The 114,085-nt window shown below is 65.6% G+C and carries 99 protein-coding genes, 1 tRNA gene, 2 rRNA genes and 4 pseudogenes (2 of these 106 running past the window's edge); 60 read left to right on the top strand and 46 right to left on the bottom strand.

Annotated elements, in window-relative coordinates; translation table 11 throughout:
* The 3 genes from FGL25_RS11375 to FGL25_RS11365 all read left to right on the top strand — a co-directional run.
* Positions 1-2,537, top strand: a 23S ribosomal RNA gene (locus FGL25_RS11375) (it extends 244 nt beyond the left edge of the window).
* A 76-nt stretch (positions 2,538-2,613) separates the two neighbouring features.
* Positions 2,614-2,728: ribosomal RNA gene (gene rrf / locus FGL25_RS11370) — 5S ribosomal RNA — on the top strand.
* Between the two features lie 56 nt (positions 2,729-2,784).
* Positions 2,785-2,861 (top strand) — tRNA-Met (locus FGL25_RS11365).
* On the opposite strand, the gene FGL25_RS17995 is transcribed toward FGL25_RS11365, so the two are convergent.
* On the bottom strand, positions 2,818-4,380 hold the full coding sequence (locus tag FGL25_RS17995) for a recombinase family protein (protein WP_354702823.1): 1,563 nt from the start codon (positions 4,378-4,380) through the stop codon (positions 2,818-2,820). The two genes, FGL25_RS11365 and FGL25_RS17995, sit on opposite strands and share 44 nt — an antisense overlap.
* A 166-nt stretch (positions 4,381-4,546) precedes the next feature.
* Positions 4,547-5,919, bottom strand: a protein-coding gene (locus tag FGL25_RS11350; protein ID WP_095046155.1) for an IS3 family transposase whose coding sequence is annotated in 2 segments (ribosomal slippage) — positions 4,547-5,562 and positions 5,562-5,919 — 1,374 coding nt in all. Because the reading frame shifts where the segments join, the coding sequence is not laid out codon by codon here.
* A gap of 394 nt (positions 5,920-6,313) precedes the next feature.
* Here FGL25_RS11350 and FGL25_RS11345 point away from each other — a divergent pair.
* From FGL25_RS11345 to FGL25_RS11325, 5 genes are all read left to right on the top strand, one after another.
* Positions 6,314-6,613 carry a hypothetical protein gene (locus FGL25_RS11345; protein WP_138141738.1) on the top strand — a complete coding sequence of 100 codons (300 nt, stop codon included), beginning with the start codon at positions 6,314-6,316 and terminating at the stop codon, positions 6,611-6,613.
* A gap of 95 nt (positions 6,614-6,708) precedes the next feature.
* Complete coding sequence (locus tag FGL25_RS11340; RefSeq protein WP_134582090.1) at positions 6,709-6,915, top strand: hypothetical protein; 207 nt, start codon at positions 6,709-6,711, stop codon at positions 6,913-6,915.
* Positions 6,912-7,097: a hypothetical protein gene (locus FGL25_RS11335; RefSeq protein WP_134582091.1), complete on the top strand. Its 186-nt coding sequence runs from the start codon at positions 6,912-6,914 to the stop codon at positions 7,095-7,097. The genes FGL25_RS11340 and FGL25_RS11335 overlap by 4 nt, the downstream gene beginning before the upstream one ends.
* 209 nt (positions 7,098-7,306) lie before the next feature.
* Positions 7,307-7,993, top strand: coding sequence for a hypothetical protein (locus tag FGL25_RS11330; protein ID WP_138141737.1), 687 nt, complete (start codon positions 7,307-7,309; stop codon positions 7,991-7,993).
* A gap of 277 nt (positions 7,994-8,270) precedes the next feature.
* Entirely contained in the window at positions 8,271-10,382 is a 2,112-nt protein-coding gene (locus tag FGL25_RS11325) for a recombinase family protein (protein ID WP_138141736.1), read from the top strand.
* Between the two features lie 691 nt (positions 10,383-11,073).
* Here the strand turns inward: FGL25_RS11325 and FGL25_RS11315 are convergent.
* Positions 11,074-13,371, bottom strand: a complete 2,298-nt coding sequence (locus tag FGL25_RS11315) for a CaiB/BaiF CoA transferase family protein (protein ID WP_167493339.1) — start codon at positions 13,369-13,371, stop codon at positions 11,074-11,076.
* 184 nt (positions 13,372-13,555) lie between these two features.
* Between FGL25_RS11315 and FGL25_RS11310 the strand changes: the two genes are divergently transcribed.
* Entirely contained in the window at positions 13,556-14,476 is a 921-nt protein-coding gene (locus FGL25_RS11310; RefSeq protein WP_167309517.1) for an IclR family transcriptional regulator, read from the top strand.
* Here the strand turns inward: FGL25_RS11310 and FGL25_RS11305 are convergent.
* A complete protein-coding gene (locus FGL25_RS11305) occupies positions 14,397-15,602 on the bottom strand; it encodes an alpha/beta fold hydrolase (protein ID WP_138141734.1) in 1,206 nt (401 codons plus the stop codon). The two genes, FGL25_RS11310 and FGL25_RS11305, sit on opposite strands and share 80 nt — an antisense overlap.
* Before the next feature lie 165 nt (positions 15,603-15,767).
* On the opposite strand from FGL25_RS11305, the gene FGL25_RS11300 reads away from it, so the two are divergent.
* The 5 genes from FGL25_RS11300 (at position 15,768) to FGL25_RS11280 (ending at position 22,278) form a co-directional block, all read left to right on the top strand.
* On the top strand, positions 15,768-16,664 hold the full coding sequence (locus FGL25_RS11300) for a crotonase/enoyl-CoA hydratase family protein (RefSeq protein ID WP_252970139.1): 897 nt from the start codon (positions 15,768-15,770) through the stop codon (positions 16,662-16,664).
* Positions 16,661-17,449 carry an enoyl-CoA hydratase/isomerase family protein gene (locus tag FGL25_RS11295; protein WP_134582097.1) on the top strand — a complete coding sequence of 263 codons (789 nt, stop codon included), beginning with the start codon at positions 16,661-16,663 and terminating at the stop codon, positions 17,447-17,449. Before FGL25_RS11300 ends, FGL25_RS11295 begins: the two co-directional genes overlap by 4 nt.
* 183 nt (positions 17,450-17,632) lie before the next feature.
* Complete coding sequence (locus FGL25_RS11290) at positions 17,633-19,729, top strand: TonB-dependent receptor (RefSeq protein ID WP_167493338.1); 2,097 nt, start codon at positions 17,633-17,635, stop codon at positions 19,727-19,729.
* A 14-nt stretch (positions 19,730-19,743) separates the two neighbouring features.
* Positions 19,744-20,913 carry an amidohydrolase family protein gene (locus FGL25_RS11285; protein WP_134582099.1) on the top strand — a complete coding sequence of 390 codons (1,170 nt, stop codon included), beginning with the start codon at positions 19,744-19,746 and terminating at the stop codon, positions 20,911-20,913.
* Positions 20,914-20,979: 66 nt separating this feature from the next.
* Positions 20,980-22,278, top strand: coding sequence for an MFS transporter (locus tag FGL25_RS11280; protein ID WP_134582100.1), 1,299 nt, complete (start codon positions 20,980-20,982; stop codon positions 22,276-22,278).
* Here the strand turns inward: FGL25_RS11280 and FGL25_RS11275 are convergent.
* From FGL25_RS11275 to FGL25_RS11265, 3 genes are read right to left on the bottom strand one after another with little or no spacing between them, the layout of a single operon-like run.
* A complete protein-coding gene (locus FGL25_RS11275; RefSeq protein ID WP_138141732.1) occupies positions 22,262-23,431 on the bottom strand; it encodes an acetyl-CoA C-acetyltransferase in 1,170 nt (389 codons plus the stop codon). The genes FGL25_RS11280 and FGL25_RS11275 overlap by 17 nt on opposite strands.
* A 16-nt stretch (positions 23,432-23,447) precedes the next feature.
* The gene (locus FGL25_RS11270; RefSeq protein WP_134582102.1) at positions 23,448-24,320 is read right to left on the bottom strand and encodes an acyl-CoA thioesterase; all 873 of its coding nucleotides are present in this window, start codon (positions 24,318-24,320) and stop codon (positions 23,448-23,450) included.
* Positions 24,317-25,483, bottom strand: coding sequence for an acyl-CoA dehydrogenase family protein (locus tag FGL25_RS11265; protein WP_134582103.1), 1,167 nt, complete (start codon positions 25,481-25,483; stop codon positions 24,317-24,319). The genes FGL25_RS11270 and FGL25_RS11265 overlap by 4 nt, the downstream gene beginning before the upstream one ends.
* A 150-nt stretch (positions 25,484-25,633) precedes the next feature.
* Here FGL25_RS11265 and FGL25_RS11260 point away from each other — a divergent pair, with 150 nt between their 5' ends.
* The 6 genes from FGL25_RS11260 (at position 25,634) to FGL25_RS11235 (ending at position 31,609) form a co-directional block, all read left to right on the top strand.
* The gene (locus tag FGL25_RS11260; RefSeq protein WP_252970137.1) at positions 25,634-26,413 is read left to right on the top strand and encodes an enoyl-CoA hydratase/isomerase family protein; all 780 of its coding nucleotides are present in this window, start codon (positions 25,634-25,636) and stop codon (positions 26,411-26,413) included.
* 80 nt (positions 26,414-26,493) lie between these two features.
* Complete coding sequence (locus FGL25_RS11255) at positions 26,494-27,645, top strand: thiolase (RefSeq protein WP_134582105.1); 1,152 nt, start codon at positions 26,494-26,496, stop codon at positions 27,643-27,645.
* A gap of 17 nt (positions 27,646-27,662) precedes the next feature.
* Positions 27,663-28,457: an enoyl-CoA hydratase-related protein gene (locus FGL25_RS11250; protein ID WP_134582106.1), complete on the top strand. Its 795-nt coding sequence runs from the start codon at positions 27,663-27,665 to the stop codon at positions 28,455-28,457.
* A 1-nt stretch (position 28,458) separates the two neighbouring features.
* The gene (locus FGL25_RS11245) at positions 28,459-29,271 is read left to right on the top strand and encodes an SDR family oxidoreductase (protein WP_197733839.1); all 813 of its coding nucleotides are present in this window, start codon (positions 28,459-28,461) and stop codon (positions 29,269-29,271) included.
* A 5-nt stretch (positions 29,272-29,276) separates the two neighbouring features.
* On the top strand, positions 29,277-30,833 hold the full coding sequence (locus FGL25_RS11240) for a class I adenylate-forming enzyme family protein (RefSeq protein WP_208542142.1): 1,557 nt from the start codon (positions 29,277-29,279) through the stop codon (positions 30,831-30,833).
* Positions 30,834-30,835: 2 nt separating this feature from the next.
* A complete protein-coding gene (locus tag FGL25_RS11235) occupies positions 30,836-31,609 on the top strand; it encodes an SDR family NAD(P)-dependent oxidoreductase (protein ID WP_134582107.1) in 774 nt (257 codons plus the stop codon).
* Here FGL25_RS11235 and FGL25_RS11230 read toward each other — a convergent pair whose 3' ends face one another.
* The 11 genes and pseudogenes from FGL25_RS11230 to FGL25_RS11190 form a co-directional block, all read right to left on the bottom strand.
* Positions 31,610-32,344, bottom strand: coding sequence for an SDR family NAD(P)-dependent oxidoreductase (locus tag FGL25_RS11230; RefSeq protein WP_134582108.1), 735 nt, complete (start codon positions 32,342-32,344; stop codon positions 31,610-31,612).
* On the bottom strand, positions 32,341-33,243 hold the full coding sequence (locus FGL25_RS11225; RefSeq protein WP_134582109.1) for an acyl-CoA dehydrogenase family protein: 903 nt from the start codon (positions 33,241-33,243) through the stop codon (positions 32,341-32,343). The genes FGL25_RS11230 and FGL25_RS11225 overlap by 4 nt, the downstream gene beginning before the upstream one ends.
* Positions 33,240-33,668, bottom strand: coding sequence for an acyl-CoA dehydrogenase family protein (locus FGL25_RS17585; RefSeq protein WP_252970136.1), 429 nt, complete (start codon positions 33,666-33,668; stop codon positions 33,240-33,242). The genes FGL25_RS11225 and FGL25_RS17585 overlap by 4 nt, the downstream gene beginning before the upstream one ends.
* Positions 33,665-34,393 (bottom strand): acyl-CoA dehydrogenase family protein, encoded by a 729-nt coding sequence (locus FGL25_RS17580; protein WP_252970135.1) that lies wholly within the window; start codon positions 34,391-34,393, stop codon positions 33,665-33,667. The genes FGL25_RS17585 and FGL25_RS17580 overlap by 4 nt, the downstream gene beginning before the upstream one ends.
* A pseudogene (locus tag FGL25_RS11215) lies at positions 34,394-35,634 on the bottom strand (CaiB/BaiF CoA transferase family protein). It abuts the gene before it with no gap.
* A complete protein-coding gene (locus FGL25_RS11210) occupies positions 35,631-36,788 on the bottom strand; it encodes an acyl-CoA dehydrogenase family protein (protein WP_134582112.1) in 1,158 nt (385 codons plus the stop codon). Before FGL25_RS11210 ends, FGL25_RS11215 begins: the two are co-directional and overlap by 4 nt.
* Positions 36,781-37,872, bottom strand: coding sequence for an acyl-CoA dehydrogenase family protein (locus FGL25_RS11205; protein WP_138141731.1), 1,092 nt, complete (start codon positions 37,870-37,872; stop codon positions 36,781-36,783). Before FGL25_RS11205 ends, FGL25_RS11210 begins: the two co-directional genes overlap by 8 nt.
* 100 nt (positions 37,873-37,972) lie before the next feature.
* Positions 37,973-38,338 (bottom strand): Zn-ribbon domain-containing OB-fold protein, encoded by a 366-nt coding sequence (locus tag FGL25_RS11200; protein WP_134582564.1) that lies wholly within the window; start codon positions 38,336-38,338, stop codon positions 37,973-37,975.
* On the bottom strand, positions 38,319-38,831 hold the full coding sequence (locus tag FGL25_RS16990; RefSeq protein WP_197733838.1) for a MaoC family dehydratase: 513 nt from the start codon (positions 38,829-38,831) through the stop codon (positions 38,319-38,321). The genes FGL25_RS11200 and FGL25_RS16990 overlap by 20 nt, the downstream gene beginning before the upstream one ends.
* Positions 38,828-39,184: a hypothetical protein gene (locus FGL25_RS16985; RefSeq protein ID WP_197733837.1), complete on the bottom strand. Its 357-nt coding sequence runs from the start codon at positions 39,182-39,184 to the stop codon at positions 38,828-38,830. The genes FGL25_RS16990 and FGL25_RS16985 overlap by 4 nt, the downstream gene beginning before the upstream one ends.
* A complete protein-coding gene (locus FGL25_RS11190; protein ID WP_134582115.1) occupies positions 39,181-39,801 on the bottom strand; it encodes a TetR/AcrR family transcriptional regulator in 621 nt (206 codons plus the stop codon). Before FGL25_RS11190 ends, FGL25_RS16985 begins: the two co-directional genes overlap by 4 nt.
* 185 nt (positions 39,802-39,986) lie before the next feature.
* On the opposite strand from FGL25_RS11190, the pseudogene FGL25_RS11185 reads away from it, so the two are divergent.
* The 4 genes and pseudogenes from FGL25_RS11185 to FGL25_RS11170 form a co-directional block, all read left to right on the top strand.
* Positions 39,987-41,336: pseudogene (locus FGL25_RS11185) on the top strand (TonB-dependent receptor); the annotation flags it as partial.
* A gap of 223 nt (positions 41,337-41,559) precedes the next feature.
* Entirely contained in the window at positions 41,560-42,318 is a 759-nt protein-coding gene (locus tag FGL25_RS17575) for a TonB-dependent receptor (RefSeq protein ID WP_354702804.1), read from the top strand.
* Positions 42,319-42,383: 65 nt separating this feature from the next.
* Positions 42,384-43,694, top strand: a complete 1,311-nt coding sequence (locus FGL25_RS11175; protein WP_134582117.1) for a spinster family MFS transporter — start codon at positions 42,384-42,386, stop codon at positions 43,692-43,694.
* Entirely contained in the window at positions 43,691-44,818 is a 1,128-nt protein-coding gene (locus FGL25_RS11170) for an acyl-CoA dehydrogenase family protein (RefSeq protein ID WP_134582118.1), read from the top strand. Before FGL25_RS11175 ends, FGL25_RS11170 begins: the two co-directional genes overlap by 4 nt.
* Before the next feature lie 7 nt (positions 44,819-44,825).
* On the opposite strand, the pseudogene FGL25_RS11165 reads toward FGL25_RS11170, so the two are convergent.
* The 6 genes and pseudogenes from FGL25_RS11165 to FGL25_RS11140 form a co-directional block, all read right to left on the bottom strand.
* A pseudogene (locus FGL25_RS11165) lies at positions 44,826-46,012 on the bottom strand (acetyl-CoA C-acyltransferase).
* Positions 46,012-46,942: pseudogene (locus tag FGL25_RS11160) on the bottom strand (electron transfer flavoprotein subunit alpha/FixB family protein). Before FGL25_RS11160 ends, FGL25_RS11165 begins: the two co-directional pseudogenes overlap by 1 nt.
* Entirely contained in the window at positions 46,942-47,706 is a 765-nt protein-coding gene (locus tag FGL25_RS11155) for an electron transfer flavoprotein subunit beta/FixA family protein (RefSeq protein ID WP_138141726.1), read from the bottom strand. The pseudogene FGL25_RS11160 and the gene FGL25_RS11155 overlap by 1 nt, the downstream one beginning before the upstream one ends.
* Positions 47,707-47,797: 91 nt before the next feature.
* Complete coding sequence (locus FGL25_RS11150; protein ID WP_138141724.1) at positions 47,798-48,577, bottom strand: enoyl-CoA hydratase-related protein; 780 nt, start codon at positions 48,575-48,577, stop codon at positions 47,798-47,800.
* 3 nt (positions 48,578-48,580) lie between these two features.
* Positions 48,581-49,372 carry an SDR family NAD(P)-dependent oxidoreductase gene (locus tag FGL25_RS11145; protein ID WP_134582123.1) on the bottom strand — a complete coding sequence of 264 codons (792 nt, stop codon included), beginning with the start codon at positions 49,370-49,372 and terminating at the stop codon, positions 48,581-48,583.
* Positions 49,373-49,400: 28 nt separating this feature from the next.
* Positions 49,401-50,018, bottom strand: coding sequence for a TetR/AcrR family transcriptional regulator (locus FGL25_RS11140; protein ID WP_134582124.1), 618 nt, complete (start codon positions 50,016-50,018; stop codon positions 49,401-49,403).
* 69 nt (positions 50,019-50,087) lie between these two features.
* On the opposite strand from FGL25_RS11140, the gene FGL25_RS11135 reads away from it, so the two are divergent.
* Positions 50,088-50,948, top strand: coding sequence for an SDR family oxidoreductase (locus tag FGL25_RS11135; protein WP_134582125.1), 861 nt, complete (start codon positions 50,088-50,090; stop codon positions 50,946-50,948).
* A gap of 34 nt (positions 50,949-50,982) precedes the next feature.
* Positions 50,983-51,621 carry a flavin reductase family protein gene (locus FGL25_RS11130; protein WP_290125518.1) on the top strand — a complete coding sequence of 213 codons (639 nt, stop codon included), beginning with the start codon at positions 50,983-50,985 and terminating at the stop codon, positions 51,619-51,621.
* On the opposite strand, the gene FGL25_RS11125 is transcribed toward FGL25_RS11130, so the two are convergent.
* On the bottom strand, positions 51,611-51,859 hold the full coding sequence (locus tag FGL25_RS11125; protein ID WP_138141722.1) for a hypothetical protein: 249 nt from the start codon (positions 51,857-51,859) through the stop codon (positions 51,611-51,613). The genes FGL25_RS11130 and FGL25_RS11125 overlap by 11 nt on opposite strands.
* A gap of 319 nt (positions 51,860-52,178) precedes the next feature.
* On the opposite strand from FGL25_RS11125, the gene FGL25_RS11120 reads away from it, so the two are divergent.
* The 7 genes from FGL25_RS11120 (at position 52,179) to FGL25_RS16975 (ending at position 58,138) form a co-directional block, all read left to right on the top strand.
* Complete coding sequence (locus FGL25_RS11120) at positions 52,179-52,697, top strand: ferritin-like domain-containing protein (protein WP_138141720.1); 519 nt, start codon at positions 52,179-52,181, stop codon at positions 52,695-52,697.
* A gap of 23 nt (positions 52,698-52,720) precedes the next feature.
* Positions 52,721-53,632 carry a manganese catalase family protein gene (locus FGL25_RS11115; protein WP_138141718.1) on the top strand — a complete coding sequence of 304 codons (912 nt, stop codon included), beginning with the start codon at positions 52,721-52,723 and terminating at the stop codon, positions 53,630-53,632.
* Positions 53,633-53,787: 155 nt separating this feature from the next.
* Positions 53,788-54,174 (top strand): FAD-dependent oxidoreductase, encoded by a 387-nt coding sequence (locus FGL25_RS11110; protein ID WP_252970134.1) that lies wholly within the window; start codon positions 53,788-53,790, stop codon positions 54,172-54,174.
* 9 nt (positions 54,175-54,183) lie between these two features.
* Positions 54,184-55,556, top strand: a protein-coding gene (locus FGL25_RS11105; protein ID WP_095046155.1) for an IS3 family transposase whose coding sequence is annotated in 2 segments (ribosomal slippage) — positions 54,184-54,541 and positions 54,541-55,556 — 1,374 coding nt in all. Because the reading frame shifts where the segments join, the coding sequence is not laid out codon by codon here.
* Positions 55,557-55,612: 56 nt separating this feature from the next.
* Positions 55,613-56,173: a hypothetical protein gene (locus tag FGL25_RS11100; protein ID WP_138141716.1), complete on the top strand. Its 561-nt coding sequence runs from the start codon at positions 55,613-55,615 to the stop codon at positions 56,171-56,173.
* A 26-nt stretch (positions 56,174-56,199) separates the two neighbouring features.
* The gene (locus tag FGL25_RS16980; RefSeq protein ID WP_197733836.1) at positions 56,200-57,099 is read left to right on the top strand and encodes a DKNYY domain-containing protein; all 900 of its coding nucleotides are present in this window, start codon (positions 56,200-56,202) and stop codon (positions 57,097-57,099) included.
* Complete coding sequence (locus FGL25_RS16975; protein ID WP_197733835.1) at positions 57,023-58,138, top strand: DKNYY domain-containing protein; 1,116 nt, start codon at positions 57,023-57,025, stop codon at positions 58,136-58,138. Before FGL25_RS16980 ends, FGL25_RS16975 begins: the two co-directional genes overlap by 77 nt.
* Positions 58,139-58,879: 741 nt before the next feature.
* Here FGL25_RS16975 and FGL25_RS11090 read toward each other — a convergent pair.
* From FGL25_RS11090 to FGL25_RS11065, 7 genes are all read right to left on the bottom strand, one after another.
* Entirely contained in the window at positions 58,880-59,485 is a 606-nt protein-coding gene (locus tag FGL25_RS11090; protein WP_138141714.1) for a DNA-3-methyladenine glycosylase I, read from the bottom strand.
* Between the two features lie 86 nt (positions 59,486-59,571).
* Positions 59,572-60,543 carry a TraB/GumN family protein gene (locus FGL25_RS11085; RefSeq protein ID WP_138141712.1) on the bottom strand — a complete coding sequence of 324 codons (972 nt, stop codon included), beginning with the start codon at positions 60,541-60,543 and terminating at the stop codon, positions 59,572-59,574.
* Positions 60,544-60,654: 111 nt separating this feature from the next.
* A complete protein-coding gene (locus tag FGL25_RS16880; RefSeq protein ID WP_157683775.1) occupies positions 60,655-60,813 on the bottom strand; it encodes a hypothetical protein in 159 nt (52 codons plus the stop codon).
* A 55-nt stretch (positions 60,814-60,868) separates the two neighbouring features.
* The gene (locus FGL25_RS11080) at positions 60,869-61,069 is read right to left on the bottom strand and encodes a helix-turn-helix transcriptional regulator (protein WP_046651697.1); all 201 of its coding nucleotides are present in this window, start codon (positions 61,067-61,069) and stop codon (positions 60,869-60,871) included.
* Positions 61,066-61,530, bottom strand: a complete 465-nt coding sequence (locus FGL25_RS11075) for a hypothetical protein (protein WP_138141710.1) — start codon at positions 61,528-61,530, stop codon at positions 61,066-61,068. The genes FGL25_RS11080 and FGL25_RS11075 overlap by 4 nt, the downstream gene beginning before the upstream one ends.
* Positions 61,531-61,640: 110 nt before the next feature.
* Positions 61,641-62,429 carry a CAF17-like 4Fe-4S cluster assembly/insertion protein YgfZ gene (gene ygfZ, locus FGL25_RS11070; RefSeq protein ID WP_138141708.1) on the bottom strand — a complete coding sequence of 263 codons (789 nt, stop codon included), beginning with the start codon at positions 62,427-62,429 and terminating at the stop codon, positions 61,641-61,643.
* A gap of 122 nt (positions 62,430-62,551) precedes the next feature.
* Positions 62,552-62,932, bottom strand: a complete 381-nt coding sequence (locus tag FGL25_RS11065) for a hypothetical protein (RefSeq protein ID WP_138141707.1) — start codon at positions 62,930-62,932, stop codon at positions 62,552-62,554.
* A gap of 247 nt (positions 62,933-63,179) precedes the next feature.
* Here FGL25_RS11065 and FGL25_RS11060 point away from each other — a divergent pair, with 247 nt between their 5' ends.
* From FGL25_RS11060 to FGL25_RS11025, 8 genes are all read left to right on the top strand, one after another.
* The gene (locus FGL25_RS11060) at positions 63,180-63,539 is read left to right on the top strand and encodes a hypothetical protein (protein ID WP_040344462.1); all 360 of its coding nucleotides are present in this window, start codon (positions 63,180-63,182) and stop codon (positions 63,537-63,539) included.
* The gene (locus tag FGL25_RS11055) at positions 63,540-64,220 is read left to right on the top strand and encodes a response regulator transcription factor (protein ID WP_087141003.1); all 681 of its coding nucleotides are present in this window, start codon (positions 63,540-63,542) and stop codon (positions 64,218-64,220) included.
* A gap of 7 nt (positions 64,221-64,227) precedes the next feature.
* Entirely contained in the window at positions 64,228-65,670 is a 1,443-nt protein-coding gene (locus FGL25_RS11050) for a sensor histidine kinase (RefSeq protein WP_088411317.1), read from the top strand.
* A 499-nt stretch (positions 65,671-66,169) separates the two neighbouring features.
* On the top strand, positions 66,170-66,766 hold the full coding sequence (locus tag FGL25_RS11045) for a hypothetical protein (protein ID WP_138141706.1): 597 nt from the start codon (positions 66,170-66,172) through the stop codon (positions 66,764-66,766).
* 25 nt (positions 66,767-66,791) lie between these two features.
* Positions 66,792-67,549, top strand: a protein-coding gene (locus FGL25_RS11040) for an IS5 family transposase (protein ID WP_099547418.1) whose coding sequence is annotated in 2 segments (ribosomal slippage) — positions 66,792-67,113 and positions 67,113-67,549 — 759 coding nt in all. Because the reading frame shifts where the segments join, the coding sequence is not laid out codon by codon here.
* A gap of 73 nt (positions 67,550-67,622) precedes the next feature.
* Positions 67,623-68,380 (top strand): IS5 family transposase gene (locus FGL25_RS11035; protein ID WP_099547418.1). Its coding sequence is split into 2 segments (ribosomal slippage): positions 67,623-67,944 and positions 67,944-68,380, totalling 759 coding nucleotides; the frame shifts between segments, so codons are not numbered across the junction.
* Between the two features lie 93 nt (positions 68,381-68,473).
* Positions 68,474-69,499, top strand: a complete 1,026-nt coding sequence (locus FGL25_RS11030) for a transferrin-binding protein-like solute binding protein (RefSeq protein WP_138141705.1) — start codon at positions 68,474-68,476, stop codon at positions 69,497-69,499.
* A 107-nt stretch (positions 69,500-69,606) separates the two neighbouring features.
* Entirely contained in the window at positions 69,607-70,845 is a 1,239-nt protein-coding gene (locus FGL25_RS11025; RefSeq protein WP_138141704.1) for a surface lipoprotein assembly modifier, read from the top strand.
* A 385-nt stretch (positions 70,846-71,230) separates the two neighbouring features.
* Here the strand turns inward: FGL25_RS11025 and FGL25_RS11020 are convergent, their stop codons facing one another.
* Genes FGL25_RS11020 through FGL25_RS11005 form a run of 4 tightly spaced genes read right to left on the bottom strand, consistent with a single transcriptional unit; the run spans position 71,231 to position 73,579 of the window.
* Complete coding sequence (locus FGL25_RS11020; protein ID WP_088411320.1) at positions 71,231-71,659, bottom strand: DoxX family protein; 429 nt, start codon at positions 71,657-71,659, stop codon at positions 71,231-71,233.
* Positions 71,656-72,420, bottom strand: coding sequence for an HvfC/BufC N-terminal domain-containing protein (locus tag FGL25_RS16875; protein WP_167493337.1), 765 nt, complete (start codon positions 72,418-72,420; stop codon positions 71,656-71,658). Before FGL25_RS16875 ends, FGL25_RS11020 begins: the two co-directional genes overlap by 4 nt.
* On the bottom strand, positions 72,417-73,286 hold the full coding sequence (gene bufB, locus FGL25_RS11010) for an MNIO family bufferin maturase (RefSeq protein WP_138141703.1): 870 nt from the start codon (positions 73,284-73,286) through the stop codon (positions 72,417-72,419). Before bufB ends, FGL25_RS16875 begins: the two co-directional genes overlap by 4 nt.
* Positions 73,286-73,579, bottom strand: coding sequence for a BufA1 family periplasmic bufferin-type metallophore (locus tag FGL25_RS11005; protein WP_076224187.1), 294 nt, complete (start codon positions 73,577-73,579; stop codon positions 73,286-73,288). The genes bufB and FGL25_RS11005 overlap by 1 nt, the downstream gene beginning before the upstream one ends.
* Positions 73,580-73,731: 152 nt before the next feature.
* Here FGL25_RS11005 and FGL25_RS11000 point away from each other — a divergent pair, with 152 nt between their 5' ends.
* Positions 73,732-74,274, top strand: coding sequence for a sigma-70 family RNA polymerase sigma factor (locus tag FGL25_RS11000; RefSeq protein WP_076224277.1), 543 nt, complete (start codon positions 73,732-73,734; stop codon positions 74,272-74,274).
* Positions 74,264-74,899, top strand: a complete 636-nt coding sequence (locus FGL25_RS10995) for an NrsF family protein (RefSeq protein ID WP_138141702.1) — start codon at positions 74,264-74,266, stop codon at positions 74,897-74,899. The genes FGL25_RS11000 and FGL25_RS10995 overlap by 11 nt, the downstream gene beginning before the upstream one ends.
* 277 nt (positions 74,900-75,176) lie before the next feature.
* Here the strand turns inward: FGL25_RS10995 and FGL25_RS10985 are convergent, their stop codons facing one another.
* On the bottom strand, positions 75,177-75,815 hold the full coding sequence (locus FGL25_RS10985; RefSeq protein WP_138141701.1) for a LysR substrate-binding domain-containing protein: 639 nt from the start codon (positions 75,813-75,815) through the stop codon (positions 75,177-75,179).
* Here FGL25_RS10985 and FGL25_RS10980 point away from each other — a divergent pair.
* Positions 75,717-77,089 (top strand): IS3 family transposase gene (locus tag FGL25_RS10980; protein ID WP_095046155.1). Its coding sequence is split into 2 segments (ribosomal slippage): positions 75,717-76,074 and positions 76,074-77,089, totalling 1,374 coding nucleotides; the frame shifts between segments, so codons are not numbered across the junction. The two genes, FGL25_RS10985 and FGL25_RS10980, sit on opposite strands and share 99 nt — an antisense overlap.
* A 711-nt stretch (positions 77,090-77,800) precedes the next feature.
* On the opposite strand, the gene FGL25_RS10965 is transcribed toward FGL25_RS10980, so the two are convergent.
* From FGL25_RS10965 to FGL25_RS10955, 3 genes are read right to left on the bottom strand one after another with little or no spacing between them, the layout of a single operon-like run.
* Positions 77,801-80,215 carry an ABC transporter permease gene (locus FGL25_RS10965; RefSeq protein WP_138141700.1) on the bottom strand — a complete coding sequence of 805 codons (2,415 nt, stop codon included), beginning with the start codon at positions 80,213-80,215 and terminating at the stop codon, positions 77,801-77,803.
* Between the two features lie 17 nt (positions 80,216-80,232).
* Positions 80,233-80,913, bottom strand: a complete 681-nt coding sequence (locus FGL25_RS10960; protein WP_138141699.1) for an ABC transporter ATP-binding protein — start codon at positions 80,911-80,913, stop codon at positions 80,233-80,235.
* On the bottom strand, positions 80,910-82,223 hold the full coding sequence (locus tag FGL25_RS10955; RefSeq protein WP_252970133.1) for an efflux RND transporter periplasmic adaptor subunit: 1,314 nt from the start codon (positions 82,221-82,223) through the stop codon (positions 80,910-80,912). Before FGL25_RS10955 ends, FGL25_RS10960 begins: the two co-directional genes overlap by 4 nt.
* A gap of 156 nt (positions 82,224-82,379) precedes the next feature.
* On the opposite strand from FGL25_RS10955, the gene FGL25_RS10950 reads away from it, so the two are divergent.
* Together FGL25_RS10950 and FGL25_RS10945 are read left to right on the top strand one after the other, a co-directional pair.
* Positions 82,380-83,576 carry a sigma-54-dependent transcriptional regulator gene (locus FGL25_RS10950; protein WP_197733833.1) on the top strand — a complete coding sequence of 399 codons (1,197 nt, stop codon included), beginning with the start codon at positions 82,380-82,382 and terminating at the stop codon, positions 83,574-83,576.
* A 49-nt stretch (positions 83,577-83,625) separates the two neighbouring features.
* Positions 83,626-84,702 (top strand): sensor histidine kinase, encoded by a 1,077-nt coding sequence (locus FGL25_RS10945; RefSeq protein ID WP_197733832.1) that lies wholly within the window; start codon positions 83,626-83,628, stop codon positions 84,700-84,702.
* Positions 84,703-84,723: 21 nt separating this feature from the next.
* Here FGL25_RS10945 and FGL25_RS10940 read toward each other — a convergent pair whose 3' ends face one another.
* The 3 genes from FGL25_RS10940 to FGL25_RS10930 form a co-directional block, all read right to left on the bottom strand.
* A complete protein-coding gene (locus FGL25_RS10940) occupies positions 84,724-86,517 on the bottom strand; it encodes an ABC transporter ATP-binding protein (RefSeq protein WP_138141696.1) in 1,794 nt (597 codons plus the stop codon).
* 300 nt (positions 86,518-86,817) lie between these two features.
* The gene (locus FGL25_RS10935; protein WP_138141695.1) at positions 86,818-89,430 is read right to left on the bottom strand and encodes a M14 family zinc carboxypeptidase; all 2,613 of its coding nucleotides are present in this window, start codon (positions 89,428-89,430) and stop codon (positions 86,818-86,820) included.
* Positions 89,431-89,444: 14 nt separating this feature from the next.
* Positions 89,445-91,970 (bottom strand): TonB-dependent receptor, encoded by a 2,526-nt coding sequence (locus tag FGL25_RS10930; protein WP_252970132.1) that lies wholly within the window; start codon positions 91,968-91,970, stop codon positions 89,445-89,447.
* Between the two features lie 402 nt (positions 91,971-92,372).
* On the opposite strand from FGL25_RS10930, the gene FGL25_RS10925 reads away from it, so the two are divergent.
* Genes FGL25_RS10925 through FGL25_RS10910 form a run of 4 tightly spaced genes read left to right on the top strand, consistent with a single transcriptional unit; the run spans position 92,373 to position 94,840 of the window.
* Positions 92,373-93,113, top strand: coding sequence for a hypothetical protein (locus tag FGL25_RS10925; RefSeq protein WP_138141693.1), 741 nt, complete (start codon positions 92,373-92,375; stop codon positions 93,111-93,113).
* 48 nt (positions 93,114-93,161) lie between these two features.
* Positions 93,162-93,665 carry a hypothetical protein gene (locus FGL25_RS10920; RefSeq protein ID WP_138141692.1) on the top strand — a complete coding sequence of 168 codons (504 nt, stop codon included), beginning with the start codon at positions 93,162-93,164 and terminating at the stop codon, positions 93,663-93,665.
* A 50-nt stretch (positions 93,666-93,715) separates the two neighbouring features.
* Entirely contained in the window at positions 93,716-94,288 is a 573-nt protein-coding gene (locus tag FGL25_RS10915) for a hypothetical protein (RefSeq protein ID WP_138141691.1), read from the top strand.
* 39 nt (positions 94,289-94,327) lie between these two features.
* Positions 94,328-94,840, top strand: coding sequence for a hypothetical protein (locus FGL25_RS10910; protein ID WP_138141690.1), 513 nt, complete (start codon positions 94,328-94,330; stop codon positions 94,838-94,840).
* 12 nt (positions 94,841-94,852) lie between these two features.
* Here the strand turns inward: FGL25_RS10910 and FGL25_RS10905 are convergent, their stop codons facing one another.
* Complete coding sequence (locus FGL25_RS10905; protein ID WP_138141689.1) at positions 94,853-95,569, bottom strand: lysozyme inhibitor LprI family protein; 717 nt, start codon at positions 95,567-95,569, stop codon at positions 94,853-94,855.
* 189 nt (positions 95,570-95,758) lie between these two features.
* Between FGL25_RS10905 and FGL25_RS10900 the strand changes: the two genes are divergently transcribed.
* The 6 genes from FGL25_RS10900 to FGL25_RS10875 all read left to right on the top strand — a co-directional run bounded on the left by FGL25_RS10900 (position 95,759) and on the right by FGL25_RS10875 (position 103,304).
* The gene (locus tag FGL25_RS10900; protein ID WP_197733831.1) at positions 95,759-96,307 is read left to right on the top strand and encodes a TetR/AcrR family transcriptional regulator; all 549 of its coding nucleotides are present in this window, start codon (positions 95,759-95,761) and stop codon (positions 96,305-96,307) included.
* A gap of 163 nt (positions 96,308-96,470) precedes the next feature.
* Positions 96,471-96,971 carry an RNA polymerase sigma factor gene (locus FGL25_RS10895; RefSeq protein WP_157678046.1) on the top strand — a complete coding sequence of 167 codons (501 nt, stop codon included), beginning with the start codon at positions 96,471-96,473 and terminating at the stop codon, positions 96,969-96,971.
* Positions 96,968-97,951, top strand: a complete 984-nt coding sequence (locus FGL25_RS10890; RefSeq protein ID WP_138141688.1) for a FecR family protein — start codon at positions 96,968-96,970, stop codon at positions 97,949-97,951. Before FGL25_RS10895 ends, FGL25_RS10890 begins: the two co-directional genes overlap by 4 nt.
* 129 nt (positions 97,952-98,080) lie before the next feature.
* Entirely contained in the window at positions 98,081-100,777 is a 2,697-nt protein-coding gene (locus tag FGL25_RS10885; RefSeq protein ID WP_138141687.1) for a TonB-dependent receptor domain-containing protein, read from the top strand.
* Positions 100,778-100,873: 96 nt separating this feature from the next.
* Positions 100,874-102,550: an alkaline phosphatase D family protein gene (locus FGL25_RS10880; protein WP_138141686.1), complete on the top strand. Its 1,677-nt coding sequence runs from the start codon at positions 100,874-100,876 to the stop codon at positions 102,548-102,550.
* 1 nt (position 102,551) lies between these two features.
* Positions 102,552-103,304 (top strand): acid phosphatase, encoded by a 753-nt coding sequence (locus tag FGL25_RS10875; protein WP_138141685.1) that lies wholly within the window; start codon positions 102,552-102,554, stop codon positions 103,302-103,304.
* A 13-nt stretch (positions 103,305-103,317) separates the two neighbouring features.
* Here FGL25_RS10875 and FGL25_RS10870 read toward each other — a convergent pair whose 3' ends face one another.
* Both FGL25_RS10870 and FGL25_RS10865 read right to left on the bottom strand, forming a co-directional pair.
* Positions 103,318-104,028 (bottom strand): TetR/AcrR family transcriptional regulator, encoded by a 711-nt coding sequence (locus tag FGL25_RS10870; RefSeq protein WP_138141684.1) that lies wholly within the window; start codon positions 104,026-104,028, stop codon positions 103,318-103,320.
* Between the two features lie 9 nt (positions 104,029-104,037).
* The gene (locus FGL25_RS10865; protein WP_167493336.1) at positions 104,038-105,546 is read right to left on the bottom strand and encodes a carboxylesterase/lipase family protein; all 1,509 of its coding nucleotides are present in this window, start codon (positions 105,544-105,546) and stop codon (positions 104,038-104,040) included.
* 198 nt (positions 105,547-105,744) lie between these two features.
* Between FGL25_RS10865 and FGL25_RS10860 the strand changes: the two genes are divergently transcribed.
* The 4 genes from FGL25_RS10860 to ligD form a co-directional block, all read left to right on the top strand.
* Positions 105,745-107,979 (top strand): TonB-dependent receptor, encoded by a 2,235-nt coding sequence (locus FGL25_RS10860; RefSeq protein ID WP_088411360.1) that lies wholly within the window; start codon positions 105,745-105,747, stop codon positions 107,977-107,979.
* Positions 107,980-108,176: 197 nt separating this feature from the next.
* Positions 108,177-110,735 (top strand): TonB-dependent receptor, encoded by a 2,559-nt coding sequence (locus FGL25_RS10855; protein ID WP_138141682.1) that lies wholly within the window; start codon positions 108,177-108,179, stop codon positions 110,733-110,735.
* 11 nt (positions 110,736-110,746) lie between these two features.
* A complete protein-coding gene (locus tag FGL25_RS10850; protein WP_138141681.1) occupies positions 110,747-112,426 on the top strand; it encodes an alkaline phosphatase D family protein in 1,680 nt (559 codons plus the stop codon).
* Positions 112,427-112,477: 51 nt separating this feature from the next.
* Positions 112,478-114,085, top strand: partial view of a DNA ligase D gene (gene ligD, locus FGL25_RS10845; protein WP_138141680.1) — the 5' portion only. Its footprint extends 924 nt past the window's final position; the window shows 1,608 of its 2,532 coding nt (coding positions 1-1,608); the start codon lies at positions 112,478-112,480; the stop codon falls past the right edge of the window.

The following is a 114,085-nucleotide window of genomic DNA, read 5'->3' as shown; positions in this document are numbered from 1 at the left end:
AGTACCCGGAGGAAAGGACATCAACCGAGACTCCCGTAGTAGTGGCGAGCGAACCGGGACCAGGCCAGTGCTCTTGTGAAATAAAGTCGAACGGAATGGAAAGTCCGGCCATAGCGGGTGACAGCCCCGTAGACGTCAAACAGCAAGAGACTCGAGTAGGGCGGGACACGTGAAATCCTGTCTGAACATGGGGGGACCACCCTCCAAGCCTAAGTACTCCTCTACGACCGATAGTGAACAAGTACCGTGAGGGAAAGGTGAAAAGCACCCCGACAAGGGGAGTGAAACAGATCCTGAAATCGGAAGCCTACAAGCAGTCGGAGCCCCCAAGCGGGGTGACGGCGTACCTTTTGTATAATGGGTCAGCGACTTCATGTGTCGAGCAAGCTTAAGCCGTTAGGTGTAGGCGCAGCGAAAGCGAGTCTGAATAGGGCGCTAAGTTCGACGTATGACGACCCGAAACCAGGTGATCTATCCATGAGCAGGATGAAGGTAAGGTAACACTTACTGGAGGTCCGAACCCGTGAATGTTGAAAAATTCTGGGATGACTTGTGGATAGGGGTGAAAGGCCAATCAAACCTGGACATAGCTGGTTCTCCGCGAAATCTATTTAGGTAGAGCGTCCGACGAATACCCTGGGGGGTAGAGCACTGGATGGTTGCGGGCTGCGCGAGCGGTACCAATACTAACCAAACTCCGAATACCCAGGAGTACTATCGGGCAGACACACGGCGGGTGCTAACGTCCGTCGTGAAAAGGGAAACAACCCTAACCATCATCTAAGGCCCCCAAGTCATGGCTAAGTGGGAAACGATGTGGGATTGCTTTGACAATCAGGAGGTTGGCTTAGAAGCAGCCATCCTTTAAAGAAAGCGTAACAGCTCACTGATCAAGCGATCCTGCGCGGAAAATGTAACGGGGCTAAAGCCATGCGCCGAAGATATGGGTTTGCAGTTTACTGCAAGCGGTAGCGGAGCGTTCCGTAAGCCTGTGAAGGTCAACTGTGAGGTTGGCTGGAGGTATCGGAAGTGAGAATGCTGACATGAGTAACGATAAACAGTGTGAGAAACACTGTCGCCGAAAGACCAAGGGTTCCTGCGTAAAGCTAATCTGCGCAGGGTTAGTCGGCCCCTAAGGCGAGGCTGAAAAGCGTAGTCGATGGGAAGCAGGTAAATATTCCTGCACCAGCTGGAAGTGACGGATGGCATAAGTCGTCGGGGCTTATTGGATTGTTCCCGGCGGTGGCGTTGTCCCTGGAAATAACTCCAGCAGAGACCGTACCCGAAACCGACACAGGTGGTCAGGTAGAGTATACCAAGGCGCTTGAGAGAACTGTGCTGAAGGAACTCGGCAAATTGCACGCGTAACTTCGGAATAAGCGTGACTCACCCTGGGCAACCAGGACTGAGTGGCACAAGCCAGGGGGTAGCGACTGTTTAGCAAAAACATAGGGCTCTGCGAAGCATCAATGCGACGTATAGGGTCTGACGCCTGCCCGGTGCCTGAAGGTTAAAGGGAGGAGTGAAAGCTCCGAACTGAAGCCCAGGTAAACGGCGGCCGTAACTATAACGGTCCTAAGGTAGCGAAATTCCTTGTCGGGTAAGTTCCGACCTGCACGAATGGCGTAACGACTTCCCCACTGTCTCCAGCACAGGCTCAGTGAAATTGAATTCCCCGTGAAGATGCGGGGTTCCCGCGGTCAGACGGAAAGACCCTATGAACCTTTACTATAGCTTCGCCTTGGCGTTAGCGACCGTATGTGTAGGATAGGTGGGAGGCTATGAAGCCGGGGCGCCAGCTCTGGTGGAGCCATCCTTGAAATACCACCCTTACTGTCGTTGACGTCTAACCGAGGGCCGTTATCCGGTCCCGGGACATGGCGTGGTGGGTAGTTTGACTGGGGCGGTCGCCTCCCAAAGTGTAACGGAGGCGCGCGATGGTTAGCTCAGACCGGTCGGAAATCGGTCGTCGAGTGCAATGGCATAAGCTAGCCTGACTGCGAGACTGACAAGTCGAGCAGAGACGAAAGTCGGCCATAGTGATCCGGTGGTCCCGCGTGGAAGGGCCATCGCTCAACGGATAAAAGGTACTCTAGGGATAACAGGCTGATTTTGCCCAAGAGTCCATATCGACGGCAAAGTTTGGCACCTCGATGTCGGCTCATCACATCCTGGGGCTGGAGCAGGTCCCAAGGGTATGGCTGTTCGCCATTTAAAGTGGTACGTGAGCTGGGTTCAGAACGTCGTGAGACAGTTTGGTCCCTATCTGCCGTGGGTGTTCGAAGCTTGAGAGGATCTGTCCCTAGTACGAGAGGACCGGGATGGACATACCTCTGGTGGACCTGTCATGGCGCCAGCCGTGCAGCAGGGTAGCTAAGTATGGAATAGATAACCGCTGAAAGCATCTAAGCGGGAAACTAACCTCAAAACAAGGCTTCGCTGAGGATCGTGGAAGACTACCACGTTGATAGGCCAGGTGTGGAAGCGCGGTGACGTGTGAAGCTTACTGGTACTAATAATCCGATCGGCTTGATCGTTTCTCAGCAAAACTCATTCGATCTTACTATGTCGAAATCATAGACAATATCTTCTCATTCATGTGTGTCGGGTTGACCTGGTGGCTCTGTCGGAGGTTCCCCACCCGATCCCATTCCGAACTCGGTCGTTAAGACCTCCAGAGCCGATGGTACTTCGTCTTAAGGCGCGGGAGAGTAGGTCGCCGCCGGGTCTACCCGACACACATGAATGACTTCTCGAACCTTCTTCCTTTACTCACCGCCTTGCCGCGGGATGGAGCAGCCCGGTAGCTCGTCAGGCTCATAACCTGAAGGTCGCAGGTTCAAATCCTGCTCCCGCACCCAGTGATACCCCACAGTCCCCGACTGTGGGGTTTTCTGCTTTCTGGGTTCCGCCCAGGCCGAGCAGCACGGCCAGGCTGCCGTGGACGCGCAGATCAAACTTGCCCAGGCCATCCAGCGGAATGAAGTCCACGCGGTCGATCAGCCTGCGCAATTCCTTGCGCAGGTCCTCGCCGGCGTCGCCCTCGATCGCCAGGTGCAGGTCCTCGGTCAAGCGGCGGTAGGCTTGCGTGATGCCGGGGTGCAGGCGCACGGTCTCAGTCGGTGCGACCTCGGAGAGGAGCCCGGTCAGCTCCACCTGCTGAGCCTTCAGGGGCGCGGTGCGAGCCTTCAGGGTCTCGAGGTCGATCACTTCTTCCATGAACATGACCTGGGCCCGTTCCAGGCGTCGGGCGATCTCCGCCAGCTCCTTCTCCATCGGCGCGCGCTCGCGCTCGATCATACGCCGGTGTTCCTCGGCCGCCTCCTGATAGCGCGCCACCGCCAGGGCGATGGCCTCCGGCGAGATCAGATGCGTCTTCACGCCGTCCAGGACGCGGCGTTCGACCGCGCGCGCCGCTATGATCTTGCCGTTGGCGCAGGTGCCGCGGTCCCGGTTGGCGCTGCAGATGTACTTGCCGCCGTTCAGGATCATGGCCGCGCCGCACCGGTCGCACTTCATCAGCCCGGACAGCAGCCGCTTGGGCTTACGCGCGTGGGCCGCGGGAAGGGCGGAGAGCGCCGCCTTGCGGTTCTGAACGCGGGCCCAAAGGTCATCGTCGATGATGCGCAGGTCCGGGACCGGCTCGCGGATCCAGTCTTCCGGCGGGTTCAGCACCGAGGAGCGGCGGCCGGTATCCGGGTGCTTGCGGAATTTCCGCCGGTTGAACACGCGCACGCCGGCATAGAGTTCCTGGTGCAGAATTCCGTCTTGGGCGCGGCGGTCTCCATTGATGGTCGATGGAGTCCACGTGCCGCCGCGCGGCCCGGGCACGCCGGTGGCGTTCAGGCTGTGGGCGATGGCTCGGGGCGATTCCCCTTCGGCGTAACGCTCAAAAATAGAGCGCACCACCCTGGCCTGGTCCGTGTTGATCGTCAGTTCGCCCTTGGCGGCCAGGTCGTACCCAAAGCACCGACCGCCGCCGCTGAAGCCGTCTTTGACGCGCGCGACAAGGCCGCGGCGAGTTTTGTTGCCGAGCTCGGTCAGGAACATCTGGTTCATCGTGCCCTTCAGGCCGATGTGGAGTTCGGTCACGTGCCCCTCTGAAAGGGTCTCCAGCGCAACACCGGCGAACTGCAGACGCTTGTAGATGTGGGCGATGTCTTCCTGATCGCGCGAGAGGCGATCCAGGGATTCTGCGCGGACCTTGTCGATTTCTCCGCGGGCCACGGCGACCAGAAGCGCCTGCAGGCCGGGCCGATTGACCAACGCTGAGCCTGAGACGGCTTCGTCGGTGAAGGTCCGGATCGAAGCTTTGCCGCAGGCTTCGCTAACGACGCGCAGAGCCTGGATTTGATCCTGGGTGGAGCGGGGATTCTGCATGTCGGTTGAATGTCGACCGTAGTGGGCCTCTCTCACGACCATGGGGAAACTCAGCCTCGTGTCGGAAATCGAGGGTGCCAAGAGCCTGAAACTGTCCGTCGTCGAAACATTTGGCGCAGGTTTGGCGTGGCGTTAACGGAGAGCGGGCCTCGTCAGGGGTTGGCTTTTAGGCGGCGAGCTTGCGGTGCTGCAAGCGGCGATGTTCGATGGTCTGTTTCTTGATGGCGGCGCGCTGGGCGTGGATCTGCCGATCGCGGCCAAAGTAGGCATCTGCGGGCGTCACATTGCCCAGGCTTTCGTGATAGCGCTGGTGGTTGTAGTGCTCGATGAAGGCTTCGATCTGGGCTTCGAGATCGCCGGGCAGGTAATAATTCTCCAGTAGGATGCGGTTTTTCAAGGTCTGGTGCCAGCGCTCGATCTTGCCCTGTGTCTGGGGGTGAAAGGGGGCGCCGCGCACGTGGCTCATGGACTGGGCCTCGATATAGGCGGCCAGTTCGCCCGCGACATAGCTCGGGCCATTGTCCGAGAGCAGGCGCGGCATGTGCAGCACGGTGGCGCTGTCACAACCTGATGCGGCCAGCGCCAAGTCCAGCGTGTCGGTGACATCGCCCGCCGTCATGGTGGTGCACAGCTTCCACGAGATGATGTAGCGGGAATAGTCGTCGAGCACGGTTGAGAGGTAAACCCAGCCCCAACCGATCAGCTTGAAATAGGTGAAGTCGGTCTGCCACATCTCGTTTGGTCGCATCGTCTTGGTGTGGAACTCGTCGCGGGCCTTGATGACGATATAGGCTGGGCTGGCGATCAGATCCTGTGCCTTGAGCAGGCGATAAACCGTGGCCTCGCAGACAAAGTACTGCTTCTCATCGGTAAATTTGGTGGCCAACTCGCGGGGCGAGAGTTCGCTTTCCTCCAGCGCCATGTCGATGATCTGTTTGCGCACATTCTCGGGCAGCCGGTTCCATACCCGGCTTGGCGCCGAGGGGCGGTCTTCCAGCGCCTCAGGCCCACCATCAAGGTAGCGGGCATACCAGCGGGCAAAGGTGCGGCGTGGGATGCCCAGTTTCTCCAGCGTCTGTCGGGTGGGCAGATGGGATTGCTCGACGAGGCGGATGATCTCGAGCTTTTCTGCGGCGGGATACCTCATTCTTGGTCGCCCCCATCCGCGATCATGCTTTTTTTAAGCAGGCGGTTCTCGAGCGTCAGGTCGGCCACGCATTCCTTGAGAGCCAGTGCTTCACGGCGCAGATCCTTGACCTCGTCACTGGTGGCGGCACGGGCCGTGTCCCCGGCCAGACGGCGTTTGCCAGCCTCAAGGAATTCTTTTGACCAGGAATAATACACGCTCTGGGCGATGCCTTCGCGGCGGCACAGTTCAGCGATGCTCTCCTCGCCGCGCAGGCCTTCGAGCACGATGCGGATTTTATCCTCGGCCGAGAAATGCCGGCGTGTGGCACGGCGAATATCTTTCACCACCACCTCGGCGGGCTTCTTGGTGGGCTTGGCAGCCAATTTTGGGCTGGAGGGATTGGGTCTCATCTGCGTTCCTTACGTCACTGCGACGAGACCCAATCCCTCCATTATCCGCAACCCCAGATCTGTGCCAAAGGCGCTGACGCCGAACAGGTCGCGATGCGAACATGAGCGCCAGCATCTTGGTCCGCTTGCAAATGTACCGGATTCAACTCGTCACTGCCGATGCCGGGGTGATTAGTTTGGAAGATGCCGCGGTGAGGATGGTGGAAGGCGCAGGGGCTCTCCAGAGGCAGGCGCGGCAGTGAGCGGGTTCAGTCGCGCTGACGGTCTGGGGCAGAACGAGTTGTTGGCAAGGTTTGCAGGCACTCGGTTTGGCGCTTGGGGGATCGTTCCTGCCGTTCGGTTGGGGGACGCCCTCAGACTTATCTCCAGCCACGCACAGCCGCAGGCGCGTTTCTTGTTGCTATTGGTCTTGGTCAGTTCTCTGCAGGGCGACCCGTCGGACCGAACGGTGCACGAAGCCGTCGATCTGGTCTGGGATTGGACCGCTGAAGATGACTGGGCAGGTGTGCGCGCCCATCATGATCTAGACGGGGAAGTCGTTGGGTTCAGCCAGGGAATCGTCGAGACCGAGGACTGGGCTGACGAAATTCTCGCGGCAGTGATGATCGACAACGTTTCGGCCCGCGCCCAAGCGATCGAAACCCTGCTGGATGACATCCTCCAAACGTGTGCGGGCATCGAGACCGGAGGGTAAGCCCATGACGACTGGTCGCAATGTCGGTCTAGGCGGCTGCGCCTGGCGGCTGAACGTCGTCTGGCCGCTCGCCTCCAAGCCGAAGAGGGCAAGCATTGACCCGGCCCGTTGATGATCCCGAACGCCTTCGCCGCATCCGCGAGATTTTCGAAGCGTACAAGGCCTCGCACTACCCCGGCGATTTCGTGCTGTTGATGGACCACCTCGCGGCCGCCGGCTTCGACAACGTCCTGGTCTCAGCGGGGTTGAACGCCGAGGGCAAGATGGATGTCATCATCCAGGATTACGGAGCGCGGAAATGAGCGGTTTGTCTTATCGGTTGCCTGGCGGCGGCGGCATCGTCGCCCTCGCCCAACGCTTTCGTCTGAACGAGGACCATATCTCCGAGCCGTTTATCGTGAACCGCGTTCGCGGCACGTTTGTCGCCGACCACGGGGGAGCGGGCGGTCGGGTTGATGTAGGGGGACGAGATGGAGCGTTTTGACCTCTCCAATCCGGGACGCAAGAGCAGCCTGATGGCGAAGTTTGCAGGAAGTCGATTTGGCGTTTGCGGCGTCGTGCCCCCCATCCGCTTGGGCGATGCCACTCGTCTGATCGCCACCCACGAGCGTCCCGAGGCTCGTTTCCTGCTGCTCGAAGTCACTATTAACGCCGTTCTCGCCGAACCGTCGGACCGCGGGTGTCCACGAGGCGGTGGATCTCGTCTGGGATTTGGTCGCTGCGGACGATTGGACAGGTGCTCGGACGCACTTTGATCTCAACGGAGTGATTGTTGGTTTCAGCCAGGCCGTGGTGGGACCCAGTGAGTGGGAGGACGAGACGTTCACGGCCGCCATGGTCGCGGATGTTGCGGAGAGAGCGAACGCCATTGAAGCGGTGCTGAACGATGTCGTGGAAACCTACGTCGCACATGAACTTGGCGCTGGATCGTTGGAGATTGAACCGGACCCGTTCGGAACCGTGCGACTGAACGCCCCGCTCGCCCAGTTAATCGCCAACGCGGTCTCCGCCAAGAACCCTTGCTGCTCGTACCTCGGCATCTCCTCTCTGGTGACCGACATCGCTCATCAATGCGACGCTGACGGCGTGGCGCTGGCAGTGGACCACGGGATGGCGATTTGCGCTCAGCCCTCTTGGCCGCAGGCTCGGCTGATCCGCGACGAGCGTGGTGTGATTACCGGCTTCGACGACGATGTGTATGACGGACAGGGGTTGGCCAAGGCCGTCGCTCAGGCTGTGCTTCAGCAGGATGTTTCCGATCGGGAGCGCGCCGTCTGGGGGCTGATCTACTTCGCCGTGGAAGATCCGCCTCACGATTGGGGACATGAGGTGGCTTCCTTCCTCGAAAAACAGCGGCTCCATGCGGGGAGCGGCGGATGACTGAATCTACCTCAGGCAACCCCCAGTACGCCCCGCCAGCGGCGAGGCCGGCTGTGGACATTGACGGCGAGCACGCAGCGAGAAGTTCGGGGAGAAGGGGGCAAGGGCGAAGTCGATCTCGCCAAGAGGAATCGCTTGATGCGCTTCTCACTCACGAGCGCATGCTGGTCAGGGAGCGGGACGCGCGGGCATTGAGCGCCGGAGATGATCTGTTGCCGCTCATCCTGGCGTTGGCCCGAATGGACGCGCACGCGACCGCTCGGGCGGTGGGCTCTCAGTGAGGTATGATCCCCCACCCGGATCTCGGGTCGTCATCTATGCGCGTTTCTCAACGCTGCATCAGCGCCAGGAATCCATCGAAGATCAGGTGCGAGTTTGCACCGCCGTCGCTGAGCGGAACGGCTGGACTGTCGTCGCCGTCTACAGCGACGCCGCACGCAGCGGGACCACCTTTGTTGGACGCTCGGGCTACTTCGAAATGATGGCTGCTGCCGACCGCGGCGAGTTCGACGTGGTCCTGGTCGAAGACATGGATCGCTTGAGCCGCCAGGCGTCCGGCGCCCATGGCGTCATCGAAGAGTTCCAAGCGCTCGACATCGCCGTGTGCACTGCCCACGGCGGCGTGGTCACCGACATGGAGGTGGCGTTCAAGGCCGTTCAGAACGCCGAGTTCATCCGCAATCTGGCGAAGAAGTCTCGCCGCGGGGTCGAAGGCGCCGTTCTCGCGGGCCGCCAATCGGGCCGTGTGCCATACGGGTTCAAGAAGGTCTTCACCGAAGATGGCGCACGAGGGCTGCGAGCGATTGTCGAAGCGGAAGCCGATGTGGTTCGCCGCGTGTTCCGCGACTGCGCAGCCGGTAAGAGCATCGTCCAGATTTGCCATGAACTGACCGCCGACGGGATCCCTGGCCCAGGCGGTCGGCCATGGCGCGTCGGAGCGCTGTACGGCAACAAGCGCAAAGGAACCGGAATTCTTCGAAATGCCCTGTATAAGGGAAAGACTGTCTGGGGTCGGACCAAGACCAAGCGGAACGGCCGCACAGGGAGCGTCAAACACCAGATTGTCCCTCAAGACGACCATGTCGTCGTCGATGCGCCTGAACTGCGGATCGTCAGCGACGAGCTGTTCGACGCCGTCCAGCAGCGGTTGGCTGACAACGAGGTTTCCGATGAGCATCAATTTCAGTCTCGCCGAAAGGCCGAGTACCTCTTTTCTGGTCTCTATCGGTGCGGCGTGTGCGGATCGGCTTATCACATCCGCCATGAGAAGATGGGGTGCGTCGGCCGCTTGGAGCGTGGCGTTTGCGATAACCGTCGCCGCGTGGCCCGCACCGATATCGAAGACCTGATCGTGAGAGCGCTCAAGCCTCGTCTCCTGACGCCTCAGTACATCAAGCCGTACATTGCCGAGTACCGCCGCGAACTCCGATTGGCGATCGATGAATGGAATGGCGGCCGCGCGTCTTTGGAGAAGGAGCAGCAGCGTCTGACGAAGGCCAGTCAAAACCTCATGGCGGATCTTCGAGATGGCGACCTGGAGGGCGCCGCTCGCCGTGCTGTCAGGGACGAACTGAATCGTGTCGAACGGGATCGCGAGCAATTGCAACGCCGACTGGCGACGACTCCGTCGCATCCGCTGACGGACTTGTCCGACGACGCCATAATTGCGCGCATGGGGCGAGTTATTGACGATCTACAATCGTCCCTTGCCAATGGTGATCGGGACGCGACCCGCGCTCAGGAAGTCCTGAGAACGCTCGTCGAGAAGATCGTGATTGAACCCATCCCAGCGGAGTACGAGGACCGTCGTGGCATCGGCCCCGTGAGGATCACGGTCACCGGCAACCTCAGCAATCTGCTTTCCTGGTCGGAAGATGATCGCGTGGTCCAGCATGCTTCGCGTCCGGAAAGCATGCAGGGCCACGCGACTGTGCTGGTGGACTTCACCATCGATCACTTCCCCGTCGACATCCGCATGGTCCCGACCGGCTACGAAACGGTCGCGGTGATCAGCCGGATGCTCGACGACGCCGATCGTCCGCTCTCCAAGCGCGATCTGATCGACGCCTTGGCTGGGACGTTGGACGAGGCACCGGACTATGACGAGGGCAGTCGGCACCTGTCCCGGGTCAATCTGGCGCTCCGATTTCTCCTTGATCGAGATCTTGTTCGGCGTGTCGGATGGCGGATGTGGGCCGGCTATATGTGGAGCGACGCCGAGCTACCGCTGGATATCGTCACGTTCGAGGAGAAGCGGCCAATGACCTTGCCTATGGAACTGGTCGAGGTGGCAAAGCCTGAGACGTTCACCGTGCGCGTCTACCGCTGCACGAAAGCCCGGTCTGAGAACACAGGAATGAATACCATTACGGATGCGGCCCGCTCTTAAGGGTTGATCATGAACTGGGGGGTAGCCGCCGAAGTTCACATCGTGGCAGCTTCAGGTGCAGCGCCTGAAGGAAGGAGAACTCCGGAGTGCGTTCTTGCATAAGTGCCGAGGGCCAAAGTCAAACAGTTAAGTACTATACTTCTTCTATATGTGCTGGCGGCAGTAACACGCCAGAATCGGATGCCGCCGACATCATTCGCTCCCCGCCGCGGTCCATCCGCCACCAAGGGCTTGATAGAGCGCAGCGTTGTTAAGCAGTCGGTTCTCCTGAAGTTGTACCAAGCCTAGCTCGACATTCAGCAGGCCGCGCTGGGCATCCAGCTCTCGAGATAGGAGGCGTAGCCCGCAGGATAGCGGGTGCGGTCATGGTGCAGGCCTTCGGTGAGCGCCTCGTGCTGGGCTTCGGCTTCTATGGCTGATGTCGCAGACGACTGATACCCGCCAAAGCATTTTCCACTTCTGAGAATGCCGTCAGGACCATCTTTCTATACGCAACCGTTGGGAGCTCGAAGTGAGCAGCTCTTAAATGGTCTCGACAAGTTCTGGAACCGGACTGCGCACCATGAGCCGATCTGCGCTCGCAACCGCAACCCCTTTTGGCTCTCATAAGATCGAGGGAGCAGAAGGGGGCACATCATTGTCTATTCCCTTCTGGAAATTATAGGGGTTAATCGTGGTTTTGAACCTGCCATCAGAAAACCGCTAAGGGCTCGTGCTCGCCTAGCATGGGAGGGCGCTCCGAAGGCGAGCGGCGGCTTCCCAGGAAGATGGGGCTGGAGAGAATTCGCACGGTATTCGTTCCCGACGCAGGGTGCGTGATGTCTTCAACGAGCGCGCGGGCGCGAAGCTGAGCATCCGCAAAGACTTCGTCATAACGGTTCACGGCAGCGCCCGGCACGCCCAGGGCGGCGAGCCGTTCGAGGGCGCGGTCGCGCGTCGTCCGCCGGAAAGCGCCCCGCAGCCGCTCTTCGAGACCCGCCGCATTTGCCTTGCCGAGATCTGACGGCGATAGGGAGGGGATGACGGTGCTGGCGATGGTGGCCAGTGCGTGCAGGTGATCCGGGGAGCTTACGGACAGGAAGATCGGGCCGTCCTGACAGGTGTAGAGGCCGGTTGGAGAAGGGCCGACCCGGTTTCCGCGTCTCGGCGGCTGGCGTCCTGTCTCGAGGAAAGACTGAACGCCGCCGGCTTGCATGGCGACCGCGACATCCAGCAGAGCGACGTCCACGTGCTGGCCGGGGGCCGCGTCGGCATGGCGTTGGTGGAGCGCGGCGACGGCGGCCAGTGCGGCGAACTGGCCGGTGGACACGTCCATCAGACTGGGCCCTGTCTTCAACGGGCCGCCGCCGGGCTCTCCATCCGGGAGACCGGTCATCGCCATAAGGCCGCCTTGCGCCTGAAACACGGCGTCATAGCCGGGCCTGTCGGCATACGGGCCGGATTGGCCGTACCCGGTCAGCGAGACATAGATCAGCCGGGGATTGATGCTCCTGAGGGTGGAAGCATCGAGACCGAAGCGCGCCAGATTGCCGGCGATGAAGTTCTCAATCAGCACGTCAGCGTCGGCCGCGAGCGACCGGACGCGCGCCTGCCCTTCGGCCGAGGCCAAATCCACGAGAATGGAGCGCTTGTTGCGGTTGGCGCAGAGATGGAAGGCGGACTCCAACGTCCGGACGCCGGTAGCGTCCGTCAGGGCGTCCGGTCCGTAGAGGCGCGCGTCGTCGCCGCGGCCCGGCCGTTCCACTTTCAGGACGTTCGCTCCGAAGTCTCCCAGCACCTGCGCCGCCCACGGCGCCGCCAGCACCCGGCCAAGGTCCAGGACCCTGACCCCGTCGAGCGGCGCCGCCGAGACGGCGCCATCGCCGTGCAGCGATCGAGGGCGCCGCGGCGCGAGCCAGCCCTTGAACCGCTCGCCGGGAGGCGGAGCCGCCGAGCGGACCGTCGGCGAGCGAGGCAGGCGGAGGGGGGAAGCCACGCCAGGGAGGCCGTCCTCGTCCCGAACGATCAAGCCGCGCGCCTGAACGTGGGGATCGGCCGCCAGATCGGCGTAGGTGTTGACGGTGGAGCAGGGCACCCCGGCCTTTACCAGAAGATCCATCAGTGCCTGGCGCGAACGGGTCTTGATGATCGGGCCGAGCACGGCGTCGATCTCGGCGCGGTTCCGGTCTCGGGCGAGGACGTCGGCGAAGCGCGGGTCGCCCACCATGTCGGCGTGGCCGAGTGCTTCGCACAGTTTGGCGTAGTGTTGATCGGTGCCCGCCGAGATGTAGATGACCCCGTCCGCACAGTCGAAGGTCTGGGCGGGATGGCCTCCGTTTCCGGCGTTGCCGCGCCTCTGGGGCTGGCGACCGGAAATCAGATAGTTCTGGACGACATGGGACTGCATCGTGACGGCCACGTCGAACATCGCGACATCCACGAACGTAGGGGTCGCGAATGCCCGCAGGCGGCCGATCAGAAGCGCGATCACGCCTGTCGCCGCGTTCACAGCGGACAGGCCGGTAATGAGCGGAACGCCGATCTGCATGGGGCCGCCGCCGGGCGCGTCGTCGTCATGGCCCGTGATCGCCATGAGTCCCGCCTGCGCCTGGAGCACCGCTTCATCGGCGTCCTCTCCTCGGCGAGGACCGGAAAGGCCATAGGGCGTAACTGAACAGACGATAAGGTCGCGGTTGCAGGCCAGCGGCTTTGTCGGGTCGAAGCCTGCGGCCTCCAATTCTCCGTCATCAACCACGACATCGGCATCGCGGAGCCAAGCTTCCAACGCAGTGTGGTTATCGGCATCAGCCGTGATCCGGACTGAACGCTTGTGCCGATTTAGCGCGCGATACTGGGAGTCGTCCGGCTCCGCGCCACGTTCGAGGCGCACGACGTCGGCGCCGAGCTCTGCGAGCAATTGAGCGGCGCGGGCGGCGGCCGGCCGCCGCCCGAGATCGACGACGCGCAGCGCCGCAAGCGCTCGATCGGACTTCGAATTCGTCTTGCTCACACACGCCCTCTCCGATGACCGCATTCAAGGTGTCGGAACGCCAGAGCGGTCGCAATGCTTGGCATGGAAGCACCGCATATGCGTTGCGACCGACGACGTTCGACCCGTGCTCCGTTGACAAAGTCTCATAATCTAACGGATGGTAGTTAGAAGCCCTCAGAGAAGGGAATTAGGGAGTGAAGTCATGGACGCTGGCGCATGTCAGGCGACGCCGACGCGCACGCCTCGCCGATCATCAAGCCCGAGTCGGGCGTCGACCCTTCTGGCTTCTGACGCCAAGCGCATCAAGTCGGCCGAACGGGTCTTGCAGGTGCTTGAATACTTCTCGACCCGTCAGCAGCCGGAAGCCACCGTCATGGACATTGCGAAGGCTCATGGCCTTCCGCAGTCTTCGACGTCAGAACTGCTGAAATGTCTCACCGCCCTGGGTTATTTGGCCCACGATCCCTTCCGTCGGACCTATGTGCCGACCGCCAGGGTGGCCTTGCTCGGGGCGGGGGCGGCCCCCCTGCTGCTTCAAGGCGGTCCGCTCATGGAGATGTTGGCGGACCTTAATGAACAAACCGGGGAATTCGTCGTCCTAGGCATGCTCGTAGGATTGGCCGTGCGCTATGTGCATGTGTTGCCGTCGTCCCGACTTGTCACCACTGTGGTTCCGGAAAGCAGTTCCTTGCCTCTGCATACGGCGATGGGGCGGGCGCTCCTCTCGACGTTGCCCGATGAAGCGATCCGTAAGTTCGTTCATCGACTGAATTCGCAGGTTTCCGAAAAATGGAGGGTCACGCCTTCGGCGGTTCTCGCAGAGACAGCCGAAATGCGGCGACTGGGTTATTCCGTGACCGCCAACACGGTCTGGCGAGGGGGCGGCATGGTTTGCACGCCACTTCCCGACTGCGGAGACGGCCAGTTGCTCGGCGTCGGCATCGGCAGCGACGCGGAAACCACCCTCGATCGGGCGGCGGACTTCGCCGAGCGGATCCGCGCCGCGGCGGCGCGTCACCTGCCGGGTCGTGGTCAAATGGCGCTCAAGCAAAATGCAGTCGGCGATACCGGCCGCGAAAATAAAGAAGCGGGTCTCTTCGCGGCTCAAAGCGCGCGCGTATGACTTCCCCGACGAAGATCCGGTGGTCGCCGCCGTCGTGAACCGCATGTTTGCGACACAGGAACACCGCCAGCGATCCGACGAGCGCGGGAACGCCGTCATGCCAGGCTTCGAACGCCGTCTCCGCGAAGCGGTCTTCGCTTCGCCGTGCGAACCGGTCGGACGTGGGCTGCTGGCCGATGTGCAGAACGTTCACCGCAAAGGTCGAGGACGCTTCGAAAGCAGCCAAGGACCCGGCCGTCCGCGCCAGGCAGAAGAGCAGCAGCGGCGGATCGAGCGACACCGACGTGAAGGAGTTGGCCGTCAGGCCCACGGGGGCGCCATTCTGATCCACGGTGGTCACGACGGTGACGCCCGTGCCGAAGCAGCCGAGGGCGTCACGCAGGGTCCTGACGTCCGATCCCGCGTGATAGGCCTGCGGGTCCCGGGGCGCTTCCGTCTCGAGGAATTCCAGGAGATGCGCCTGGAACTGCTCGGGTTGATCCGCAGCGACATCGTGCGCGGCCCCTTCGACCTCGACATGTCGGGCGTGGGGCGCCCGACGCGCCATCGCGTCGCGGGCGTCGCGGCTGACGAGGGGATTGTCGGCGCCGTGCAGGATCAGGATCGGCAGCCTGATCTGTCCAAGAACCGAATCCAGCGTGCGTTCCAGGTCCGTGATGTCCAGTCCGGTGGTCCAGCGCCGATCGCCGGTCGCGTCGAACCGTCGGCTTCGCGCCAGCTGGCGAACGGCGTCGGGGTCGAGTATCGGAGCCACGCCCGCCACGACCACGCCCGCCGCAAGATGCGCGCCTTCATCGGCGATCGCGGCCAGCGCGATCGCGGCGCCCATGGCGACCCCGACGATTACGGGACGAGTGGGAAGCGAGCGCAGAAGCGCCCGCAGGTCTTCGGCGTAGGCCTCGAGATCATAGCGCCCGTCCGCTGGACGCGCGCTCAGGCCATGCCCTCGCAGATCAGGACAAAGAACATGTCGACCGGCGGCGACGAGCGCCTCGGCCGTCTGTCGCCAATCGCTGGACCGCCGCCCCCCCGTATGAACGAGCACCACGCCGGGATCCTCAGGCGAGCCATGGCGCTCGACCGACAAGGCGACGCCGCCAAAGCCGCGAAAGGTCTCTATTCTCATGGTGGCGTCTCCCTTGCAGGCCGGTTTCGATCCGGGTGCAAGGCTAGTTCGCCCTGGCGCGTTTCGCGTGGGGACGAAGCAAACATCGCATCCCCGATGCTCGCTCGCGGAACCAGGGTGCTATCGCTTGCCCGACGACAGAGGAGCGAGACGATGGGAAAATGGTTGAACGCGCCGGACACCTTGCGATTCGAGGTGCGAGGCAGGGTGGCCTACATCACCTTCAACCGGCCTGAGAAGCGCAACGCCCAGAGCGCGCGCTGCCTGCGTGAACTCAATGACGCGCTGCGCGAGGCTGACGATCTGCGGTCCGTTCATTGCGTGGTGTTGCAAGGGGCAGGCAAGGATTTCTGTTCGGGCGCGGACATCTCCGAGGGCATCGAACCGGGCGCGGACGGACGGCGCCCTTACGATCCCGCCGACTACCGCGGACGGACCGCCTTCGAGGACGACGTCTGGCATACCCGCTACGGATCCAATCTCCGTCTCGACATCTTTCGAATGCACAAGCCGGTCATCGCCAAGGTGCAGGGGAACTGCCTGGCGGTCGGCACCGACATCGCGTTCAACTGCGACATGGTCATCGCCGCCGATGACGCCCGCATCGGCTTTCCCGCAGCCCGATCGCTCGGATCGCCCGCCAATCATATGTGGCTCTATCTGATGGGGCCCCAGTGGGCGAAACGCCTCCTGTTGACGGGAGACGTGTTGCGGGGGCGCGACGCCGCCGCCCTGGGGCTCGTCATGGAATCGTATCCCCCCGCCGAGCTGGACGCGGCGGTCGCCGTCCTCGCGGATCGCATCGCCCTAGGCGATCCCGCCTTGCTGGCGGCACATAAGCGCGTGGTCAACATGGGGCTGGAACTGATGGGGTGGGAGACGCTTCAGCGCTTCGCCGCCGAAAACGACGCGCGCGCCCACCTGGCCGAGGCGCCGCGCGCCTTCTTCGATCTCGTCAAGGCGGAGGGCGTCAAGACCGCGCTCCAGCGCCGTGACGCGCCCTATGGCCACGATGAAGTCCAACTCCGCGCCGCGCGGGACAACCCGGAGACCCCCCAATGACTGATGCGATCGACGGCCTCGTCATCCAGCGCCGCGGGCCGGCGCTGGTCCTCACCATGACCAATCCTGGTCGCAAGAACGCCTTCTATCCGGAGATGCGCAGCCGGATCGCCGAAGCCATCGCCGGCGCCGCCAGCGACGCTGCCGTGCGAGCGGTCGTCCTCACCGGAGCGGAAGGCCATTTCTGTTCGGGCGCCGACCTGCGCCGCGTGAGCGACGCCGACAATGGACCGCTCGCGGTGCGGGAGCGCCTCAAGAGCGTTCACCGGCTCCTGGAACTCATCGTCGGGGGAGCCAAGCCGACCATCGCGGCCGTGGAGGGCGACGCCTTCGGCGCGGGAATGTCCATGGCGGCCGCGGCCGATGTCGTCATCGCCGCCCGGGGCGCCCGCTTCGGCGCATCCTTCGCCAAGATCGGCCTGTTGCCGGACATGGGCCTTCTTTACACCCTCCCTCTGCGCGTCGGCCTGCCCAAGGCGCGGCGGCTGATGATGACGGCTCGGACAATCGCCGCGGAGGAGGCGGCCGCCATCGGGCTCGTCGACGAACTGACCGTCGAAGGCGGGGCCCTTGAGCGCGCGCTGGCGGTCGCGGCCGAATTCGAGGCCTCAGCGCCGCTGTCCCTGGCGGCGATCAAGGCGGCGATGGCCCAGGGATTGGTCGGGATAGACGACGTGGCTCGCTTCGAGCTCAACACCGTTCCAGGTCTCGCCAACACGGAGGATCACCTGGCCGCCCGCAAGGCGTTCCTCGAGAAGAGCCAGGCGGTGTTTGTGGGGCGGTAGGACGGCCTGCGTCGCCTAATCATCGCACCTGCGATGTTGATGCGGTTCATATTGAGTTAGAAGGAGATCGAGCCAAGTCTATCCCCAATGCTCACAATACAAGAGCAAACAAGGGGAGAGGACATGAGGTATCTCATATTGGGCGCGATGGGGGGGGTGTGCGTCCTGTCCGCCGGAAATACAATGGCTCAGGACGCCGTTTCAAATTTCCAGCCGCCGACCAGCGGACCGTCCGCTCTGGACGATATCGTGGTGACCGCGCAGCGCCGCGCGGAGCGGCTCCAGGACGTGCCCATTTCGGTGACGGCGCTCTCAAGCGAACGGCTTGAGGACGCCGGAATCGTCTCCACGGAGGACCTGACGAGCGTTACGCCCGGGCTGGTCTTCGCGAGATCGAACCAATTCGCCCAGCCCACGATCCGCGGGGTCGGATCGCGAAACGGAAGCCAGGGCGACGAGTCCAGCGTCGCCATCTACATCGACGGCGTCTATCGGCCCGAGCAGTTCAGCAACCTGTTTGAACTGGAAGGCGTGGAGCAGATCGAGGTCCTCAAGGGGCCGCAGGGGACGCTGTTCGGTCGCAACGCGGCGGGCGGCGCGATCAACATCACCACCCGTTTGCCGTCGGCCGAACCCGACCTGTCGGTCGCCCTGTCCGCAGGGGATTTCGGCTACTGGAAGGCGGCGGGTTATGTCTCCGGACCGCTGACCCGGCGCCTGAGCGCCAACCTGGCGGTGACGGCCCTGAAGGACGACGGCTTCGTCCGCAACATCTTCCTGAATGAGGACAGCGGTAGCCGCGAACTTTTTGCCGCGCGCACCAAGCTGGTGTTCGACATCGACGACGTGAGCCGCCTCTGGCTGGGCGTTAGCTACCAGGACGGCCGCGACAACACCAATCAGTCCGGGCAGCCTCTGGCCGGGAACAGCCGTGGGCGTAGGGCTCCGGGAGCGGTCGTGCCGACCGAGCCCTGGACGACGGCGACCCAGTTCACTCCCATATCCAAGGGCGAATCGTTCGCGGTGGATCTTCACTACAGTCGCGAGTTCGTAGGCTTCGATCTCCGCACGATCCTCGCCTACAGCAAGGCCAGTCAATACAATCTCACGGACTCTGACAACACGTCGGCGCCTGTGTCCGGCAATGACACGACCTTCAACGCTGAGACCTACAGCCTTGAGGCGGTGCTCGCGTCGAGCGGCACAGGGCGCTGGAACTGGACGCTCGGCGGCAATCTCTTTTCTAATGAGTCGGTCCTGGATCCCTTTCTTTCGGGCGCGACGAATTTCGCCGGTCGACAGGAGGCCAAGGCGGCCTCGCTCTTTGGCGAGGTCGTCTTCGAACCGGTTTCGGGCCTGTTTCTCACGGGCGGATTGCGCGCCTCCTACGAGGAGCGCAGCGCCCGTTTCAGCCAGAGGACGCCGACCGTGGTCACGGCGGAAGGCGAAGACAACTGGTCCGACGTGTCGCCCCGCGTGGTCGCGCGCTATCAGTTCGCCAAAAATTCGAATGTGTACGCTTCCTACACGCGGGGCTTCAAAAGCGGCACGTTCAACTCGACCTCGGCGGTCGGCTCCTCGGTGCCGGCGGCCCCCGAATATGTCGACGCCTTCGAGGTCGGGTTGAAGTCGGACCTCGCGCAGCGCGTGCGGCTCAACCTGGCGGCCTATCAATACGACTATCAGGACCTGCAGGTAACCGTGCCCTTGTTCATCAACGGCGCCACCACCTTCGCCCTGGCCAATGCGGCCCAATCCACCATCAAGGGCCTGGAAGCCAATATCGACGCCTCGCTGACCGACCGATTGAACCTGCGCTTCGGCGGCTCTCTCCTGGACGCCCGCTACGACGAGTTTCCGGACGCCGTTGTGCTTGAGCCGGATCCGGCCCTCTACGTCGGCGGCGCGCCCGCGGGTAATCGCCAGGTCGTGCGGGACGTGAGCGGCAATCGCCTCTCCCGATCTCCGGAATGGACGTGGAGCCTGGGGCTCGACTACACCCTGCCGCTCCTCGGGGGCGATCTGCGCCTGGGCGCGGACGCTTACGCCAGCGCTCAATGGTATTCCGATCCGCTGAACCGGATCCGGCAGCCGCAATACACCCAGCTCAACGCTTCGGCGCGCTGGACGTCGCCGAGCGGGCGCTGGTCGGCGCTGGTCTCGGGCGAGAACCTCACGGACGAAGCGATCTATTCCAACATGTTCACCTCGGCCTTGGGTGATTTCGTCGCCTATCAGCGGCCGCGCTTCGTCTCCTTCACTCTCAAATATCAACTCTAGGAAGGACGTTTCGAATGAGCGTTTCCGAAATTGCCGCACCGCCCAAGGATGCATTCTTCGGCGAGCGGCTGGACGCCGACGGCCATGTCTATCCCGAGCCGGACCTGATGCGCGACATTCTGGGCGATCTCGGCCGCGACCCGATCTCCGACTACATCGCCGCCTATTTCGACTCGGACGAGGATAAGGCGAGCCGCGCGCAGAACCGCGAGGACATCTGGTCCGTCAAGGGCATCAGCGCCTTGGGCGCGTCCTTCTCGCGCGCCGAAGAGCGAGTCGAAGCCATCGACATGATGGGGTTGCGGTCGCAACTGGTCTTCCAGAACACCTTCGGCAAGGAGCTTCGGGTGGACTCGCCGGCGGCTCGCGCCGCCTGCCGGCGCTACAATGACGTCGCCCTGGCCTGGGGCGCCCAGACAGGCGGGCGCGCGCGGGTCGCCTGCATGATCAACATGGGCGACATCGCCTGGGCGCTCGAAGAGGTCGATCGCGTGATCAAGGGCGGGGCCAAGCTCGTCACCCTGCCTTGCGCGGCGCCGCCGGCCGGTCTGTCTCCGGCGCATTCGGCTTGGGACCCCTTCTGGCGGCGCCTGGAGGAGGCGGACGTCGCGGTGACCCTGCATCTGGGCGGCGGCGGCATGTTGAGCGGTCAGGATCCCGATCCGATCCTGCCTGCACGGGAATGGGGCCAGGCGGAGACGCTCAAGGGCTCGCCCGCCTCGCGCCCCGGCGGCGAAGAGGCGATCAGCCCCTACTTCATGCTCGTGGCGCATATGCCGGCCGAACTCTATCTTCAGATCCTGGTCATGGGCGGGGTCTTCGAACGTTTCCCCGGCCTGCGGTTCGGCATCATCGAATACGGGTCGGGGTGGGTCGGGCCTTGCGTCGAGCGCATGGACCTGTGGACGGGCTTTCTGGCCAAGGTCGGCCGGTCGTATCCGATGAAGCCCAGTGAATACGTGCGTCGGAACGTCCGGGTGGCGCCCTTCTACCACGAGAATCTGCCTCTGATGATCGAGCGCTACGGCATGGAGGAGATCTATGTCTTCAGCACCGACTATCCCCATCTGGAGGGCAGCCGCGATCCGGTCGGCAAGTTCCAGAAATGGTTGGACCGTCTCGATCCCGGCTATGCTCGGAAGTTCTTCGTCGAGAACGGCGCGCTCCTGTTTCCTGGACTTTGACCGCCTCCCGACTATCGGGCCGGGGCTTCCCCGGCCCGGACTTTTTATCCTGAACCGAGAGGCCCGATGACCGCGAGCAATCCCGCCCGACTCGGCCAGACGCGGACGACGACCGCCGCCTGGCTGGCCCTGCTGCTGTTGACCCTGGTCAACGCCTTCAGCCTGATCGACCGCAAGCTGCCCTTCATCATGCTGGAGAGCATTCGCGCGGAGTTCGTCCTGACCGATACGCAGGTGGGTCTGCTGGGCGGCGTCATGTTCACCGTCATCTACTCTCTCCTAGGCCTGCCGCTGGCCCGGCTGGCGGATCGCACGTCGCGCAAGCTGGTGGTGTCAGGCGCGCTGGCGTTCTGGAGCCTGATGACCGCCGCAGGCGCCTTGAGTCAGAACTTCGTTCACCTCGCGCTCGCCCGGGTGGGGCTGGCGGTCGGCGAGGCGGGGGCGGTTCCGCCGAGCCAGGCGATCCTGGCGGACTATTTTCCGCTTCGCCGCCGGGGTCTCGCCATGGCGGTCTTTCAGGCTGGCGGGGCGATCGGCGTGATGGGCGGCCTGGCGCTCGGGGGCCGGCTCGTCGAGAGCCTGGGCTGGCGCGAAACACTGCTTCTGGCCGGGGGCGCAGGCTTGGCGCTGACGGCGGCCATGCTGATCGTGCTCAGGGAGCCGAAACGGGGGCAGAGCGAGGACGCGATCGAGGCCGAGGAGACGGCGACCCTCTGGCAGGCCCTGGCGACGTTGTGGCGCTTGAAAACCTTCAAATGGCTGGCCGTGGGCGGGGCCTTGTTCACGCTCGGCACGTCCGCCATCATCACTTTCGGACCCAGCTATCTCGTTCGGGTCAGGGGATTTTCCATCGCCGACGCGGGCGCCTACATCGGCGTGGTGACCGGCCTGGCCGCCGGCGCCGGCGTCCTCGCAGGGGGATGGATCTCGAGCTGGAACAGCCCCAGGCGGACGTTGATCCTGGCGGCGCTGGGCCTGGTCGTCAGCGCCCCTTGCCTGTACTTCGCTCTGAACACCGACAGTCGCGTGGGGCTGCTGCTTCTGCTGGCGGCGCCGCTTTTCCTCGGCTCGCTCTACATGGGGCCGAGCTACGCCTTCGCCCAGACCATGGCTCCCGTGCACATGCGCGCGCTCACGGCGTCGGTGATGGTCTTCATCATCCATGGCCTGGGGACGTCGCTGGGGCCCCTGTGTGTCGGCGCCGTCAGCGACGCCCTTGCGCCGAGCCGCGGTGCCGACGGTCTGCGGCTGGCGCTGTTGATCGCACCGATCGCCTATGTCGCGGCCGGGGCGGCGATCATCGCCGCCGCCCGCCGCGTCGAGGTCGACCTGCCGGGCGGGAACCGGGTCAAAGCCGCTCGATGATCGTGACGTTCGCCATGCCCCCGCCCTCGCACATGGTTTGGAGCCCGTAACGGCCGCCGCGCCGCCCCAGTTCATTGATCATCGTCGCCATGAGCTTGGTCCCGGAGGCGCCGAGCGGATGGCCCAGGGCGATCGCGCCGCCGTTGACGTTGAGCTTCTCAGGATCGGCGTCCAACGCCTTCCGCCACGCGAGGGGAATGGACGCGAAGGCTTCGTTGACCTCGTACAGGTCGATGTCCTTCAGGCCCAGGCCGGCGCGCGAAAGGGCGCGCCGCGTCGCCTCGATCGGCGCCTCGAGCATGATGACCGGATCGCCGCCGAAGACGGACATATGGTGAATCCGGGCGAGCGGGGGGCGGCCCAACGCCTTCAGGCCGGCCTCGTTCACGACAAGCACGGCCGACGCGCCGTCGCAGATCTGGCTCGAAGTGGCGGCCGTCAATCGGCCCCCCTCCTTGAGCAGCTTGACCTGGGCCATGGCCTCCAGGCTGGCGTCGTAGCGGACGCCTTCGTCCGTCTCATGGCTTTCGACGCCGTCGGGTCCTTCCACATTCAGGGCGATGATCTCTTCGCGGAAGCGTCCGGCCCGGGTGGCGGCGGCGGCTCGGCGGTGGCTTTCGAGCCCGAAGGCGTCGAGGACCTCCCGGGTCAGCTCATGCTTGGCAGCGATCATTTCCGCACCGTCGAACTGGCTGAACTTCACGCCAGGATAGCGCGCGGCCATGCGGACGCCGCGCGATACGCCGAATCCCTGTTCCGCCGGCAGGACCGAGGGCAGGCCCATCGGCACGCGGGACATGCTCTCGACGCCGCCGGCGATGACGGCGTCCGCGCTCCCCGCCAGGACGGCCTGGGCGGCGAAGTGAAGCGCCTGTTGGGATGAGCCGCACTGGCGATCGACGGAAACGCCCGCAACCGTCTCCGGAAGATTGGATGACAGCACCACGTTGCGGGCGACGTTCTGCGACTGCTCGCCGACCTGGCCGACGCAGCCGAAGATCAGATCGTCGATGAGCGCCGGATCGGCTCCGGAGCGCTCCAGGAGCGCATCGACGACGGCGCCGCCGAGGTCGGCGGGATGCCAGTCCTTCAGCTTGCCGTTGCGACGGCCGCCTGCGGTGCGGACGGCGGATACGATATAGGCCTCGGCCATGGTGTCTCCTTCGGCGCTAGCGGCGCCGGATCAAAAGCTCTTGGGAAGTGGAGGCCGCGAGAGCGCCGCTGCTGGCGTACAGGCGGCCGAAGCTGAGTCCGCGGGCCTGGCCGGCCCAGGGGCTTTCCGTTTCATGGAGGAACCAGTCGTCTGCCTGCACAGGGCTGTGAAACCAGATGGCGTGGTTCAGGCTGAGGGTCGTAAAGCCGCCGTCGAAAGCCGAGCGTGTATGAGGCATCATCGCCGCGGTCGGCATCATGAAGTCGGACAGGAAGGCCAGGGCGGCGTAGCCCGAGGTGTCGGGAGCGGCGTCCACGCCCCGCACCCAGAACCGGCCGCGCGGCTCCGCCGGATGGGTGAAATAGTCCAATGGCCGCATCAACCGGGCGTCGATCGCCCTGAGACCGCCGACCCCTTCTGCTTCCGCAGAGGCGATGTCGCTCGGGTAGACATGCCCCAGGTCCGCGAGGCGGGGCAGACTCTGGGGGGCGTCGATCGCGGTCGAGCGGGGCCGCTGGTGCGCAACGCCGTCCTCGGGCGCGTGGAAGCTGATCATCGCCTCGAAGGCGAGGGGGCCGTCGCCCTGGCGCGCGGTGACCCTCCGCTCGGAAAAGGACCGGCCGTCCCGCAACGTCTCGACAAGGTAATCGATCGGCCGATCGGGATCGCCGCCGACCAGAAAACGCGCGAACATCGCGCTGGGCGGTCGGCCGGGCGCCGTCTCTTGGGCCGCGACCATCGCCTGCCCCAGGAAACACCCGCCGAAAACAGCCTGGCTGTGATTGCGCTGGAAGACGGTTGCTCGAAACCGCTGCTCATCGCGGCGGGACAGCCGCAGGATGTCGCCGACCGCGACGGCCGGCCGGTCGGCGGCGGAGGGGGCGGTCATTCCCGCGGCAGCCGCATCAGATTGGCGATGTTGGAACGCTGGATGGTGGACGACCCGCCGAAGATCGGCAGGACAAGAGCATCGCGGACATAGCGTTCCATGGCGAAGCCCTGCGCATAGCCGTAGGCGCCCATCACGGTCTGGCAGTCGAGGGCGATGCCGCGCACGGTTTCCGCGATGAAAAGCTTAGTCATCGAGGTCTGCACGGCGCTCGGCTCGCCGCGCTTCACCAGGCCGGCGGCATGGTCGAGCATCAGGCGGCAGGCCCTCAGTCGGGTCTGGACGTCGGCGAGCGTATGCCGCACGGCCTGGTGCCCGCAGATGCGCTTGCCGAACTGGGATCGTTCCTGACTGTACAGCCAGGCTTCCTCGACCATCGCTTCTCCGAGACCCATGGCCATGGCCGAGGGCTGCAGTTTCTCCACCTCTAGGGTCGGGCCGGCGAGCTGGCTCCATCCCTGGTTCCAGCCCGCCTCTTCGCCCATGACGTCGCGCACAGAGACCTCGACATTTTCGAAAACGACGTCGTTCGTGGGCACCCCGCGAACGCCCATGGTCTCCGTCGTCGTCATGCTGACGCCCGCCGCGTCGCGAGGGACGATCAGGAAGGACAGGTTGCGGTGCCGGTCTTCCTGCGGACCGCTGCGCACCAGGGCGTAGATGTAGTCGGCGAACTCCGCGCCGGAACACCAGCGCTTCACCCCGTTGACGATGATCTTGTCGCCCGACCGTTCGGCCCTCGTGGCGACGGCAGTCAGGTCGGCTCCGACATCCGGCTCCGACAGGCCGAGAGCGAACAGGAGGCGGCCTTCGGCGACGCGGGGCAGCAGACGGGCCTTCTGGTCGGCGCTGCCGAGTTCGCCCAGGTTCAGGCCGGCGTAGCTGACGCACATCACATAGAGGCCGGCCAAGGCCATGCTGCGGCGGGCCAATTCCTCGACCACCATCAGCAAGGCGGGCACGTCCACGCCCAGGCCTCCGTGTTCCTCGTCCACGGCGAGACCGCAGACGCCAAGCTCGGCGAGTCCCAGAATAAGCTCCGGCGGCAGCCGATCTTCCCGGTCCCATTTCGCGATCGTCTCGGGCGGGGCGATGTCGTCGAGGAGCCGGCGCAGGCTGTCGCGGAGCATCAGAACCTCATCTGACAACAGTTCGGACGCCATGCGGTCTACTCCCTAGGTTTCTTGTCGGCGGCTGACTTGCAACCCTTCCGGCTTAGGCGTTAAATCTAACGAACGTTCGACAGGTGTCAAACGGCTTGAATGCGATGTGAACGGCGCCAGCCTTGAGGCTGGCTCCTATTGGAGGTGACGATGAGTGATCCCGTCCTTTACCGCCAGAATGGCGGCGTGGTTTCTATCGTCCTCAACCGGCCGGACCGCCTCAACGCTATCGACCCCGGCCTGGCGGAGGCTTTCCTGACGGCCACCGAAAGGGCGGTCGCCGATATCGCGGCGCGGGTTGTGATCATCAAGGGGGAAGGGCGCGCGTTCATGGCGGGCGGCGATCTCGCCTATTTCCGGGAGGCGGGAGCGGAAGCCCCTGCGGCGGCCTGGCGATTGATCGCTCCGCTTCACCGGGCCATCTCGCTACTCGCCGAAAGTCCTCTGATCACCATCGCGGAACTGCATGGCGCGGTGGCGGGGGGCGGACTGAGTCTGGCCCTGTCCACTGATCTCGCCGTTTGCACCGACACCGCGCGTTTCGACATGGCCTATCTGAAGGTGGCCGCCAGTCCGGACTGCTCGGGGTCCTGGAGTCTGGTGCGGCATCTCGGCCTTCGCCGCGCCATGGGCGTGGCGCTGTTGGGGCAAACCTTGAGCGCCTCGGAGGCTCTGGCGCTGGGCCTGGTGAACTCGGTCTTTCCGGCCGATCTGCTGAGCGCTGAAGTCGAGGCGATCGCCGACCGTCTTTGCGGGGGCCCGCGTGAGGCGATCGCCGCCACGAAGAGGCTCTTGCGCGCCGCAGGGGACAAGCCGCTCGAAGAACAGTTGGAGACCGAGGCGGAGGCTTTCGTCACGGCGGCGGGATCAAGGGATTTCAGGGAGGCCCTGGCCGCCTTCTTTGAACGCCGTCCGCCGAAATTCGAATAAAATCTAACAAACGATAGACAGAAACATCGGCGCTGTTTAGCGTCTGGTCAGGGGCTGCGAAGACGGCCGAGGAGGCGTCAATGGATCAATTTCCGCGTGGAGCGGCCGCAATCGTCGGCGCCGCCACCTTCGGCGTCGGAGAGGCTCCGGGCTATACGCCGAACGACATGGCGGCCCTGGCGGGCCTGGCGGCCCTCGAACAGGCGAACATCGGCCTGAACGAAGTCGACGGCCTCTTCGTCTGTACGTCGAACGACGCGCTCTCCGGGCTCGGCGTGGCGGAATATCTCGGCATCCGTCCGGCCTTCACGGACAATAACCGCACGGGCGGATCCGCCTTCATGAGTCACGTGGTCATGGCCGCCCTGGCCCTGGACGCCGGCTATTGCGACGTCGCGCTCGTCGTTCACGGCAGCAACCAGCGCACGGGGGCCGGCGGACTGGTGTCGATGCGGCAGGCGTCGCCCTATGAGACGCCCTATCGCCCTCTCAATCCGCTCTCCTCCTACGCCTTGGCCGCTTCGCGCCATATGCACGTCTTCGGCACGACCCGGGAGCATCTGGCCGCCGTGGCCGTGTCGGCCCGGCAGTGGGCGAACCTCAATCCCGAAGCCTTCGCCCAAGGGCCGTTGACGATCGACGACGTGTTGGCCGCGCGCATGGTGTCGACGCCGCTGACGGTTCGGGACTGCTGTCTCATTACGGACGGCGCCGCAGCCGTGGTGCTCGTCCGGGCCGACCGGGCGAAGGATCATGCGGCCAAGCCGGTCTATGTTCTCGGCGGGGCGGCGGAGACGTGGCACGCCGATATCGCCTCGATGCCCGATCTGACGGCGACGGCCGCTTCAGCGTCCGGACGGCGGGCCTACGCCATGGCCGGACTGGGGCCGACCGATATCGACGTGGTTCAGCTCTACGACGCCTTCAGCATCAACACCCTTCTGTTCCTGGAAGACCTCGGCTTCTGCAAGAAGGGGGAGGGCGGTCCGTTCGTCGCGAGCGGCGCGATCGCGCCCGGAGGCCCGCTGCCGGTCAACACCAACGGGGGCGGGCTCTCCTACGCTCACCCCGGCATGTATGGCCTGCTCGCCATCGTCGAGGCGGTGCGTCAGTTGCGGGGGGAGGCCGGCGCGCGCCAGATTCCCGACGCCGAAACCGCCCTGGCCCACGGCAACGGCGGGACCTTGTCCAGCCAGGCCACCCTGATCCTCGGCGGCGCGGCCGCCCTTTGACCCTCAAGGAGACCTTCGTGCGCTTCGAAGACTATAAATCCATCAGCTTTTCGCGTCGGGGCAAGGTCCTCACTGCGACCCTGAACGTACCCGATCAGCTGAACGCGATCGCCGGCGCCCTGCACACCGAGCTGGCGCATCTTTTTCCGGACGTAGCCGCCGACCCCGAGACGGATGTTCTGGTGCTCACCGGCGCCGGGCGCGCCTTCAGCGCCGGCGGCGACCTGTCGCATATCGACAAGATGCGGAATGATCCCCACGGCTTCTCGGAGGCCGTGCGCGAGGCGAAGCGCATCGTCTTCGGCGCGATCGACTGTGACAAGCCGGTGATCGCCAAGGTGAATGGCGACGCGATCGGCCTCGGCGCCACCGTCGCGCTCTTCTGCGACATCATCTTCGCGGCCGACACCGCGCGCCTGGGCGATCCTCATGTCAAGATCGGCCTTGTCGCGGGCGATGGCGGCGCGATCATCTGGCCGCAGATGATCGGCTATGCGCGCGCCAAGCATTATCTGCTCACCGGCGATCTCGTTCCCGCGCCCGACGCGGCGGCGATGGGCCTGATCAACTTCTCCCTGCCGACGGAAGAACTCGACGCCGCCGTGGACGCCTATGCGGACCGTCTGGCGGCCGGCGCCACCAAGGCGATCCGCTGGTCCAAGGTGACGATGAACATCGGCCTCAAACAGCTGGCGCACCAGATGATGGACGCGGGCATGGCCTATGAAGCGATGGCCAGCATCACCGCCGACCACGGCGAAGCGATCGCCGCCATGCGTGAACGCCGCAAGCCCGCCTACACGGGGCGTTGAGATGACCGCTGTTCACGCCGCCACGACCGTGCCGACGATCCCGTCCGGCAATCCGATGACCCTGGAGGGACGGGTCATCGTCGTTACGGGAGCCGCCCAGGGCATCGGCCGGGCGATCGCCGAGCGCGCCGTGAGCCTCGGCGCGCGGGTGGCCCTGGTCGATCTGCAGGACGAGGCGCTAAAGGCCGTTGAAGCGGCGCTGGGCGACCGCGCCAAGGCCTACGTCGGCAGCGTCGCCGACCCCTCCTTCGTGGCGGCCGCCGTCGCCGACGCCGAGGCGCACTTCGGCGGCCTGCACGGCCTGGTCAACAATGCGGGCATCACCCGGACCGCCCTGATCGAGAAGATGACGCTGGACGAATGGAACGCGGTGATCAGCGTCCACCTCACCGGGGCCTTCCTGTTCACCCAGGCTGTCGGCCGGACCATGATCGCGCGGGTGAAGGCGGGCGATCCCGTCGCCGGCGCCATCGTCAACGTCTCCTCCGACGCGGGCGTGCAGGGCACCTTCGGCCAGATCAACTACGGCGCGGCGAAGGCGGGGATGCTGGGCGCGGCGATGAGCGCCGCGCGCGAATGGGCCCGGTTCGGCATTCGCGCGAATTCAGTGGCCTTCGGGGTGGTCGAAACGCCGATGACGGAGACGGTGCGCGGCGACAAATTCCGCGACACCTATCTGGCCAAGATTCCTCTGGGACGCTTCACTCTTCCCGACGAGGCGGCGACGCCGGTCTGCTTCCTGCTGTCCGACGGCGCGTCCTACATCACCGGTCAGCGGCTGTCGGTGAACGGCGGCTTCCACATGGGGGCCTGAAGCCGTTGCGCACGCCAGACACCACTCTTCGGGACATGCTGCTGCGCAATGCGCTGCGGTACGCCGATCGTCCGGCCTTCGTGTGCGGAGACCGAAGCCTGAGCCACGGCGAGTTTCTGGCGTCCGCGCATCGACTGGCGTCGGCGCTGCATGCGGCGGGGGTGGATCGACAGGATCGCGTCGCGGTCCTGTCGATGAACTCCCTGGAGCTGGCGACGGTCTATGGCGCGTGCGAACTCCATGGCTTCGTCGCCGCGACGGTCAATTTCCGGCTGGCTCCCATGGAGATGCGGCACATCATCAGCGACAGCGGCGCCAGGGTCCTGGTCTTCGAAAGCGTCTTCACCGACCAGATCGCGGCGATCCGGGACGATCTCGACCAGGTCGAACGGTTCGTGGTCATCGGGGGCGCCCCCGACTGGGCTGAGCCGTGGGCGGATTTCATCGCCGGCGGTAAGGCCGACGGTCCTGACCTGCCGCCGCCGGAGCCAGACGACCTCTGCTATCTGATCTACACCAGCGGCACGACCGGCAGGCCGAAGGGCTGCATGTTGGAGCACAAGGCGGAGGTGGCGACCGCCTCCATTATCGCCGCGGCGATGCAACTGGCCGGTCAGGATCGGACTCTGCTGATGATGCCGCTGTTCCACATCGGCGCGAAGGCGATCGCCCTGGCCCAGCAATGGGTGGGCGGAGTCGTCCACCTGCACCGGACCTATGATCCGGCCGCCATCCTGGCGGACATCGAGACGCATCGCATCACCGCCACCCACATGGCGCCGACCCTCGTCCAGGGGCTGCTCGACTGCCCCGATATCGAAACGCGCGATATTTCGAGCCTCCGAACCCTGCTCTATTCGGCGGCGCCGATGCCGCCCGTGCTGCTGGATCGGGCCTTGCGCGCATTCGGCCCCATCTTTCAGCAGATGTACGGCCAGACCGAGGGGATCGGCACATTGCTGCCCGTGTCGGCCCATTCGCTTTCCGACGACGCCGGGGCGCGCCGGCGACTCTATTCGATCGGTCATGCCTTCATCGGCTGCGAGATCGCCATCCTGGACGACGCCCATCGCCAGCTTCCCGCCGGGGAAATCGGCGAGATCTGCATCCGCGGCCCCGTGATGATGCGCGGCTACTGGAACAACAGCGCGGCGACGCTGGCGACGCTTCGGGACGGTTGGCTTCACACCGGCGACGTCGGCCATATCGACGCCGACGGCTACGCCTATCTGGTCGACCGCAAGAAGGACGTCATCATTTCGGGCGGCGAGAACATCTATTCCCGCGAGGTGGAGGACGCCATCCTGGCGCATCCGGACGTCACGGGGGTGGCGGTGATCGGGACGCCTGACGCCAAATGGGGCGAGGCGGTGCTTTCGGCGGTCGTGACGCGGCCCGGCAGCACGCTCAGCGAGGCGGATGTCATCGAACACTGCCGCACGCTCATCGCCGGATACAAGCGTCCGCGCCGCGTCGTCTTCGTCGACAGCCTGCCCACCCTGCCCAGCGGGAAGATCAACAAGCCGGCGTTGCGTGACGCGCTTCGCCAGGGGGAGATATAGACATGACGCGCAACAAGGCCTTCGAGACGGGAGCCGCCCTCGTGATCGGCGGCGGCGGCGGGGTCGGCGGCGCGGTCGCGCGCGCCCTGGCGGCCGATGGCGCGGATGTGGTCCTGACCTATCGATCCAGCCGTTCGGCCGCCGAGGCGACCGCGGAGGCCGTTCGCGACCTCGGCCGGAAGGCGGACTGTCACGCGCTCGATCTGACAGACCATGTCGCGGTCGCGGAACTGGTCGCCGACGTTGAGCGAGAGGCGGGGGCTATCCATACGGTGGTCTATGCGGCCGGCCCGATGCTGCCGTTCAAATTCCTGTCCTCCGTCACCCCCGGGGAATTCGCCGAGTTTCTCACTGGCGACACCCTGGCCTTCTTCGCCCTGATGCACGCGGCGATTCCCGCCCTGCGGCGGTCGCGCGGGTCCGCGGTGGCGATCCACACCACCGGCCTGTATCGTTGGCCTCTGAAGGACGGACTCTCCGTCGTGCCCAAGGCCGGGGTGGAGTCGATGGTGAAGGGTTTCGCGCGCGAGGAGGGGCGTTTCGGCGTGCGCGTGAACGGCGTGGCGCTGGGGGTCCTGGACGGCGGTCTGTTCGATAAGATGAAGGCGGCGGGCCAGATCAACGAGAAGTTCGTCGATGCGACCATCGCGGCCGTCCCGCTGGGTCGGCTTGGCCAGCTGGAGGAAATCGGCGACGCGGCGGTGTTTCTGGCCTCGTCCCGGGCCGCCTATGTCACGGGCCACAGCATCGTCGTGGACGGCGGCTTCCACCTCTGATCAGTGGAAGCTTCGGCCTCCATCGACAGCGAGGGCGACGCCGGTGACATAGGCGCTGTCGTCGCCGGCCAGGAACAGGATCGCTTTCGCGATCTCTTCGGGCGTGGCGATCCGACCCAGGGCGTAGCCCGCGCCGACCACCGCGTCGGCGTCGGCCGCGTCGCCGGTCATCTGGCTGAACATCGGCGTACGGACGGCGCCGGGACATACGGCGTTGACGCGGATCGTCGGGGCCAGTTCCCGGGCGAGGGCCTTGCTCAACATGACGACGCCGGCCTTACTGGCGCTATAGGCGGCGCCGGCGAACGACGGGGTCAGGCCGCTGGCCGAGGCCAGGTTGACGATGACGCCCCGGTCCGAGGCCCGCAGGGCCGGGATGGCGGCGCGGCAGGTCAGGAAAACGCCCGTCAGATTGGTGTCGACGAGCCGCCGCCAATCGTCCAGCGAGGTGTTTTCGAGCGTTTGGGTGGTCGCGACCCCCGCGCAATTGACCAGGCCGTCGAGGCCGCCGAGCGCCTGGACGGCGGCCGAGATCGCCGCCCCGGTCGCCGACTCGTCGCGTACATCCGCTTGAAACGCTTCGGCGCCGATCGCCTGTCCCAAGATCCGCGTCTCTGCGTCCGCGAAATCGATCAGGGCGAGCCGAGCGCCGGCTTCCGCGAGCAGGCGGGCGGCGGCGGCGCCGATCCCGGAGCCCGCGCCGGTGACGATGATCCGTTTGCCTGCGACGCTCACGCGGCGGCTCCCAGGTCCCAATCCGCCACCAGCGTGGGCCACAGGCGGCCGGCTGTCGGCAGATAGCGTCGGGCGAGGGCGTCGCCCCAGGCCGCTTCGCCGCCGGCGACATCGCGCCATCCCCACATCGCCATGGTCAGGCGGTGCAGGGGATATTCTTCGGTGACGCCGATGGCCCCGTGGATCTGATGCGCGCAGGCCGTCCCGACTCTGACGGCGAGCGATGTCCGGCCTTTGGCGATGCACGCCGCGAGGGTCGGATCGCGAGGCAGAAGATGGAAGCCGAGATCCACGGCGGCGCGGGCCGCCGTCGCTTCAAGCCCCAGTTCCGCGGCAAGACGCTGAACCGCCTGGAACTTGCCGAGCGGGCGGCCGAACTGGGTGCGCGTCGAGGCGTGGTCGACGCTCAGCTCCAAGGAGCGCTGAAGGGCGCCCGCGATCTGGGCGGCCGTGGCCACGGCGAGGGCGGCCTCGGCGAGCCCCGAAGCGACGGTCCGGTGCTCCGCGCCGCCCGAAGGGGCGGTCAGCGACAACAGATCGGCGTCATCGAGGCGGCGGGACGTCAGGGCCCAGGCGCCTTGCGGGACGGTATCGCCTCCGGTCAGAATGACGGGCGCATCCGGCGCCGAAAAACCGGCCTGGTCGAGAAGCCAGCCTCCGACCAGCGCCTCGGCGAGCGGCGCGGGCGCCGCATAGCCGCCCCAGGCGACGAGGGGCGCGACCAGATCGCTCCACTCCAGCCCCTGGCCGCCCGAGCTTTCGCGGATCAAGGCCCGATCGAAGCCGAGCTCCAGAAGCCTCGACCACAGGGCGTCGCGGTCCGGACGGTCGGGGGCCGCCTCTTCCATGAGCCGCCGGATCTGATCCGCGAGCAGTCCGCCAATGTCCAGTTCGCTCATCTCAGGCCCAGTCCTCGCGCCACGATGCCTTGCATGATTTCGCGCGTGCCGCCGCGAAGGGAATAGGTGGGGGAAATCTCCAGCGTGGCCTGAAGGAGCTCCGCCAGGTCCGCCGGCAGGGGCTCGTGTCCGGGCAAGGCCGCGAGAATGGCCCGGGTCAGTTCCGGCACGTTCTGTTCGAACGTCACGCCCAGTTCCTTGACGACCGCAGCCTCGAGGTTCGGCGTCTCCCCGCGTGAAAGTTTCTCGGCAAGCGACAGAGACATGAAACGAAGCACCGCCACATCGGCCAGCGCCTGGCCGATTTGGGCTCTCACCCCGCGGTCGGCGGCGCAGGCCGGATGCCGCGCGAGGCGGTCCAACAGCGGAAAGGCGCTCATGAACCGATCCGGCCCGCTGCGCTCGAAGGCCAGTTCAGCGGTCACCTGGGCCCAGCCTGCGCCAGCCTCGCCCACAAGCGCCTCGCTGGGACGAACACATCATCGAATGTCACCTCGTTGAAATGCGCCTGTCCCGAAAGATCGCGAATGCCGCGGATCTCGATCCCGGGCGCCGACAGGTCGATCAGCAATTGCGACAACCCCTTCTGCCGGTCGGCGGACGTCCCTTCGGTGCGGAACAGACCGAGCATATAGGCCGACTGATGGGCGTTGGTGGTCCATATCTTGCGCCCATTGAGCCGCCACCCGCCCGGAACGGGATCGGCGCGCGATCGGATCGCCGCGAGATCAGAGCCGGCATCCGGTTCGCTGAGGCCCACGCAGATCGAGATTTCGCCCCTCGCCAGGCGCGGTAGGAAGGCCTGCTTCTGGGCTTCCGTGCCCAGTCGAAGCAGGAGCGGGCCTGTTTGCCGGTCGCCCGTCGAATGCGCTCCGATGGGCGCCCCGACGGCCATCATCTCCTCGAGGACCACATAGCGTTCGAGCATCGAGCGCGCCTGACCGCCGTATGCCTTCGGCCAGGTCATGCCGATCCAGCCGCGGGCCCCGACCGCCAGGGTGAAGGATCGATCGAAACCGACCCAGGACTGAGCCACGGATCGGGCGCTCCAACTGTCCTGATGCTCGGCCAGGAAGGCGCGAACTTCGGCGCGGAGCGTCCCCGCGCCAGGGGGAAGGGCGACGTGGGCGAACTGCAGCGAAGCCTGCATTCAGATCGCTCCCTTGTCGCTCAACGCCGCCATCGCTTCCGGCCCAAGACCGAGCAGGCCGGCGAGAACCTCCTGGGTATGTTCCCCCATCAGAGGCGGCGCCCGTCGATAGGCGACCGGGGATCGGGACAGTCTGAGCGGGCTGGCGACGGTCCGCACGGCCCCCAGGCTGGGATGGTCGAGGGCGACGATCATCGATCGCGCCTCGACGTGAGGATCGTGCTCCAGGTCGGACATGGCGTTGATCGGGCCGCAGGACACCTTGGCGGCGTTCAGCGTCTCCACCCACCAGGCTCTCGGCTGCGTGCGGATGATGTCCCCACGGCGGCCTTGATGGCGGCGCGGTTCTCGACGCGGCCGCCGTTCGTGGCGAACCGGGAGTCGGTTCTCCATTCCGGCCGGCCGAGGGCGTCGGCCAGACGATAGAACTCCCGATCATTGAAGGTGGCGATGATGACGTGGCCGTCCGACGCCTCATAGACGCCATAGGGCGCGGCGCTGGGATGGTCGTTGCCGGTCCGCCCGAGGACGGTTCCGGCGTTCAGCCAGGCCGAAGCGGTGTTCAACAGGGATGAAAGCTGAGAATCGAACAAGGAGATGTCGACCAGCTGGCCCTGACCGGTCCGGTGGCGATGTTGCAGGGCGGCGAGAATTCCGATGGTCGCGTTCATTCCCGCGAAGATGTCCACTAGGGGTATGCCCACCCGCACCGGCCCGGCGCCCGCCTCTCCATCGCGCGGTCCGGTCACGCTCATGACCCCGCCCATGCCCTGGATGAGATAGTCATAGCCGGAGCGTTCCGCGTAGGGGCCGTCCTGGCCGAAGCCGGAGACCGCGCAATAGATCAGGCGCGGATTCACCGCGCGAAGATCCTCGTAGCCGAGCCCGTACCGGGAGAGGGTGCCCGGCCGATAGTTCTCGATCAGGATGTCGCTGATCGCGGCAAGGCGGCGCAGGGCGTCCGCGCCTTCGGGAACGCTGAAGTCCAGCGCAATCGAGCGCTTGTTGCGATTGACGCTCTGGAAATAGGTGGACTCCTCGAGGTCTTCGCCATCGGCGTTCTTCATCCACGGAGGACCGACACGGCGGACATCATCCCCTTCGCCCTTTCGCTCGACCTTGATCACATCGGCGCCGAGGTCGCCCAGGGTCTGGGCCGCGAAGGGGCCGGCGACAACCCGCGTGAGGTCCAGCACCCTCAGCCCGCTCAGTGGCGGGGGCGCGATTTCAGTTGCGGTCATGACGGCAATCCCAGAACCGCTCGGGCGAGCAGGTTGCGTTGAATTTCATTGGTCCCGGCGAAGATCGCCTGTGGACGCGACATGTAATACTGCCAGGCCAGGTCGACGGTGACGTCTCCAACCTGGGACGCGCCGTCGACGGCGACCCGGCCCTGTCCGAGGTCCAGGTTGAGTTCGCTGGCCCGCTGTTGGAGTTCCGAGGACAGGACCTTCAGCATGGAGACCTCGGCGCCCGGCTCATGGCCCTCGCCGATCGCCCTGCAGATCTTGCGGTAGAGGGCGCGGACGTCATGCAAGTCCGTGGCGCATCGGGCGTAACGGTCGCGCAACTCGCCGTCGACGTCGCCGGTCGCCAGCAGGGCGCGGCTGAGGGCCAGCGCCCGAGCCGCAAGGCCGGGGCTGCCGATCCAGACGCGCTCGTAGCCGAGCAGCGATTTCGACACCGACCATCCCTGGCCGACCTCGCCGACCACCTGGGTCAGGGGAACCCGCGCCTCATCGAAGAAGACCTCGCAGAATTCATCCTCCTCCGCGAGGTTGTTGATGGGGCGCACCGTTACGCCCGGCGTCTCCATCGGCATCAGCAGGAAGGTGATGCCGTCCTGCCGTCGCTCCGTCCGGGCTGTCCGGACGAGGAGGAAAATATGAGTGGATTCATTGGCGTGGGTCGTCCAAATTTTCTGGCCGGTCACGACGATGTCGTCACCGTCGATCACGCCCGTCGTGGTGAGCGACGCCAGGTCGGAGCCCGCTCCGGGCTCCGAATAGCCCTGACACCACAGATGCTCGCCCGAGAGAATCTTGGGAAGGTATTGCGCCTTCTGCGTGTCCGAGCCGTGGAGCATGAGCGTCGGACCGAGCTGGACCTCGCCGAGATCAATGACGCGGGCGGCGCCGATGCGTTCAAGCTCCTCGGCGTAGATCACCTGCTGCGCGAAGCTCAGCCCCAGGCCGCCGTAGGCTTCCGGCCAGGCTGGCGCGCGCCAGCCCCCGGTGTTGAGCAGGTCGATCCATTCCCGGACCTGGTCGCCTCGCAGCCGCCGAAACGGACGAAGGGAGTCCTGTCGCCAGGCTGCGGGATAGTGCGTTTCAAGCCAGTCGCGGAAGCGCCCGCGGAAGGCTTCGTCGGATATCGCCGGCGAATGTTCAGCCATCGATGTCGCCTCCCAGGGCGAGAAACCGTCGTCGGTGCGCCAAGGCGCCGCCAAAACGGGGCGTGAGACCCAGAATGGTCCGGACGAAGAGGCTGACGTCGGATTCTTCCGTGAAGCCGATAGCGCCATGCAGTTGGATCGCCTCGCGGCTCGCGAGAGCGGCCGCCTCGCACGCCCTGGCCTTCGCGGCGCTGATCGCGGCCCGTGTCGTGGCGGCGTCCGGATCTGCGTCATAGAGTTCGGCGGCCTGTTCCACCGAGGCCTCCCCGAGGGCGGCGGCCATGTGCAGATCGACGGCGCGGTGTTGCAAAGCCTGGAAACTGCCCAGCGGCCGGCCGAACTGCCGTCTCACCCCTAGATGATCGAGGGTCAGGGCGTTGAGCCCTTCTGCGACGCCCAGCAGTTGGGCCGCCGTCGCCAGCGCGCCCATATCCAGGCCGCGCCGCGCCGCCCGTTGTGCGGCAGCCCCCTTGAGGATTGTTCCAGAGATCGGAGTTTCAAGAAAGTGCATGTCGGCGATCGCGCCGCCGCCTAGATCCGCACGGGTTCTCACGCTGACGCCGGCTTCGCCGCAATGGATCGCGGCCAGGACGGGCTCCCCGTCCGCCTCGGCGGTGACGAAGAGACGCTCCGCCAACGGCGACAACACCTTTTCACCGGTGAGACGGCCTGCCGTCAGCCGCGAGCGGACGGGCCATGCGTCGATCGCGTCGCCCTGTTCCTGCCAGCACAGGGCGCAGGTGTCGCCTGCGGTCGTAAGGGCGGTGACGACGCCGTCGCGGTCGTCGCCCGGCGGCAAGGCCGCGGCGAGAACGGACGGGACCAGGGCCAGCTGCACATAGGGTTCGGGCAGGAGGGCTCTGCCGAAAAGGCGTGTCAGCCGGACGGCCCCGACCGCGCCAATGTCCGCCCCGCCGTCGTCTTCCGGCAGGAGGGCGGCGGTCAACCCCATGTCGATCAAGCCGGCCCACAGCGACGCGGAGGGCGTCCTCAAGCGATCACGCGTATGGTGGTCAGCGATGAAAGCCTGGGCCGATTCCTGCACCATCGACAGGAACTCGCCCTTGCGGCTGTCCTGGTTCACGTCTGCATCCTCCTGCCGCTCGTAGCCATTCCCGCGCTGCGGCAGCGCAGGAAACTAACAAACGTTTGGTAGTATGCGAGTTCGGTATTGGCAAGGGGCGTCAGGCCAGATCGAAGACGACATTGGGGCCGTCTTGCAATTCGGCGATCCGGCCGACGACGCGCTGACCGATCTTGAGGGCTTCCGGCGCAATGCCCTCTATCCGGCTCATGAGCCGCGGGCCTTCATCGAGCGCCACGAGGGCGACGTTGTACGGAACCTCCGGAGGACGCGGATGCACGATCGTCAGGGCGTGGATTTCGCCACCGCCGCTCGCTTCGACCCATTCCAAGTCCTGTCGGCCCGTCCCCGGCTCGGCCACCCTCGGATAGAAGACATAGGCGCCGCTCGAGGCGCTTCGCTGGATCATGAAGCGGCCTTCCGCGAGATGGGCGCGGAACTCTTGATCAGGTTTGGTCTGCGACATCGGTGAACTCCGCAAGGCCGTGCGAAAGAACGACGAGGTCCCGATCGACGGCGCGCACTTGAAAATGGACGCGATCATTCTCGCGCCAGAGGTCGGTGGCGAGCATGTCGCCGGGAAACACCGGCGCCGTGAACCGGCAATCCAGCCGGCGAAGCGTTTCCGGCGGAAGGCCGGTCGCCGTCAGCAGGCTGAAGGCGGCGACGCCATAGGTAGCCAATCCATGCAGGATCGGCTTGGGGAAGCCGACGGAAAGCGCGACGTTCGGATCCGCATGGAGCGGATTGAGGTCGCCGCTCAGCCGATAGATCAAGGCTGTCTGGGGCAGGGTGCGCAGTTCGTAGCTGCGGTCCGGGGGGCGCTCGGGGGAAGGCATCATTCTCGGCGCCTCCTCTCCCAGGGAGCCTATCCCGCCGTCGCCCCGACAAAAGAGCGTCTGGCCGACGGTGGCGGTGAGCACGCCGTCGATGAACAGGGTGCGCTCATAGGCGATCACCGCGCTCTTGCCTTCGCCCTTGTCCTGAATCCCCTTGATGCGGGATTGCGACCTGACGAGCCCGTGGGTCGGCAGGGGCGATGAAGCCGCAACGTCTGTTCGCCGTGAACGATGCGCCGCCAGTCGAGCCCGGTGTCGAGGTCTCTGGGCCAGAAGCCGGGATGGCCCAGGACCACGGCCAGCGACGGCAGCGGCTTCAGTCCGTCTTCATAGGTGTAGGCGAGGTGGGCTGGCGAGGTCGGCTCGCTTCCCACGCCGACGCCGAGCGCATAGAGGATCGTGTCCCGCTCTGCGTAGGACTGCTCGACATCGGGGATGGAGAGGTGGATCAGAGCTTCCGCCGAGGCCGTCATTCAGCGGGCGCCATACGCATGCCGTTCAGGAAAAGCTCGGCCGCCATCGCGCCGAGGTCTTCGAAGGACTTCTTCTGAGGGTCCAGCCATTCGCTGGTCCAGTTCAGCGAACCCAGCAGGAACAGCCGGGTCAGCCCGAGATCGGCGTCGCGCGCCAGGATGCCGGCCTCGACGCCGCCGTGAAGCAGGTTTCGCCAAAGCTCGTCATAACGGCGCCGCATGCCGATGTGTTTGGCATGCAGCGATTCCGGGATGTGCTTGAGCAGTTGCCGGCTCGCCACCGTATAGGTGCCGTATTCCCAGACCGTTTTCAGATGGGCGGTCGTCGCAGCCCGTATCCGGGCGTCAAAATCGGCGTCGGCGGGCAGGGCGGCCATCGCCGCCTCGAACCCCCGTATGGCTTCACCGATGCCGCGCTCCAGAACGCCGTCGAGGATCTCGTCCTTCGAACTGAAGTGATAATAGAGGCTTCCGGCTTTCATCCCTCCGGCGTCGGCGATGTCTCGCATAGTGGTTGCGGCGTAACCATTCTGGCGGAAGAGATCCGCCGCGAGTTCGAGAAGCCGGCTGCTCGACAACTCGCCTTTGCGCGGTGCGGTGCTTGCCGTGGAAGCCATCGTCAGTCCTTGCCTAAGTGTGCCGCGCTCTAAAGCGCCGCCCCATCATGACGGACAGGTCGAGCCCGCACAAGAAAATCGAACGCTTGACAGGTAAAAAAACCTACCGAATGTTAGGCTGGTAATGACGCGCGGGCTCGGATAATCCAAGACCCACAATCGGCGCGCATCGGGAGGATGAAGAGATGAGGCAGTTAAAGGGCGTCCTGTATCTCGCGACGGCTGCGCCATGCGCTCTGTTCGCCTCGGGCGTGCTCGCTCAAACGACACCTGCTTCCTCGGCGGTGGAGCCGGCGTCACAAGCAGCGACGATCATCGAGGACATCGTCGTCACGGCGCAGAAGCGCGAGCAGGCGGTCAACACCATTCCTCTGGCGATCACCGCCGTATCGTCCCAGCAACTCGAAAATCGCGGCATCGAGACGGTCGCCGATCTTCAGAAGGTCGCGCCCGGCTTCAGTTTTGCGGACACCGGCGTCAATGCGCCGGTCTATTCCCTGCGCGGCGTAGGCTATTTCGACTACAGTCTGGCGGCCGCGCCGGCGGTCAGCGTCTATCTGGACGAGGTGGCCCTGCCTTATCCGGCGATGACCCAGGGCGCCATGATCGATCTTCAACGCGTGGAGGTCCTGCGCGGACCCCAGGGCACCCTTTTCGGTCAGAACGCCACGGGGGGCCTGGTCAACTATATTCCGGCATCGCCCACCGCGGACCCCGCCGCCGGCTTCAAGGTCAGCTATGGGCGGTTCAACCGCACGGAACTGGAGGGTTATGTCAGCGGCCCGCTCAGCGAAACCCTCCGCGGACGCCTGGCCGTCCAGAGCGTACAGAGCGACGACTGGCAGTACAGCTATACGCGCGACGACTCGACGGGCGGGGCCAATCGGACCAGCGCCCGGGCTTTGCTGGACTGGGATCCGGCGGCCAACCTGTCGGTCACGTTCAACCTGAACGGCTATGTCGATCGTTCTGAGCCCCAGGCGACCCAACTCATCGCCATCACGCCGTTGACACCCGCCCGCGTTCTGCCAGAGGTGGCCAGTTATCCGCTTGCGCCCCACAACGCCCGGGCGGCGGACTGGAGCGACGGGCGTGATCCCTTCCGCGACGACCGGTTCTGGCAGGCGTCGGCTAAAGCGGTCTGGGACATCAACGACAGTCTGACGCTCACGTCCATCACGGCCTATTCGTCGCTAGACACCGATGACTACATCGACCGCGACGGCATGAGCAACGACAACAGCCAGTATGGGCTCGACGGCCGCATCGAAGCCTTTTCACAGGAGCTGCGGCTGTCCGGCGATACCGAGCGCCTGAACTGGGTGCTGGGCGCTTCCTATTCGAGCGCCGACACCGAGGAAAATTCCACGGTGAACATCGAGAGTTCGTCGAACGTCCAGAACAGCTTCGGCGTGAAGTTCAGCGACGCCTCCAGCCGGGTGAACAACAAGATCAGGTCTTCGGCGATCTTCGCCTCTGGCGACTGGAGCTTGACGGATTCCCTCACCCTGACGACGGGCATTCGCTACACCAAGGCCGAGCTCGACTTCGTCGGCTGCACCAATGTGACGGAACCGGCGGCGATCCAGGCCTTCGCCAACATCAGCGCCTTTTTCCGCAACGCCAATGGCCTGCCGCCGGCGGCCTTCATTCCGGTCCGATGGCTGCGTGGTGCTGGGGACCGATTTCCTGGCGACCGAACCGCGCAAGACCCTGGACGAGGACAACGTTTCCTGGCGGGTCGCGCTGAACTGGGAAGTGGCGGACCATGTCAGGCTGTTTGCGTCGACGAGCCGCGGATACAAGGCCGGCAATTCCATCACCGTCGCCGGGTCGTTCGACACCCAATACAATCCCGTCCGCCAGGAAGAACTGACGGCGTATGAAACCGGCGTGAAGGCGACCTTGTTTGACCGAACCATGCAGTTGAATGCTTCGATCTTCTACTATGATTACATCGACAAGCAGGCGCGCTCCAAGATCGTCGATCCCGTCTTCGGCCCGCTTCAGGCCTTGGTGAACATTCCCAGCGCCAACGCTAAGGGCGGCGAGATCGAATTGCAGTGGCTGCCTATGGCCGGCCTGACCGTCAACGGGGGCCTCGCCTATCTCGACACCGAGATCGAAGAGTTCATCGGATTTGACGCGCTCGGGGCCCAGAGGGATTTCGCTGGCAAGCCGTTCAGCTTCGCGCCGAAACTGCAGACCAATCTCGACGTCGATTATAGCTGGCCGCTTTCGAACGGCATGGAGGCGTTCGTCGGCGGCAGCGTCGCCTATCGCAGCGACGCGACCGCAGACTTCGACAGCGATCCCTTGTTTGACATCGACGCCTACACTCTGGTGGACGCGCGTCTCGGGGTCACTTCGGCCGATGGTCGTTGGCGGTTTTCGGTTTGGGGGCGCAATCTGACCGATGAATACTACTGGCACAGCGTGATCCGGGTTCAGGACTCGGTCGTGCGCGTCGCCGGCCAGCCCCGCACATACGGCATCTCCCTGGGCGTCGAGTTCTAAACCGGCTCCTGTTCCCGACTCCGGCCCGCGTTCGCGCGGGGCCGGGTCTTTTTTGAGGACCGCCCATGCTGCCCCCTCTTCGCCCCGCGCCGCCCACCGGCCTGCCGCGTCTGACCCAGAGGCCGAATTTCGTCCTGGGCCTGCTGATCCTGATCTACACCTTCAATGTCCTCGATCGACAGATCGTCTCGATCCTGGCTCAGCCGATCAAGGCGGAGATGGGGTTGTCAGACACGCAACTGGGACTGCTCACCGGGCTGGCGTTCGCCCTCTTCTATTCGGTCTTCGGCATTCCCGTCGGCTGGCTGGCTGATCGCTTCGGGCGGGTGCGGACGATGGCGGCCTCCTGCATCGTGTGGAGCGTCTGCTCGATCGCCTGCGGCTTTTCGCAGAACTTCGCACAGATGGCCGCCGCTCGTATGGGGGTCGGGGTCGGGGAAGCGGGCGGCGCGCCTCCGTCTTATTCCTTGATATCGGACTATTTCCCGCCCCACGCGCGCGCGCAGGCCCTGGGCCTTTTCTCGCTGGGAGCCCCGTTGGGCATATTGCTCGGAATGACGTTGGGCGGTTGGGCGGCTGTCGAATTCGGCTGGAGAGCAGCCTTCTACGTGGTCAGTCTGCCGGGCGTCTTTTTCGCTCTGTTGCTCTGGCTTCTGGTCAAGGAACCTAAAGCTGGCCGCCTCGACACCGAGACGAAATCGATCGAAGTCCAGGCGCCGCTGGCTGTCGCAGTGCGAGAGTTCTTCACGACTCCGGCGCTTTGGCGTGTAGCGGTGGCGGGAGGGCTTTCGGCGTTCGTGACCTATGGCCTTCTGAACTGGCTCCCGTCCTTTTTGATGCGGACCAAAGGCATGGCTCTGGGCGAAGTCGCCCAGTATCTTGGTTTCATCAACGCCGGGGCCATGGCGCTAGGCCTCTGGTTCGGCGGCCGATTGGCCGATCGGCTGGGACGCCGCAATCCAGCCGCTTATGGGCTCGTACCGGCCGCAAGTCTGGTCCTCGCCGCCCCCGCTTTTGTGGCGGCGGTCATCGTGCCTGGCTGGGCGCCGTCTGTCCTGCTGTTTGCGATCCCTATCGCACTCAATATCGTCTTCATGGGGCCCGCGCTGGCGGTAGTTCAGAACGGAGCGAAGCCCGCCAATCGTACCGTGGCGTCCGCCTTGTTCCTGCTAATCAACAATCTCGTGGGCCTTGGCGGCGGCCCGCTGTTCATTGGCTTCGTCAGCGATCTCGCGGCGCCGCGCTATGGCCACAACGCCCTCATCGTCGCCATGCTGGCCCTAACTCCCGTCTTTCTGCTGGCCGCTCTGGCGCATTACTTGGTCGCCCGTGCTCTGCGGACTGAGCGCTACTCGCGCTTAGGGGGTGAGCTATGATCCTGTCGGAAACCCAAACGATGATCCGCGATGCAGTGAAGACGTTCGTGCAAGGCCGCGTGACCCCGAACGCCAGGGCCTGGGAAGTCGAAGGCCGCTATCCAGACGACCTATTTCGCGACTTGGCGGCGTTGGGTATGATGGGAATGACTGCACCCGCCGCCTTTGGCGGCGCTGAAGCAGACTATGTGTCCTATGCCCTCGCGCTGATGGAACTGGCCGCGGGCGATGGTGGACTTTCGACCGTCGTATCCGTCCATAATGCCCCTGTCGTCGCGGCCCTCGTGCGTGAAGGGACCGAAAGCCAGAAGGCCACCTTCCTGCCAAGCCTGTGCGGCGGCGAGATGATAGGGGCCTTTGCACTGACGGAATCCGGCGCCGGATCCGATGCCGCCGCTCTGACGACGCGCGCGATTCGGGAGGGTGGCGATTGGCGGATAAACGGCGCGAAGCAATTCATCACCTCCGGCCGGACCGCCGGTCTCACGATCGTCTTCGCCGTTACCAATCCGGTGCTGGGAAAGAAGGGCCTGACGGCCTTCCTTGTCCCAGCGGGAGCCGAAGGTCTGCTGGTCGATAAGGTGGAACACAAGATGGGGCAGCACGCGTCTGACACCTGCGCCCTGAAATTCGAGGACCTGGTTCTGAACGACGGACTTCGACTGGGTGGAGAAGGGGAGGGCTACCGTATCGCGCTCGCCAATCTTGAGACTGGCCGGATCGGAATCGCCGCCCAAAGTGTCGGCATGGCCCAATCAGCCTTGGAGGTCGCCGTCAAATACGCTCGCGAACGGGTCGCTTTCGGCAAACCGATCATGGATCATCAGGCCGTCGGTTTTCGATTGGCTGACCTCGCCGCGCGGCTAGAGGCGGCACGTCAACTTGTCCTTCATGCTGCGGCGACGAAAGACGCAGGGCGACCATGCTTGAAAGAAGCCTCCATGGCCAAGCTGATCGCCTCCGAGACGGCGGAGGCGGTCTGTTCGGGGGCGATACAAACTCTGGGCGGCTATGGCTATTTGGAAGAATTCGGCTTGGCCAAAATCTACCGCGACGTGCGCGTGTGTCAGATTTATGAGGGCACGTCCGATATCCAGCGGATGGTGATTGCACGCGCCCTCTGATGCGATCTTAGATCAACTCCACGCCCATCGCCGTGGCTTCACCGCCGCCGATGCACAGGGCGGCTATGCCCTTGGTCTTGCCGTGGGCCTTCAGGGCGGACAGCAGGGTGGTCAAGACGCGGGCGCCGGATGCGCCGAGCGGGTGGCCCAGGGCGCAGGCGCCGCCATTGACGTTGATCTTGTCGTGGGGGATGCCCAGCTCCTGCATGGCGATCATCGGCACGATGGCGAAGGCTTCGTTGACCTCCCACAGATCGACGTCGTCGGCGGTCCAGCCCGCCTTCTTCAGCGCCTCCCGCAGGGCGAAGACCGGGGCCGTGGTGAACAGGTGCGGTTCGTGCGCGTGAGCGGCCTGGCTGACCACGCGGGCCACCGGCGTCAGCCCCAGGGCCTGCGCCGTCGACTGGCGCATCATGACCAGGGCCGCCGCCCCGTCAGAGATCGAGGCGGCCGAGGCGGCGGTGATGGTGCCGTCGGCGCCGAAGGCGGGGCGCAGGTTGGGGATCTTGGACGTGTCGGATTTGGTCGGCTGTTCGTCGCGGTCCACCGTCACCAGGCCTTTGCGCGTCTTGACCTCGACCGGAATGATTTCGGCGTCGAAGCCGCCGCTGTCCTGCGCGCGCTTGGCCCGGCCGGCGCTTTCGATGGCGTAGGCGTCCTGCTGCTCGCGGGTGAACTGATAGGCCTTGGCCGTGTCCTCGGCGAACTGTCCCATCAGCTTGCCGGGGGTGTAGGCGTCCTCCAGCCCGTCCAGATACATGCTGTCGGAAATGACGTCCATGGCCGATGCGCGCGCCGCCCCGGTGCTTCTGCATCAGGTATGGGGCGTTGGTCATGGACTCCATGCCGCCTGCAACGATCACGTCGGCGGAACCGGCGGCCAGGGCGTCATGCGCCATCATGGCCGCCTGCATGCCAGAGCCGCACATCTTGTTGATGGTGGTCGCCTCGGTCGAGACCGGCAGCCCCGCGCCCATGCCCGCCTGAACGCGCCGGCGCCTGGCCCAGCCCTGCGGGCAGGACGCAGCCCATGATGATCTGCTCGACCTTGTTCGCATCCAGACCGGCCCGCTCCAGCGCCGCCTTCACCGCTACCGCGCCCAGGTCCGTCGACTTGGCGTCGGACAGCGCGCCTTGGAACCCGCCCATCGGCGTGCGGGCGTAAGAGACGATGACGACGGGATCGGCGGACATCACGATACTTCCTTCATCAGCTCCGGCACGGCGGTCTTGTAGTCGGCGACCAGGCCGTAGTCGGCGACCTGGAAGATCGGGGCGTCGGGGTCCTTGTTGATGGCGACGATCACCTTGGAGTCCTTCATCCCGGCCAGGTGCTGGATGGCGCCCGAGATGCCGATGGCGATGTAGAGGGCCGGAGCCACGACCTTGCCGGTCTGGCCGACCTGATAGTCGTTGGGGGCGTAGCCCGCATCGACCGCCGCGCGCGAGGCGCCGACGGCGGCGCCCAGCTTGTCGGCCAGGGGGTCCATGATGGCGGCGAACTCTTCGGCCGAACCCAGGGCGCGACCGCCCGAAACGACGATCTTGGCGGCACCCAGCTCGGGTCGATCCGACTTGACCATTTCCTCGGAGACGAAGGCGGTCTTGGGGCGCTTCGCCCGCTGCGACGCTCTCGACCGGGGCCGAACCGCCTTCAGCGGCGGCGGCGAAGGCCGTCGGGCGCACGGTGATGACCTTCTTGGCGTCGGCCGACTGCACCGTCTCCAGCGCATTGCCCGCATAGATCGGACGCACGAAGGTGTCGGCCGAGACGACCTCGACGATGTCCGAAATCGGCGCCGTATCCAGCTTGGCCGCGATGCGCGGAGCGAAGTTCTTGCCGTCGGTGTTGGCCGGGGTCAGGATGGCGTCGTAGTTGGCGGCCAGCGGCAGGACGGTGGCCTCGACGGCCTCGGCCAGGCCGTGGGCGACGGCGTCGCCTTCGGCCAGCAGCACCTTGCGCACGCCCGAAATCTTGGCGGCGGCGTCAGCCACGCCTTCCGCGCCCTTGCCCAGGACCAGAACGTCGACGTCGGACGACAGCGCCAGGGCGGCCGTCACGGTCTTGTTGGTGGTGTCGCGAACGGCCGAGCCGTCGTGGTCGGCGATGACGAGAACGGCCATTACAGCACCCCCGCGGACTTGAGCTTGGAAACCAGTTCGGCCGCATCGGCGACCTTGACGCCCGCCGAACGCTTCGGCGGCTCCGTCACCTTCAGCACCTTGAGGCGGTCGGCCGTGTCGACGCCGTAGTCGGCGACCGACTTCATGGCGATCTCCTTCTTCTTGGCCTTCATGATGTTGGGCAGCGAGGCATAGCGCGGGGTGTTCAGGCGCAGGTCGACCGACACGACGGCGGGCAGTTCGGCCGAGAGCGTCTGCAGGCCGCCGTCGACTTCGCGCGTCACCACAGCCTTGCCGCCCTCGATCACCAGCTTGCCGGCGAAGGTGGCCTGCGGCCAGTCCAACAGGGCGGCCAGCATCTGGCCGACCGCATTGTTGTCGCCGTCGATCGACTGCTTGCCCAGCAGCACCAGGTCGGGCTTCTCCTCGTCCACCACGGCCTTCAGCATCTTGGCGACGGCCAGCGGCTCCAGGTCCGTGTCCGACTGCACCAGGATGCCGCGATCGGCGCCCATGGCCAGGGCCGTGCGGATGGTTTCCTGGGCCTGGGTCACGCCGATGGAGACGACGACGATTTCCGTCGCCGTGCCTGCGGCATGGTGTTCCTTGCCTTCCTTCAGGCGCACGGCCTCTTCGACGGCGATTTCGTCGAAGGGGTTCATGCTCATCTTGACGTTGGCGAGGTCGACGCCGGTCTGGTCCGCCTTGACGCGCGCCTTGACGTTGGAGTCGATCACCCGTTTCACCGGGACGAGTACCTTCATGAAATCTCCTCGCCGTAACAAGCGGCGGTTATGTGTGTAAGAAAGGTATCTACGCGAGAGTAATGCCGGGCTTCGGGATGGGCGCCGAATCTCACCGTCCCACGAAGTTGGGCGCTCTTTTCTCGATGAAAGCCGCCATCCCTTCGGTCTGATCGTCGAAGGCGAACAATGAGTGAAACAGGCGTCGTTCAAACAGGACGCCTTGGGCGAGCGTGGTTTCAAAAGCCGCATCGACCATCTCCTTGTTCATCATTACCGCCAAGGGCGATTGGCGCGCGATCTGCTCGGCGATCCTCTTTGCTTCGGCAAGATAGGTATCAAGAGGTGTAATGCGCGCGACGAGACCTGCGCGCTCTGCTTCGACCGCGCCGATCATGCGACCTGTCAGCACCATATCCATCGCCTTCGCCTTACCTATCGCGCGAGTGAGGCGCTGAGTGCCGCCGCCGCCCGGCGTGACTGCAAGGTTGATTTCAGGTTGACCGAACTTGGCTGTTTCAGCAGCGATGATGATGTCGCACATCATTGCGAGTTCACAACCGCCGCCGAGGCAAAAGCCGGCGACAGCGGCGATGATGGGTTTGCGGAATCGCGCCGCAGCCTCCCAGTTGCGGGTCACGAAATCCTCGCGAAAAGCCTCGGCGTAGGTTTTAGACGCCATTTCCTTGATGTCGGCGCCAGCCGCGAACGCTTTATCGGATCCAGTCAGCACAACGGCGTGCACCTCGGGGGCCGCTTCTGCGGCGGAAAATACGGCGGTGAGTTCATCCATGACTTGGTTATTGAGCGCGTTGAGCGCTTCGGGGCGATGAATTCGGACGACCAGATAGCCAGCTTCCCGCTCCACAATGAGAGTTTGCAACGTTTCCATCGGTCAGCGCGGCGCCAGGCGCACCGCGCCGTCTAGGCGGAAGGATTCGCCGTTAAGATAGACGTTTTCGACAATGTGCAGCGCCAGCGAGGCGTAATCCTCGCCCATGCCCAGTCTCTTCGGAAACGGGATGTTGGCGGCCAGGGACTCCTGAACATTCGCTGGAAGACTGGCCATCATCGGCGTCTGGAAGATTCCGGGAAGAATGGTGTTGACCCGAATTCCCTCGCCCGCCAGGTCGCGAGCCGTCGGAAGGGTCAGGCCCACGACGCCGGCTTTTGATGCGGCGTAGGCGGCCTGGCCGATCTGGCCGTCGGTGGCGGCGACAGAAGCCGTGTTGATGATCACTCCGCGCTCTCCATCCTCCAGCGGAGCGAGCGTCGCCATTCCGACGGCCGCCTTGGCCATGCAGCGGTATGTCCCGATCAGGTTCACCCGGATCGTTCGTTCAAAGACATCGAGCGGGAAGTGCGACAGGGCGCTGGTCTCGCGGTTACGACTCACGGTCTTGGCGCCGGAAACGATACCGGCGCAATTGATCTGAATCCGCTCTTGTCCGTGTACGGCGCGCGCCGCCTGGAACGCCGCGTCGACTTCGGCGTCGGAGGTGACGTCGACCTTGCAAAAGACGCCGCCGATCTCGCCCGCAATACGGTCCCCCCGCTCGGTGTTCATGTCGAAAAGGGCGACCTTGACGCCTCGCGCGGCGAGGGCGCGAGCTGCGGCTTCGCCCAGGCCGGAGGCGCCGCCTGTGACGACAGCGGCTGTCGGGAAATCAAGGGACGTCAGCTTCATACCGGCTCCAGGACGTGGGAGGTGACCGTTAGGTCGATCTCAAGGCGTTTGTGAAAAGATCTGCATAGTGTTCGCCGATCTGTCTCGGTGAACGGGGGCCGTCGTCCTCGAACCAAAGGGCGGCTGCATTCAGGGCTCCGGCGATGGCGAAGGCGGTCAGCTTGGAATCTGTCGGCCTCAGAGACCCGTCGGATGCGCCATCGGACAGGACAGAGCGGATGCGATCATCCACCGTGCGTTTCAGGCGGCGGACTTCCTCGCGCAAAGGCGCTGAGAGGCTATTGTCAGGAACTCGTGTAAGGCATCGACCATAGACCGACAGAATGGCTTCGGCATAAGCGACGATCAGAACCCACAGGCGGGATTCGCCTGTCGCGGTTTGCGGTCCCGTGCGCTGTGTCACATCGTCGAGCAGGCTGAGCGCGGCGAGGTAGCAGGCCGAGAGCAGGGCCTCCTTGCTGGCCCCATAATAATAAACTGTCGGTTTGGAGACATTCAGCCGGACCGCAATGTCGTCCAGCGACGTGTTGTGAAAGCCGTTCTCATTGAATGCGCTCGCCGCCGCGAACAGCACCGCTTCGCGCTTGGCGTCTCGCTCCTTCGAACGATCTTGCTTCGGCTTCCACGGCGATTCCGACTGGACCATAATGCCTCCTACTGTTAAGTAGCATATAGAACGACAAGTAGATGTCCAGAGCGGATAGAGAGGGACGTTATGAGTCTCAAGGGCAAGACGCTATTTATCACCGGCGGATCACGCGGGATCGGTCTGGCCATCGGACTGAAGGCGGCGCGGGACGGCGCCAACGTGGCGATCTTCGCCAAGACCGCCGAGCCTCATCCCAAATTGCCGGGAACGGTTTTCACCGCTGCGACGGAGATCGAGGCGGCGGGTGGAAGGAGCCTCGCCATCATCGGCGACGTTCGTTTTGAGGATCAGATCGCGGCCGCCATGGCGAAAACCGTCGAAACCTTCGGCGGGATCGACATACTGGTGAATAACGCCAGCGCGATTTCGCTTACGGACACCGCCGCGACCGATGCCAAGCGCTATGACCTGATGGATCAGATCAACGGTAGGGGAGCCTTCTTCTGCACGCGCGCCGCCGCGCCGTTTTTGGTCGCGGCGGAAAATCCCCATGTCCTTAACCTGTCTCCGCCACTGGATATGCAGGCGAAGTGGTTCGCGCCTCACGTCGCCTACACCATCGCCAAGTTCAACATGAGCCTGTGCACCTTGGGCCATGCGGGTGAATTTGCTGAGCGGGGCATCGCCGTGAACTCGCTCTGGCCCCTGACGGCCATCGATACGGCGGCAGTGCGCAATGTCATAGGCACGGAGCGCGGGGCGCCGCGAAAGCCGGAGATTGTAGCCGATGCCGCCTATGCGATCTTCAAGAAGCCGTCACGATCATGCACGGGCAACTTCTTTATTGATGAAGAAGTGCTTCGCGAAGAGGGTGTGACGGATTTCTCAATCTATGCCCATGATCCTGCGGCTGAACTACTAGCAGACTACTTTGTGCCGGAGGAAGTATTTGCTCGCTCGCCAACAACTCTGAACCGTTTTTACTGATTATAATTGAGTTGAATTTCTTCCATGACTTCTCTTGGTTTCAACTCTCTGTGAGGTAGCGGGCCAGCACTGTAGTCAGATAAGAACGTTTCCAATCCTGACCGCGCCGTTCGCTTTCACGCCTAACTTCGAGAATTCGTCGAGAAGTCCCAGTTGGATTGGGTCGTCGCCAACGTCGTACCAGCGCCGTGCGGCTAAGGCGGACGTTGAGGACGACCGCCGCCGCTTCCCGACCGGGGTCACCACCCTGTGCGCGATGAACGAGGGTCAGCCCATCGGCACGACCGCCAGCGCCTTCGTCGCGGTTTCGCTGGAGCCGGCGCTTGTGTCGGTTTGCATTAAGCGCGGCTCTTGGACCTCGCGGCAGCTCCGCACCCTTGAGCGTCTCGGAATCTCATTCCTCGGCCACGGTCATGCGGCGACGGCCCGTCAGGTGGCGCAGGCGACAGGGGATCGCTTCCTGGAACTGCACTATGAAGAGGCCCCAAGCGGAGCCGTCTTCCTGGCGAATGCGACAGCTTGGCTCGAGTGCTCGATCGAAAACGAAATACCCGCCGGCGATCACGACATGGTCCTGTTCCGCCTTCAAGCCGCCGCCACTGACGGGGTCATGCCGTTGATCTTCCACTCCAGCGACTTTCACACGATCGCGCCCCTCGCAGTTAAGCCATGAAGCGGATTGCAGGTGTGAGGTACCGTCCAAATCCTGCTCCCGCACCCACTACTACAGTATCATCGCCGTCCTGGTTCATCAGGGCGGCGATTTTGCCTTTTACGGCCAGTGCAAAGCGGCCCCGTTCCGGCAGCGGCGTGACCACGACCATCTCAATCAACCGGCGCGTCAGGTCGCGAGCCTCGGTCGCCGCTTCGTTGTCGCTGAGGTGGAGGGCCTGAGTGAGGTCGCCCACCATCGGGAATGCGTCGCGTCCAGAACTTCGACAGACTTCATCGTCTCTGAGAAGACAGGAAGGTTCTAAAGATCGCGCCAATAGTCGTAGAGAGCCGATCGGGGCCGTCGGATCAGAATGGCGCGCAGGCTGTCGGCCGTGTGGCGTCCTTCGGCGTCAGTCGAAATCGGGCGATCGGTCATGTTTGGCTCCCGTGCGTGAAGGGCCAATGGACCGAAGGCGGGTTCGTTGCGGAGATCGATGAAGTGACGGGTATCCGACAGCCGGACCCCTCATCCGCTCCGCCGGTTTGCCAGAGACCCGCAAACCGAAGGAGATCGACATGATCAACAACGATGACGTCTGGCGCGACGTGTTCGTGACCGGCTTGAAGAACGCCCATGCCGTGGAGCATCAGGCCCTGGCCCTGATGGATCGGCAGATCGACCGCGCTAGAAATTTCATGGAGGTGGCGGAGAAGCTGAAGGCGCACCGGCTCGAAACCGAGCAGCAGATTTCACGGCTTGAGCAGATCCTTTCGGGCCTGGACGAGAGCCCGTCAGGTCTGAAGGACGCCGCCATGTCCATGAGCGGCAATATGGCCGCCCTGGGTCACACCTTCGCCGAGGATGAGATCCTCAAGAACGCTTTCGCCAACTTCGCTTTCGAGAACTATGAGGTCGCCGCCTATAAGGGACTGATCGTCCTGGCCCAGCATGGCGGCTACTCTGTCGCCCTGGACCCGCTGAACGCCTCGCTGGACGAAGAAGCGCGCATGGCGGCCTGGGTGGACCAGAGCCTGCCGGCCCTCACCGAAAAATTCCTCATGCTGAAGCGCGCAGGCGAAAACCCCAGCCGCTGATCGCCGTCGCAAGGAGACGCGAGATGTTCATGCACAACAAGAAGCTGATGTACACGGTGCGGGTTTCGGAACCCAATCCGGCCCTGGCGACCCTGATGCTGGAGCAGTTCGGCGGACCGCAGGGCGAACTGGCGGCGGCGATGCGCTACTTTACGCAGGGTTTGGCGGACGAGGACGTCGGCCGCCGCGACATGCTGATGGATATTGCGACCGAGGAGCTCAGCCACCTCGAAATCATCGGTTCGATCGTCGCCATGCTGAACCGCGGCGCCAAGGGGCGTCTGGCCGAGGCGGCGGAGGAGGAGGCCGATCTCTACGCCAGCATGACCTCGGGGGGCGAAAGCCACACCACGTCCATCTTGTATGGAGGCGGCGCGGCCCTGATCAATTCGGCGGGCGTGCCCTGGACGGCGGCCTATGTGGACTCGATCGGCGATCCGGCCTGCGACCTACGCTCCAACATTGCGGCGGAGTCGCGGGCCAAGATCGTCTATGAGCGGCTGATCAACGTCACCGACGACCCGGGGATCAAGGACGCCCTGACGTTTCTGATGACGCGTGAGGTCGCCCATCAGAAGTCGTTTGAGAAGGCGCTTTACGCCATCCCCGCCAACTTCCCGCCGGGCAAGCTGCCGGGCCATCCGGACTTCGCCGACAAATACTACAACATGTCCCAGGGCGAGGGCGATGCATCCGGACCGTGGAACACGGGCGAGCAGTGGGACACCGTCGACGAGCGCGAAGCTCAAATGGCTGTCGACGGCGGGGACGGCCGCGCCGAGGTGGCGCTTTCGGTCGACGAAGAAAAGGCGGTGGAGACCTTCGCCGCCCGCACGCGTTCCGAACCCGAATTCGATCCGCTGACCGGCGCGGACCTCGGGGCCGGCCCAGGGGCCGGGCGAACTCGGCCTATCCCCGCCGTCCCGCCTGGCTAGGCGCTGGGGTTTCACATCAAAAAGGGGAGGCGGGGGTTCGCGGACGGACGATACGAAACATCGTCGCATCCGCGGAGCGGCCGGCGCGTCAGGCGTCGGCCGTATCCATATCCGCCTCAAGAGTGTTGTCGGCCTTCGTTCCGAGAGGAGAAAACATGGACCATGAGATCGTCATTGTCGGCGGCGGCGCAGGCGGCCTGGAGCTCGCCGCACGGCTGGGGCGCGCGTTGGGCCGCAAGGAAGGTCCGCGACGCGTGCTGCTGATCGACCGGACCATCTTTCACCTGTGGAAACCCTCCCTGCACGAGGTCGCGGCCGGCTCGCTGGATTCGCATCAGGAAGGCCTGGCCTATCCGCTGCTGGCCCGGCGCAATCACTTCAGTTTCGCCTTCGGAGACCTGGAGGGACTGGACGTTGCTGAAAAGAGTCTAAGCCTGGCCGAAGTGCGGGACGACGACGGCCGGGTGTTCGGCGTCAGCGCCTTTGGCACAGATCTGGGGTTGCGGATAATGGAGGGATTGGGTCTCGTCGCAGTGACGTAAGGAACGCAGATGAGACCCAATCCCTCCAGCCCAAAATTGGCTGCCAAGCCCACCAAGAAGCCCGCCGAGGTGGTGGTGAAAGATATTCGCCGTGCCACACGCCGGCATTTCTCGGCCGAGGATAAAATCCGCATCGTGCTCGAAGGCCTGCGCGGCGAGGAGAGCATCGCTGAACTGTGCCGCCGCGAAGGCATCGCCCAGAGCGTGTATTATTCCTGGTCAAAAGAATTCCTTGAGGCTGGCAAACGCCGTCTGGCCGGGGACACGGCCCGTGCCGCCACCAGTGACGAGGTCAAGGATCTGCGCCGTGAAGCACTGGCTCTCAAGGAATGCGTGGCCGACCTGACGCTCGAGAACCGCCTGCTTAAAAAAAGCATGATCGCGGATGGGGGCGACCAAGAATGAGGTATCCCGCCGCAGAAAAGCTCGAGATCATCCGCCTCGTCGAGCAATCCCATCTGCCCACCCGACAGACGCTGGAGAAACTGGGCATCCCACGCCGCACCTTTGCCCGCTGGTATGCCCGCTACCTTGATGGTGGGCCTGAGGCGCTGGAAGACCGCCCCTCGGCGCCAAGCCGGGTATGGAACCGGCTGCCCGAGAATGTGCGCAAACAGATCATCGACATGGCGCTGGAGGAAAGCGAACTCTCGCCCCGCGAGTTGGCCACCAAATTTACCGATGAGAAGCAGTACTTTGTCTGCGAGGCCACGGTTTATCGCCTGCTCAAGGCACAGGATCTGATCGCCAGCCCAGCCTATATCGTCATCAAGGCCCGCGACGAGTTCCACACCAAGACGATGCGACCAAACGAGATGTGGCAGACCGACTTCACCTATTTCAAGCTGATCGGTTGGGGCTGGGTTTACCTCTCAACCGTGCTCGACGACTATTCCCGCTACATCATCTCGTGGAAGCTGTGCACCACCATGACGGCGGGCGATGTCACCGACACGCTGGACTTGGCGCTGGCCGCATCAGGTTGTGACAGCGCCACCGTGCTGCACATGCCGCGCCTGCTCTCGGACAATGGCCCGAGCTATGTCGCGGGCGAACTGGCCGCCTATATCGAGGCCCAGTCCATGAGCCACGTGCGCGGCGCCCCCTTTCACCCCCAGACACAGGGCAAGATCGAGCGCTGGCACCAGACCTTGAAAAACCGCATCCTACTGGAGAATTATTACCTGCCCGGCGATCTCGAAGCCCAGATCGAAGCCTTCATCGAGCACTACAACCACCAGCGCTATCACGAAAGCCTGGGCAATGTGACGCCCGCAGATGCCTACTTTGGCCGCGATCGGCAGATCCACGCCCAGCGCGCCGCCATCAAGAAACAGACCATCGAACATCGCCGCTTGCAGCACCGCAAGCTCGCCGCCTAAAAGCCAACCCCTGACGAGGCCCGCTCTCCGTTAACGCCACGCCAAACCTGCGCCAAATGTTTCGACGACGGACAATTGAAGCAGAACCGCCCAGATTCACGCCGGATGACTGGTGGTTTCGTACCGTTGCTGTTGGGGTTCCCCAGGAACTTGTCGGTGAAAACGCCTTTAGGGTCGCCGCCGACGGCCTCATTGCCTGTCTGAAGGCGCTGAAACCGCAAGACAGCGCGCTGATCGACCGAACGGCCAAGACCGTGGCCGATGCGGGGAGCCAGTGTCGTTTCCTGCTGAAGGTCAAGGATTCAGCCCGTCAGCTTGTGGAGATTTCGACGACGATCGGAAGCGGGTCTGAGCCGTCGCTGCTCTATGTCGCGGTGACTGAAAAGGCGACTGGGGCCTATCGAGAGGCGCCCCCGGCAAAACTGAGAAGCTATGACGATGGCGTCTACCTGGCCGGCAAGGTCAAGATCGCCCGACGCGGCGTTGACCTCATTCCTCGAACGTCGACGTTATCGCGCCTGGTGGTGGACCAAAATCCCGACGCCGCGACGTGGAGCGCGGATGCGTTGGCGGAGGCTGAACGCCCGGTGTTATCCTCGCTGCTGCGATTTAGATGACCCTGTAGAATTGGCGAAGGACGACGGTGCCGGATCTCAATGCTCTTTTCCCGTTTCCCTATGCTCATTGGTATGCGGCAAGCCTGTTTCTTGATGCCGGGCGTCCGAGGGCGGAGGTTCTAGCCCGGCTCGGCGCAAGGCTTGATCAATGGCGGCAATGCAATGAACGCTACAGACAGCTTCATTTCGCCAATACGAGTTGGGTCGCCAGTGCTTACCGGCATGACGGCCTTCCCGCCCCCGAGGAAGATCGGAAACTCTTCAATCATCTGAGAGCCCATGACGGCTTGGATCTAGTTATCTCTGGTTCGTTCAGCATGCGCCGGGAGCTTGGGGCGCTGCGACAAGCGATCGAGGCTGATCCGCGTATCGGCCCTTTCGCGAATTCCGATTGGATCGCGCATTACATTTGCGAGCGATGCTTCCCGACCATCCGCTATGTGCATGATGGCGCTCATGTCTTCGTGGACGGCGAGCCGATCTCTGACCGCAATGGCGCGGCGCTGAACGGGGTCGATCCCTCGAGCTTTCGTCAGCTTGGCGACCGGTGGTTTCGCGACGACAGCCGTGTTTACGGGCAAGGCGAGACGTCCACGAAGCGCTTCTGGTTTGTCGCGCGCGGGGCTGATCCAGACAGCTTTCTTGTGTTGAATGAACGTTATGGAGCGGACAAGGCCGCAGGTTACTACATCACCAATCTTCGGCTGCCGACGGAAGAACCCGGTACATTCGGGATCGTCTCCTACTATTACGGGAGGGGACAAAAGCCCGGTATCCATGTGTGGGAGAGCCACTACGCAAAGGACAGCCGTAAGGTCTATGCTTATGGCGTCGCAATCGAAGGCGCAGATGCGCCGAGCTTTCATTCCATTGGCGATGAAGGCCAATATTTTGCAGACAAAAAACAGCATCTATTGGGAGAATAAACCGATCCTGGGCGCGGATCGAGACAGCTTCACCTGCGCCTCTGACGCCGGCCAATATCGCGCCTATGACAAAGACCGGCCATACTATGCGGGGCAGCCTCAATCCGTTTCAGGCGAATTCGATCACTGGAGCCGCTATTTTGAGGAACGCCCTGAAATCGCCGATGGCTGGTGGCGCAAGGAAAAGGCCCGGCGAGAGGCTGCACCCCAATCGACCGATCAACTGACGCCGGTCGGCGGCCCCTTCTACAGCGACGGGACCAGAATCCTGGTCAAGCCGGAGGCGCCGTGTGACGGTGAATGGGTGTCGCTCGATCATTTTGATCATGACAGCTTCCGCCATCTCACGGATGTTTTCGGGCGGGACAGGCACGGGCTGCGTTACTTCACGCCGGGGCTGGAACGGTACGGACAGGAGCCTGTGAAGAGGGCTGACCCCGCAAGCTTTGAGATTATTGACGGCCCGTGGTTCAGAGACAAACGGCAAGCCTACTATTTTGACAGCAAAGTCCCAATGTCGGAGCTGGCCATCGTCAGGGCCGACATGACGAGCTTCGAGGTGCTCGGCGGCGCCTATGCCCGTGATGCGAACGGGCTGATCGTGGAAGGCGCGCGCAAGCGCAATATTGACGATGCTGCGGCCGTGAAGGCGCTCGGACACACATTTGCGCGCATGGGAGAAACGCTGCTCTATCGCGGCAAGCCGGTCGCCAAACCCGGCAAGATCGACCCAGACACGGCGCGCGGCGTACATGACCAGCTCTTGATCGATGCAAACGGCCACATGCTGTTTAGAGGAACCTATCGCAAGCCGATCGCAGACCTTGATCCCGCCACGCTTACATTCCTCAACCGGGCGTTCGCCGTAGACGCGCATCACGCCTATGCACTGACCGATAGCGGATTGTTATTATGCGGCGAAATCGACCGCGATCTTGTCCAGCCGGCCGGGCCATATGCGGTGCGTGTCGCAAAAGCGCGGTTCCATGTTTCCAGTGGGCAGCTAAAGCGGATGCCTCTGGAGGAAGACGGCGTGTAATGGATCCGCCGCAAATAAAGCACCTGCGTAGGATGGTGTTTGGGGGGAGGCAGCGTAAGAACTCATCGTGAGCAAGATCACTGCAATCGACGATGCTGGCGTGGTCCGAGCCGTTTTGGCAGGCCGAGTTCTCGGCTGAAACGCGACGCCGGAAACGAAGAAAGGCCCGCCCTCCGAAGAGAGCGGGCCAGGGGCGATGTCCTTACGAGTCGACTCGAACCAGCCTCTTCAAGCAGTCTTGCATTACAACGGCAGCGCCCTGTTCACAGGCGCTGCCATAACCTTGCCCAGCCTCAGCACAGGCAGTTACGGCAGCATCGTACTGCCGCATGCATGCTTGCGGGCTGGCGTTGGCGGCGGGGACACCGACCAGCATTGAACCTGCAAGCGTGCCAGCGATTGCGAGCTTCTTGATCATATTTTCCTCCCATGCGGCTCCAATGCCGTCCAAGACGTTTGCGAAACGGTGATTCTCGAACAATGACATCCGCGTGAGAAAGGCTGCGCCGGGAGCGGGCGATTGGCGCGCAGTCTTGCAATCCGGGCTCGCATTCCCATCTAGGATGCGAGCCTCGGCTCATTAGGCCCGTCTGAGTCCCAATGTGGCAGACGGGTTTTCCTATGCCCGTCAGCCAGCCTGGCGGCACGCACCACCCAGAAACGAAGAGCGCGCCCCACCGGTGTAGGGAGATTGGGCGCTTAATGGCCTAAGAGGCGAAGCGGATAGCTGCAGGTGGCGGATCAGACGTTAGGATTTCTGCCAAGCTGAACCTCCCGATGCCGGAAGCACGTCGTCTGGTGGTCGTTGACCATGCCGACCGCCTGCATGAAGGCGTAGCTGATGACGGGGCCGCAGAATTTGAAACCGCGCGCCTTCAGGGCCTTGGCCATGGCATGGCTTTCGGCGGTCTGGGGCGGGGCCTCGCGGAAATGGTCCCACTGGTTCACCAGCGGTTGGCCGCCGACGAAGGACCACAGCCAGGCTGAGAAATCCTCGCCGCTATCCCTCATGTCCAGCCAGATGCGGGCGCCGTTGACGGCGGCGTCGATCTTGGCGCGTGAGCGGATGATGCGCGGGTCGGCCAGCAGGCGCGCGCGGTCCGCCTCGCCATAGCGGGCGACGATCTCGGGATCGAACCCGTCGAAGGCCTCGCGCATCCCCTCGCGCTTTCTCAGGATGGTGATCCAGGCCAGCCCGGCCTGAAAACCGTCCAGCACCAGCTTCTCCCATAGGGCGCGGGCGTCGTACTCGGGCACGCCCCATTCGGTGTCGTGATAGGCGATGTAGAGCGGGTCCGTCGTCCCGCACCAGCCGCAGCGGCCTTCAGCCTTTTCGGATTCGGTCATGGCGCGATGTTGCTGGAATGTTCTGGCGGCGCAAGCGAAAAGGCCCGACGTTTCCGCCGGGCCTTCATGGGGTTGTGCGGGGCGTCCTATAGCCGCTCGACCGTGAAGCCGCGCGCGGTCAGCATGTCGATGACGCTGTCCTGATCCATCAGGTGAGCGGCGCCGACGGCGACGAAGGCCGTGCCTGAACCCTTCATCATCGCCTCGATCTGGCGGGTCCAGTCGCTGTTGCGGTCGATCAGGGCGGCGCGGTGGATGTCTTCATGCACGTCGCGGGTGTTGGCGCGGTTCAGACGGCCCGTTTCGGCGATGTCGCCTTTCAGCCAGGCGGCCACGGTTTCATCCAGGTTGGCGACGATGCGGTCGGTGTTGCGGACAAAGTGGTTCAGATAGGCGACCTGGGCCTCTTCGCTCATGCCTGCGATCAGGCGCACCTGGATGTCGGCGGTCTCGAAGCCGTGTAGCGCCTTACCTTCGGAGCGGGCGCGATCCATCAGCGTCTTGTCGACGCCCGCTTCAGATCGATAGCCGGCCTCGGTCGGGCCGGACATGGAGATCATGAAGGCCGCCAGCCAGGGGCGGTAGGCGTCCAGGGCGGCCGCGCTGGCGCCGTTCGCTTGGGCGACCTTGTCGAAGGCGGCGAAGTCCTCGGCCGACAGGATCGACGACAGGGGGCGGGACGGATCAACGCCGTGCTGCTGGATCACAGGCATAACTACGGCCTGATCGTCCTGGTCGGCGATCTCGACCCAGATGTCCGAGGCGCTGGCGAAGGCGGCGTCCACCTTGTCCGAGCCCCAGGCCGTGCCGGGTCGCAACAGATGGACCGTGCCGAACAGATAGACGGTGGAGTCCGCGTCCTTGACCACCCACAGCGGCGGACCGGCGCCCTCGGCGCGGGGGATGGGGGCGACGGCGGGGGCGGGCGCAGCCTGTTCGGCGTGGGCGACGCCGGGCGCGGCGGCCAGGGCGGCGGAGGCGGCCAGCGCCGCCAGAATGCCGGCGGCGAAGCGCGAGACATGGTTGGCCGATTGGCCCATGCGGCGTGCGAGGGTCATTGCAGTGTCCTTGGATTGTAGGGGGGGCAGGCGTCGCCGAGCTCAGATGCGGGCGACGGAAAGCTCGTCAGCACAGGGGCTGGGAGCGGGAAGACGAGGCGTGAAGAGGGATCAGCGGGCGACGATCTGGGCGACGGCGGCCGCCGGGGTTTCGGCGGAGCGGCCGAAGGTCGGCACGGCCTGGACGGCCAGGCTGATCAGCAGGGCGCCGCAGACGCCCATGGCGAAGCCCGAGAAACGGTCGGCGGCGGTCGAGAACAGGTTGAACATGATGACGGTCCTTTGGATTTCGATGTGTCGATTGAGATGAGAAGGGCAGGCGGGGTCAGGCGATGAAGATGGCTTCGATCGGCTGGCCGAAGAGGCGGGCGATGCGGAAGGCCAGCGGCAGGGACGGGTCGTAGCGGCCCTTCTCCAGCGCCTGGACGGTCTGGCGCGAGACGCCGAGGCGTTCGGCCAGATCGGCCTGGGTCCAGTCGCGCTCGGCGCGGAAGACCTTGAGGCGGTTGATGAAGGCGCTGGTCATCGGCGGGCGATCCACCAGCCGCACCAGGCGATCCCGTAGCCGACGGCCTGGGCGGCGAAGGCGGCGGCGACGCCCAGGGCGATCAGGGCCGCATCGGTGCGCGGCACGGCGGCGGGCAGCAGGTTCACCCCTGCGAGGGCGGCGATGACGACGGCCGCGCCGCCGCCGATGAAGCCCAGGTTGCCGCCCCACCACCAGGCCCATTTGTGGGCTTCCTTGGCGGCCTCATCCAGCGCGCGCCACCAGTAGAGGGTGTGCAGGGCCAGGAAGACGGCCAGCCCGGCGGCCAGGACGACGACGCCAATCGATGGCGCGCGGCCCCAGGCTTCAGGCCAGAACGGCGTGGCGGAGGCAGCGCTGACCCCGACCACGGTCAGGGCGCACAGGACGACGGTCAGGTCGTCCAACTTCTTCTTGTCGGCGGCGACGGCGCCGGCGGCGGTGGTGATTTCGGTGTTCATGACAAGCTCCCCTGTCGTGTTGACAAGTGAGCTTTACCAATGAGGTCGCGTTTTCGTCAAGCAACTTTTACATCGCGACAAGCAGATTTTCCGTTCTGTCGGATTTTCCCTTACAAATTAGGGATCCAGTCAGGCTTCTCGACCCGCACGGGGCGGCCCTCGACGGTCAGATCGCCGTCCATGCGGTCCAGCCGCATCAGGGCGATGGCGCGTCCCTCGGCGCCGGTCATGACTTCCCCCGCGCGCAGTTCGCCTTTCAGCACCTCGACGCCGCGTTCGGGAGCGGGGCCCTCGAAGGTGATGGCCATCATGCGGTTCTTGATCGTGCCGCGCCGCTTCATGCGCGAGGTCGTCTCCTGACCGATGAAGCAGCCCTTGTGGAAGTCGATGCCGTTCAGAAGGTCGAAGTCCGCCTCGATCGGATAGGTCTTGTCCATCAGGGCGTCTTCGGTCGGATCGGGCACCCCCAGGGCCAGGCGGTGCGCCTGCCAGTCGGCCTCGACCGCGTCGGTCTCGCTCTGATCGCCCCAGCGGCGACCGCCCAGGCCGGGCAGGCGCGGGTCGGCGACGAAGCCCTCGGGAACATCCGCGCCCCAGGCGACGAAGACCGCGTCGGGGATGGGCATGACCTCGACCTGGGCGCGCAGCTTGTAGAGGCTCAGCCGCTGGACCAGAGCGTCGCGCCGTTCGGCCGCGACGTCCAGGACGACGCCGCCCTCTTCGCCCCAGATGAACAGGTCGAACAGCAGCCGTCCCGGCGGCGACAGCAGGGCGCCGAAGCGAAGCTCGCCCGGTTGCAATGTCTCCACATCCTGGGTCAGCAGATTGTGCAGGAAGGGGCGGGCGTCGGGGCCGCTGACGCGGATCAGGGCGCGACTATCAAGACGGGCGATGGACATAAGGCCAAGATAGGCAGGCGGGGCGCCGTCCTCCAGCCCGGCCGCCCTCCTTAAGTGGAGCAGACGCGAAAAAGGCTGCGGGACGTCTCCCGCAGCCTTTCGAAGGTCGGCGCCTGTCTGGCTTACCAGCGGCGGCCGTTGTGGTCGCGGCGCTCATAGCGGATCTTGGCCGACAGGGCGTCGTAGCGGCGGTCCAGCTCCATGCGTTCGCGGCGGCTCAGGCCGTCGCGCTGATAGGCGCGCTCCAGCCGCACCAGGCTGTTCAGCTCGTTCTTCAGGCGGCTGGCCTCGCGGACGCTGAGCTGGCGGGTGCGGACGCCCTGGTCGATGCGGCGGTCCAGATTGTATTTGCGCTGGTGGATCGACCGCCAGCCGTCGTGGCGGCTCTCGTAGACCGGCGCGTGGCGATAGGATTGCGCGGCGGCGGGCAGGGCGGCGCCGAGGGCGACGGCGGCCGTCGTCGCGGCCAGGACGGGGATCATCAGGGTTTTGAACTTGGCCATGGTCGGGCTCCTTCATCTGGACGCAACCGATCGGCTGCGTTGACGCCAGATGACCCCGCCGCGCCTGAGCCGCGTCTGAACGGCGCGCTTCAGATAGGGTTCATCAGCGTGACATTGTGGTCATGCTGGGCGGTTCGCGTGTGAAACCGCGACGGAGATTCCATCCCTCGACGTTCCTCTTTGGACTGAACACCGGTAGACTGCGCGTTCAGCCGCTGTTCAGAGGCCCTGATTTAGACCGCGATCCATGATGCGTATTCGAGCCCTTCTTTTGGCCGGCCTGATCGCCCTCGTCCCGTTGACGGACGCGGCGGCTCAGTCGCGCGGCCGCGACCGGGATCGCGACGATGATCGCCGGGAGCAATTCCGCAGCTCCTCCGGACCGAACTATCCGGGGCAAGGCCTGCGCGACATGCCGCGCGGCGACAGCGGCCCGCGCGCCAATCCCGGCGACGTGGCGCGCCGCGTCCAGTCGGGCCGTCCCGGCCGGATGCTGGGCGTGCAGGAGCGCGGCGGCGACTATGTGGTGCGCTGGGAATATCCGGGCGGCCGCGTGTCGGACATCCAGGTTGACGGCCGCTCCGGCCGGGTTCGCGGGGACGACTGAATGCGGGTTCTGCTTGTCGAGGACGACGTCGATCTGTCGCGCCAGCTGAAGACCGCCCTGACCGACGCCGGATACGCCGTCGACCACGCCCCGGACGGCGAGGAAGCCTGGTTCCTGGGCGACACCGAACCCTATGACGTGGTGGTGCTGGACCTGGGCCTGCCCAAGATCGACGGCGTGTCGGTGCTGGAGCGCTGGCGCCGTGAAGGCAAGGCGACGCCGGTGCTGATCCTGACCGCGCGCGGCGCCTGGTCGGACAAGGTGGCGGGCTTCGACGCCGGGGCCGACGACTATCTGACCAAGCCCTTCCATACGGAAGAACTGCTGGCGCGCTTGCGCGCCCTGCTGCGCCGCTCGGCCGGCCATGCGGCGGCGACGCTGAGCTGCGGCGGACTGCGCCTGGACCCGCGCGCGGCGCGGGCCACGGTCAACGGCGAGCCTCTGCGCCTGACCAGCCTGGAGTATCGCCTGCTGCACTATCTGATGATGCATCAGGGCCGGGTCATCAGCCGGACTGAACTGGTCGAACACCTCTACGATCAGGATTTCGACCGCGACTCCAACACCATCGAGGTCTTCGTCGGCCGCCTGAGGAAGAAGATCGGGGCCGACCGTATCGAGACCGTGCGTGGCCTGGGCTATCGCCTGTCGCCGCTGGCCGGCGAGAGCGACGCGGCCTGAGCGCCGCATGACGGGCCAATCCCGAAGCCAGACCAAGCCTGATCGCGCGCAATGGGGCCGCTGGTTCGGTCGGCCCGGCCGCTCGCTGACGCGGCGGCTGATCTGGCTGGCGGCGGCGTGGATTCTGATCGCCCTGGCGGCGGCGGCCGTGGTGCTGACCGCGGTGTTTCAGGAGTCGGCCCTGCGCCGCCTGGGCAATATCCTGGGCGACACCATCGACGAGGCGGTGGTGGCCGCCACCATAACGCCCGAGGGCGAGGTCTTCATCGGCGAGATTCAGGACGCCCGCACCCAACGCCTGCTGTCCGGAAAATACTGGATGGTGGCCGAGCCGACGCCGACGGGCGGGATGCAGGTTCTGGCGCACTCGGCCTCTCTGGGCGAGGCGGAGCTAGAGCACGGCCCTGACCTGACCAACCGGCTGCGCTCGGCCTTCGGCCAGACCATCAGCTACAACGCCGAGGACGGCCCCAAGGGCGAGCCCCTGCGCATCGCCGCCAGCATGAAGCAGCTGCCCGGCCGCGACCGGCCGGTGATCTTCTTCGCCGGGATCGACCGCTCGGACGTCGACGCCGACACCCGACAGTTCGCCACCGTCACCTGGATCGCTATGCTGCTGCTGGGGGCGGGGTTGGTGACGGCGGTCTTCATCCAGGTGCAGGTGGGCCTGCGACCGCTCTTTGATTTGGGCGACGAGATTTCCGACGTGCGCCAGGGCCGCTCGCATCGGGTCGAGGGCGCCTATCCGGTCGAGATCCAGCCCCTGGCCGAACAGGTCAATCGCTTGCTGGCGCACAATCAGGAAACGGTCGAGCGTCAGCGCACCCACGTCGGCAACCTGGCCCACGCCCTGAAGACTCCTCTGGCCGTCATGCTGGCCGAGGCCGGGACGCAGGAAGGACCGCTGCCGGACCTGATCCGCCGCCAGACCAAGGTGATGCAGGATCAGGTCGACCACCACCTGCGCCGCGCCCGCGCCGCCGCCCGCGCCGCCCACGGCCTGGGCGAGCGCACCACTGTCGCCGAGGTGCTGGACGAGATGGCCGTCATGCTGGAGCGGGTGTTCGAGACCAAGGGCGTCGAGATCGACTGGCGCGCCCCTGACGACCTGGCCTTCCTGGGCGAGCGTCAGGACTTGCAGGAGATCTTCGGCAATCTGATCGAGAACGCCGCCAAATGGTGCCGCCGCCGGGTCCGCATCTCGGCCGGGCCGTCGACGCCGGGCCAGATGATCGCCGTGGTCGAGGACGACGGCCCCGGCCTGCCCGCCGACCAGCGCGACACGGCTCTGAAACGCGGCACCCGCATGGACGAGGACACGCCCGGCACAGGTTTGGGCCTGTCGATCGTCGACGAACTGACCCGCGCCTACGGCGGTCGCGTCACCCTAGGCGACAGCGACATGGGCGGCCTGAAGGTGGTGCTGGAGCTGCCCGCGGCGGAAGGGTGAGGGCGTAGAGGCGCGGAGACGGGCGTCCGAGGCCGCGGGACACGAAGTGATCGGACTATGAAGTCGCCAGTAGCCATTGATGCTTCTCCAAGCCTTCGCCCTGAGAGCGAAGTCCTATCCAGCACCTGGAACGACTTTCCCCCTCGCATCACGAGGAAGGTCCGATTTTAAGTGCTTGCAGCGGAGGCCCTTAGAATCGCAGCGGTGTGCCGATTCTTCATCAAAGGATTCAGCGCTGCCCGACTCGCTCTCTGTACAGGGATGGCGCGTGCCGCGCGCCTGGCGTCATGCTTCGTGAATCCAACGCCAAATTTTCGAAGGTGCCCTTAATCTCTAAGCTTGCGGGAACTGTATCTCGACACTAAGGCACACAGTGTGGCGATCGATGTTGGTCGATTTTTTGCACGTGCGGGGGAGCGACATGCGCCTTTTCTCAATGGTTATTGCCGTCCTGACGACAAGCGCGTTGGCCGCCTGCGGCGGTGGAGGTGGAGGCGGCATGGATCCGATCGTCCCGATCACACCTCCGCCGAGCAACAGCAGCATCACCAATTTAACGGTGAGTCAGACATTTAACGCTGTAGGTAACAACCAGCAGGCCGTTTTTGACCTCCGCAACGGGACGGTGGTGTCTGCAAGCGGCAGTTCGGCCAATCTACAGGTGGCCTATGACGCCGCTCTGAAGAGCTACACGGTCTTCGTGAATGGTGAAAGCGCGACCTTCCGTCCGTCTGACCAGAAATCCAACATTCAAGGAGAGGCAAAGTACGAGCAGCGCAGTGCAGATGGCGCCCAGTTGCTGACCCTTGTGACCACGCCCTATTCAAGTTCGATCAGTAACCGCTATGTCGGCATGGGCTATTGGCAACGTTTCTCGTCGGCGGATGGTCGCCAGAACGACCGCTTCAGCACCTTCGTCTATGGTCTGGATACGCCTGCATCCGCGATGCCGCGCACCGGGACCGCGCGCTACAGCATTGACGTCTTCGGCGTGACGGCTGCTCCCGGATATGAGCCTGTCGTCTATCAAGGCGATGGCAGTTTTGACGTGGACTTCCTAGGCTCAGGACCCATTGAATTGCGGCGTGCGATCTGATTCAGGCTCCTGAGGAGTCTGGATTATGAGCGATCTTTATTGGCTGACGGACGAGCAGATGGCTCGGCTGGAGCCCTATTTCCCTAAGAGCCACGGCAAACCTCGGGTGGATGATAGACGGGTGTTGAGCGGGATCATCTTCGTCAACCGCAACGGCCTGCGCTGGCGCGATGCGCCGCCAGCCTACGGGCCTCACAAGACGCTCTACAATCGCTGGAAGCGGTGGAGCGAGGCTGGCGTCTTCGTTCGGATGATGGAGGGCCTGTCTGGCGCACAGGCCGAGCGCCGGACCGTCATGATCGATGCCACCTATCTAAAGGCGCACCGTACGGCTTCGAGCCTGCGGGTAAAAAAGGGGGCCTCGGGCGACTGATCGGACGGACCAAAGGCGGGATGAATACCAAGCTGCACGCCGTCACCGATGCGAATGGACGCCCCATTAGCCTGTTTGTGACGGCTGGTCAGGTCAGCGACTACACCGGCGCGGCGGCTCTTCTGGATAGTCTACCCCGAGCCCAGTGGCTGCTGGGCGATAGGGGCTATGACGCGGATTGGTTCAGGGACGCCTTGGAAGCCAAGGGGATCACACCTTGCATCCCCGGACGTAAAACCCGCACCGAGCCCATCCGGTATGACAAGCGCAGATACAAACGACGCAACCGCATCGAAATCATGTTCGGTCGTCTGAAAGACTGGCGACGCGTTGCCACGCGTTATGATCGGTGCCCGAACGTCTTCCTCTCCGCCATAGCCCTCGCCGCTACAGTGCTCTTTTGGCTATGAGTCCTGAGCCTAGGCTCAGGACCCATTGAATTGCGGCGTGCGATCTGATTCAGGCTCCTGAGGAGTCTGGATTATGAGCGATCTTTATTGGCTGACGGACGAGCAGATGGCTCGGCTGGAGCCCTATTTCCCTAAGAGCCACGGCAAACCTCGGGTGGATGATAGACGGGTGTTGAGCGGGATCATCTTCGTCAACCGCAACGGCCTGCGCTGGCGCGATGCGCCGCCAGCCTACGGGCCTCACAAGACGCTCTACAATCGCTGGAAGCGGTGGAGCGAGGCTGGCGTCTTCGTTCGGATGATGGAGGGCCTGTCTGGCGCACAGGCCGAGCGCCGGACCGTCATGATCGATGCCACCTATCTAAAGGCGCACCGTACGGCTTCGAGCCTGCGGGTAAAAAAGGGGGCCTCGGGCGACTGATCGGACGGACCAAAGGCGGGATGAATACCAAGCTGCACGCCGTCACCGATGCGAATGGACGCCCCATTAGCCTGTTTGTGACGGCTGGTCAGGTCAGCGACTACACCGGCGCGGCGGCTCTTCTGGATAGTCTACCCCGAGCCCAGTGGCTGCTGGGCGATAGGGGCTATGACGCGGATTGGTTCAGGGACGCCTTGGAAGCCAAGGGGATCACACCTTGCATCCCCGGACGTAAAACCCGCACCGAGCCCATCCGGTATGACAAGCGCAGATACAAACGACGCAACCGCATCGAAATCATGTTCGGTCGTCTGAAAGACTGGCGACGCGTTGCCACGCGTTATGATCGGTGCCCGAACGTCTTCCTCTCCGCCATAGCCCTCGCCGCTACAGTGCTCTTTTGGCTATGAGTCCTGAGCCTAGGTGGAGAATTTGCAGCTCATTCTTATCTGCAAGAAACCGCGCTATTAACGGGCCAGGGCATTGTCGGGGGCGGCATCGAGATGGCCGCAAGCGGCCGCTTGAGCAGTGGCGACGGCTCGTTCTCGGGTTACGCCACGGTCGGTTCGTTCAACGCCAATACGGCGGGGACTATTTCAGGGCGATTTTTTGGACCCGGAAGCGAAGAGGTGGGGGCCAGCTTCAGCACGTCCAATGCGGATGGGGCGACGGCCGTAGGAAGCTTTACGGGGCAGCGCGACGGAGCGGCGGGCGTGAACTTGCGGATGACAGACATCGCCGTGCCGCAAGTCTTCTATGCCAGCGGCCGCGCCTTGTTGGTTGACAGGGCCTCGCCGTCGAATGTCGTCCATAGCGTATCGCAGATTCCCTTGGTCGGTCAGTTCAATGATCGCACAAACGGCAATTTCAGCTTTGGTCCGGGCCTTTCCTCTATGGCCGGGGGCAATTTTACGGCTGCAGACATCGTGACGGGCGACGATCCGAACTTTGTTCACTACGCAAAGACGTTCGGTGCTCAGGATGTCAAAATGCAACTGTACAAGCTGGGATCGTCGAATGCAGAGCTCGCGTTGACCTATGTCGGCCTGGGGCGGTGGGCCAGTCAGGTCAACAATCCTGGAAGTGTGGAGTTTCAGCGACATCACTTCGTGTACGGCCTGGCGACGCGCGACAGCATGCTCACTCGCCGCACGGGCAGCGCGCGTTACGAAGGCGTCGTCTATGGCGCTGGAGCTAACCGGACAACCGGGGCCATGTACGATGTGGGCGGGACATCCAGCTTTGATGTGGACTTCTCCAAACAGGCCTACACCGGCGCCCTGGTCTTGAACAGCAAGGCATCGGGGCAAATGCTGGATTTTGGTCGCTATGAATTCGGCGGCCGACTCTTTTGGAATGGCAATACGGGCTCGATTCTCGAGGGCGATGCAGAGATCGGCCAGATCAGCACACGCTTCTACGGTCCTACCGGAGAGGAACTGGCGGGTGATTTCCACATCTATGCGCCCGAGCGCGTGCAGACGGGCGGACTCGTTATCAACGGCGTGACCGTGGCGCGTCGCCAGTGACGTCAGGGGAAGCCAGGCCCGTTCGCTGGCGTCACAGGTTTTGTTGCGGAGCGGCAACGGCGGCGCTGATCGCTTTCGCCCCGGAAGCGGCCTCTGCGCAGGATGTGGTGGAAGGGGTCAGCGCCGCCCAACTTTTCGCCTTAGCCGACGCTCGCAAGGCGGCCGACTTCGCTGTAGACGCGATCGCCATCTATGAGGCGTTGGCCAAGGACGCTGACGCCGATATTCGGGCCGAGGCGCGCTATCGGCATGGGCTCTTGCTCGCCGATACGGGCCGATACGTCGAGGCGGCGGTGATGTTCCGTGCCCTGCTGGACGAAAAGCCGGAAGTTTTGGCGGCCCGGCTGGAGCTGGCGCGGATGCTAGCCGCCATCGGGCGCGAACAGGAGGCCCGCCGCGAACTGCGTCAGGCGCAGGCCTCGGGCGTTCCCGATGAAGCCGCCGCCATGGTCGATCGCTTCGCCCGCGCCCTGCGTAGTCAGAAACGCCTCGGTGGCGTCTTCGAAATCGCCGTGGCGCCCGACAGCAATATCAACCGCGCCACTGAGGCGCGGATACTGGACACGGTCATCGCTCCCCTGACTCTGTCTGATGATGCTCGGGCGCGTTCTGGCGCTGGACTTCGCGCCATGTCCCAGGTCTTTGGACGGTTGCCCGTGACCGAAGGGTGGTCGCTCATCCCACGTGGAGCCGTGCAGGGCAGCGTCTACAGGCAGAGCCAGTTCAACGATGTTTCCGCTTCGGCGCTGCTGGGCGTGGAACGACGCGGCCAAGCGAACCGTTTCACCGCATCCGTAGGTCAGACTTGGCGCTGGTTGGGAAACGAGCCCTATGCCCAAACCTCGGCCGTAGCCTTCGACTGGGTGCGGGCGATGGACGCGCGTTCGCAGTTGATCACTTCATACAGCGTCAGCGCAGCTCGATACGACGTCAACCCGCTGCAGGATGGGTACATCCACGACCTGTCGGCGGCTTACGAGCGGGCGCTGGACGTGCGCTCGGGCGTTTCGTTTTCGGCCTCTATCACGCGGCAAGGCGCAGCAGATCCCGGCTATGCCAGCTGGGCAGGGGGGATGACTTTGGGAGGGTGGCGCGAAACGCGGTGGGGGACGGCCTTCGCTTCGGCAGGCTTGCGTCATACGGAAGGCGACGAGAGACTATTTCTTTTTCCCGACAAGCGTCGCGAATGGCTCGCCACAGGTCGTCTCGGCATGACGTTCCGCGCCCTCACGGCTTACGGCTTCGCTCCTACCGTTCGCGTCACGCTAGAGCGCAACAACTCGACCGTTGGGATTTACGATTATCGCCGGGTCGCCGCCGATATCGGCGTGTCGCGATCGTTCTGAATGTTCGCCCGGTTACGGTCTGAAACGACACAGATTACATTCAAGATGCAGCATTCGAGAGCGCCTCGGCGCTCCGCCTTTCAGAGGCCTGAAGCGCAGGATTCCACAGACCAGTGGATCTCGGCCGTTCTGGTGCAGGGCCCCGCTTTGTCAGGAACAGGGGCGTGACGTCTGTCTCGGCCGCCAGAGCAAGTCGCCGACTGGCCGTCAGGCTGAAGGTGCTGGCCTTGCCCTAGGCGCTGAACAGCACAGCGCTCACTGCGGACCTCTCCTCGCCTACGGCCAGCAGGCCCCTTGCACGTCGCGCGCCCGCACCAGCAGCAGGTCACGCGGCCGCATAGTTCATCTCATGCAGGCTCGGACCGTGCGGCCTGCTGTTGCAGCTTCAGTCGATGTGCAGGGTGCGGTCCAGGCTGAGGGCGCCGGGGCCGCGCGCAATCAGGTAGACGAGGGGGCCGGCCCATAACAGGTGCGTCGGCCAACCGCCGGGCGCGACGAATATCTGGATCACCAGGGTCATCAGCAACAGGCCGAGCGCCGCCGGACGTGTCAGCAGGCCCAGCACCAGCAGGATGGGCAGCAGATGTTCGGCATAGGTCGCGAGGTAGGCCGCCGTTTCAGGCGCCAGCAGCGGCACGCGGTATTCTTCGGCGAAGAGGTAGTGGGTTGAGGGCGACAGGGTCAGCCAACCTTCGACCTTGGTGCGTCCAGACATGAAGAATGGGGCGGCGACGCCCAGGCGCAAAAGAAGCGCCAGAAACCATTCGGGAACGGCCGTGGCGAAACGACGGTGCAGGCGGGCGAGGGCGGTCATGAAGGCGTACTCGGGCAAGAGGGGGACATGAAGACGCCGAAGGCGATCAGTTCGGCGAAGAGGGCGGGCATATCCACGCCGGGCTGGGCGGCCTGGGCCGCCATGGCGGAGGCGGCGAAGGAGGCGCTGCGGCGGCCGGCGTCCAGGAAGGCCCACTGGGCGCGGGACAGGCGGTGCATCAGCACATGATCCTCGGGGCGATGGATCAGCAGCCCCTCGGGCGTCGGCCGCCAGGACAGTTCCGCCCCGGCGTGCGGGGCGCGGTGTGCGAGCCACAACGACGGCGCGCTCCAGTCGAACCAGAACAGGCGCGCGGACGGGAGAAGGCGGGCGGTCGTCCCGGTCAGCGCCAGGCCCAGGTTGGCGGCTTGGTGCGCGTTCATCACCGGGGCGTCCTGGGCCAGGTGCGCCTCGGTCCAGGCGCGGTCCAGGCGAGCGGCAGGCGCCAGGTAGGCCATCGGACGCGCGGGCTCGAAGCGGGCCAGCCAGGCGGGAAAGCCTTCTCCATAGGCGGCCATAACAGGAGACATGGCGGGCTCGTCCTCGACGTATTCGCGCGCGACAGCCCGGAACCAGTCGCGTCCGACCATGTCGACGATGGTCGGGTAGTTGGCTTCCAGGGCGTCGATCCAGCCCTTGGTCGCCGTGTTGCGATAGACGGCCAGGGCGCCGAGCGTGCGCTCGTCCGGCTCAAGGTGCGGCCACAGGTCGCCGAAACGACCCTCCAGCGCGATCGAGAAGGCGGCGTGAAAGGCGGTCATGCCGGCGTCCTTGTCGAAGAGGCCTGAGACTGCGCTTGAGCAAGGGTCTGGGCGGCGCGGGCCTGCTCGGACAGCAGTTCGGAAAAATCGGGAATCTGGCCATCGCGCTCGATCAGGGTCGGTCGGGAGCCGATGCGGGCGATCAGCCGTTCATGCAGGCGCCAGACGGCCTCGGCGACGGGGGCGTCATGACTGTCGATCAGCAAGGCCTCGCCCCATGTCGGATCGTGGCTGTGGCCGGCTAGGTGGATTTCTCCCACCAGTTCGCCCGGCGCGCGATCGATCCAGTCCTCGGCGGAAAAGCCCATGTTGGCGGCGCTGACGTGGACGTTGTTCACGTCGATCAGCAGACCGCAGCCGGTGCGACGCGCGATCTCGGTCAGGAAGTCGACCTCGTCCCAGTCGTGGCCCGCCATCGGCAGATAGGCCGTTGGGTTCTCGATCAGCAGCCGGCGCCCCAGAGCGTTCTGCGCTTCGTCGATGTGGCGGCAGACCAGCGTCAGCATTTCGCGGCTGCGCGGAACGGGCAGCAGGTCAGGGTGATAGACCCCGCCCCGTTGCGACCAGGCCAGGTGCTCGGACACCACGAAGGGCTCGAAGCGGTCGATCAGGGCGCGATATCGGGCCAGATGCTCGCGATCCGGGCGTTCGTCCCCGGCCAGGGACAGGCCGACCCCATGCAGGGACAGCGGCCGGCGCGAACGGATGCGCTCCAGCCAGGTCAAGCGCGGCCCGCCCGCGACCATGTAGTTCTCGGGGTGGACCTCGAACCACAGGCCGTCCTGGGCGCCGACCGCCGGGCAGGCCTCGGCCTCGGCGTAGTGTTGGGGCTTCAGACCCAGCCCGGCGGTCGGTGCGGCGGACATCAGCGGTTCGGGATCGGGCTCAGCGAGCCGTTGCCCTTAGGCGTCTTGATCGCGGTGCAGGTGCCGCGCGGGGTCAGCTTCCAGGCGTTGCCCTGATAGTCGCGGGTCGACGTGCCGGCGCAGGTGGTGCCGGGGCCGGCGGCGCAGTCGTTCTGACCGGCCTTGGCGACGCCGTAGCACTTCTCCATGCCGCGTTCCTGCTCGGCCGTGGGGATGGTCTGGGCGACGGCGGCGTTCGCGCCCAGGGCCAGCAGGGCGCCGGCGGCGACCAGAAGCTTGGCGGGGATATTCATCGGATCGTCTCCTGTGAGGGGCCGCCCGGGATCGAGGCGGCCTGACTCAGGAGGGTTCGACGGCGAGGGGCGGCGGGTTACGAAAAATATTTCGACGTTCGGGGCCTTTGGGCGTGTAACCTTTGACCCGGCCGACGCGAATGGTGGAGGGCGTGGTCGACAGAGAAGCCGAACTGAAGAGGTTGATGGTGCGGGGGCTCGACGGCGACCCCGTGGCTTGGCGCGCCCTGTTGATGGAGATGCGCGGCGCTCTGACGCCCTTCTTCAAGCGCCGTCTGATCGGTCGCGAGGCGGATACGGAGGATCTCGTGCAAGACTGCCTGATCGCCATTCACGCCAAACGGGCGACCTATGACCGGTCGCTGCCGTTCACGGCATGGGCCTATGCGATCGCTCGCTACAAGCTGATCGACCATCTGCGCCGTCAGGGGCGTCGGCACGACGTTCCGCTGGAGGACGCCTCGGTTCTGCTGGCCGAGCATACGGTCGAGGACGGCGCCGTGCGTCGCGACCTGCGGCGCGTGTTGTCCATCCTGCCGCTGCGCCAGCGCCGACTGATCGAGGATGTCCGCATCGGCGGCTACAGTCTGGCCGAGGCGGCGGCGCGCAATGGATTCACCGAGGGCGCGGCCAAGGTCAGCGTCCATCGCTCCATGAAGACCCTGACCGCCAGCGTGTCCGCTGATGAAGACTGACGACCTGATCGACGCCCTGGCCTTCGGGCTGGAGCCAGTGAAGCCTGCGCGCGCCAGTTCGTTGCTGCTGGCCGCCGCCGTCGTCGCGTCAGTCGTCGGCGTGGTCGTGCTGTTGGGCGTCCGTCCTGATCTGATCCAGGCCATGGGCGGACTGACGCCTTGGCTGAAAGGCCTCTACACCCTGGCCCTGGCGGCGGCCGCCCTGCGCCTGACGACGCGACTGGGGCGGCCCGGTGCGGACGTTCGCCCGGCCGCGATGCTCCTGTTCGCTGTCGTGGCGGTCGCGACGACCGCTGGCGCGATTGAATTGGCGCTGACGACGCCGGACCAACGTATGGCCGTATGGCTGGGCCGGACGTGGGACGTCTGCGGTCGCAACATCCTGTTGATCTCGGCCGTGACGGCCCCGTTCGTCTATCTGTCGGCCCGGCGTCTGGCGCCGACACGGCCGTCGGCGGGCGGCGCGGCGCTGGGCGTGATGACCGGCGCCGTGGCGGCGACCGCCTACGGTCTGTTGCACTGTCCCGAGGCCACGGTCGCCTTCGTCGCCACCTGGTACACCCTGGGCGTGGCCGCCGTCGGCGCGATCGGCGCTCTTATTGGGCGCTTCGCCTTGCGCTGGTGAGACAGCCTCATGAGGTCTGAGACATCTGTCCGCTGCTCAGAGCGAACGGCTCTTTGGGCGGAGGGAGCATCGTCTTGAGGTTGGCTGGATTGAATATTCAGAACTCCTTCCACGCCGACTGACGCATATCGGCGAGCGGTTTGGTTTGCCGCCGTTGCCATCATCAGAGATCGTGTTTCACTCGACGCTGACGGCCCCGAAATCGAAGGCCGTGTTGCGAACCATCGTCTGCGCTTTTCGGGAGCATCGTTCCTGGCGGGCTTCTGTTTTGACGACCTCAACCGGCGCTTGTTGGAAGGGGAAGGCGGATGGCCTTGATGTTCGCGGCTTCTGATCGGAGCCAGTCGACGACCGCCTGGACATTGGGATGGGTTGACCGGTCCTGGCGCATAACAAGGTGATAGGTGAAGCCCTTCAGCACCGGACCAAAGGGGGAGATGAGATGGCCCGCGGCGAGTTCGTCGGCCACGAGCGGCAGGCTGAGGAGGGCGACGCCCTGACCCGCCACCGCAGCCTGGATGGCATGGCTCTCGTCGTTGAACTTGAGATGGCCGAGGTTTGACGGCGGGGGCGAACCGATCGTTTCAAACCAATGCGCCCAGGTCGGATTGAGGGGGTGCTTTTTCTTCCATTCGAAGTGGATCAAGGGGGCTTGTTCCAGATCTTCCAGACCTTTGATCCCAAGAGCGGGGTTGGCCAGCGGAGCGTATTCATCCGCAAACATCGGCTCTTGTTCGGCGTCAGCGCCTTTGGCACAGATCTGGGGTTGCGGATAATGGAGGGATTGGGTCTCGTCGCAGTGACGTAAGGAACGCAGATGAGACCCAATCCCTCCAGCCCAAAATTGGCTGCCAAGCCCACCAAGAAGCCCGCCGAGGTGGTGGTGAAAGATATTCGCCGTGCCACACGCCGGCATTTCTCGGCCGAGGATAAAATCCGCATCGTGCTCGAAGGCCTGCGCGGCGAGGAGAGCATCGCTGAACTGTGCCGCCGCGAAGGCATCGCCCAGAGCGTGTATTATTCCTGGTCAAAAGAATTCCTTGAGGCTGGCAAACGCCGTCTGGCCGGGGACACGGCCCGTGCCGCCACCAGTGACGAGGTCAAGGATCTGCGCCGTGAAGCACTGGCTCTCAAGGAATGCGTGGCCGACCTGACGCTCGAGAACCGCCTGCTTAAAAAAAGCATGATCGCGGATGGGGGCGACCAAGAATGAGGTATCCCGCCGCAGAAAAGCTCGAGATCATCCGCCTCGTCGAGCAATCCCATCTGCCCACCCGACAGACGCTGGAGAAACTGGGCATCCCACGCCGCACCTTTGCCCGCTGGTATGCCCGCTACCTTGATGGTGGGCCTGAGGCGCTGGAAGACCGCCCCTCGGCGCCAAGCCGGGTATGGAACCGGCTGCCCGAGAATGTGCGCAAACAGATCATCGACATGGCGCTGGAGGAAAGCGAACTCTCGCCCCGCGAGTTGGCCACCAAATTTACCGATGAGAAGCAGTACTTTGTCTGCGAGGCCACGGTTTATCGCCTGCTCAAGGCACAGGATCTGATCGCCAGCCCAGCCTATATCGTCATCAAGGCCCGCGACGAGTTCCACACCAAGACGATGCGACCAAACGAGATGTGGCAGACCGACTTCACCTATTTCAAGCTGATCGGTTGGGGCTGGGTTTACCTCTCAACCGTGCTCGACGACTATTCCCGCTACATCATCTCGTGGAAGCTGTGCACCACCATGACGGCGGGCGATGTCACCGACACGCTGGACTTGGCGCTGGCCGCATCAGGTTGTGACAGCGCCACCGTGCTGCACATGCCGCGCCTGCTCTCGGACAATGGCCCGAGCTATGTCGCGGGCGAACTGGCCGCCTATATCGAGGCCCAGTCCATGAGCCACGTGCGCGGCGCCCCCTTTCACCCCCAGACACAGGGCAAGATCGAGCGCTGGCACCAGACCTTGAAAAACCGCATCCTACTGGAGAATTATTACCTGCCCGGCGATCTCGAAGCCCAGATCGAAGCCTTCATCGAGCACTACAACCACCAGCGCTATCACGAAAGCCTGGGCAATGTGACGCCCGCAGATGCCTACTTTGGCCGCGATCGGCAGATCCACGCCCAGCGCGCCGCCATCAAGAAACAGACCATCGAACATCGCCGCTTGCAGCACCGCAAGCTCGCCGCCTAAAAGCCAACCCCTGACGAGGCCCGCTCTCCGTTAACGCCACGCCAAACCTGCGCCAAATGTTTCGACGACGGACAGCCGGACTTCCCCGCACTCTATCTGTCCAACGGTCTCTACGACGCCTACGGCAACTATGAGGGATCTAGATTGCTGGCGGAACGAGCGGCCAAACACGGGGTGCAGACGGAGTGGCGCCCGATCTACGGCGGCCACTGCGCTTCAGACATGGCCTCGCTCGCCGGCTTCCTTACGGACTGACCGGGCTCGGCGCGGAGCCGTAAGCGGCGGTCGAAAAACCTGATATGGCGTCGCCATGGTCGAAGACGCTCCCATGGGATCGATGTATGGCCTGGCGCCGCGCTCCATCCTGACCGTACGCACTTACAGCCGATGAGAATGCTCGCAAGATCGTTCGCCTGTCACGCGCCCGGATCATGATGCGCTCAAAGAGCGACTTGCGCGCAGGGGCTTCTTCCAACTGATCAAGGCGACGGGTGATCTCTCCCGCCTCGCGGTTCAACTCCTTGGCGACCTCGGCGAGAGTCGAGGCGATCGCCGGATCTGGCTGAGGCGGCGGGAGTCTCCTCGCTCAACGTCGCCAGCCTGATGCCCCACGGCGAGCCGATGAAGCGGCGTATCCAGCAATGGCTCTATCTGGGTCTCGGGGCGCCCTCGCCGCTAAGCGGGCCGCTCGCGGCGAGGGCGAAGGGCGTTCTAGTCGTGGCGTAGGGCCCATGCCGGGGCCGCGCGGCTGGCTCGAACCGATTGGCTGAGCACGGTCAGCACGGCGATGAGCACGGCCACGATGCTGGCGCCGATGAAGTAGGCCGGGGACAGGGCGATGCGGTCGTCGAAGCCCGCCAGCCAGGTGCGCGCCGCGAAGAAGGCCAGCGGCCAGGCGAACAGGTTGGCGATCAGCACCGGCCGCAGGAACTGGGCCACCAACAGCTTGACGATGTCCGAGGACGAGGCGCCCAGCGTCTTGCGGATGCCGATCTCCTTCACCCGCTGCTGGGTGCTGAAGGAGGCGAGGCCCCACAGGCCGACGCAGCCGATCAGGATGGCCAGCCCGGCGCCCATGCCGAACAGGCGCGCGGCGCGGTCGTCGGCGGCGTAAAGTTCGATCAGGCGGCGGTCGGCGTGGGCGCCGTCGAAGGGCGTGCTGGGCGCCATTTCCCGCCAGACGGCGCGCGTCTGCTCCATCACCTGACGGGGATCGCCCTGGTAACGCAGGGTCGCCATCGGCCAGTCGGGAATGCGCGCCTTGTAGACATAGACCGCCGGGTCGATGGTCGCGCGGGGCGAGAAGAAGCGGGCGTTTTCGACCACGCCGACGATGGTGCGGGGACGGCCGCCGCCGACCGTCTTGCCGATCGCGTCTTGGGGCGAGGCGAAGCCGAGGGTTTCGGCCGCCTTGCGGTTGATGACGATGTTGAAGCCGCCGACCCGTTCGGTCTCGGTGGAGTCATCGCTTCGATAGTTCGGGTCGAACACGCGGCCGGCGACTGGCGTCATGCCGTAGGTCTGGAAGAAATCCGGCCCGATGGCGATCTTGCGCAGGCTCGGGCCGTCGCCAGGCACGCCGGGAAGCTGAATGTTCTCGGCGGAGTGGCTGTAGGAGCCGCCGGCGGCGAGGGTGCCTGTGGTGACATGGGTGACGCCCGGAATGTCGCGAAATGCGGCCAGAAGCGCCAGGCGCTGACTTTCCGACAGACTGGAATCCGTCATGGCGGGCACGATCAGCAGGCCTTCGCGCTGGAAGCCCAGGTCGGCGCTGCGGACGTGCTGCATCTGGGCGAACAGCACCCCGGCGGCGATGATGAATCCGGTGGCCAGGGTGAACTGCAGGACGACCAGGGCTTCGCGCACACGCGCTCCCGCGCGCCCACCGCCGGGCGAACGGGCCGAGGCCAGCACCAGGGCGGCCGGATAGCGCGACAGCAGGACGGCCGGATAGAAGCCCGCCACGGCGCCGATGACGACGACCAGTAACGCCAGAACGGGCAGAACCACGCCGTAGGGCAGGGTCAGGGACAGGTCGGCGGCGGCGTTGATCAGCGGTAGTCCCAGCTCCGCCAGGATCAGTCCGACCAGGGCGGCCAGGGTGACCAGCACCATCGCCTCGCCCAGGAACTGTCGGATCAGCGCCCCGCGCGAGGCGCCGACCACCTTGCGCATCGCCACTTCACGCGCACGCAGTCCGGCGCGGGCCACGGCCAGGTTCACATAGTTGACGACGGCGATGACCAGGGCCAGCAGGCCGACGAGGCCCAGCATGGCGATGGTCTGGCGGCGACTGTCCGAAGCCCTGCCGCCGGGGGCGAGGCGCAGGTCTGCGATCGGCGTCAGCAGATAGCGCAGCGTGTCGGACGGCTTTTCTCCCAGGTCGCCGCCATGGCGCTCGACGAAGGCGGGCAGCTTCTGAGAAAAGGCGCGGGCCTGGGCAGGGGTCTCGAAACGCAGATAGGTCGTAAGGGTGAGCGCGCCGAGGTTGCGCCACATCGCCATGTCGTCGGGCGTGGGAGCCTTGATCGGCGTCAGGGCGGTGAAGGCGAGCCCGCTGTTGGCGGGCAGATCGCGGAACACGCCCACGACCTTGCGCGGCTGGGCGTCTTCGCCGTCGGACAGGGCGAGGGTGCGGCCGATCGGGTCAGCGGAACCGAAATAGCGTCTCGCCGCCGTCTCGCTCAGCAGCAGATTGGCCGGGTCGCGTAGCGCCGTACGGGCGTCGCCGCGCACCATCTCCAGACGGAAGATGTCGAGAAAGTCAGGGTCGACGTGGGCGATGTTTTCTGATGTCGCCACGCCGTTGTGGATGATCTTGCCCGAGGTCAGGATCCGCGTTCCCGTCGCTTCGGGGAAGTCCTCCTGAATCATCTCCAGCAGGCCGCTGGGCGTGTTCGGCATGACGCCGTTGAACGGACTGCCGGGCAGGTTCCACTCGTTCTGGATCTGATAGACGGTCTGATGCTGGGGCAGCCAGGTCTCGAAGCTGGTCTCGAACCGCACATAGAGGCCGAGCAGGATGAAGACGGCGATGCCCATCGCCAGTCCGCCGACGTTCACCGCCGTATACAGCGGGTGGCGGATCAGGCTGCGGTAGAGCGACACAAGCGCGAAACGGTTCATCAACGTGTCCCTCGAGTTCAGGCGGCGCGCGAGGCGGAGGCGACAATCCGGCCGTCCAGCATGTCGATGCGGCGCTTGGCCATGTCCGCGTGGCTGGGCGAGTGGGTGACCATGACGATGGTGGCTCCTTCGGCGTTCAGCCCGCTCAGGATGTCCATGACCTGTTGGCCGTTCTGGGTGTCGAGGTTCCCGGTAGGCTCGTCCGCCAGGATAAGTTTGGGGGCGCCGACGACGGCGCGGGCGATGGCTGCGCGCTGCTGCTGACCGCCGGACAGCTGATGCGGATAGTGCTGGGCGCGGTGGGCGATGCCGACCTTGTCCATGGCGGCGGCGACGCGGGCGCGCCGATCGGTCTGGCGGTCCTTGCGGTAGATCAGGCCCAGTTCGATGTTTTCGGCGATGGTCAGTTCGTCGATCAGGTTGAAGCTCTGAAAGACGAAGCCCAGAGTCTCGCCGCGGAAGCGGGCCAGGGCCGATTCACTTAAGGTCGCCAAGTCGCGATTGCCGAACAGATAGCGGCCGCCGCTGGGCCGGTCGACGGCGCCCAGGGTGTTCAGCAGGGTGGACTTGCCGCATCCGGACGGACCCATGATGGCGAGGAATTCGCCCTGGGCGACCTCGAGATCGATGTCATGAAGCGCGGTGGTCTCGACATCGTCGGAGATGTAGCGGCGCTGGATGTTCTCGAGACGGATCACAGGTGGCCCTTTCCACGGATGTTCAGCTTGTCGCCCCTGATGGAGGCGGTGTTGGAGGTGACGATACGGTCGCCGGGCGACAGGCCGGAGAGGATTTCGACCTGCGTCGGATTGCGACGGCCCAATTCGATGGGGCGGCGGCGGGCGTGAGCGCCGTCCTTGTCCAGTACGAAGACGGAGGCCGCGTCGCCTGCGCCTTCCAGCCAGCCGCCGACCGGGGCGACGAGGGCCGAGCGCGCGGCGCCGAGCGTGATGCGCAGGTCCAGCGTCTGGCCGCGGTTCAGCCCGTTCGGCGTGCGCCCGTCAAAGGTCAGCTCGACCTTGAAACGCCCTTCGGACACGGCGGGCAGAACGCGCGAGACCGTCAGCGTCGCTCCCTCTGACGTTCGGGCCTTCTGACCTGCGGTGATGCGGCCGAGGTAGTATTCGTCGACGTCGGCTTCCAGCTTCCAGGCGCCCTCGCTGTCGACCTGACCGGCGGGGTCGCCGGCCTTCAGAGCCTGGCCGGGCTGAAGGTTGAAGTTCGTCAGCCGCCCGGCTGTCGGGGCGCGGATCACCAGGGCGTCGAGCCCCGCGCGCACCGCTTCCAAATTGCCCGCCAGTCGTTGGCGCACCTCCGCCAAACGGTTCGCCTGGGCGGCGGTGATGCGGGATTCCGTCGCCTGTCCGGCCTGAAGCTGCTTCAGCCGGTTCTCCTGATAGCCGGCCTCTTCGGCGAAGGAGCGGACGCCGGCCTCGGACAGGAAGCCCCGTTCGTACAGCTGGCGGCGGATGTCATGTTCGCGGCGCGCCCGCAGAAGGTCATAGCTGGCCTGGTCGATCTGGGCCTCGCGGTCCAGGCGGTTGCGCTGCAGGCCCAGATCCTGCGCCGAGGCGTCGCCCAGCTGGCCGACGATCTGGGCCTCGCGGGTCAGAACCTCCAGCTTCAGCTCGGGGTTGGACAGGGCGGCGAGGGGCTGGCCCTCGGCGACCATCACCCCGTCCTCGACCAGAAGCCGTTCGACCTGTCCGCCGGCCAGGGCGCCGACCAGGGTGCTGACGCGCGGCGCCGCGACGGCCCGGACGGGGATGTAGTCGTCGAAGGCGGCGCGCTGGACCACGCCCGTCTCGACATCGGCGGCGGCGATATTGGTCGAGCCGCTCGAGGGCAGCAGACGCCAGGCCGCGCCGCCGACGACGGCCAGTGCGACGATGGCCAGGATCGCGCGCCGTCGCCACCACGGCGGGCGCTGTCGCTCCAGACGACGGTCCATGGCGGCGCCGCCGGCGGGGCCGGTCGACGAGGTTGCGTGCTTTGCGTGTTCGGACATTATGGTTTCAGTCTCGCCCGGCGCCGCAGAGAAACCTAAGTCCTTATGATCAAAGCTGTTTTTGAAGATCGAGAGAGCAGCGCGCGTCCGCGTCCGGTCACAGTGTCCGGGGATGGACAGTCGGAGGGGACGTCAAGAGGCGCTTCGGTTCTGCTGGTGGACGACAATACGGTGGTGGCCCGGGCGATGGAGATCGCTTTTCAGGTGGCGGGCCATCGTCTGGAGTTCGCGCCGGGACCGCAGGAGGCGCTGTCGCGTCTGGCCTCCGCGCGATACGACGCCGTGCTGCTGGACATGAATTTCGGCCCCGGCGAAACGAGCGGCGAAGAAGGCCTGACCTGTCTGCGGCGGATCATTGCGGATGATCCGACGGCCTGTGTCGTGGTCATCACCGCCCACAGCGGCGTCGGCATCGCGGTGGCGGCCATGCAGGCGGGGGCGCGCGACTTCGTCATGAAACCCTGGCGCAATCGCGACCTAATCGCCAAGGTCGAGGCCGCGATCGCCCGCCGTGCGCCCATTGAAACGCCGTCGGCGCCGCCCGTCGCGAGCGAGGCCGCTCCGGCGCGGCTATTGGGCGACAGCGCCGCCGTCCAGCGATTGCGCGATCTGATCCGCCGCATCGGCCCGACGTCGGCCAGCGTCGCGGTGGTCGGGCCGCCGGGGGCGGGGCGCACCTTGACGGCCAGGGCGATCCACGCGGCTTCGCCTTTGGCCGATCAGCCGCTGCGCAAGATCGACCTGCGCGATCCGGCCGCCTGGCGCTTCGATCTGGAAGAGGGGGCGGTCATCCTGCGTCATGCGGAGGCTCTGGACGACGTGGCGCAGTCGCGGCTGCTGGATCAACTGCCCCCGACGCTGCGCTGCTTCAGCCTACTTTCAGGAACGACTGGCTTGTCTGCGGCCTTGCGGCGGCGGCTGGCGACGGTCGAGGCGGCTGCGCCTCCGCTGGCGGAGCGCGAGGACGACGCCGTCATCCTGGCGCGCCACTTCGCGCGCGAGGCGTCCGAGCGGTTCGGCCGCCCGGCCGCGCAACTGACCCCTGGCGCGGAGGCGGCGATCCGCGCGGCCGCGTGGCCCGACGAGGCGCGCGGTCTGGCCCTGGCGGTCGAGCGCGCGGTGTTGTTGTCGGAGGACGGAAAGATCGAGGCGGCGGCCGTCGTTGCTCCGCTGTCGCCGGTGTCGGATGCGCTGGATACGCCTGCCGACAACGCCTTCGATCTCGGCGACGCCGAGAAGGCGATCATCGCCGCAGCGTTGCGTGAACATCGGCACAATGTCTCTCAGACTGCGGCGGCCCTGGGGCTGAGCCGGGGGGCGCTCTATCGGCGCATGGCCCGTCATGGTCTCTAGGCGGGCGGCGTCAGCGCTCGCCTGCGCGCTCGGCCTGACGGCCAGCGGCGTGGCGGCTGTTCTGGCCTGGCGATCCGGCATGTGGGGCGCGCTGACCGGCGCGGCGCTTGCGGCGGTATGGCTCAGCGTTCTGAACGCGCGGATGTGGGACAGGCGTCCGCCTGCGTCTGTTGCGGCGGCGTCGCCCGACGAGGGGGAGGCGATGGCGCTGCGGGTGTTGCTGGACGCCGCGCCGACGCCCCTGGTCGGCGTCGAGGGGACGACGGCCAGGGCCTTGAATCGTGCGGCGCGCGACCTTTTCAGCGCCGAGGACCGCATTCTGCCGCCGCCGGCGGCCCTGTTCGATCGCGAGGTCGCCCATTTCCGCCAGTCCGGTCGACGCTGGCGCCTGGATCGCGTCGAACTGACGTCCGGGGGCGGCTCGTCCTTGGCGGCCCTGATCGACGTGGAGCAGGAAGAACGCGCCGCCGAGGCCCGCGTGACGGCCGAACTGGTCGAGGTGCTGGGCCATGAACTGCTCAACGGCCTGGCGCCGATCGCCTCGCTCTCGGAAAGCGCTCTCGACGTTCTGGACGGGGCGCACGACGATCCGGATTTGCTGCGCGAAATCCTGGGCGTCCTGGCGCGCCGCGCCGACGGGCTGCAGCGGTTCGCCGAGGCCTATCGCACGCTGGCTCGCCTGCCGGAGCCGATCCTGCGGCCTGTGTCCGTGCGCGAGATGGCGGACGATCTGGCGCGCCTGTTCGCGAGCCGCTGGCCAGCGGCGACCCTGCATGTGGATGCGCAGGAAGACCTGTCCTGGGCTCTGGACCGGGATCAGATGCACCAGGCTGTGTGGGCGCTGCTTCAGAACGCCGCCGAGGCGACGCAGGTTGACGGCGCGCCGTCCGGCACGGTTTGGCTATCGGTCAAGCGGGCCGACGAGACGCTGGTGATCGAGGTCGTAGACGACGGCCCCGGCGTATCGTCGGCCGACGCCGAACGCATCTTCCGCCCCTTCGTGACCACCAAGCCGAACGGCTCGGGCATCGGCCTCAGCCTGGCCCGCCAGATCGCCCACGCCCACGGCGGCGCCCTGACCCTTGAGCGGACTCCGGCGACCGTATTCCGGCTGAGCCTGTCGTAGCGGTGCGCTTCGCCGCCTGCTCTACTCCATGATCTCGGGGGTCTTCCCTGATTGCCGTTCGAACAGGCGCCGATAGTGGCCGTCGCCGGCCTGGAGCAGGTCGTCATGGGTTCCGTCTTCGACGATCTCGCCGCCCGAGAAGACCAGGATGCGGTCCAGCGCCCGGACGGTCGACAGCCGGTGGGCGATGACGATGGCGGTGCGGCCGATCAGCAGCCGTTCCATCGCCTCCTGGATCGCCGCCTCGCTCTCGGAATCCAGGCTGGACGTCGCCTCATCCAGGATCAGGATCGGCGCATTCGCCAGGAAGGCCCGCGCGATGGCCACGCGTTGGCGTTCGCCGCCGGACAGCTTGACCCCTCGCTCGCCCACTAGGGTCTGATACCCCTTCGGCAGGCGGGCGATGAAGTCGTGCGCATTGGCGAGGCGCGCGGCCCGCTCGATGTCTTCGGGCGTGGCGCCGGGACGGCCATAGCCGATGTTGTCCGCGATCGATCGATGGAAGAGGATCGGCTCCTGCGGCACGATCGCGACCTGGCGACGCAGGGACGCCTGGGTCGCGTGGGCCACGTTCTGTGCGTCGATCATCACTCGGCCGTCATCGACGTCATAGAGCCGCTGGACCAGCTTGACGAAGCTGGTCTTGCCCGAGCCTGAGCGTCCTACCAGCCCGACGCGCTGACCCGCAGGAATGGCGACGTCGAGGTTTCGGAACAACGGCCTTTCCTGTCCGGCGTAGTGGAAGGTGACGGCGTCGAAGCGGATGGCGCCGTGCCTGACTTGGATCGGTTGCGCATTGGTTTGGTCGGGGACGCCCAACGGCTCCTGGTGAAGCTGAACCAGCTCCTCCATCTCATTCACCGAACGCTGAAGCTGGTGAATGTGCATGCCGATGTCGCGCAGATAGCCGTTCAGGACCAGATAGCTGGTGATGACATAGGCCATGTCGCCGGCGCTGGCCTGGCCGCGCATCCACAGCCACAGCGCCACGCCCGTGACCGCCAGCCGGATCAGCCACAGAAGCGCGATCTGTCCCGAGCCGGCCCAGGTGAAGGCCATCCAGGTCCGGTGCGTCCGCTTGCGCCACTTGGCGACGGTCTTCGCCAGCAGGGCCTCTTCGCGCGCCTCGCCGCCGAAGGCCTTGACCACGGCGTTGGCGCCGATGGCGTCGGCCAGCACGCCGCCGATCCGGGTGTCCCACTGGTTCGACAGCCGCGCGGTCGGCGCGAGCACCTGCGTCGCCAGACCGACGGTCAGAGCGATATAGGCGATCGCGCCGACGCCCATCACGAGGCCCAGGAGCGGCCAGTGCAGCGCCAGCAGAATGACCGTCCCCGCCAGCACCGTCAGCGACGGCAGAAGCGAGAGCAGCAGCACGTCGTTCAAGGTGTCGAGCGCCCACATGCCCCGCGTGATCCGTCGGACGGTCGAGCCCGAGAAGGCGTTGGCGTGCCAGTCGGTCGACAGCCGCTGGACGCGCGCGAAGCCTTCCTGCGTCACGTCCTGCATCATCTTCAGCGTCAGGGGCGTGATCGCCCACCAGCCGAGGTGGCGCAGCACGACCATCGCGGCGCCCAGGGCGGTGATGACGGCGAAGGCCGCCCAGGCGGCGCCCACGTCGCCGCGGCCCGCCGCGTCGATGATGCGCCCGGCGTAGAGCGGGGCGAAGACTTCCGTGAGGGTCGCCAGCAGCATCGCCCCGGCGCAGGCGACGGCCAGCCATGGGGTTCGGCGCCACAGGCGGAAGGTGAAGGCGAGCACCTTGCGCAGCACGGACGCGCGCAGGCGCGCGTCGGCGTCATCATAGTCGGTCATGAAAAGAGCAACCGCGCAAATCCGCGCGGTCCTTGTGTCAGCAATGATCAGGGGAACGGCTCAACACCGAGCCGAATGGGACGTCAGCGGCCGTGGCGGCCGAAGACCATCGGGAACCCGCAGGCGGGCGTGGTCTTGTCGATCATCATGCCCTCCTTTTCCCTAGAACAATTGGACGCTTCACAAGTAGCAGGTCCAGATTTCGACGACAATGCTTTCCCGGCGCCCTGACCTGACGTCGGTTTTTCAGCGTAGCGGGCGGCAGCGCCTGCCAGGCGCTACCGCTCTGAATCGGCGCGTCTAGCGCCGTCCGGACCCGCCCAGATGGTTCGATAGGAACAGGGCGTTGATCAGCAGACGCTCTGTCCCCAGCCAGTATTTGCGGTGGGCCGGGTCGTCGGCGAACAAGACGACGTTGCCCGCCCCGACCGGGTTCACCTGAGCCCAGACCGAGCCCGCCGCCCTGGCTCGCAGGGCTTCGGGCAGGTAGCCGTTGACCTGCGGGCTGGTCTCGATCCGCACCACATTGGCGAAGGGATCGGACACGGGCGCCAGAACCACGTCCGTCTCCTTGTTCACGAACAGGTCGCGGCGCGACAGGCCGAAGGCCAGCGGGTGGCTGATGTCGACGTCGGCCGACAGGGCGTTGCCCGCCGTGCGCTGCTCGCCCTGGATCGCGCTGCGGTCGGCGTAGTCGCGGCGCTCGACCTCGGTCTTCTTCTCGTCTTCGGAGGCGGCCTGCGGAGCCAGGCCGTTGGCGGCGGCCCAGCGTGCGGCGCTGCCGAACACCACGAGAGAGCCGCCCGCGCGCACCCAGGTTTTCAAGGCGTCCACCGTCGGCTGGCTCAGGTTGTCGTAGCGCCCACCCGACAGGACGATGCTGTCATAGTCGCCCAGCGGCACGCGGCCCAGTTGCGACGGGTCCAGCCGCGTCGCCGGATAGTTCAGCCGCTCGCTGAGGGCGAACCAGGTGGCGCCGATCTCGGTCGCGTTGACGCCTTCGCCCATGACCAGGGCGATGCGCGGGGCGCGCACGACTTTCACATTGTCGCTGCCCAGATCGACACCCGCGACGCTTTGGCCGGTCGAGACGGCATGGGCGACCACGCCCGCCTCGCGCGCGGCCTTGTCCACGGCGGCGCGCAGGGCGGCGGCGTCCAGCGGCTGGCCCGCCGTGGTCACGACCAGGGAGCCGCGCCCGAAGGCGCTGTCGCCCGCCGCCGTCCTTGCGGTCAGCGGCTCGAACGCCGCGCGGACGCGAACGTTCTGACGCAGCAGGGTGGCCAGCACGCGCGGCGCGTTCAGGTCGCGCCAGTCGACGACATAGGCGTAGGCGCCTTCAGGCCCGCTGACGCCGCCGTTCGCGACGGGGGCTTCGGTCACGGCGGACCCGTGGGCGGGGACGCGGCGCAGGCCGTCGCTCTTCAGCCCATAGCCCAGGGCGACTGAATAGGAGGTGCTGCCGTAGACGCTGCCCTTGGTCGGCGGCGTCCGGTCGAAGATGGAGTGCACCAGCCGGAACTGCGGCTGGGCCGAGGGCACGACATAGGCGCTGCCCGGCTCATACACGCGGCCGTTCTGCGTCACCCGCTCGGTCAGCGGATGGACCTGAATGCGGTGGGCCAGCAGCAGGTCCAGCGTCTGGCGCGTCAGGCCCGGATCGGCCGCGTCGCCGAAGACGAAGGCTTGACTGGAATGGCGCCGCCCCTGTTCGACGGCCGAGCGGAAGAAGTCGCGCTGGAACGTCTGCAGCCCGGCGCGCTCGGCCACGGCGCCGCGGATGGTGGCTAGGCCGACGTTGGTCTGGTTGCGGATGGTGAAGGGGAAGGTCAGCGGGCCGTTGGCCGTGTCCTGCACCAGGCCGCGCGAACTGGCCTGTTCGACCGTCACCCCGACCCCGCCGTGGAAGTCGGGATAGGTCGAGCCGTAGACCGGCGAGAAGTTGTCGAAGACCTCGCGCGTGTAATAGAGCGAGCCGAGGCTATCCAGCGCCTGGGCGTGATACCTGGCCAGCGTCACGTTCCATTCGTAGCTGGCGCGCGGCAGCAGGGGGCTTTCCATGCTGGCGGGCGAGGGCTCGAAATAATAGGTGCTGCCCGCGCCCATTTCGTGGAAGTCGATCTGGATGTTGGGCCGCCAGCGGTGGAAGGCCTCCAGCTTGGCGCGCGTCTCCTTCTGCGTCACCGCCAGCCAGTCGCGGTTCAGGTCGGTGAAATAGTGGTTGGTGCGCCCGGCGGGCCAGGCCTCGACGTGCTCCTTGTCCTGCGGGTCGGCGACGGCGGGCTGGTTCTTCCAGGCGTTGTGCCAGTTGGCGGCGCGGTCGCGGCCGTCGGGGTTCTGGGCCGGGTCGATGACGACCACGGCCTTGTCCAGCCAGTCCAGCACCTCGGGCGAGCGCCCGGCCGCGAGGTAGTAGGCGGTCAATAGGGCCGCCTCGCCGCTGGACGTCTCATTGCCGTGGACGCTGTAGAACAGGCCGACGACGACCGGGGCGTCAGCGCCCGCCGCCGGGCCGCCGGGATCGCCCGCCGCGATATGGGCGCGCTGGATCTGGTCGATCCGGCCCTGATTGGCGCCCGAGGTGATGACCATGGACAGCAGGGGGCGCTGTTCATAGCTGCGGCCGATCTCCTCGACCGTGACCCGATCCGACAGGCGGGCCAGTTCGCGCAGATAATCCACGATGCGGTCGTGGCGGGTGTAGTGGGTTCCGATCGGATAGCCGAGGAAGGCTTCGGGCGTCGGAATGGCGGGGTCGAAATCCCCCGCCGCCGCCTGAGGGAAGAAATAGGCGCTCTGTGCGACGGCGGGCGTCGGTACGGACAACGCAGTTGCACTGAACAGAACAGCCAGAGCGGCGCCTGCGGCCAGTTTGCGGCGGGTGAACAGGGAAGGGGCGGCTCTGGCGTTCATTGTGGTGGTCTCAATCAGAAGCGGACGTCGAAGCCGACGCGGAAATAACGTCCGCGCAGATCGTACTGGCCGAAGTCATAGGGGGCGCGCACGCCGGGGAAGGAGGCGTCGTGCGGCGGCGCTTCGTCCAGCAGGTTCTCGATCTTGGCGTAGAGCGTCACGCGCTCCAGCCCGGACCACGCCGCATACAGATCGAATTGGTGATAGGCGTCCACGCGCGATTGTCCCCCGACAACCGGCACCTGATCATAGCCTGAGGTGTAATACCAGGTCAGGTTGGCGTCGAAGACGTCGCGGTTCCAGGCCAGGCGCGTCGTCGCCTTGTGCGCCGGCAGGGTCGCGCCCCGGTTCGATCCGGCGTAGTCTAGCAGCGGCCCGCCCGCCGCGTTCGGCCGCTTGTATTCCAGCAGGTGCGTATAGGCGCTGGAGGCGGTGAACGTCCCCCAATCGCCCAAGCCCCAGTCCTCGGTGCGCCAGCGCTGGCTGAAGTCCACGTCGATGCCCGAGGTCTCCAGCGCCGACAGGTTGCGATAACGGTTGTAGACGGCCTGCAGCTTGCCGCGCGGGTCGCGGATGACGTCGGCGGGGTTGTTGCCCTGGACGATGGCGGTGGTGTTTCCCGTGCCGATCAGGTTGTCGAGCTTGATCTGATACCAGTCGATGCTCAGCACCGTGTCGCGCGTCGGGGTGAAGACGACGCCCAGATTGTAGGACCGGGTCTTTTCCGGCTCCAGATTGGTGTTGCCGACGGTGAAGAAGGTCGGGCTCTGGCGTGAATTGGGCAGGTCGGGGTCATAGGGGTCGATGACCGAGCCGTAGGAGATCATGGTCGAGGCCGAGTTCTCCGACAGCGACGGCGCCCGGAAGCCGCGCGAGGCCGAGGCCCGCAGCGCCAGCCAGTCCAGCGGCTTCCATCGCACGCCCGCCTTGGGCGAGAAGGCGCTGCCGAAGTCGCTGTACTCATCGGCCCGCGCGGCGACCTGGATGTCCAGATTGCTCAGGACCGGAATGTTGAACTCGGCATAGGCGGCCCAGACGTCGCGCTTGCCGTCCACGGCGGCGATGGCGGGACGGATCTGCAGCCCGGCGTCGATCTGCCACGGATTGCTTGAGACCAGGCTTTCATGCCGGAACTCGACCCCGGCGGCGTAGCCGATCTGGCCGGCGGGCAGGTTGAACAGCTCGCCCGAAATCTTGAAGTCGGCCCCATAGAGGCGCGACTCCGCTGGACGCAGGGTCGACAGACGGATGCCGTCCAGCACGGCCTGCGGCGTGGCGCCGGGCTCATGCAGGTTCAGCGTGCCGTTCGCCAGGGCGTCGGCCAGGTTCCAGCGATGGGCGAAGCCGCCCGACACCGTCTCGCGCTCATCGCTGCCTGAGGCGAAGACGGCGGCCTCCCAGTCGAAGCGGTCATGGCGGCCGCGCACGCCGCCCAGCGCACGATAGGACTTCGACTCATTGGTCTTCAGCGTCCGGCCCAGATCGAAGAAGGTGTATTCGATCGGCGTGGCGACGCCGTAGGGATTGTAGGGGTTGTTGGCGGGCAGCAGGTTGGACACCGGCTCGGCCAGACCGGTCTGGGCGTTCAGCGCGAACCGCCCGCCTTCCAGCGTGAAGAAGGGGCTGGAGCCGAACAGGGACGCCCCCTCGACATAGGAATAGAGCACCTCGCCGAAGGCCTCGATCTGCGGCATCAGGCGCTTGGTCCCGAACAGATAGGCCTGATAGCGGTCGGTCGAGGGGATCAGCGTCGTGTGCGGCGCCAGGTTGATGGCGCAGGTGTCGCCGGCCAGGCCGTCGATCGGGGCGCTGGCGGTCAGCACCATGCCCTCGGGGCACTGGCCCTGGGCGTCGAGGAAGGGCACGGACTTGCCGTCGACCAGGAAGCGCGCGCCCTTGGCCGACCAGCCGTTCCAGCGGCCGCCAGGCAGGTCGGTGTAGATGCCCGACTTGGTTAGGTCGCGCTGGTCCTGATCCAGCCGGTTGCGAGTATAAGCCTCCAGCGACAGCAGGATGTTGTAGCCGTCCGTCTCCAGATCGCCGTGGCCTGCGACCAGTTTGGCGGTCGAGGTCTCCAGCCCGCCCTGACCGGCGACGCCGTAGCTGGCCCCGAACTCCAGGCCCTGGAAATTCTGGCGGGTGATGATGTTGGTGACGCCCGCCACCGCGTCCGAGCCGTAGACGGCCGAGGCGCCGTCCTTCAGCACCTCCAGCCGCTGGGTCGCGACCATCGGCAGGGCGTTCAGATTGACGAAGGTGTCCGACAGGCCGCCGCCGGGGAAGCCGTAGTTGGCCACGCGCCGCCCGTTCAGCAGCACCAGGGTGTTCTTCTGCGACAGGCCGCGCAGGCCGATGCCCGCCGCGCCGGACGACCAGCCGCTGTTCTGGGTCTCGTTCGAGCCGTTGCCGGTATTGGCCGAGATCGAACGCAGCAGGTCCGCCGTCGTCGACTTGCCAGAGCTTTCCAGCTCTTCGCGCCCGATCACCTGGACCGGGTTGAAGCCCTCGGTGTTGGCGCGGCGGATGTTGGAGCCTGTCACGACGACATCCGAGACGGAGTAGGCCGACGTCGTTGCGGATTGATCTGTTAGATTCTCAGAGACTTCCCCGTGTGCGGCGCTGCACGCTCCGGCGGCTGAGAAGAAGGCGAGAACGGTCAGGGATGGCCTGATCATGGAAATGCTGCACCGCAATAAAAGTCACAATTGGGCGCGCAATAAGGCACGTGAGCGGCGCGTTTCTAATGTAGAATTTCTAATTTCATGACGAGTTTTTGTGGCCGAGATCGCACGGCGGCGCGGCCCGCCGGTCCGGATGTGCAAGCCCTGATCGCGCGATGAAAAAGGCGGGTTGTCATCGATTGTGAACAGTGTTTAATTGTCTTCGCGCCATGCGTTGCGGCGTTAGTCGATCCCTGTCTCCTGTCGAGAAACGAGTCTCGTATGCAATCCTCACAGACCATCGCCGCCGTGTGTCTCGCTGCGTTCGCCGTGGCCGCGGCGCTGCCGGCTTCGGCTCAGTCGCTGATCGAAATTCAGGATGTGGACCGTGACAATGTCCTGACGGGAACGCCGGCCGCCTTTGTCGTCGCCTTCCCTGAGGCTCAACGGAACGAGGCGGTGCGAAAGGTCGGCGACGACGTCTACAGCTTTGTGCCGCTGGCCTTCATTCCGCTGTCCGACACGCGCGTCGCCCTGGTGAGCACGGGAGCCAACGAATGCACGGGGCAGGCCTGCAGCGGCATGAACGCGGTCCACTATCTCGACCATGACGCGGGCGCGCCGCGCTACCCCTATGCGCTTCAGGGCGAGTGGCTGGATGTCGGCGCGGCGGGCGTTGTCGGCAACCCGGCTCTGCGATGGGGCTGGACGAAGGCGATCGCGGCCAATCCGGTCCTCTATACCGAGGCTGGCGGCGTGTGGCAGGGGCGCGGGTGCGGCTATGCCGAACTGACGGAGTTGACCCCGTCCGGCCCGGTGCGGATCGCGCGCATCCAGACCTATTTCTCGGACGCCAGCGCCGATGACGGCGAGGCGGGCGTCGACGGGGTGATCACGGCCGCCGACCAGGGCCGCAGCTTCACGGTGTCCTACACCGGCTCCGCCAGCTTCAAAGAGACCTACACGCGCGGCGCCGACGGCCAGTTTCGACTGGACGGCCAGAGCCGCGTTCCCGCCTGCTAAGACGACATCAGCGTCGCTGCGGCGACGCCAGAAACCAAGGAGGTCTGCGTGCGTATTTTCATGACGAGCCTGACTGCGGCCGCTTCCTTGGCGGCGACGGGCGCCTTCGCTCAAAGCGCCGTCTGCACGTCGCTGGACAAGGGCGATCTGTCCATCGGCCAGACGCTGTCGCAGGCGCAACAGCAGCAGCTTCGCGAGCAGGCGCCCGTGGGCGCGCTGCATTGCGGCCGGACGGGCTGTACGGCCGTGGCGTCGGATGGGGTGAGCTACAGCTGGCGGCGTGACGGCCGGATCGTCGGCAAGACGATCGAAATGTCCGCGCCGACGACCCTGCCGGGCTGGCGCGGCGAGATCGATCAGGCGTTCGCCGATCGCCTGGGTCAGGCGACGTGCACGCGCTTCACCGTGTTCGACGATGAACTCGACGGCGGCCGTTCCATGAAGAGCGCGCCGTTTGCGGCGTCGCAAGGGCAGACGATCACCGCCAGCCTCTTCGGGCGTGGAACTGCCGAAGAGCCGCTGACGATCGAGATGCGCGCCGTGGATCAATAAGTCCTGCCCTTGGGCGAGGATCTGTCGCTTAAGCGTCGAAGGAAATTTGCATGACCCTGAGAACCTCGCTCGCGCTCGCCTTGGCCGCGACGCTCGCCGCCTGCTCGCAGGCCGAAGAGGGGGCGGCCGCCGCCCCGACCCCGGCTGAAGCCGATGTCCCGGCGTCGCCCGCAGCGCCGGCAACTGCGCCTGACCGGAACGGCGAGGCGCCGCCGCTGTCGGCCTATGTCGGCAAGCATCCGACCGAGCCGGTGCAGGACGTCACCTTCTTCCAGCATCCGGACGTGCGCGCGGCCATGGTCGCCTCGGGCGTGGATCGCGACATCCAGAAGTCCATCGTCTTCGACGGCAACGTCGTCGGCTTGGTGACGGAGACGCGCGGGCGTCTGTTGCTTCACGGCTATGATCCGGCGGGCGCGGGGTCGACCAACTGGGCCATTCTGATGATCCCGGACGGCAGCAAGGCGGCGGTCTGCTACTCCACCGGCATCGTCGGCTATGAGAAGGGCGCCGACTGGTATTTCGAGGGCGATGTGGCCTTCACCCTCTACACGCCCTGTCCCTCCGAGGAAGGCGATATGGAATCCCTGAGCAACTGGCCGATCGGCCCCATTCCGGGCTGAGGCCGGGAAAGGCGCGTGTGCACTGACAAGAGGCATCTGATGGCGCTTCGTCGTTTCGCGAGCGGGTTGGCTGCGACGCTGGTCATGAGTGCGGCCGGCGTCGCCGCAGCTCAACCCGCCGGGGCCGACGAAGAGGCCGCCAGGGCGGCCCTGAAGGAATGGATGGCGGCCAGCCCCAAGTACGCGAAGCTCCAGTACGACCTGGTCAAGGCTCAGGCTGGCTTGGCTGTTCGTATCGAGCGATTGGTCATGATCGGGCTGCTGTGTGAGCGGCTGTCGGAGGACGACAGTCGCCTGATCATCGACAACGCCCGAGAAGAGATGGCGTTCGGCCAGTCCGTGCTGTCCGAAGCGCAGCAGGCTGATTTCGCGCTCTACTATGAAGGGCTGCGGCAGGGCGCGCTGGTCGCCGCCGCCCCTGAGCCGCCTCGCCCCGAAGCGTGCGAGGACTTCGCCAAGCCGGGAGGGACTTTGGTCAAGTTGCTGACCTGGACCGGGCGCCGACAGTTCATCAGCCCAGGCGTTCTCGCCAGCCCGAGGACCATCCCTTAAAGGCCGCGCGGATCATCGTGACGGGTCCGGCAGACGCACCGCCTGGAAATAGGTTCCCGAGAGCGTACCGCCCGCACCGCAATAGGGGACGCTGTCGGCGCCGTTTTCGATCGTCTCCTTGACGACAAGCGTCGCGCCCTGGGCCTTCACGTTCAGGGACCAGGCGGCGGCGCCGCTGATGTCGTCAAAGCGGGCTTCGTCTTCGTCGATCCAGTCGCCGCTGCCGTCGACCTCGCAGGACCAGCCATCGCCGCGCAGGTCGGCGGCCGTGGCCGTGAACGTCAGGACGCCGGTCGCCCATTGGTTGACGACGATCTCGCCGTTGAGATTGCGCCAGCGACCGACCACGCTGACCAGCGGGTCGTTGCCCAGATCGGTCAGGAATGCTTCACGCCGCGTCAGTTGATCGGTCAGTTCTTCGATCAGGTCGGCGCCCGTCAGCCGCGCGCCGACCGTGTTGCGGGCCGCAAGAAAGGCGCGCTGGTCGCGACGAAGCGCCTCGGCGCTAGCGGCGTCATAACCCCTGATCGCCGTTCCATAGCGTTCAGCGATCTTGGCGTCCAATGCGGTGAGGGCCGGGGTCGAGCAGATGGCGGTCTCGACCGGTCCGGAGGCGCGTCGGCAGTCAGCGCTTTCGGCGGCCGCAGGCTGAGCGACCGAGGCCGTTAGGGCGGCGCCGAGAAGCAGGACGGCGGTCGAAGCGGACGACGGGAAGCGAAGCGCGGTCATGGGAAGCCTCAAGGCGAATGCGGAAGGGCGCGAAAGCACCCTGTCGGGCGCAATTCATATCCTTAAATGAGCATCGATCAATAAAAAACGAAAACTGACGTTTCTTCCCGCTCTCTGCACAGCTTCTGCTATGCAGGGTTAATGGGAAGGCGATCGGATCATACGCGGCAGGAGCTGGAGCGGCTTTTCGTGGTCGAAGGCCACAAGCACATGGCCGAGGTGGGCTTTGCGCGCTTCTCGGCGCGCGAGGTGGCCAAGCGCGTCGGCTATTCGATCGGCACCCTCTACAACGTGTTCGGTACGCTGGATCAGCTGCTGATCGCCATCAACACGCGAACCTTCCAGCTCTGGGCGGAAGAGGTGCGTCAGGCGCTGGAAGGCAGCGGCCCAGACCGCATCCGATGCCTGGTCGAAGCCTATTTCGGCTTCGCGCGCGCCAATCCCCATAGCTGGCGCGCCATCTATGAGCACCATTTGCCCCCGGACGTGGCCCTGACCGACGAACAGAACCAGCGTCGCGGCGACCTGACCCAGATCATCGTCAACGAGGTGACGGCTGTCTTGCCGGCGAAGGCGCAGGCGGGTGCGCCGCGTCTGGCGCGTTCGCTGATCGCCGTGGTCCACGGCCACTGCGTCTTCGACCTGAACGGCAGCTTCGCCCTGATGAGCATCGAAGAGCCTATCGAACTGGCGCTGGAACGTGTCCGTGAAAGCCTGTCTCAGGCCGGTGCGGCCTAGCGACCGCCCGATGGGCTGCGGTGTTGGATGCGGTCTTCACGAAACTGGCGCGAGACGGTGAGCATTCTGTCGTCTCGGCGGGGCAAGTCAGGCGCGGGGATGGCGTTCTGGCAGAGACATGGCGGATGGAAGACAGGCGAAGGGGCGGCGCGAGGGGCGCTCCTTGAACTATCTGCTGGCGCGCTATGGCGTGGAAATCCGCACGGCGTTGGTGCGCCGCTATGGGTCTCAGCAGGATGGGGTGGACGACGCCCTGCAGCAGGCCTTCCTGCGATTCAGTACGCTGGAGAACCAGGACAAGGTCGCAGACCCGCGCGCATTCCTGTTCGTCATGGCGCGCAACGCCCTGAAGGACGCCATCCGTCGCGCCGACAGCCAGAAGCGACGTTGGAAGGCCCTGGCCGAGGCTACGCCGCCGCAGCATGAAATCAGCCCGGAGGAGGCTCTGTTGAGGCGCGAGGAGCAGGAAGCCCTGGATCGTGAAATTCAGGCGTTGGACCCGGACGCGCGTGAACTGCTCCGGATGAGCCGCATCGAAGGCCTGACCTATGCGGAAATCTCGCGATTGACGGGACGCTCTGCGGCGGACATCAGCCGCACGATCGCGCGGACGTTGATCGAATTGCGTCGCGCCATTCAGGTGCGCGGGACGGAGGCGGCATGACGGCGCGGAGTGATGCGCCGCCGATCGAGCAGGCGCTGGAATGGCTGGCGCTGCGCTGTGGCGGCCAGACAAGCGCGGCGGATCGCCGGGCGTTCGAGGCCTGGTTGGCGGCGTCGCCGGATCACGCGGCGGTCTATGCTGAGGCTGAGGCCCTGTGGGCGCGGCTGGACTGGTCGGAGGCGCTGAACCGGCAGAGCTTGAACCATGCGATCGAGGCGTCTGCGCCAAAGCCGATGATGCGTCGAAAGGCGCCTCTGTCGCGACGGGGGCTCATGGCCATGGCGGCCGGGCTTGGCGCGGCGACGCTGACGCCGTTGGCGCTTCACCTGTCCAGCGGAGAGCGGCGCCGGTTTGAGACCGAGGTGGGCGAGATTCGTCATCTGTCGTTGGAAGACGGCTCGCGCGTGTCCCTGGGCGGGCGTTCGGTGCTGGCGACGCGCGTCGGCGACCGGGTGCGCCGGATGCGGCTGGACGAGGGCGAAGCCTTCTTTGATGTGGCGCGGGACGAGACGCGGGTTTTCACCGTGATCGGCGCAGGGCTGAAGGCCGAGGCGCTGGGCACCGCCTTCGAGGTGCGTTTGGGCGACCACGGGCCGGAAGTCTTTGTCGAAGAGGGGCGGGTGCGCGTGACGGCCATCGCCACGGGCGAGCAGACCGTCATCGGCGCGGGCGAGCGCGCGGCCCTGCGCGGCGGGACGCTGAAACGGGCGGCGATCAATCCGGCGGGCGTCGCGCCCTGGCGGCGTCAACGTTTCAGCTTCATCGATCAGCCGTTGTCGGAAGTCGTGGCCGAGGTGAATCGCTATTATCGGCCGGGCGTGACGATCGCCTCGCCTAAGTTGGGCGCGCGCAAGGTGACCGCCGCCTTCACCATCGAGCAGATTCCGCAAGCGCTGGAGAGCCTGGCGCAGGAGCTGGACGGCCATCTGGTGCGCCGTCGGAACGCCGAGGGTGAAATCCAAATGATGCTGAAAAGCTGAGTTATCTTGAAGCTTTAGTGAAATCGACAGGCGGGTTGGAAGGACGAGCGTCGGCTTGCGTCTAGGCGGTGTCGAAGCTGTTGGGGGCCGTGTCGGCTGCAGGCTTCACGCAACGTCCAGGGGATAGAATTGACCGTTCATCGTTCCAGGCTGAAGGCCGTCGCCACGTCTTCCGCCGCCGTTTTCGTGCTTGCCGCCGCCGCCATGCCCGCCATGGCTCAGGCCCCGTCACGCCCGGCCGCCGCCGCACAGGTTCACGCCATCCGCATTGAGGCCCAGTCGCTGGACCGGGCGGTGGTCGCCCTGGCCGAACAGACGGGGGCGGTGATCGTCGCTGCGGGCGTTACGCTGGACAACCGTCGTTCGAGCGTGCTGATCGGCTCGATGACGGCGGCGGAGGCGCTGGCGCGTCTGCTGGAAGGCGCCAATCTGACGTTCCGGCGCGACCCGAACGGCGCCTTCGTCATCGTCTCGGCCGCCGAGGCGCGGGCTGAGACGACCCAGATCGGCGACGTGGTCGTCACCGCTCGCTTTGATCCGCTGAGCCGCCTTCAGAAGGGCGCGACCGACAGCTTCACCGGGCTGGACCGTTCGCTGCTGGAGACGCCCCGTTCGGCCTCGCGCGTCAGTTCGGACACCATCGCCCGCTATGGGATGGAGAATGTCGACGATCTGGTCGCCGCTGTGCCGGGCGCCTATACGGCCAGCTTTTTCGGCGTGCCGGGCAATCTGAACGTACGTGGCACCCTGGCCGACACCTATTTTCAGGGCTTCAAGCGGATCGAGAACCGCGGCAGCTTTTCGTCCAACCTAGGCGCCGCCGCCTATGTTGAGGTGCTGCGCGGGCAGTCCTCGCCCATCTATGGTCCCGGCAAGGTCGGCGGCCTGCTGAACTTCGTGCCCAAGTCGGCGCGCGGCGTCGATGCGCGCTATGCTGATGAGATGAGCGGCGGCGTCAACGTCACCGTCGGCTCCTACGGACGGCGCAATGCGGCGGCGGATCTGGTGGTCCCGGTCGGCGAAGGCGGCATCGCCCTGTATGTCGAGCGTGAGGACTCGGATTCCTATTACCGCAATATCCATCCCGAGCACCTGAACCTTCAGGCCACCTATGTCGGCGATTTCGGCGACGGCTGGTCGGGCGAGGTCAATCTGATGCATTTCGAGGAATCGGGCCGCATCCAGTCGCCGGGCTGGAACCGGGTGACGCAGAACCTGATCGACAACGGCGTCTACATCACCGGGCGCGACACCGATCTGGTCGACCTGGATGGCTCGGGCATGATCGAATACGGCGAGATCGACGCGGCTTTCGGGGCGTGGGGCGGGACGTCCAACATTCGCCAGATCAAGGAATACGGCGGCAAGAACAATCCGAAATTCGCCCTTGATGAAGGCGTCGGCACGACGAAACTGAGCCGCCGCAACGTCATGGCGGACGACGCCGACTACAACGACAGCCGCACCTTCACCGCCTATGCGGGGCTGCAGAAGGAGATGGCGAACGGCTCGGTTCTGGCCATCAAGGCCTTCATGGACGACATTGAGAACCAGCGCTTCACCAGCTTCGGCTTCGCCGCCGACTATGACGCCCGCGCCCTCGAAGGCCGCGTGACCTACAGCTTCCCCTCGCGCTTCGGCCAGCATGTCAGCGCCGACACCATCATCGGCGTCGGTTATCGCGACCACACGGCCAAGCAGTATGAGAGCTACCTGTCCGGCTATATCGCCCTGAACCGCCGCGACCTGTCGCATGGTTCGACGGCGGGCGATCGCATCGCCGCGCCCCTGATGAAGGACGGTGTGCAGATGTGGGACTCGCGGCACGAGATGGAGTGGAACAGCCGCTCGGTCTTCGTCATGAGCGACATCACCGTCTTCGATCGCTTCAGCATCCTGGCCGGACTGCGCTGGGACGACTACGATCTGAAGGCGATCAACAGGGGCGAGACGGTCTTCGGTCTGAAGGATACGTGGGTCGAGAACGGCAAGGCGGCGATGACCTGGTCGCTGTCGGCGCGCTATGAGACGCCCTGGGGCCTGACCCCCTATGTGACCTTCGCCGAGCCGCGCTCGCTGGAGTCGACCCAGACGGGCGGCGTGTCGGTCGGCACGGTGATGAGCAACCTGTTCATCTCGCCGTCGGAACTGAAGGAAGTCGGCGTCAAATTCTCGCTGCTGGACGGCGCCCTGTTCGGCGGAGCCGCCTATTATGAGCAGTTCCGTCGCCGTACGGACATGCTGGGCAACGTCAGCGGCAACACTTCGGAAGGCTTTGAGCTGGAAGCCCATTGGCTGGCGACCGACAGGCTCAGCTTCACCACGGCCCTGACGCTGCAGGAGACGCGGGTGGATGCGCCCGGCAAGGGCAAGGGCGAGTATCTGGAGCTGCGTCCCGAACAGTTCGGTCTGGACCCTGCTTCCGCCTATGGCGGCACCTTTGCGGTGAACAACGCCGGAACCTTCGCCGAGTTGGCCGACGGCTATGTGGTCCGCACCATGCCGGACACGGTGTTCAGCCTGTTCGGCGCCTATACGACCGAGCCGTTCAGCTTGATGGGAACGGAAGCCAGCGCGGGCTTCACCGCCGGGGCCACCTATGTCTCGGAAACGGGCGGCGTCTTCGAGAACAGCTTGCGTCTGCCCGCCTATACCCTGGCCAAGGCGGCGGCCTATGTGAAGGTGCGCAACGTCACCGTCTCGGCCAACATCGATAATCTGTTCGACGAAGAATACTTCACCCCCTCGGCCGAGGTTTACAAGGAAGTCGCCGTCATGCCCGGCCTGCCGCGCATGTTCCGGGTGAACCTGGCCTATCGCTTCTAAGGTCCGACGACGTGTTCGGCGGCTGAGCCCTCTCGGCCGCCGGATCGCCTTTTCGCGCCGCCAGCACGGCGCCTCTCGAACGAAAGAACAGGTTCGATGACGCAGAACCTTTGTCTGTCGCGCCGCGGCGCGCTGGCCTTCATGACGGGCGGCGCGGCGCTGGCCGGGCCCGCCGTCGCACGCTCATCGGTTGATCCGGCGCGCTTTACTCATGGCGTGGCGGCGGGTGATCCGATGCAAGACGGCTTCGTGATCTGGACCCGCGCGGTCGGGGCGGGCACGACGGTCGGCCTGTGCTGGGAGGCGGCCGAGGACGCCGACTTCACCCGCATCGTCCAGTCCGGCACGGTTCAGGCGACCGCCGCGCGCGATCACACGGCCAAGGTCGATGTGACGGGTTTGCGCGCCGGGCGTGAATACTTCTATCGCTTCCACAGCGCCGACGCCGTCTCGCCGGTCGGGCGCGCGCGCACCCTGCCGGGCGGGGATGTCGAGCGGGCGCGGTTGGCGGTGGTGTCCTGCTCCCACTACGGCTTCGGCTACTTCAACGCCTATCGCGCCATCGCCGATCTGGAAGAGCCGGTGGACGCTGTCGTTCATCTGGGCGACTACATCTATGAATACGGCGTCGACGGCTATGGCGGGCCGGAAAGCCGCGCCCTGGGCCGTGAGCATGACCCGGCGCATGAGATTGTCACCCTGGACGACTACCGCCGCCGCTTCGCCCAGTATCGCGCCGACCCCGATCTTCAGGCCGCCCATGCCCGCGCCGCCTTCATCACCGTGTGGGACGATCACGAGACGGCGAACAACAGCTGGATGGGCGGATCGTCCGCCCATGACGAAGATACGGAAGGCTCCTGGGACCGCCGCCGCGATGCGGCGATCCAGGCCTATTTCGAATGGCTGCCTATGCGCGATCCGCCGCCGGGGCGTCCGGCCCATGTGCTGAACCGCGTCTATGATTTCGGCGACCTGCTGTCGCTGATCGCGGTGGAGACGCGCCTGACCGGCCGCACCAAGGCGACCAGCGCCTCTCGCGACATGATTTTCGACGCCGAGGGCCGCCCTGACCCCGACCGCTTTGAGGCCGAAGTGCTGAACCGTCCCGAACGCTCCATGATGGGCGTGGCCCAAGAAGCCTGGCTGGAGGGCGCCCTGACCGCCTCGGTCCAGCGCGGAACGGCGTGGCAGGTGCTGGCCAATCAGGTCGTCGTGGCCCGGATGCGGGCGCCGGACTTCATCTCCGTCATGCCTGAAGATCTGCTGGAAGAGGCGATGTCGCGCTCCGGCTCGCGCCGCTGGCTGGAAAGCACGCGTCTGGGCCTGCCGATCAATCTGGATGCGTGGGACGGCTATCCGGCGGCGCGCCTTCGCCTGTATGACGCCGCCCGCCGCAGCCGGGCCAATCTGGCCATCCTCAGCGGCGACACGCACATGTTCTGGGGCAACCGCCTGCACGACCCGCGTGACGAAAGCTTCGTCGGCGTCGAGTTCGGGACGGGCAGCGTCACCTCGCCCGGCGGCTATGAGACCATCAGCCCCGACCCCCGCATCTATGAGGTCGCCGAAAAGGCGCTGGTCGCCAGGAACCCGGACGTCCGCTTCGCCCATGTCCGCGACCATGGCTTCCTGATCGTCGAGATCACCAAGGCGGCCCTGACATGCGACTATCATCAGGTCGCCGATATCCAGACCCGCGACGGTCGGGCCCGGCGCTTCGCCCGCATCACGACCGACCGCGCAGGCGGCTTCCAGGTGCAGGAGGGCTGAGATGCGTTTGCTGATCGTGGGGACGGCGGCGCTTAGTCTCGCGCTTTCGGCGTGCGCCTCAGGCCCTGAGGCGTCGTTGTGGCAGGGCTATGCCGACCATCCGCAGGGGTATCTGGGAGCGGATAGCCGCTTTGAGGCGCTCGCCTTTCTGCCGCCTCCGCCAGAAGTTGATTCCCTGAGGGCGCAGAATGATCTGGCCGTCTATCGCGCGACGCGGGCGTTGAAGGGCAAGCCGCGCTGGCTTCAGGCGGCGGCCGACGCCGAGATTGTCACGCCCTCGGCGCCGGGCGTGTTCAGCGAGGCGCTGGGCGCCCCGTTCGAGCCTGAGCGGACGCCGACGCTGGCTTTGCTGCTGGGGCGGATGCACGCGGATCTGGAGACGATCCAGGCTTCGGCCAAGGCCAGCCACGCCCGGCCGCGGCCCTTCGTGTCCGAGCCCGCCGATATCTGCGTCGATGCCGCGCCGTGGCTGGGAGAAAGCGGCTCCTATCCATCGGGCCATGCGGCAATGGGGTGGGCCTGGGCGCTGGTGTTGTCCGAACTGGCGCCGGATCGCGCCGAGGCGATCCTGACGCGGGGGCTGGCCTATGGCGACAGCCGCGTGATCTGCGGCGTCCACTATGTCAGCGACGTAGAGGCGGGGCGGCTGATGGGCGCGGCGCTCATCGCCCGCCTGAAGGCGGAGCCGGCTTTCCAGCGGGACTTGGAGCGGGCGCGAGCCGAATGGCGACGCAGCTTTTCGAGACAGCGGTAATCGCGAAGGCGACCTACTTCGGCAGGCGGCTCATGGCTTCGAAGCCGCCGGTGAAGATGACCTCCATCGCGTCGCATATTGCGGCCATTTCCGACGACTTGCACAGGCCGCCCGACAGGACGTCGATGCGCCCTGTCTGAGCCAGGGACAGGGTCAGCGACCCCGACAGCAGGTGGTAGAACCAATAGATCTGTCGCTCGGGAGTGTCGGGCGCGATCCGTTTCAGCAGGCCGATGAAGCGGTCGATCACGGGGTCGAAATGCTGATGCATGGTGTCGCCGCCCCAGGCCGGGGTGTTGTTCACCTGAGCGACCAAGGCCGCGTAGTTCAGCCAGGCGCGGTCTCCGCTCTCAAACAGGACGAACAGAGGACGCAGGAAGGCGTCGATGGCGCCGCTGACGGTCATGGCGTCGCCGTGTTCGGCCTCATAGCGGTCCAGGCTGTCCAGGCGCAGGGTGTTCACCACCTCGGCGCGGCGACCGAAGACGGTCGAGAACAACCGGTTCTTGTCGTCAAAATAATAGTGCAGCAGGGCTGTATCGACGCCGGCCTCCTTGGCCACAGCCTTCAGGGTGACGCCGTGCAGGCCGTCGCGCGCGAACAGGGCTTCGGCCACGTCCAGGATTCGGGTGGTCGTTTCCTCGCGGCGTTGGGCCTTAGGCTTGGGCGGCGCCTTGGGCTTCGCGGACGCCTTTGCGCGCGGCTTGGACTCGGTTGCGGTCATGGGCGCAGCTTACCCGAACATCCGCCGCAAACGATCACGTATCCGCATCAAGAGGATCAGCAGCTTGCCCTTGCGCGCATGGTGGTCCAGCGCCGCCTTCCACCAGGCGCGCTTCACCTCGCCGCCGGGCGTGGCGTTGAACACCATCCAGGCGTCGTCGGCGGGGGCGTAGACGGGCCAGTCGGCGCCCGGCGCGCCTGTCCTGGCGAAGGCGACCCAGCGGGCGTGCATGGCGTCGCTGACGGCGCGGTCGGCTTCGGTCGCGGGCGGGGCGCCGTCAGGGCGACGGTTCAGGGTCTCGAAGACGTGGAAGATCTCGGCGGCGTGGGCGGCGCGGGGCATGGTGTCGCGTCGTGCTTCTTCTACATAATCAAAAGCATAGAGCCATGCCTTCGACTTGCGCGGGCGCGACGCGATCCAGCGCGCGGGGGCGGCGAAGGCGAAGTCGCGGAAGCCGTGGCGGATCAACTGCTCCTCATCGCCGCTCGCCTGCGGATAGAGGCGGGCGAGGGCGGCGTTCGGCTTTACCAGCTTGCCGAACCGTTCCAGTCCGCCGCCGTAGTTGAGCAGGGAATCCTCGCCGCTGTTGACCCCGATCATCAGCGGCACGTCGGCGAAATCGCCTCGGGCGAAGGCGCTGATCGGGTCGCGGTCCAGCAGGCGGTCGTCGATCACGGGGCCGAAAGCGCTTTCGACGGCGGTCAGCCGCTCGGGCGCGACGGCGCGCAGGGCGACGGCGTCTGGGGCGCTCAGGCCGAGGGCGGCCGCGGCGGCGACGCCGCGCGCCTGGGCGGTCTTCAGCGGCGTGGCGGGCAGCCAGCCGCCGCCGGACTGGACGACGGCCTTGTGGAACAGGCCGCGCGCCCGCTTGGCCGTCATCAGGGCCAGGATGTCGAGGCCGCCGGCGGATTCTCCGAACAGGGTGACGTTGGCGGGGTCGCCGCCGAAGCTGGCGGCGTGGTCGCGCACCCATTCCAGCGCCGCGATCTGATCCAGCAGGGCCTGATTGCCCAGGGGCTCGTCGGCGGGGGCCTCGGCCGTCAGCGCGGGGTGAGCGAAGAAGCCGAGCTGGCCCAGGCGGTAGTTGACGCTGACCAGCATCACGCCGTCGCGGGCGAAGGCGGCGCCGTCATAGAAGGGCAGAGAGCCCGCGCCCATCCGGTTCGAACCGCCGTGCAGCCAGACCATGATCGGCGCCGGGCCTGTCGTCTCGAGCGGCGCCCAGAGGTTCAGCGTCAGGCAGTCCTCGCCGGTGGGCTCGGGCGCGCCGCCGATGGCGACGATGTCGGCCACGTCCGCCGGACCCGCCTGGGGCGCCGAGGGGCCGAAGGCGGCGGCTTCGCGCACGCCCTCCCAGGTCGGGAAGGGGCGGGGCGCGCGCCAGCGCAGCTCGCCGATCGGCGCGGCGGCGTAGGGCACGCCGCGGAAGACGTTCGCCGGGCCTTCGCGACGGCCCCGCAGAGCGCCCGACGGCGTGTGCGCGACGGGGTGCGCCGCGCCTTGGTGGAGCTGGTCCATGTTTCGTCCCTTCAGGCGCGATCTTCGCCGCACTCGTTCATTTGAGAATGAAGAATGCGCGTTCGGCTGTCGAGCCGCTTCGTGAAACATCATTCATGCGAGAATGAATGATGTTGACAGCGAGGCCGTTCGCGGATCACCGTCGCTGCAACACAGATCAGCGGCGAGCAAACGACCGCGCGTGGAGAGGAAACGAGAATGCGATCGACAGGACAGTTGCGTCTGGCGCTGATGACCAGCGCCTTCATCACCGCCTCGCTGTGCGCGGCGCCGACCTTGGCCCAGCAGGCGGCGGAGACCGAGCAGGCCTCGAACGTGGACGACGTCGTCGTCACCGCGCGCCGCCGCGAGGAAAGCCTCAAGGACGTGCCGGTCGCCGTCACCGCCGTCACCAGCGAACGCCTGGAACAGACCGGCGCGGCGGATATCACCACCTTGCAGGCGCAGACGCCGAACGCCACGGTTCAGGTGGCGCGCGGCACCAATTCGACCCTGACGACCTTCATTCGCGGCGTCGGCCAGCAGGATCCGCTGTGGGGCTTCGAGCCGGGCGTCGGCCTCTATGTCGACGACATCTATGTGGCCCGTCCGCAGGGCGCGGTGCTGGACATCTTCGACATCGAGCGGCTGGAAGTCCTGCGCGGGCCGCAGGGCACCCTCTACGGCCGCAACACCATCGGCGGGGCGATCAAATACGTCACCAAGCGCCTGGGCCCGGACCCGGAGCTGACGCTGAAGGGCGCCTACGGCAGCTATAATCAGGTCGATCTGATCGCTTCGGGTTCGGCGCCGATCACCGAGACCCTGCGCATCGGCGGCGCGATCGCGCGCTACACCCGCGACGGCTACGGCACGAACCTGAACACGGGGGCCGAGCACTACAACAAGGACGTCACGGCGGGCCGGTTGAGCGTCGAGTGGACGCCGCGCGACAATCTGTTCTTCCGTCTGGCGGGCGACATCACCGAGGACGAGTCCAACGCCCGCCACGGCTATCGTCTGAAGGCGCCGACGACGGATGACGTCTATGACACCCGCGCGGGCATCGGCGACGACGGCTATGTGCGTACGCGCGGCCTGTCGCTGACCGGCGAGTGGAACGTCAACGACGCGGTGACGCTGAAGTCGGTCACGGCCTGGCGTGACGGCGACACCAAGGGCGACGGCATCGACTTCGACGGCCTGCCGCAGCCGATCCTCGACATCCCCGGCTACTACGCCGACAGCCAGTTCACCCAGGAATTCCAGCTGCTGTTCCAGGGCGAACGCTGGCAGGGCGTGGCGGGCGTCTTCTACATGGACGCCTCGGCCGAGGGCGCCTTCGACACCGTCATCGGCCTTTATCCCAGCATGGGGCCTGGGCTGCCGGCGGGCCTGACGACTTTCACGGGCGGCAAGGTCGACACCGAGAGCTTCGCCGTCTTCGCCGACTTCAGCTACGATGTGACGGACCAGCTGTCGCTGTCGGTCGGCGGTCGCTGGACCCGCGACAAGAAGAGCGTCGATCAGCTGCGCCAGAACTATCTGGGCATCAAGAGCCCCTTCTTCGGCAACAGTAGCGCCATTCCGGCTGGTCCGCCCTCGACCGACTACACCAACTCGGACACCTATTCGGAGTTCACGCCGCGGGTCAGCGCCAGCTACAAGTTCACGCCGGAACTGACGGGCTACGCCTCTTACGGGCGAGGCTTCAAGTCGGGCGGCTTCGACATGCGCGGCGACGCCAGCCTCTATCCCGAGACGGTCAACGGCTATCAGCCCGAACTGGTCGACACCTATGAGATCGGTCTGAAGGGCTCGCTGCTGGATCGCCGCATCAATTTCGCCACGGCCCTGTTCAAGTCGGAATACACCGACCAGCAGATCACCTCGCAGTTCTTCATCCCGCCCACTTCGGTCGTCAGCTATGTCGACAACGCCGGGTCCAGCGAGATCTGGGGCTGGGAGCTGGAGGCCAGCGCGCGGATCACCGACAGCTTCATCCCGCGCCTGACGCTGGGTTATCTGGACGCCAAGTTCAACGACTTCGTCACCCTGAACCCGGATACCGGCAAGCGCGAGAACATGGCCGATCAGCGCCATTTCCAGAACACGCCGGATTGGACCGCCAGCCTCGCGCTGCCGTACAGCTTCGACCTGGGTGATCGCGGCTCGGTGATCTTCACGCCGACCGCCGCTTATCGTGGGGCGACCCAGATGTTCGAGACGCCGATCCCGCTGCTCGATCAGGGATCTTACTGGCTGTATGACGCCACCCTGATGTGGACCTCGCCCGACGCGCGTTATCGCGTCAGTCTGGCGGGCCGCAACCTGGGCGACGAACGCTATCGCGCCGGCGGCTACAACTTCCCCGGCGCCATTACCGGGGACTCGGTCATCGGCTTCTACGGCCCGCCGCGCACGGTGACGCTGAGCGTGACCGCCCGCTTCTAAGAGCGACCGACACGAAAGCCCCCGCAGCGCCGGCTGCGGGGGCTTTTTGTCATCCTGGCGCGGGTCCGAAAGATACGCCGTAGGGCGAGGAAATTTCGCGCATCCGCCGTTGCAGCTTCATTCGCCCGTGACCGCCGCGTCGCGCCCGCGACATTCAGCGTCTTTAGGTCTGCCCTGCTTTCTCAGGGGGTAAGACCATGAAGCCGATCAGCCTCAAGCGTGGATTTCTGGCGGGCGCCGCCGTCGCGGGCCTGATGGCGGCGGGCGCCGCCCATGCTCAAAGCGTTTCGCCGGGCGAGACGACGACCGCCGTGGACGACATCGTGGTGACAGCCCAGCTGCGCGCCCAGGATCCGATCGAGGTGCCCTTCGCCCTGACGGCCTATAGCGGCGACTTCCTGGAAAACCTGGGCGTGCAGGAGTTCGACCAGTTGTCGGCCTTCGTGCCGGGCTTCCTGGTGCAGAACCAGTCGCCGAACAATCCGGGCTTCGTGATGCGCGGCATCACTTCGGACTCGGGCGCCGCCACCGCCGAGCCGCGCGTGTCGGTGTTCCAGGACGGGGTGTCGATCTCCAAGTCGCGCGGCTCCTATGTCGAACTGTTCGACATGGAGCGGATCGAGGTGGCCAAGGGGCCGCAGTCGACCCTTTACGGCCGCGGCGCCCTGATCGGCGCGGTCAATCTGGTGCAGAACCGCGCCCGTCCGGGCCAGTTCGACGCCGGCGCCCGCATCGAGGCGGGCGACCTGGACTATCGCGCGGTCGAGGGTTTCGTGAATGCGCCCGTCGGCGAGACCGGCGCCCTGCGCCTGGCGGCGCGGATGAAGACGCGCGGCGGCACGGTCGAGAACCTGCTGGGCGGCGAGGATTACAACTCGATCGAGACCAAGGCGCTGCGCCTGTCGGGCGCCTGGGCGCCGACCGACAATCTGCGCGCCGATCTGATCGCCAACTATCAGACGGATTCGGCCAGCGGCACCTCGTTCAAGTCGATCGCCTATGATCCGTTCGACCCGAGGACGGGCGCCTCCCTGGGCGGGCGTGCGCCGTGGGACGGCGCGGCCCTGACGCCGGGCGCCGATTTCGACGGGGGCGTCGGCCTTGGGCTGGATCGCGAGGTCTGGGGCGTGACGGGCCTGGTGAAGTGGGATCTGTCGCCGTCGCTGACGCTGAACTCGACCACGGCCTATCGCCAGTTCGACTCGACCGAGGTGTTCGATCCGGACGGCACGTCGCTGCCGCTGCTGACGGCGGCCGAGCACGCCTATGGCGAACAGTGGAGCCAGGAGTTCCGACTGAACTTCGACAACGGCGGCCGCTTCTCGGGCTTCGTCGGTGCCGGCTATTTCAGCGAGGAAGGCTTCCAGCGGATGCCGACCCAGTTCGACGAGCGTCTGGCTCTGCTGCAACTGGCGACGCCGCTGGGCGACCAGCGATTGAAGATGGTCTACGCCGCGCCGACGCCGTTGCTGATGGGCGGCATTCTTCAGTCCATGCTGCCCGCTGCGGCGCATCCGCTGATCCCCGGCATCGTCGGCAATCTGAAGCCCGCCCACATCGAGACGGCGACCAACCGGGCCGACCTGACCTCCTATGATCTGTTCGGCGACCTGACTTTCAAGGCGACCGATCGTCTGGAGTTCTCGGGCGGGGTGCGCTGGACGCGCGACGACAAGACGACGGGTTATTCGGCGGCGGTGCTCAACGGCCGCTCCATCGCCGGCGGCCTGGTGGCGGTGCAGACGCTCGGCGTGCAGGCGCAACGCCTGGCCCAGGCCGGCGACCTGGCCGGCGCTCAGCGCCTGCAGCAGCAGATCACGGCCATCCTGACGGGCCTGGCGACGCCGGGCGCGGCCAATCTGCCCGCAGCTTCGGGTCTGCCGTTGTTCGCCCTGACCGCCCAGCCGACTGCTGGTAACGGCGACCTGATTCAGGCGGATCACGAGGACGACGGCTTCACCTGGCGTCTGACGGCGCGCTACGCCCTGTCGGACGACGCCAGCCTCTACGCCAACTATGCGCGCGGCCGTCGCCCTGAGGTGCTGGAGGTGCGCGGCCCGTCCGTTCCGCTGGGCGCCCCGACCTTTGAAGTCATCCCCGCCGAGACCGTCGACAGCTTCGAGGTCGGCTACAAGACAGCGCTGATGGATCGCCGCCTGCGTCTGGACGGGGCGGTGTTCCACTACGCCTACGACAACTTCCAGACGACCGAGCAGGACGGCACCCGCTTCGTCACCGTCAATGCGGGCAAGGCCAACGCCTATGGGTTTGAGGGCCAGGTCGCCTTCGCGGCGACGCCGACCTTCGATCTGTTCGGCACCTACGGCTACAACCGTTCGCGCTTCGACGGAGGCGCGCGCGACGGCAACCGCTTCCGCCTGTCGCCGGACCACATGGCCTCCATCGGTGCGACCTGGCGCCTGCCGGTCGAGACCGGGACCATCGAGGTCCAGCCGACCTACACCTGGCAGTCCAAGGTCTTCTTCGATGACGACAACGACCGCCCGGAGCTGCAGACCGGCAACTTCGTCGCCGACACCGTGCAGGACGAGTACCAGGACGGCTACGGCCTGCTGAACCTGCGGGTGCGCTACGCCCCGTCGTCGGGGAACTGGGGCGTCGAGGCCTTCGGCGACAACATCCTGGACGAGGAATACATCAAGGACGCGGGCAACACCGGCGATGCGCTGGGCTTGCCGACCTTCATCGCCGGGCGGGGCGCCAGCTACGGCGTCGCCTTCGCCCTGCGGTACTGAGGACCAGAGCCATGACCATGAACCGTCGCGGCCTTCTGGGCCTGTTCGGCGCGGGCGCGGCGGCGGGCTGCGCCACGGTCCCGACGGGCGAAGCTGTCGCCGTCGTCTTCGCCCACGGCGTGGCCTCGGGCGATCCGGCGACCGACCGGGTGATCCTGTGGACGCGCGTCACCCCGGCGGACGGTCATGTCGGGCCGGTCTCGGTCGCCTGGCGCGTGCTGGACGGGGAGGGCGACCGGGTCGTCGCCTCGGGCCGGTTCGAGGCGGGGCCTGAGCGCGACTATACGGTCAAGGTCGACGCGGCGGGCCTGCGCCCCGGCCGCGACTATCGCTACGACTTCGCCGTGGGCGAGACGCGCTCGCCCATGGGCCGCACCCGCACTCTGGCGGCGGAGGGCGTCGCGCCGGTCAATCTGGCGGTGGTGTCGTGCCAGCTGCACCCCGGCGGCCTGTTCAACGCCTATGAGGCGATCGCCGCCCTGCCGACCCTCGACGCCGTGGTTCATCTCGGCGACTACATCTACGAATACGGGGCGGATTCCGACGCCTATGGCATGGCGACGGGGCCGAAGCTGGGTCGCGTGCCCGAACCGGCGCACGAGATCGTCTCCCTGGCCGACTATCGGCTGCGCCACGCCCAGTACAAGCGCGACGCCGACCTTCAGGCCGCCCATGCCCGCGCGCCCTTCATCTGCGTCTGGGACGATCACGAAACGGCCAACGACGCCTGGCTGCACGGCGCCGAGAACCATCAGCCCGAGACCGAAGGCGACTTCGCCCAACGCAAGGCGGCGGCGCTGAAGGCCTATTATGAGTGGATGCCGATCCGCGAGGCCGCGCCCGGCGCGCTGAAGGAGGCGATCCACCGCAGCTTCCACTTCGGCGATCTGGCCAGCTTGATGATGGTCGAGACCCGCCTGACCGGCCGCACCGAACCGCTGGCCTATGACAGGGATCTGACCGCCAAGGACGGCCCGGACGGCGAGCCGGTGCTGGACCTGGACGCCTTCCGCGCCAAGCTGAACGACCCCGCCCGCGACCTGATGGGACCGCAGCAGCGCGACTGGCTGAAGCGCGAACTGGCGGCCTCCAAGGCCAAGGGCCGTCCGTGGCAGGTGCTGGGCAATCAGGTCGTCATGGCGCGCGTGGCCGGTCCCGACGTGTCGCGCACCCTGACCGAGGCCCAGGTCCAGGGCCTGATGGCCCAAATCCCCGAAGCCTATCGCGACCAGTTCGAACAGGCCCTGTTCCTGTTCAAGATGGGCCTGCCGTTCAACCTCGACGCCTGGGACGGTTATCCGGCCGGGCGCGAGCGTCTCTACGCCGCCTTCGCCGAGGCGGGGGTGCAGCCCATCGTCCTGGCCGGGGACAGCCACGCCTTCTGGGTCAATGAGCTGAAGGACGCCGGCGGGGCGCGCCGGGCGGTAGAGTTCGGGACCAGCGCGGTCTCCAGTCCCTCGATCGGCGACGCCATCGGCGGCTTCCCCCTGGGCGCGGCGCTGATGCAGGCCAATGACGAGGTGCGCTTCTGCGACCAGTCGGCCAAGGGCTTCATCCTTTTGACCCTGACCGAGGACCGGGCTGAGGCGTCCCTGATGCAGGTCTCGACCATCTTCGCCAAGCCGTTCGAGGTCACGACGTTGAAGCGGGTCGGCGTGAACCGCGCCGATGGGACGATCACGGGCGTCTGATCGCGACCGGCTCCCCGCGCAACGGTTTCCTCGCAGGCGGATTAATCGCCCATGCGCGGCGAACTGAAGACCTATCAGGCCAAGCGGCGTTTCGAGCAGACGCCGGAACCCAAGGGCGCCAAGCGGGCCGGAGACGGCGCGCGGCGCTTCGTCATCCAGCGCCATGCGGCGACGCGGCTGCACTACGACTTCCGTATCGAGGCGGACGGGGTGCTGAAGTCCTGGGCCGTGACCAAGGCCCCGTCGCGCGACCCGTCGGTCAAACGCCTGGCGGTCGAGGTCGAGGACCATCCGCTGGACTACGGCGACTTTGAAGGGACGATCCCGGCGGGCAACTACGGCGCGGGCACGGTGCAGCTGTGGGATGCCGGAACCTGGGAGCCGCAGGAGCCGGACCTGGAGGCCGCCTGGGCGCGCGGCCAGATCAAGATGATCCTTCACGGCGAGCGGCTGAAGGGCAAATGGGCGCTGATCCGGCTGAAGAGCGACCGGGGCAAGCCGTCCAAGCGCAACAACTGGCTGCTGCTGAAGGAGAAGGACGAGCACGCCGTCGCCGGCGAGGGCGACGCCCTGGCCGAGATCGACGCCTCGGTGACGACCGGCCGCTCCCTGGCCCAGATCGCCGAGGGGGACACGCAATGGACATCCTCCAAGCCGACCCGCCGCAAGGCGCCGCCGAAACCCGCGCCGTCCAAGGCGGCGTCCAAAGCGAAGCGGCCTCACGCCTTCGTGCCGATCCAGCTGTGCAAGGCGGTGGACCACCCGCCCTCGGCCGCCGGTTGGGCGCATGAGATCAAGTTCGACGGCTATCGGCTGCAGATCGGGGTCGGCAACGGTCAGGCGGTGCTGCGGACCCGCAAGGGCCTGGACTGGACCGATCGCTTCCCGGAGCTGGCGGCGGATGCGGCCGGTTGGCCCGATGCGGTGATCGACGGTGAACTGTGCGCCTTGGACGAGGATGACATGCCGGACTTCAGCGCCCTGCAGGCGGCGATATCCGAGGGGGAGACGGGGCGGCTGGTCTATTTCGCCTTCGACCTGCTGTTCGAGGGGGCGGAGGATCTGCGTAAGCTGCCGCTGTCGCACCGCAAGGCGCGATTGCAGGCCTATATCGACCGCCTCGGCGCCAAGGCTGGAGGGCGTCTTCGCTACGTCGAGCATTTCGCCTCGACGGGGCAGGCGGTGCTGGAAAGCGCCTGCCGGATGCATCTGGAGGGCGTGATTTCCAAGAAGCTGGACGCGCCCTATCACGCCGGGCGGTCCTCGACCTGGGTCAAGTCGAAGTGCCGGGGGCGCGACGAGGTCGTCATCGGCGGCTGGTCGTCGGAGGGCGGCCGTCGGTTCCGGTCGTTGCTGGTCGGGGTGCGCGAGAAGGGCGGGTTGAAATACCTCGGGCGCGTCGGGACGGGCTTCGGCGAGGCGGCGACGCGGTTGCTGATCCCCGCGTTGAAGGCCGAGGCGGCGGACAAGAGCCCCTTCACCGGCGCAGGCGCGCCCGACGGCGGCCCGGACGTTCACTGGGTGAAACCCAGGCTGGTCGCCGAGATCGAGCACGGCGGCTACACCGAGTCAGGTTCGTTGCGGCAGGCGGCCTTCAAGGGCCTGCGCGACGACAAGACCGCTGAGGACGTCACCGAGTCGCCCCAGCCGCCCGCGTCG

The organism is Brevundimonas vancanneytii (genome assembly GCF_901421975.1).
Lineage (GTDB): Bacteria > Pseudomonadota > Alphaproteobacteria > Caulobacterales > Caulobacteraceae > Brevundimonas > Brevundimonas diminuta.
The sequence above is the reverse complement of the archived record's forward strand: the minus strand, read 5'-3'. Positions and strand labels throughout refer to the sequence as shown.

What these genes read in the sequence shown, in the direction of transcription:
- FGL25_RS17995 (WP_354702823.1), bottom strand. Translation starts at nt 4,380, where the DNA reads ATGCAGAATCCCCGCTCCACCCAGGATCAAATCCAGGCTCTGCGCGTC.
- FGL25_RS11335 (WP_134582091.1), top strand. Translation starts at nt 6,912, where the DNA reads ATGAGCGGTTTGTCTTATCGGTTGCCTGGCGGCGGCGGCATCGTCGCC.
- FGL25_RS11310 (WP_167309517.1), top strand. Translation starts at nt 13,556, where the DNA reads ATGGACGCTGGCGCATGTCAGGCGACGCCGACGCGCACGCCTCGCCGA.
- FGL25_RS11305 (WP_138141734.1), bottom strand. Translation starts at nt 15,602, where the DNA reads ATGAGAATAGAGACCTTTCGCGGCTTTGGCGGCGTCGCCTTGTCGGTC.
- FGL25_RS11295 (WP_134582097.1), top strand. Translation starts at nt 16,661, where the DNA reads ATGACTGATGCGATCGACGGCCTCGTCATCCAGCGCCGCGGGCCGGCG.
- FGL25_RS11290 (WP_167493338.1), top strand. Translation starts at nt 17,633, where the DNA reads ATGGCTCAGGACGCCGTTTCAAATTTCCAGCCGCCGACCAGCGGACCG.
- FGL25_RS11285 (WP_134582099.1), top strand. Translation starts at nt 19,744, where the DNA reads ATGAGCGTTTCCGAAATTGCCGCACCGCCCAAGGATGCATTCTTCGGC.
- FGL25_RS11280 (WP_134582100.1), top strand. Translation starts at nt 20,980, where the DNA reads ATGACCGCGAGCAATCCCGCCCGACTCGGCCAGACGCGGACGACGACC.
- FGL25_RS11275 (WP_138141732.1), bottom strand. Translation starts at nt 23,431, where the DNA reads ATGGCCGAGGCCTATATCGTATCCGCCGTCCGCACCGCAGGCGGCCGT.
- FGL25_RS11270 (WP_134582102.1), bottom strand. Translation starts at nt 24,320, where the DNA reads ATGACCGCCCCCTCCGCCGCCGACCGGCCGGCCGTCGCGGTCGGCGAC.
- FGL25_RS11265 (WP_134582103.1), bottom strand. Translation starts at nt 25,483, where the DNA reads ATGGCGTCCGAACTGTTGTCAGATGAGGTTCTGATGCTCCGCGACAGC.
- FGL25_RS11260 (WP_252970137.1), top strand. Translation starts at nt 25,634, where the DNA reads ATGAGTGATCCCGTCCTTTACCGCCAGAATGGCGGCGTGGTTTCTATC.
- FGL25_RS11255 (WP_134582105.1), top strand. Translation starts at nt 26,494, where the DNA reads ATGGATCAATTTCCGCGTGGAGCGGCCGCAATCGTCGGCGCCGCCACC.
- FGL25_RS11245 (WP_197733839.1), top strand. Translation starts at nt 28,459, where the DNA reads ATGACCGCTGTTCACGCCGCCACGACCGTGCCGACGATCCCGTCCGGC.
- FGL25_RS11235 (WP_134582107.1), top strand. Translation starts at nt 30,836, where the DNA reads ATGACGCGCAACAAGGCCTTCGAGACGGGAGCCGCCCTCGTGATCGGC.
- FGL25_RS11225 (WP_134582109.1), bottom strand. Translation starts at nt 33,243, where the DNA reads ATGAGCGAACTGGACATTGGCGGACTGCTCGCGGATCAGATCCGGCGG.
- FGL25_RS17580 (WP_252970135.1), bottom strand. Translation starts at nt 34,393, where the DNA reads ATGCAGGCTTCGCTGCAGTTCGCCCACGTCGCCCTTCCCCCTGGCGCG.
- FGL25_RS11210 (WP_134582112.1), bottom strand. Translation starts at nt 36,788, where the DNA reads ATGGCTGAACATTCGCCGGCGATATCCGACGAAGCCTTCCGCGGGCGC.
- FGL25_RS11200 (WP_134582564.1), bottom strand. Translation starts at nt 38,338, where the DNA reads ATGTCGCAGACCAAACCTGATCAAGAGTTCCGCGCCCATCTCGCGGAA.
- FGL25_RS16985 (WP_197733837.1), bottom strand. Translation starts at nt 39,184, where the DNA reads ATGACGGCCTCGGCGGAAGCTCTGATCCACCTCTCCATCCCCGATGTC.
- FGL25_RS11190 (WP_134582115.1), bottom strand. Translation starts at nt 39,801, where the DNA reads ATGGCTTCCACGGCAAGCACCGCACCGCGCAAAGGCGAGTTGTCGAGC.
- FGL25_RS11175 (WP_134582117.1), top strand. Translation starts at nt 42,384, where the DNA reads ATGCTGCCCCCTCTTCGCCCCGCGCCGCCCACCGGCCTGCCGCGTCTG.
- FGL25_RS11170 (WP_134582118.1), top strand. Translation starts at nt 43,691, where the DNA reads ATGATCCTGTCGGAAACCCAAACGATGATCCGCGATGCAGTGAAGACG.
- FGL25_RS11155 (WP_138141726.1), bottom strand. Translation starts at nt 47,706, where the DNA reads ATGAAGGTACTCGTCCCGGTGAAACGGGTGATCGACTCCAACGTCAAG.
- FGL25_RS11150 (WP_138141724.1), bottom strand. Translation starts at nt 48,577, where the DNA reads ATGGAAACGTTGCAAACTCTCATTGTGGAGCGGGAAGCTGGCTATCTG.
- FGL25_RS11145 (WP_134582123.1), bottom strand. Translation starts at nt 49,372, where the DNA reads ATGAAGCTGACGTCCCTTGATTTCCCGACAGCCGCTGTCGTCACAGGC.
- FGL25_RS11140 (WP_134582124.1), bottom strand. Translation starts at nt 50,018, where the DNA reads ATGGTCCAGTCGGAATCGCCGTGGAAGCCGAAGCAAGATCGTTCGAAG.
- FGL25_RS11135 (WP_134582125.1), top strand. Translation starts at nt 50,088, where the DNA reads ATGAGTCTCAAGGGCAAGACGCTATTTATCACCGGCGGATCACGCGGG.
- FGL25_RS11125 (WP_138141722.1), bottom strand. Translation starts at nt 51,859, where the DNA reads ATGGTGGGCGACCTCACTCAGGCCCTCCACCTCAGCGACAACGAAGCG.
- FGL25_RS11120 (WP_138141720.1), top strand. Translation starts at nt 52,179, where the DNA reads ATGATCAACAACGATGACGTCTGGCGCGACGTGTTCGTGACCGGCTTG.
- FGL25_RS11115 (WP_138141718.1), top strand. Translation starts at nt 52,721, where the DNA reads ATGTTCATGCACAACAAGAAGCTGATGTACACGGTGCGGGTTTCGGAA.
- FGL25_RS11110 (WP_252970134.1), top strand. Translation starts at nt 53,788, where the DNA reads ATGGACCATGAGATCGTCATTGTCGGCGGCGGCGCAGGCGGCCTGGAG.
- FGL25_RS11100 (WP_138141716.1), top strand. Translation starts at nt 55,613, where the DNA reads ATGTTTCGACGACGGACAATTGAAGCAGAACCGCCCAGATTCACGCCG.
- FGL25_RS16975 (WP_197733835.1), top strand. Translation starts at nt 57,023, where the DNA reads ATGCGCCGAGCTTTCATTCCATTGGCGATGAAGGCCAATATTTTGCAG.
- FGL25_RS11090 (WP_138141714.1), bottom strand. Translation starts at nt 59,485, where the DNA reads ATGACCGAATCCGAAAAGGCTGAAGGCCGCTGCGGCTGGTGCGGGACG.
- FGL25_RS11085 (WP_138141712.1), bottom strand. Translation starts at nt 60,543, where the DNA reads ATGACCCTCGCACGCCGCATGGGCCAATCGGCCAACCATGTCTCGCGC.
- FGL25_RS16880 (WP_157683775.1), bottom strand. Translation starts at nt 60,813, where the DNA reads ATGTTCAACCTGTTCTCGACCGCCGCCGACCGTTTCTCGGGCTTCGCC.
- FGL25_RS11080 (WP_046651697.1), bottom strand. Translation starts at nt 61,069, where the DNA reads ATGACCAGCGCCTTCATCAACCGCCTCAAGGTCTTCCGCGCCGAGCGC.
- FGL25_RS11075 (WP_138141710.1), bottom strand. Translation starts at nt 61,530, where the DNA reads ATGAACACCGAAATCACCACCGCCGCCGGCGCCGTCGCCGCCGACAAG.
- ygfZ (WP_138141708.1), bottom strand. Translation starts at nt 62,429, where the DNA reads ATGTCCATCGCCCGTCTTGATAGTCGCGCCCTGATCCGCGTCAGCGGC.
- FGL25_RS11065 (WP_138141707.1), bottom strand. Translation starts at nt 62,932, where the DNA reads ATGGCCAAGTTCAAAACCCTGATGATCCCCGTCCTGGCCGCGACGACG.
- FGL25_RS11060 (WP_040344462.1), top strand. Translation starts at nt 63,180, where the DNA reads ATGATGCGTATTCGAGCCCTTCTTTTGGCCGGCCTGATCGCCCTCGTC.
- FGL25_RS11055 (WP_087141003.1), top strand. Translation starts at nt 63,540, where the DNA reads ATGCGGGTTCTGCTTGTCGAGGACGACGTCGATCTGTCGCGCCAGCTG.
- FGL25_RS11050 (WP_088411317.1), top strand. Translation starts at nt 64,228, where the DNA reads ATGACGGGCCAATCCCGAAGCCAGACCAAGCCTGATCGCGCGCAATGG.
- FGL25_RS11045 (WP_138141706.1), top strand. Translation starts at nt 66,170, where the DNA reads ATGGATCCGATCGTCCCGATCACACCTCCGCCGAGCAACAGCAGCATC.
- FGL25_RS11030 (WP_138141705.1), top strand. Translation starts at nt 68,474, where the DNA reads ATGGCCGCAAGCGGCCGCTTGAGCAGTGGCGACGGCTCGTTCTCGGGT.
- FGL25_RS11020 (WP_088411320.1), bottom strand. Translation starts at nt 71,659, where the DNA reads ATGACCGCCCTCGCCCGCCTGCACCGTCGTTTCGCCACGGCCGTTCCC.
- FGL25_RS16875 (WP_167493337.1), bottom strand. Translation starts at nt 72,420, where the DNA reads ATGACCGCCTTTCACGCCGCCTTCTCGATCGCGCTGGAGGGTCGTTTC.
- bufB (WP_138141703.1), bottom strand. Translation starts at nt 73,286, where the DNA reads ATGTCCGCCGCACCGACCGCCGGGCTGGGTCTGAAGCCCCAACACTAC.
- FGL25_RS11005 (WP_076224187.1), bottom strand. Translation starts at nt 73,579, where the DNA reads ATGAATATCCCCGCCAAGCTTCTGGTCGCCGCCGGCGCCCTGCTGGCC.
- FGL25_RS10995 (WP_138141702.1), top strand. Translation starts at nt 74,264, where the DNA reads ATGAAGACTGACGACCTGATCGACGCCCTGGCCTTCGGGCTGGAGCCA.
- FGL25_RS10985 (WP_138141701.1), bottom strand. Translation starts at nt 75,815, where the DNA reads ATGCCGGCGTGTGGCACGGCGAATATCTTTCACCACCACCTCGGCGGG.
- FGL25_RS10965 (WP_138141700.1), bottom strand. Translation starts at nt 80,215, where the DNA reads ATGAACCGTTTCGCGCTTGTGTCGCTCTACCGCAGCCTGATCCGCCAC.
- FGL25_RS10955 (WP_252970133.1), bottom strand. Translation starts at nt 82,223, where the DNA reads ATGTCCGAACACGCAAAGCACGCAACCTCGTCGACCGGCCCCGCCGGC.
- FGL25_RS10940 (WP_138141696.1), bottom strand. Translation starts at nt 86,517, where the DNA reads ATGACCGACTATGATGACGCCGACGCGCGCCTGCGCGCGTCCGTGCTG.
- FGL25_RS10935 (WP_138141695.1), bottom strand. Translation starts at nt 89,430, where the DNA reads ATGAACGCCAGAGCCGCCCCTTCCCTGTTCACCCGCCGCAAACTGGCC.
- FGL25_RS10925 (WP_138141693.1), top strand. Translation starts at nt 92,373, where the DNA reads ATGCAATCCTCACAGACCATCGCCGCCGTGTGTCTCGCTGCGTTCGCC.
- FGL25_RS10915 (WP_138141691.1), top strand. Translation starts at nt 93,716, where the DNA reads ATGACCCTGAGAACCTCGCTCGCGCTCGCCTTGGCCGCGACGCTCGCC.
- FGL25_RS10910 (WP_138141690.1), top strand. Translation starts at nt 94,328, where the DNA reads ATGGCGCTTCGTCGTTTCGCGAGCGGGTTGGCTGCGACGCTGGTCATG.
- FGL25_RS10905 (WP_138141689.1), bottom strand. Translation starts at nt 95,569, where the DNA reads ATGACCGCGCTTCGCTTCCCGTCGTCCGCTTCGACCGCCGTCCTGCTT.
- FGL25_RS10890 (WP_138141688.1), top strand. Translation starts at nt 96,968, where the DNA reads ATGACGGCGCGGAGTGATGCGCCGCCGATCGAGCAGGCGCTGGAATGG.
- FGL25_RS10880 (WP_138141686.1), top strand. Translation starts at nt 100,874, where the DNA reads ATGACGCAGAACCTTTGTCTGTCGCGCCGCGGCGCGCTGGCCTTCATG.
- FGL25_RS10875 (WP_138141685.1), top strand. Translation starts at nt 102,552, where the DNA reads ATGCGTTTGCTGATCGTGGGGACGGCGGCGCTTAGTCTCGCGCTTTCG.
- FGL25_RS10870 (WP_138141684.1), bottom strand. Translation starts at nt 104,028, where the DNA reads ATGACCGCAACCGAGTCCAAGCCGCGCGCAAAGGCGTCCGCGAAGCCC.
- FGL25_RS10865 (WP_167493336.1), bottom strand. Translation starts at nt 105,546, where the DNA reads ATGGACCAGCTCCACCAAGGCGCGGCGCACCCCGTCGCGCACACGCCG.
- FGL25_RS10860 (WP_088411360.1), top strand. Translation starts at nt 105,745, where the DNA reads ATGCGATCGACAGGACAGTTGCGTCTGGCGCTGATGACCAGCGCCTTC.
- FGL25_RS10855 (WP_138141682.1), top strand. Translation starts at nt 108,177, where the DNA reads ATGAAGCCGATCAGCCTCAAGCGTGGATTTCTGGCGGGCGCCGCCGTC.
- FGL25_RS10850 (WP_138141681.1), top strand. Translation starts at nt 110,747, where the DNA reads ATGACCATGAACCGTCGCGGCCTTCTGGGCCTGTTCGGCGCGGGCGCG.